General features: G+C 71.4%; 105 protein-coding genes, 4 tRNA genes and 2 pseudogenes (1 of these 111 only partly in view). 63 read left to right on the top strand and 48 right to left on the bottom strand.

The features are described 5' to 3' along the window. The 12 genes from ACQPW6_RS23865 to ACQPW6_RS23920 form a co-directional block, all read left to right on the top strand. Positions 1-328 carry the end of an NADH-quinone oxidoreductase subunit G gene (locus tag ACQPW6_RS23865; RefSeq protein ID WP_433891716.1) on the top strand. Its footprint begins 2,174 nt before the window's first position, so the window shows 328 of its 2,502 coding nt (coding positions 2,175-2,502); its start codon lies beyond the left edge, outside the window; it ends in the stop codon at positions 326-328. Beyond that, the gene (gene nuoH / locus ACQPW6_RS23870; RefSeq protein WP_433891717.1) at positions 328-1,698 is read left to right on the top strand and encodes an NADH-quinone oxidoreductase subunit NuoH; all 1,371 of its coding nucleotides are present in this window, start codon (positions 328-330) and stop codon (positions 1,696-1,698) included. The genes ACQPW6_RS23865 and nuoH overlap by 1 nt, the downstream gene beginning before the upstream one ends. Continuing rightward, a complete protein-coding gene (gene nuoI, locus ACQPW6_RS23875; protein WP_433891718.1) occupies positions 1,691-2,353 on the top strand; it encodes an NADH-quinone oxidoreductase subunit NuoI in 663 nt (220 codons plus the stop codon). Before nuoH ends, nuoI begins: the two co-directional genes overlap by 8 nt. Beyond that, complete coding sequence (locus tag ACQPW6_RS23880) at positions 2,350-3,246, top strand: NADH-quinone oxidoreductase subunit J (protein ID WP_433891719.1); 897 nt, start codon at positions 2,350-2,352, stop codon at positions 3,244-3,246. Before nuoI ends, ACQPW6_RS23880 begins: the two co-directional genes overlap by 4 nt. After that, positions 3,243-3,542 carry an NADH-quinone oxidoreductase subunit NuoK gene (gene nuoK / locus ACQPW6_RS23885; RefSeq protein WP_330793838.1) on the top strand — a complete coding sequence of 100 codons (300 nt, stop codon included), beginning with the start codon at positions 3,243-3,245 and terminating at the stop codon, positions 3,540-3,542. Before ACQPW6_RS23880 ends, nuoK (ACQPW6_RS23885) begins: the two co-directional genes overlap by 4 nt. 13 nt (positions 3,543-3,555) lie before the next feature. Then, entirely contained in the window at positions 3,556-5,463 is a 1,908-nt protein-coding gene (gene nuoL / locus ACQPW6_RS23890) for an NADH-quinone oxidoreductase subunit L (protein WP_433891720.1), read from the top strand. A gap of 3 nt (positions 5,464-5,466) precedes the next feature. Continuing rightward, entirely contained in the window at positions 5,467-7,062 is a 1,596-nt protein-coding gene (locus tag ACQPW6_RS23895) for an NADH-quinone oxidoreductase subunit M (RefSeq protein ID WP_433891721.1), read from the top strand. Further along, positions 7,059-8,717, top strand: coding sequence for an NADH-quinone oxidoreductase subunit NuoN (gene nuoN / locus ACQPW6_RS23900; protein ID WP_433891722.1), 1,659 nt, complete (start codon positions 7,059-7,061; stop codon positions 8,715-8,717). The genes ACQPW6_RS23895 and nuoN overlap by 4 nt, the downstream gene beginning before the upstream one ends. Before the next feature lie 284 nt (positions 8,718-9,001). Further along, complete coding sequence (locus ACQPW6_RS23905) at positions 9,002-9,370, top strand: CU044_2847 family protein (RefSeq protein WP_433891723.1); 369 nt, start codon at positions 9,002-9,004, stop codon at positions 9,368-9,370. Then, the gene (locus tag ACQPW6_RS23910; RefSeq protein WP_433891724.1) at positions 9,367-11,451 is read left to right on the top strand and encodes a trypsin-like peptidase domain-containing protein; all 2,085 of its coding nucleotides are present in this window, start codon (positions 9,367-9,369) and stop codon (positions 11,449-11,451) included. The genes ACQPW6_RS23905 and ACQPW6_RS23910 overlap by 4 nt, the downstream gene beginning before the upstream one ends. Next, positions 11,448-12,503 (top strand): AAA family ATPase, encoded by a 1,056-nt coding sequence (locus ACQPW6_RS23915; RefSeq protein WP_433891725.1) that lies wholly within the window; start codon positions 11,448-11,450, stop codon positions 12,501-12,503. The genes ACQPW6_RS23910 and ACQPW6_RS23915 overlap by 4 nt, the downstream gene beginning before the upstream one ends. Further along, the gene (locus ACQPW6_RS23920; RefSeq protein ID WP_433891726.1) at positions 12,475-16,275 is read left to right on the top strand and encodes an SAV_2336 N-terminal domain-related protein; all 3,801 of its coding nucleotides are present in this window, start codon (positions 12,475-12,477) and stop codon (positions 16,273-16,275) included. The genes ACQPW6_RS23915 and ACQPW6_RS23920 overlap by 29 nt, the downstream gene beginning before the upstream one ends. Positions 16,276-16,429: 154 nt before the next feature. Here ACQPW6_RS23920 and egtD read toward each other — a convergent pair whose 3' ends face one another. The 4 genes and pseudogenes from egtD to egtA form a co-directional block, all read right to left on the bottom strand. Next, positions 16,430-17,410 carry an L-histidine N(alpha)-methyltransferase gene (egtD, locus tag ACQPW6_RS23925; RefSeq protein WP_433894639.1) on the bottom strand — a complete coding sequence of 327 codons (981 nt, stop codon included), beginning with the start codon at positions 17,408-17,410 and terminating at the stop codon, positions 16,430-16,432. A gap of 117 nt (positions 17,411-17,527) precedes the next feature. Beyond that, positions 17,528-18,238, bottom strand: a pseudogene (egtC, locus tag ACQPW6_RS23930) (ergothioneine biosynthesis protein EgtC); the annotation flags it as partial. Beyond that, positions 18,238-19,509 (bottom strand): ergothioneine biosynthesis protein EgtB, encoded by a 1,272-nt coding sequence (egtB, locus tag ACQPW6_RS23935; RefSeq protein ID WP_433891727.1) that lies wholly within the window; start codon positions 19,507-19,509, stop codon positions 18,238-18,240. The gene egtB and the pseudogene egtC, both read right to left, overlap by 1 nt. Before the next feature lie 286 nt (positions 19,510-19,795). Then, complete coding sequence (egtA, locus tag ACQPW6_RS23940) at positions 19,796-21,157, bottom strand: ergothioneine biosynthesis glutamate--cysteine ligase EgtA (RefSeq protein WP_433891728.1); 1,362 nt, start codon at positions 21,155-21,157, stop codon at positions 19,796-19,798. Positions 21,158-21,529: 372 nt separating this feature from the next. Here egtA and ACQPW6_RS23945 point away from each other — a divergent pair, with 372 nt between their 5' ends. The 4 genes from ACQPW6_RS23945 to ACQPW6_RS23960 all read left to right on the top strand — a co-directional run bounded on the left by ACQPW6_RS23945 (position 21,530) and on the right by ACQPW6_RS23960 (position 25,990). Beyond that, entirely contained in the window at positions 21,530-22,546 is a 1,017-nt protein-coding gene (locus ACQPW6_RS23945) for a polyprenyl synthetase family protein (RefSeq protein ID WP_433891729.1), read from the top strand. Between the two features lie 295 nt (positions 22,547-22,841). Beyond that, entirely contained in the window at positions 22,842-24,116 is a 1,275-nt protein-coding gene (locus ACQPW6_RS23950) for a LolA family protein (RefSeq protein ID WP_433891730.1), read from the top strand. Positions 24,117-24,123: 7 nt separating this feature from the next. Further along, positions 24,124-25,089, top strand: a complete 966-nt coding sequence (locus ACQPW6_RS23955; RefSeq protein WP_433891731.1) for an ATP-binding cassette domain-containing protein — start codon at positions 24,124-24,126, stop codon at positions 25,087-25,089. Next, positions 25,076-25,990, top strand: a complete 915-nt coding sequence (locus tag ACQPW6_RS23960) for an ABC transporter permease (protein WP_433891732.1) — start codon at positions 25,076-25,078, stop codon at positions 25,988-25,990. The genes ACQPW6_RS23955 and ACQPW6_RS23960 overlap by 14 nt, the downstream gene beginning before the upstream one ends. On the opposite strand, the gene ACQPW6_RS23965 is transcribed toward ACQPW6_RS23960, so the two are convergent. From ACQPW6_RS23965 to ACQPW6_RS24005, 9 genes are all read right to left on the bottom strand, one after another. Next, the gene (locus ACQPW6_RS23965) at positions 25,980-26,621 is read right to left on the bottom strand and encodes a flavodoxin family protein (protein ID WP_433891733.1); all 642 of its coding nucleotides are present in this window, start codon (positions 26,619-26,621) and stop codon (positions 25,980-25,982) included. The genes ACQPW6_RS23960 and ACQPW6_RS23965 overlap by 11 nt on opposite strands. A 129-nt stretch (positions 26,622-26,750) precedes the next feature. After that, positions 26,751-28,166 carry an Ig-like domain-containing protein gene (locus tag ACQPW6_RS23970; protein ID WP_433891734.1) on the bottom strand — a complete coding sequence of 472 codons (1,416 nt, stop codon included), beginning with the start codon at positions 28,164-28,166 and terminating at the stop codon, positions 26,751-26,753. Positions 28,167-28,235: 69 nt separating this feature from the next. Further along, entirely contained in the window at positions 28,236-29,189 is a 954-nt protein-coding gene (gene rarD / locus ACQPW6_RS23975) for an EamA family transporter RarD (RefSeq protein WP_433891735.1), read from the bottom strand. A gap of 243 nt (positions 29,190-29,432) precedes the next feature. Further along, positions 29,433-30,293, bottom strand: a complete 861-nt coding sequence (locus tag ACQPW6_RS23980) for an NAD(P)H-binding protein (RefSeq protein WP_433891736.1) — start codon at positions 30,291-30,293, stop codon at positions 29,433-29,435. Between the two features lie 163 nt (positions 30,294-30,456). After that, positions 30,457-31,443: an RNA polymerase sigma-70 factor gene (locus ACQPW6_RS23985; protein ID WP_433891737.1), complete on the bottom strand. Its 987-nt coding sequence runs from the start codon at positions 31,441-31,443 to the stop codon at positions 30,457-30,459. Then, on the bottom strand, positions 31,440-32,693 hold the full coding sequence (locus ACQPW6_RS23990) for an NAD(P)/FAD-dependent oxidoreductase (RefSeq protein ID WP_433891738.1): 1,254 nt from the start codon (positions 32,691-32,693) through the stop codon (positions 31,440-31,442). Before ACQPW6_RS23990 ends, ACQPW6_RS23985 begins: the two co-directional genes overlap by 4 nt. Positions 32,694-32,968: 275 nt before the next feature. Beyond that, complete coding sequence (locus ACQPW6_RS23995) at positions 32,969-34,033, bottom strand: 2-oxoacid:ferredoxin oxidoreductase subunit beta (RefSeq protein ID WP_433891739.1); 1,065 nt, start codon at positions 34,031-34,033, stop codon at positions 32,969-32,971. Continuing rightward, entirely contained in the window at positions 34,026-36,014 is a 1,989-nt protein-coding gene (locus ACQPW6_RS24000; RefSeq protein ID WP_433891740.1) for a 2-oxoacid:acceptor oxidoreductase subunit alpha, read from the bottom strand. The genes ACQPW6_RS23995 and ACQPW6_RS24000 overlap by 8 nt, the downstream gene beginning before the upstream one ends. Positions 36,015-36,124: 110 nt before the next feature. Beyond that, complete coding sequence (locus tag ACQPW6_RS24005) at positions 36,125-36,784, bottom strand: response regulator (RefSeq protein ID WP_433891741.1); 660 nt, start codon at positions 36,782-36,784, stop codon at positions 36,125-36,127. A gap of 211 nt (positions 36,785-36,995) precedes the next feature. Here ACQPW6_RS24005 and ACQPW6_RS24010 point away from each other — a divergent pair, with 211 nt between their 5' ends. Further along, complete coding sequence (locus ACQPW6_RS24010) at positions 36,996-37,955, top strand: quinone oxidoreductase family protein (RefSeq protein ID WP_433891742.1); 960 nt, start codon at positions 36,996-36,998, stop codon at positions 37,953-37,955. A 46-nt stretch (positions 37,956-38,001) separates the two neighbouring features. Here ACQPW6_RS24010 and ACQPW6_RS24015 read toward each other — a convergent pair whose 3' ends face one another. Beyond that, positions 38,002-39,345 carry a sensor histidine kinase gene (locus ACQPW6_RS24015; RefSeq protein WP_433891743.1) on the bottom strand — a complete coding sequence of 448 codons (1,344 nt, stop codon included), beginning with the start codon at positions 39,343-39,345 and terminating at the stop codon, positions 38,002-38,004. 136 nt (positions 39,346-39,481) lie between these two features. Continuing rightward, on the bottom strand, positions 39,482-40,714 hold the full coding sequence (locus tag ACQPW6_RS24020; RefSeq protein WP_433891744.1) for a sensor histidine kinase: 1,233 nt from the start codon (positions 40,712-40,714) through the stop codon (positions 39,482-39,484). Between the two features lie 224 nt (positions 40,715-40,938). Here ACQPW6_RS24020 and ACQPW6_RS24025 point away from each other — a divergent pair, with 224 nt between their 5' ends. The 14 genes from ACQPW6_RS24025 to ACQPW6_RS24090 all read left to right on the top strand — a co-directional run bounded on the left by ACQPW6_RS24025 (position 40,939) and on the right by ACQPW6_RS24090 (position 53,945). Beyond that, positions 40,939-41,328 (top strand): NADH-quinone oxidoreductase subunit A, encoded by a 390-nt coding sequence (locus ACQPW6_RS24025; protein WP_433891745.1) that lies wholly within the window; start codon positions 40,939-40,941, stop codon positions 41,326-41,328. Continuing rightward, the gene (locus ACQPW6_RS24030) at positions 41,319-42,104 is read left to right on the top strand and encodes an NADH-quinone oxidoreductase subunit B (protein ID WP_433891746.1); all 786 of its coding nucleotides are present in this window, start codon (positions 41,319-41,321) and stop codon (positions 42,102-42,104) included. Before ACQPW6_RS24025 ends, ACQPW6_RS24030 begins: the two co-directional genes overlap by 10 nt. Beyond that, the gene (locus tag ACQPW6_RS24035; protein WP_433891747.1) at positions 42,101-43,402 is read left to right on the top strand and encodes an NADH-quinone oxidoreductase subunit C; all 1,302 of its coding nucleotides are present in this window, start codon (positions 42,101-42,103) and stop codon (positions 43,400-43,402) included. Before ACQPW6_RS24030 ends, ACQPW6_RS24035 begins: the two co-directional genes overlap by 4 nt. Then, positions 43,399-44,361: a complex I subunit 1/NuoH family protein gene (locus tag ACQPW6_RS24040; protein WP_433891748.1), complete on the top strand. Its 963-nt coding sequence runs from the start codon at positions 43,399-43,401 to the stop codon at positions 44,359-44,361. The genes ACQPW6_RS24035 and ACQPW6_RS24040 overlap by 4 nt, the downstream gene beginning before the upstream one ends. Before the next feature lie 3 nt (positions 44,362-44,364). Then, entirely contained in the window at positions 44,365-45,006 is a 642-nt protein-coding gene (locus ACQPW6_RS24045) for a NuoI/complex I 23 kDa subunit family protein (protein ID WP_433891749.1), read from the top strand. Then, on the top strand, positions 45,003-45,611 hold the full coding sequence (locus tag ACQPW6_RS24050) for an NADH-quinone oxidoreductase subunit J family protein (protein WP_433891750.1): 609 nt from the start codon (positions 45,003-45,005) through the stop codon (positions 45,609-45,611). The genes ACQPW6_RS24045 and ACQPW6_RS24050 overlap by 4 nt, the downstream gene beginning before the upstream one ends. Continuing rightward, entirely contained in the window at positions 45,611-46,030 is a 420-nt protein-coding gene (gene nuoK / locus ACQPW6_RS24055) for an NADH-quinone oxidoreductase subunit NuoK (RefSeq protein ID WP_433891751.1), read from the top strand. The genes ACQPW6_RS24050 and nuoK (ACQPW6_RS24055) overlap by 1 nt, the downstream gene beginning before the upstream one ends. Further along, the gene (locus tag ACQPW6_RS24060; protein ID WP_433891752.1) at positions 46,027-48,012 is read left to right on the top strand and encodes an NADH-quinone oxidoreductase subunit 5 family protein; all 1,986 of its coding nucleotides are present in this window, start codon (positions 46,027-46,029) and stop codon (positions 48,010-48,012) included. Before nuoK (ACQPW6_RS24055) ends, ACQPW6_RS24060 begins: the two co-directional genes overlap by 4 nt. Before the next feature lie 6 nt (positions 48,013-48,018). After that, entirely contained in the window at positions 48,019-49,587 is a 1,569-nt protein-coding gene (locus ACQPW6_RS24065; RefSeq protein WP_433891753.1) for a complex I subunit 4 family protein, read from the top strand. Continuing rightward, positions 49,587-51,191, top strand: coding sequence for an NADH-quinone oxidoreductase subunit N (locus tag ACQPW6_RS24070; RefSeq protein WP_433891754.1), 1,605 nt, complete (start codon positions 49,587-49,589; stop codon positions 51,189-51,191). Before ACQPW6_RS24065 ends, ACQPW6_RS24070 begins: the two co-directional genes overlap by 1 nt. A gap of 137 nt (positions 51,192-51,328) precedes the next feature. Continuing rightward, positions 51,329-52,186 carry a zinc metalloprotease HtpX gene (gene htpX / locus ACQPW6_RS24075; protein WP_433891755.1) on the top strand — a complete coding sequence of 286 codons (858 nt, stop codon included), beginning with the start codon at positions 51,329-51,331 and terminating at the stop codon, positions 52,184-52,186. Then, positions 52,186-52,578 (top strand): YccF domain-containing protein, encoded by a 393-nt coding sequence (locus tag ACQPW6_RS24080; RefSeq protein WP_433891756.1) that lies wholly within the window; start codon positions 52,186-52,188, stop codon positions 52,576-52,578. Before htpX ends, ACQPW6_RS24080 begins: the two co-directional genes overlap by 1 nt. Positions 52,579-52,593: 15 nt before the next feature. After that, a complete protein-coding gene (locus ACQPW6_RS24085; protein ID WP_433891757.1) occupies positions 52,594-53,055 on the top strand; it encodes a peroxiredoxin in 462 nt (153 codons plus the stop codon). A 143-nt stretch (positions 53,056-53,198) separates the two neighbouring features. Further along, positions 53,199-53,945 carry a hemerythrin domain-containing protein gene (locus ACQPW6_RS24090; RefSeq protein ID WP_433891758.1) on the top strand — a complete coding sequence of 249 codons (747 nt, stop codon included), beginning with the start codon at positions 53,199-53,201 and terminating at the stop codon, positions 53,943-53,945. A gap of 192 nt (positions 53,946-54,137) precedes the next feature. Here ACQPW6_RS24090 and ACQPW6_RS24095 read toward each other — a convergent pair whose 3' ends face one another. After that, positions 54,138-54,626 (bottom strand): YajQ family cyclic di-GMP-binding protein, encoded by a 489-nt coding sequence (locus tag ACQPW6_RS24095; RefSeq protein ID WP_433891759.1) that lies wholly within the window; start codon positions 54,624-54,626, stop codon positions 54,138-54,140. Positions 54,627-54,821: 195 nt separating this feature from the next. On the opposite strand from ACQPW6_RS24095, the gene ACQPW6_RS24100 reads away from it, so the two are divergent. Further along, a tRNA-Tyr gene (locus tag ACQPW6_RS24100) sits at positions 54,822-54,903 on the top strand. Between the two features lie 136 nt (positions 54,904-55,039). Here the strand turns inward: ACQPW6_RS24100 and ACQPW6_RS24105 are convergent. The 9 genes from ACQPW6_RS24105 to ACQPW6_RS24145 form a co-directional block, all read right to left on the bottom strand. Further along, positions 55,040-56,449, bottom strand: a complete 1,410-nt coding sequence (locus ACQPW6_RS24105; protein ID WP_433891760.1) for a tyrosine-type recombinase/integrase — start codon at positions 56,447-56,449, stop codon at positions 55,040-55,042. A gap of 61 nt (positions 56,450-56,510) precedes the next feature. Beyond that, entirely contained in the window at positions 56,511-56,699 is a 189-nt protein-coding gene (locus ACQPW6_RS24110; RefSeq protein WP_433891761.1) for a helix-turn-helix transcriptional regulator, read from the bottom strand. Positions 56,700-57,162: 463 nt separating this feature from the next. Then, positions 57,163-58,638, bottom strand: coding sequence for an ATP-binding protein (locus tag ACQPW6_RS24115; protein ID WP_433891762.1), 1,476 nt, complete (start codon positions 58,636-58,638; stop codon positions 57,163-57,165). A 2-nt stretch (positions 58,639-58,640) separates the two neighbouring features. Then, complete coding sequence (locus tag ACQPW6_RS24120) at positions 58,641-59,489, bottom strand: DNA primase (protein ID WP_433891763.1); 849 nt, start codon at positions 59,487-59,489, stop codon at positions 58,641-58,643. 87 nt (positions 59,490-59,576) lie between these two features. Then, complete coding sequence (locus tag ACQPW6_RS24125) at positions 59,577-59,981, bottom strand: hypothetical protein (protein WP_433891764.1); 405 nt, start codon at positions 59,979-59,981, stop codon at positions 59,577-59,579. Between the two features lie 4 nt (positions 59,982-59,985). After that, complete coding sequence (locus ACQPW6_RS24130; RefSeq protein WP_433891765.1) at positions 59,986-60,627, bottom strand: hypothetical protein; 642 nt, start codon at positions 60,625-60,627, stop codon at positions 59,986-59,988. 19 nt (positions 60,628-60,646) lie between these two features. Beyond that, on the bottom strand, positions 60,647-60,841 hold the full coding sequence (locus ACQPW6_RS24135) for a hypothetical protein (RefSeq protein ID WP_433891766.1): 195 nt from the start codon (positions 60,839-60,841) through the stop codon (positions 60,647-60,649). Continuing rightward, entirely contained in the window at positions 60,838-61,149 is a 312-nt protein-coding gene (locus tag ACQPW6_RS24140; protein WP_433891767.1) for a hypothetical protein, read from the bottom strand. Before ACQPW6_RS24140 ends, ACQPW6_RS24135 begins: the two co-directional genes overlap by 4 nt. Positions 61,150-61,289: 140 nt before the next feature. Continuing rightward, positions 61,290-63,656: a cell division protein FtsK gene (locus ACQPW6_RS24145; protein ID WP_433891768.1), complete on the bottom strand. Its 2,367-nt coding sequence runs from the start codon at positions 63,654-63,656 to the stop codon at positions 61,290-61,292. 15 nt (positions 63,657-63,671) lie between these two features. Between ACQPW6_RS24145 and ACQPW6_RS24150 the strand changes: the two are divergent. Further along, positions 63,672-63,752: pseudogene (locus ACQPW6_RS24150) on the top strand. A gap of 53 nt (positions 63,753-63,805) precedes the next feature. Here the strand turns inward: ACQPW6_RS24150 and ACQPW6_RS24155 are convergent. From ACQPW6_RS24155 to ACQPW6_RS24180, 6 genes are all read right to left on the bottom strand, one after another. Next, positions 63,806-64,192, bottom strand: coding sequence for an RRQRL motif-containing zinc-binding protein (locus tag ACQPW6_RS24155; RefSeq protein WP_433891769.1), 387 nt, complete (start codon positions 64,190-64,192; stop codon positions 63,806-63,808). Next, positions 64,192-64,989, bottom strand: a complete 798-nt coding sequence (locus ACQPW6_RS24160) for a hypothetical protein (RefSeq protein WP_433891770.1) — start codon at positions 64,987-64,989, stop codon at positions 64,192-64,194. The genes ACQPW6_RS24155 and ACQPW6_RS24160 overlap by 1 nt, the downstream gene beginning before the upstream one ends. Beyond that, positions 64,986-65,699 carry a DNA methylase gene (locus ACQPW6_RS24165; RefSeq protein ID WP_433891771.1) on the bottom strand — a complete coding sequence of 238 codons (714 nt, stop codon included), beginning with the start codon at positions 65,697-65,699 and terminating at the stop codon, positions 64,986-64,988. Before ACQPW6_RS24165 ends, ACQPW6_RS24160 begins: the two co-directional genes overlap by 4 nt. Continuing rightward, on the bottom strand, positions 65,696-66,688 hold the full coding sequence (locus ACQPW6_RS24170; RefSeq protein ID WP_433891772.1) for a DUF2637 domain-containing protein: 993 nt from the start codon (positions 66,686-66,688) through the stop codon (positions 65,696-65,698). The genes ACQPW6_RS24165 and ACQPW6_RS24170 overlap by 4 nt, the downstream gene beginning before the upstream one ends. Next, the gene (locus ACQPW6_RS24175; RefSeq protein ID WP_433891773.1) at positions 66,685-66,930 is read right to left on the bottom strand and encodes a DUF6284 family protein; all 246 of its coding nucleotides are present in this window, start codon (positions 66,928-66,930) and stop codon (positions 66,685-66,687) included. The genes ACQPW6_RS24170 and ACQPW6_RS24175 overlap by 4 nt, the downstream gene beginning before the upstream one ends. Before the next feature lie 655 nt (positions 66,931-67,585). Next, positions 67,586-68,302, bottom strand: a complete 717-nt coding sequence (locus ACQPW6_RS24180) for a GntR family transcriptional regulator (protein WP_433891774.1) — start codon at positions 68,300-68,302, stop codon at positions 67,586-67,588. A gap of 59 nt (positions 68,303-68,361) precedes the next feature. Here ACQPW6_RS24180 and ACQPW6_RS24185 point away from each other — a divergent pair, with 59 nt between their 5' ends. Continuing rightward, positions 68,362-69,168 carry a class I SAM-dependent methyltransferase gene (locus ACQPW6_RS24185; RefSeq protein ID WP_433891775.1) on the top strand — a complete coding sequence of 269 codons (807 nt, stop codon included), beginning with the start codon at positions 68,362-68,364 and terminating at the stop codon, positions 69,166-69,168. Positions 69,169-69,264: 96 nt separating this feature from the next. On the opposite strand, the gene ACQPW6_RS24190 is transcribed toward ACQPW6_RS24185, so the two are convergent. The 4 genes from ACQPW6_RS24190 to ACQPW6_RS24205 form a co-directional block, all read right to left on the bottom strand. Beyond that, a complete protein-coding gene (locus ACQPW6_RS24190; protein ID WP_433891776.1) occupies positions 69,265-70,125 on the bottom strand; it encodes a DNA adenine methylase in 861 nt (286 codons plus the stop codon). Continuing rightward, the gene (locus ACQPW6_RS24195) at positions 70,122-71,645 is read right to left on the bottom strand and encodes a hypothetical protein (RefSeq protein WP_433891777.1); all 1,524 of its coding nucleotides are present in this window, start codon (positions 71,643-71,645) and stop codon (positions 70,122-70,124) included. The genes ACQPW6_RS24190 and ACQPW6_RS24195 overlap by 4 nt, the downstream gene beginning before the upstream one ends. Positions 71,646-72,280: 635 nt before the next feature. Beyond that, the gene (locus ACQPW6_RS24200; RefSeq protein ID WP_433891778.1) at positions 72,281-72,781 is read right to left on the bottom strand and encodes a hypothetical protein; all 501 of its coding nucleotides are present in this window, start codon (positions 72,779-72,781) and stop codon (positions 72,281-72,283) included. A 93-nt stretch (positions 72,782-72,874) separates the two neighbouring features. Beyond that, positions 72,875-73,939, bottom strand: coding sequence for an aldo/keto reductase (locus tag ACQPW6_RS24205; protein ID WP_433891779.1), 1,065 nt, complete (start codon positions 73,937-73,939; stop codon positions 72,875-72,877). A 143-nt stretch (positions 73,940-74,082) separates the two neighbouring features. On the opposite strand from ACQPW6_RS24205, the gene ACQPW6_RS24210 reads away from it, so the two are divergent. From ACQPW6_RS24210 to ACQPW6_RS24220, 3 genes are all read left to right on the top strand, one after another. Beyond that, complete coding sequence (locus ACQPW6_RS24210) at positions 74,083-74,913, top strand: helix-turn-helix transcriptional regulator (protein WP_433891780.1); 831 nt, start codon at positions 74,083-74,085, stop codon at positions 74,911-74,913. After that, positions 74,910-75,617, top strand: coding sequence for a DUF6193 family natural product biosynthesis protein (locus ACQPW6_RS24215; protein ID WP_433891781.1), 708 nt, complete (start codon positions 74,910-74,912; stop codon positions 75,615-75,617). Before ACQPW6_RS24210 ends, ACQPW6_RS24215 begins: the two co-directional genes overlap by 4 nt. Positions 75,618-75,991: 374 nt before the next feature. Further along, the gene (locus ACQPW6_RS24220) at positions 75,992-76,351 is read left to right on the top strand and encodes a hypothetical protein (RefSeq protein ID WP_433891782.1); all 360 of its coding nucleotides are present in this window, start codon (positions 75,992-75,994) and stop codon (positions 76,349-76,351) included. 26 nt (positions 76,352-76,377) lie between these two features. Here the strand turns inward: ACQPW6_RS24220 and ACQPW6_RS24225 are convergent, their stop codons facing one another. The 3 genes from ACQPW6_RS24225 to ACQPW6_RS24235 form a co-directional block, all read right to left on the bottom strand. Continuing rightward, entirely contained in the window at positions 76,378-77,493 is a 1,116-nt protein-coding gene (locus ACQPW6_RS24225; RefSeq protein WP_433891783.1) for an acyltransferase family protein, read from the bottom strand. 62 nt (positions 77,494-77,555) lie between these two features. Next, a complete protein-coding gene (locus ACQPW6_RS24230) occupies positions 77,556-78,215 on the bottom strand; it encodes an SDR family oxidoreductase (RefSeq protein ID WP_433891784.1) in 660 nt (219 codons plus the stop codon). A gap of 156 nt (positions 78,216-78,371) precedes the next feature. Next, entirely contained in the window at positions 78,372-79,712 is a 1,341-nt protein-coding gene (locus ACQPW6_RS24235) for an amidohydrolase family protein (RefSeq protein ID WP_433891785.1), read from the bottom strand. A 341-nt stretch (positions 79,713-80,053) separates the two neighbouring features. Between ACQPW6_RS24235 and ACQPW6_RS24240 the strand changes: the two genes are divergently transcribed. The 7 genes from ACQPW6_RS24240 (at position 80,054) to ACQPW6_RS24270 (ending at position 83,853) form a co-directional block, all read left to right on the top strand. Beyond that, positions 80,054-80,126, top strand: a tRNA-Thr gene (locus ACQPW6_RS24240). A gap of 46 nt (positions 80,127-80,172) precedes the next feature. After that, positions 80,173-80,245, top strand: a tRNA-Met gene (locus tag ACQPW6_RS24245). Positions 80,246-80,328: 83 nt separating this feature from the next. Next, a complete protein-coding gene (rpmG, locus tag ACQPW6_RS24250; RefSeq protein WP_003948671.1) occupies positions 80,329-80,493 on the top strand; it encodes a 50S ribosomal protein L33 in 165 nt (54 codons plus the stop codon). Positions 80,494-80,689: 196 nt separating this feature from the next. Further along, complete coding sequence (locus ACQPW6_RS24255; RefSeq protein WP_433891786.1) at positions 80,690-81,187, top strand: FAS1-like dehydratase domain-containing protein; 498 nt, start codon at positions 80,690-80,692, stop codon at positions 81,185-81,187. After that, positions 81,187-81,615, top strand: coding sequence for a MaoC family dehydratase (locus tag ACQPW6_RS24260; RefSeq protein WP_433891787.1), 429 nt, complete (start codon positions 81,187-81,189; stop codon positions 81,613-81,615). Before ACQPW6_RS24255 ends, ACQPW6_RS24260 begins: the two co-directional genes overlap by 1 nt. 131 nt (positions 81,616-81,746) lie before the next feature. Further along, the gene (locus tag ACQPW6_RS24265; RefSeq protein WP_433894640.1) at positions 81,747-82,301 is read left to right on the top strand and encodes a TetR/AcrR family transcriptional regulator; all 555 of its coding nucleotides are present in this window, start codon (positions 81,747-81,749) and stop codon (positions 82,299-82,301) included. A gap of 103 nt (positions 82,302-82,404) precedes the next feature. Beyond that, positions 82,405-83,853 (top strand): MFS transporter, encoded by a 1,449-nt coding sequence (locus tag ACQPW6_RS24270; RefSeq protein WP_433891788.1) that lies wholly within the window; start codon positions 82,405-82,407, stop codon positions 83,851-83,853. A gap of 1,504 nt (positions 83,854-85,357) precedes the next feature. On the opposite strand, the gene ACQPW6_RS24275 is transcribed toward ACQPW6_RS24270, so the two are convergent. After that, entirely contained in the window at positions 85,358-86,617 is a 1,260-nt protein-coding gene (locus ACQPW6_RS24275; RefSeq protein WP_433891789.1) for an MFS transporter, read from the bottom strand. A gap of 100 nt (positions 86,618-86,717) precedes the next feature. Here ACQPW6_RS24275 and ACQPW6_RS24280 point away from each other — a divergent pair, with 100 nt between their 5' ends. From ACQPW6_RS24280 to ACQPW6_RS24295, 4 genes are all read left to right on the top strand, one after another. Beyond that, on the top strand, positions 86,718-87,800 hold the full coding sequence (locus tag ACQPW6_RS24280; RefSeq protein WP_433891790.1) for a DUF5937 family protein: 1,083 nt from the start codon (positions 86,718-86,720) through the stop codon (positions 87,798-87,800). 42 nt (positions 87,801-87,842) lie between these two features. Beyond that, on the top strand, positions 87,843-88,583 hold the full coding sequence (locus ACQPW6_RS24285; RefSeq protein ID WP_433891791.1) for an MBL fold metallo-hydrolase: 741 nt from the start codon (positions 87,843-87,845) through the stop codon (positions 88,581-88,583). 881 nt (positions 88,584-89,464) lie between these two features. Continuing rightward, on the top strand, positions 89,465-90,529 hold the full coding sequence (locus tag ACQPW6_RS24290; RefSeq protein WP_433891792.1) for a UDP-N-acetylmuramate dehydrogenase: 1,065 nt from the start codon (positions 89,465-89,467) through the stop codon (positions 90,527-90,529). A 39-nt stretch (positions 90,530-90,568) separates the two neighbouring features. Next, on the top strand, positions 90,569-91,618 hold the full coding sequence (locus ACQPW6_RS24295; RefSeq protein WP_433891793.1) for an aldo/keto reductase family protein: 1,050 nt from the start codon (positions 90,569-90,571) through the stop codon (positions 91,616-91,618). 245 nt (positions 91,619-91,863) lie between these two features. On the opposite strand, the gene ACQPW6_RS24300 is transcribed toward ACQPW6_RS24295, so the two are convergent. After that, positions 91,864-92,907: an adenosine deaminase gene (locus ACQPW6_RS24300; protein ID WP_433891794.1), complete on the bottom strand. Its 1,044-nt coding sequence runs from the start codon at positions 92,905-92,907 to the stop codon at positions 91,864-91,866. Between the two features lie 137 nt (positions 92,908-93,044). Continuing rightward, the gene (locus ACQPW6_RS24305; protein WP_433891795.1) at positions 93,045-94,283 is read right to left on the bottom strand and encodes a pyridoxal phosphate-dependent aminotransferase; all 1,239 of its coding nucleotides are present in this window, start codon (positions 94,281-94,283) and stop codon (positions 93,045-93,047) included. 206 nt (positions 94,284-94,489) lie between these two features. Here ACQPW6_RS24305 and ACQPW6_RS24310 point away from each other — a divergent pair. The 4 genes from ACQPW6_RS24310 to ACQPW6_RS24325 all read left to right on the top strand — a co-directional run bounded on the left by ACQPW6_RS24310 (position 94,490) and on the right by ACQPW6_RS24325 (position 96,974). After that, positions 94,490-94,562: transfer RNA gene (locus ACQPW6_RS24310), tRNA-Trp, on the top strand. A 107-nt stretch (positions 94,563-94,669) separates the two neighbouring features. After that, positions 94,670-94,948 carry a preprotein translocase subunit SecE gene (secE, locus tag ACQPW6_RS24315; RefSeq protein ID WP_433894641.1) on the top strand — a complete coding sequence of 93 codons (279 nt, stop codon included), beginning with the start codon at positions 94,670-94,672 and terminating at the stop codon, positions 94,946-94,948. 76 nt (positions 94,949-95,024) lie between these two features. Further along, complete coding sequence (gene nusG / locus ACQPW6_RS24320; protein WP_433891796.1) at positions 95,025-95,927, top strand: transcription termination/antitermination protein NusG; 903 nt, start codon at positions 95,025-95,027, stop codon at positions 95,925-95,927. 162 nt (positions 95,928-96,089) lie between these two features. Then, positions 96,090-96,974: an LLM class F420-dependent oxidoreductase gene (locus tag ACQPW6_RS24325; RefSeq protein ID WP_433891797.1), complete on the top strand. Its 885-nt coding sequence runs from the start codon at positions 96,090-96,092 to the stop codon at positions 96,972-96,974. A 24-nt stretch (positions 96,975-96,998) separates the two neighbouring features. Here the strand turns inward: ACQPW6_RS24325 and ACQPW6_RS24330 are convergent, their stop codons facing one another. Further along, positions 96,999-97,823: an LLM class F420-dependent oxidoreductase gene (locus tag ACQPW6_RS24330; protein WP_433891798.1), complete on the bottom strand. Its 825-nt coding sequence runs from the start codon at positions 97,821-97,823 to the stop codon at positions 96,999-97,001. 73 nt (positions 97,824-97,896) lie between these two features. Here ACQPW6_RS24330 and ACQPW6_RS24335 point away from each other — a divergent pair, with 73 nt between their 5' ends. Then, a complete protein-coding gene (locus tag ACQPW6_RS24335) occupies positions 97,897-98,928 on the top strand; it encodes a hypothetical protein (RefSeq protein ID WP_433891799.1) in 1,032 nt (343 codons plus the stop codon). A 49-nt stretch (positions 98,929-98,977) separates the two neighbouring features. On the opposite strand, the gene ACQPW6_RS24340 is transcribed toward ACQPW6_RS24335, so the two are convergent. Next, on the bottom strand, positions 98,978-99,394 hold the full coding sequence (locus tag ACQPW6_RS24340; protein ID WP_433891800.1) for a hypothetical protein: 417 nt from the start codon (positions 99,392-99,394) through the stop codon (positions 98,978-98,980). Positions 99,395-99,543: 149 nt separating this feature from the next. On the opposite strand from ACQPW6_RS24340, the gene ACQPW6_RS24345 reads away from it, so the two are divergent. The 5 genes from ACQPW6_RS24345 to ACQPW6_RS24365 all read left to right on the top strand — a co-directional run bounded on the left by ACQPW6_RS24345 (position 99,544) and on the right by ACQPW6_RS24365 (position 104,065). After that, positions 99,544-100,458, top strand: coding sequence for a MerR family transcriptional regulator (locus tag ACQPW6_RS24345; RefSeq protein WP_433891801.1), 915 nt, complete (start codon positions 99,544-99,546; stop codon positions 100,456-100,458). Beyond that, positions 100,455-100,790 carry a hypothetical protein gene (locus ACQPW6_RS24350; protein ID WP_433891802.1) on the top strand — a complete coding sequence of 112 codons (336 nt, stop codon included), beginning with the start codon at positions 100,455-100,457 and terminating at the stop codon, positions 100,788-100,790. The genes ACQPW6_RS24345 and ACQPW6_RS24350 overlap by 4 nt, the downstream gene beginning before the upstream one ends. Before the next feature lie 528 nt (positions 100,791-101,318). Beyond that, positions 101,319-102,248 carry an inositol polyphosphate kinase family protein gene (locus ACQPW6_RS24355; RefSeq protein WP_433891803.1) on the top strand — a complete coding sequence of 310 codons (930 nt, stop codon included), beginning with the start codon at positions 101,319-101,321 and terminating at the stop codon, positions 102,246-102,248. Positions 102,249-102,450: 202 nt separating this feature from the next. Beyond that, positions 102,451-103,515 (top strand): hypothetical protein, encoded by a 1,065-nt coding sequence (locus ACQPW6_RS24360; RefSeq protein WP_433891804.1) that lies wholly within the window; start codon positions 102,451-102,453, stop codon positions 103,513-103,515. Positions 103,516-103,594: 79 nt separating this feature from the next. Further along, positions 103,595-104,065, top strand: coding sequence for a peptidase inhibitor family I36 protein (locus tag ACQPW6_RS24365; RefSeq protein ID WP_433891805.1), 471 nt, complete (start codon positions 103,595-103,597; stop codon positions 104,063-104,065). A gap of 79 nt (positions 104,066-104,144) precedes the next feature. Here the strand turns inward: ACQPW6_RS24365 and ACQPW6_RS24370 are convergent, their stop codons facing one another. Continuing rightward, positions 104,145-104,831, bottom strand: coding sequence for a hypothetical protein (locus ACQPW6_RS24370; RefSeq protein ID WP_433891806.1), 687 nt, complete (start codon positions 104,829-104,831; stop codon positions 104,145-104,147). A 53-nt stretch (positions 104,832-104,884) separates the two neighbouring features. Continuing rightward, positions 104,885-105,310, bottom strand: a complete 426-nt coding sequence (locus ACQPW6_RS24375) for an ATP-binding protein (protein WP_433891807.1) — start codon at positions 105,308-105,310, stop codon at positions 104,885-104,887. A 291-nt stretch (positions 105,311-105,601) separates the two neighbouring features. On the opposite strand from ACQPW6_RS24375, the gene ACQPW6_RS24380 reads away from it, so the two are divergent. From ACQPW6_RS24380 to ACQPW6_RS24390, 3 genes are all read left to right on the top strand, one after another. After that, positions 105,602-106,465 (top strand): helix-turn-helix domain-containing protein, encoded by an 864-nt coding sequence (locus ACQPW6_RS24380; protein WP_433891808.1) that lies wholly within the window; start codon positions 105,602-105,604, stop codon positions 106,463-106,465. Positions 106,466-106,470: 5 nt separating this feature from the next. Further along, complete coding sequence (locus ACQPW6_RS24385) at positions 106,471-106,698, top strand: DUF397 domain-containing protein (protein ID WP_433891809.1); 228 nt, start codon at positions 106,471-106,473, stop codon at positions 106,696-106,698. A gap of 417 nt (positions 106,699-107,115) precedes the next feature. After that, on the top strand, positions 107,116-107,961 hold the full coding sequence (locus ACQPW6_RS24390) for a methionyl-tRNA formyltransferase (RefSeq protein ID WP_433891810.1): 846 nt from the start codon (positions 107,116-107,118) through the stop codon (positions 107,959-107,961). On the opposite strand, the gene ACQPW6_RS24395 is transcribed toward ACQPW6_RS24390, so the two are convergent. From ACQPW6_RS24395 to ACQPW6_RS24405, 3 genes are read right to left on the bottom strand one after another with little or no spacing between them, the layout of a single operon-like run. Beyond that, entirely contained in the window at positions 107,958-110,348 is a 2,391-nt protein-coding gene (locus tag ACQPW6_RS24395; RefSeq protein ID WP_433891811.1) for an ATP-binding protein, read from the bottom strand. The two genes, ACQPW6_RS24390 and ACQPW6_RS24395, sit on opposite strands and share 4 nt — an antisense overlap. After that, entirely contained in the window at positions 110,345-110,965 is a 621-nt protein-coding gene (locus ACQPW6_RS24400; RefSeq protein ID WP_433891812.1) for a DUF6879 family protein, read from the bottom strand. Before ACQPW6_RS24400 ends, ACQPW6_RS24395 begins: the two co-directional genes overlap by 4 nt. After that, entirely contained in the window at positions 110,958-111,227 is a 270-nt protein-coding gene (locus ACQPW6_RS24405) for a hypothetical protein (protein ID WP_433891813.1), read from the bottom strand. Before ACQPW6_RS24405 ends, ACQPW6_RS24400 begins: the two co-directional genes overlap by 8 nt. A 189-nt stretch (positions 111,228-111,416) precedes the next feature. Here ACQPW6_RS24405 and rplK point away from each other — a divergent pair, with 189 nt between their 5' ends. Beyond that, positions 111,417-111,851 (top strand): 50S ribosomal protein L11, encoded by a 435-nt coding sequence (gene rplK, locus ACQPW6_RS24410; protein WP_433891814.1) that lies wholly within the window; start codon positions 111,417-111,419, stop codon positions 111,849-111,851. A 93-nt stretch (positions 111,852-111,944) separates the two neighbouring features. Continuing rightward, a complete protein-coding gene (rplA, locus tag ACQPW6_RS24415) occupies positions 111,945-112,670 on the top strand; it encodes a 50S ribosomal protein L1 (protein ID WP_433891815.1) in 726 nt (241 codons plus the stop codon). The last annotated feature ends 84 nt before the right edge of the window (positions 112,671-112,754 follow it).

Raw genomic sequence — 112,754 nt, forward strand, 5'->3', positions numbered from 1 at the left:
GGCCGGCCACCGGCTGCTGCTCGACCAGGGCCGGCTCCAGGACGGCGACGACGCGCTGGCCGGCACCCGGCACACCGCGGTCGCCCGGCTGTCCGCGGCCACCGCGGCCGAGGCCGGCGTGGCCGACGGCGAAGAGCTGGTGGTGACCGGGCCCGGCGGCAGTACGACGCTGCCGCTGGCCGTCACCCCGATGCCCGACCGGGTGGTGTGGCTGCCGCTCAACTCGGTGGGCGGCGGGGTCGCCGCCGACACCGGGGCCCGCCCCGGTCAGGTCGTCAGCGTGGGTGCGGCGTCCGCCGCCTCCGAGCACCTGGAGGTGCGACCGTGATGTCCCAACTCGCCGCTCCGAGCGGGGACCTGTCGATGTTCGGCCAGGACGTGTGGTGGCTGATCCTCCTCAAGGCCGTGTTCTGCTTCGCGTTCGCGATGCTGACCGTGCTGTTCTCCATCGTGTGGGAGCGCAAGGTCGTCGCGTGGATGCAGCTGCGCATCGGGCCGAACCGGCACGGCCCCTGGGGCATGCTCCAGTCGCTGGCCGACGGCATCAAGCTGATGCTGAAAGAGGACATCGTCGTCAAGCGGGCCGACAAGGTGGTGTTCATCCTCGCCCCGATCGTGGCCGCGATCCCCGCCTTCATGGCCTTCGCGGTGATCCCGTTCGGCCCGGCCGACAACGAGGTGTCCATCTTCGGCCAGCGCACCCCGCTGCAGCTGACCGACCTGCCGATCGGCCTGCTCTACATCCTGGCCACCGCCTCGGTCGGCATCTACGGCATCGTGCTGGCCGGCTGGTCCTCGGGCTCGACGTACCCGCTGCTCGGCGGCCTGCGGGCGTCCGCGCAGATGATCTCCTACGAGATCGCGATGGGCCTGTCGTTCGCGGCGGTCTTCCTCTACTCCGGGTCGATGTCCACCTCGCAGATCGTCGAGGCGCAGCACGACCGCTGGTACGCGATCCTGCTGCCTGTGTCGCTGATCATCTACATCGTGTCGATGGTCGGTGAGACCAACCGGGCGCCGTTCGACATGCCGGAGTCCGAGGGCGACCTCGTCGGCGGCTTCAACACCGAGTACAGCTCGATCAAGTTCGCACTGTTCATGCTCGCCGAGTACGTGAACATGGTGACGGTCTCCGCGGTCGCCACCACGCTCTTCTTCGGCGGCTGGCGCGCGCCCTGGCCGATCACCACCTTCTGGGACGGCGCGAACCACGGCTGGTGGCCGATGCTCTGGTTCGTGATCAAGGTCCAGCTGCTGCTGTTCTTCTTCATCTGGCTGCGCGGCACCCTGCCCCGGGTCCGCTACGACCAGTTCATGAAGCTCGGCTGGAAGGTGCTCATCCCGATCTCGATGGTCTGGCTGATGCTGGTGGCCGCGGTCCGCGCGATGCGCAACGAGGACTACGACTTCACCAAGATCGTGCTGTACATCGGCGGAGCGGTGATCGTGATCCTGCTGCTCTCGCTGGTGGTCGACGTGTTCAGGGACCGCGAGGAGCGCAACGCGCCGGCCGAGGGCGGCGCCCTGGCGCCACCGGAGGTCTTCGACCCGATGGCGGGCGGCTATCCGGTGCCGCCGTTGCCGGGCCAGCAAGCGCAGCGGGTACCGCGGCGGCCCAGCCGCGCGCAGGCCCAACTCGTCGGCGCGGCCGGCCCGGACACCCCGGAGCAGGACAACAAGGAGGACGGCGATGCCTGAGTTCCTCGGCCCGATCGCAGGCTTCGGCGTGACCTTCAAGGCCATGTTCAAGAAGCGGCTGACCGAGCAGTACCCCGAGTACAAGAAGCCCACCGCGCCGCGCTTCCACGGCCGCCACCAGCTCAACCGGCACCCGGACGGCCTGGAGAAGTGCGTCGGCTGCGAGCTGTGCGCGTGGGCCTGCCCGGCGGACGCGATCTACGTGGAGGGCGCGGACAACACCGAGGAGGAGCGCTACTCCCCGGGTGAGCGCTACGGCCGCGTCTACCAGATCAACTACGCCCGCTGCATCCTGTGCGGGCTGTGCATCGAGGCCTGCCCGACCAGGGCGCTGACGATGACCAACGAGTACGAACTCGCCGACCGGACCCGCGAGTCGCTGATCTTCACCAAGGAGCAGCTGCTGTCGGGTCTTGAGGAGGGCATGGTCGAGTCGCCGCACTCGATCTTCCCCGGCATGGACGAGGGCGACTACTACCGCGGCGCGGTCACCGAGGCCGCGCCCGGCACCGTACGGCAGGTCGCCGTCTCCAAGGGCGAGAAGCCCGACGAGAACGTGGCACCCACGGCCGACGGCGCCGCGCCCGATCCCGGCACCGAGACGGCGTCCGCGCCCGGTGGCAGCCAGCCCGCGGGAACGGGGGCAGAGGCATGATGGCGCTCGCCGCGACCGCCTCGCAGACCTCCACCGGTGAGGCGGTCCAGTTCTGGGTCCTCGGCACGGTCGCCGTACTGGGCGCGCTGGGCACGGTGTTGATGAAGAAGTCGGTGCACAGCGCGCTGTCGCTGGCCGGCACGATGATCATCCTCGCGGTGTTCTACCTCGCCCAAGGGGCGTACTTCCTCGGTGTCGTACAGATCGTGGTGTACACCGGCGCGATCATGATGCTGTTCCTGTTCGTCGTCATGCTGGTCGGCATCACCGCCGCCGACTCGCTCAAGGAGACGATCAAGGGCCAGCGCTGGATGGCCGCCGCCTGCGGGCTTGGCTTCGGCATCCTGCTGATCGCCGGCATCGCCAACGCCTCGCTGGACACCTTCACCGGGGTCGGCCAGGCCAACGCCGGCGGCAACCCGCAGGGCCTGGCCCGGCTGATCTTCACCAAGTACGTATGGGCCTTCGAGATCACCGGCGCCCTGCTGATCACCGCCGCGATCGGCGCGATGGTGCTCACCCACCGCGAGCGCACCGAGCAGCGGCGCTCCCAGCGCGAACTGTCCGAGGCCCGGGTGCGGGAGGGCGTGCAGGTCACCCCGCTGCCGGCGCCCGGCACGTACGCCCGGCACAACGCGGTGGACATCCCCGCGCTGCTGCCCGACGGCACCATCTCCGAACTGTCGGTCAGCAGCACCCTGCGCGAACGCGGCCAGATCCGCGACGTGTCGGAGGACGCCAAGCGCCGGCTGGCCGCCCTGGAGCAGCGCTCCGAGGAATGGCTCGAACGGGATCCGGAGCGCGTGGTCCTCGACCCCGCGCGGGAGACCTCGGTACCGGCCGACTCCGGCGGCACCGGGCACAGCGAGCGGGCAGAGGAGGGCGCCAAGTGAATCCCGCCAACTACCTGTACCTGTCGGCGCTGTTGTTCACCATCGGCGCGTCCGGTGTGCTGATCCGGCGGAACGCGATCGTCGTCTTCATGTGCGTCGAGCTGATGCTGAACGCCTGCAACCTGGCGTTCGTCACCTTCTCCCGGCTGCACGGCAACCTCGACGGGCAGGTCATCGCGTTCTTCACGATGGTCGTGGCCGCCGCCGAGGTGGTGGTCGGACTCGCGATCATCGTGTCGATCTTCCGTTCCCGCCACTCGGCCTCGGTCGACGACGCCAATCTCATGAAGCTGTAGAGGGGCTGCGACAGTGGAAACCCTGATCGGACTGCTGGTCGCTGCGCCGTTGCTCGGCGCGGGCATCCTGCTGACCGGCGGCCGGCGCTTCGACCGCGTCGGCCACTGGCTCGGCACGCTGTTCGCGCTGGCGTCCTTCGTCCTCGGCGTGGTGCTGTTCACCGACATGCTGGGCAAGGACACCGACGCGCGCGCCCTGCACTCGCACCTGTTCACCTGGGTGCCGGTCGGCGGTTTCCGCGCCGATGTCGGCTTCCAGCTCGACCAGTTGTCGATGACGTTCGTCCTGCTGATCACCGGCGTGGGCACGCTCATCCACATCTACTCCATCGGCTACATGGAGCACGACGAGCGCCGCCGGCGGTTCTTCGGCTACCTCAACCTGTTCCTCGCGGCGATGCTGCTGCTGGTGCTGGCCGACAACTACCTGCTGCTGTACGTCGGCTGGGAGGGCGTGGGCCTGGCGTCGTACCTGCTGATCGGCTTCTGGCAGCACAAGCCGAGCGCGGCCACCGCGGCGAAGAAGGCGTTCCTGGTCAACCGGGTCGGCGACGTCGGCCTGTCGATCGCGATCATGCTGATGTTCACCACCTTCGGCTCGTTCGCCTTCGCCGACGTGCTGCCGGAGGCCGTCGGCGCCTCGGGCGGCCACAACCACGCCACGGTCACCGGCATCGGCTTCATGCTGCTGCTGGCCGCCTGCGGCAAGTCCGCGCAGGTGCCGCTGCAGTCCTGGCTCGGTGACGCGATGGAGGGCCCGACCCCGGTCTCGGCCCTGATCCACGCCGCCACCATGGTGACCGCGGGCGTCTACCTGATCACCCGGTCCAGCACGATCTTCAACGCGGCGCCCGACGCGCAGACCGCGGTGGTCACCGTCGGCGCGGTCACGCTGCTGTTCGGTGCGATCGTCGGTTGCGCGAAGGACGACATCAAGAAGGCGCTGGCCGGCTCCACGATGTCGCAGATCGGCTACATGATCATGGCGGCCGGGCTCGGCCCGATCGGCTACGTCTTCGCGATCATGCACCTGGTCACGCACGGCTTCTTCAAGGCGGGCCTGTTCCTGGGCGCCGGTTCGGTCATGCACGGCATGAACGACGAGGTCGACATGCGCAAGTACGGCGGCCTGCGGAAGTACATGCCGGTCACCTTCGTCACCTTCGGCCTCGGCTACCTGGCGATCATCGGCTTCCCGGGCCTGTCCGGCTTCTTCTCCAAGGACAAGATCATCGACGCCGCCTTCGCCAAGGGCGGCACCGAGGGCTGGATCCTGGGCAGCGCGGCCCTGCTGGGCGCGGCGATCACCGCGTTCTACATGACCCGCGTGATGCTCATGACGTTCTTCGGCGAGAAGCGCTGGGAGAAGGACGCCGAGGGCAACGAGCCGCACCCGCACGAGTCGCCCTCCTCCATGACCATCCCGATGATCGTGCTGGCCATCGGATCGGTCTTCGCCGGCGGCCTGTTCAGCATCAACTCGGCGTTCGTGAAGTGGCTGGAGCCGGTCACCGGCCACACCGAGGGCGACTCGCCGATCAGCTCGACCACCGTCACCATCGGGACCATGGTCGTGCTGGTGGTCGGCGTCGGCATCGCCTGGCTGATGTACGGCCGCAAGCCGGTACCGGCGGTCGCGCCGCGCGGCTCGCTGGCCACCAGGGCGGCCCGCCGCGACCTGCTCCAGGACGACTTCAACCACGTCGTACTGGTCCGCGGCGGCGAGCACCTGACCCGCGCGCTGGTCTACCTCGACCACTCGCTGGTCGATGGTGTCGTCAACGGCAGCGCCGCCTCGGTCGGCGGCCTGTCCGGCCGGCTCCGCAAGCTGCAGAACGGCTACGTACGGTCGTACGCCGTCTCGATGCTCGGCGGCGCCGCGGTGCTGGTCGCCGCGACCCTTCTCATGAGGGCGGTCTAGCTCATGTCCTTTCCCCTCCTCACCGTCACCGCCGCGCTGCCCGCGGTCGGCGCCGTCGTCACCGCGGCGGTGCCGGCGGCCCAGCGCAAGGCGGCGAAGTACACGGCGCTGCTGTTCTCGCTGGCGACGCTCGTTTTCGCGGCGATCGACCTGGTCAGGTTCGACCCGGGCGGCGACCGCTACCAGCTGACCGAGTCGCACGCCTGGATCAAGGACTTCGGGCTGCGCTACGACCTGGGGGTCGACGGCATCGCGGTGGCGCTGGTCGCGCTGACCGCGCTGCTGATCCCGTTCGTGATGCTGGCCGGCTGGCACGACGCCGATCCTCTTGAGGACGTCAACCCCAACCGCCGCTGGCGGCCCACGCAGGGCTTCTTCGCACTGATCCTGCTGGTCGAGGCGATGGTGGTGATCTCGTTCGAGGCCACCGACGTCTTCCTCTTCTACATCTTCTTCGAAGCCATGCTGATCCCGATGTACTTCCTCATCGGCGGCTTCGGCGACCGCGCGCACGCCGCGGGCGAGGAGGAGGCGGCCCGCCAACGGTCGTACGCGGCAGTGAAGTTCCTGCTGTACAACCTGGCCGGCGGGCTGATCATGCTGGCCGCGGTGATCGGCCTGTACGCGGCCACCGCCAAGCAGCTGGGCACCGGCACCTTCTCGCTCCAGGAGATCCTGGCGGCGCGGGCCTCGGGCAAGCTCGACCTGGCCACCGGCACCGAACGCTGGCTGTTCCTCGGCTTCTTCTTCGCCTTCGCGGTGAAGGCCCCGCTGTGGCCGCTGCACACCTGGCTGCCCAACGCGATGGGCGAGTCCACCGCGCCGGTGGCCGTCCTGATCACCGCCGTGGTGGACAAGGTCGGCACGTTCGCGATGCTGCGCTACTGCCTCCAGCTGTTCCCCGAGGCGTCCAAGTGGGCCACGCCGGTGATCCTGGTGCTCGCGGTGATCGGCATCATCTACGGCGCGCTGCTCGCGGTCGGCCAGCGGGACATCAAGCGGCTGATCGCGTTCGCCTCGATCTCGCACTTCGGCTTCATCATCATGGGCATCTTCGCGATGACCAGCCAGGGGCAGAGCGGCGCCACCCTCTACATGGTCAACCACGGCATCTCCACGGCCGCGTTGATGCTGGTGGCCGGCTTCCTGATCTCCCGGCGCGGCTCGCGGATGATCTCCGACTTCGGCGGTGTGCAGAAGGTGGCGCCGGTCCTGGCGGGCACCTTCCTGATCGGCGGCCTCGCCACCCTCTCGCTGCCGGGGCTCGCGCCCTTCGTCAGTGAGTTCCTCGTCCTGGTCGGCACGTTCAGCCGCTACCCGGTGCTGGGGATCATCGCGACGGTCGGCATCGTGCTGGCCGCGCTGTACGTCCTGGTGCTCTACCAGCGCACCATGACCGGCCCGGTCAAGGCCGGCATCGAGGGGATGGCGGACCTCAAGGTCCGTGAAGTCCTGGTCGTGGCACCGCTGATCGCACTGCTGCTCTTCCTCGGCGTGTATCCCAAGCCGGTGACGGACATCGTCAACCCGTCGGTCAAGCACACGCTCTCCGACGTGCACAAGACCGACCCCAAGCCCGCGCTGGAGGCGAAGAAGTGAGCGCACCGGAAACCGGGCCCGCGGTCCACAGCCTGTGGACAACGGCGGCGCCCGCCGTGGACAAGATCCCCGCACCGCATATCGAATACGCCCAACTCTCCCCGGTGCTCATCGTGTTCGGGGTGGCGATGGTCGGCATCCTGTTCGAGGCGTTCCTGCCGCGCCGGCAGCGGTACATGGCGCAGGTCGTGCTCGCCGTGCTGGGGCTGGCCGCCGCGTTCGCCGCGGTGGTGGCGCTGGCCGAGAAGGGCTACGGCGGCAGCAAGGCGCACATCGCGGCGATGGGCGCGGTCGCGGTGGACGGTCCCGCGCTCTTCCTCCAGGGCACGATCCTGCTGGTGTCGATCGTGGCGGTGTTCACCTTCGCCGAACGCCGGCTCGACCCCAAGGCGCACGGCCTGCACGTCGACTCGTTCGCCGCGCAGGGCTCCGCGGTGCCCGGCGGTGACCAGGAGAAGGCCGCGGTCAGGGCCGGCTTCACCACCACCGAGGTCTTCCCGCTGCTGATGTTCGCGGTCGGCGGCATGCTGGTCTTCCCAGCCGCCAACGACCTGCTGACGCTGTTCGTCGCCCTCGAGGTCTTCTCGCTGCCGCTGTACATCCTGTGCGCGCTGGCCCGCCGCAACCGGCTGATGTCGCAGGAAGCCGCCGTCAAGTACTTCCTGCTCGGCGCCTTCTCGTCGGCCTTCCTGCTGTTCGGCATCGCGCTGCTCTACGGCTACTCCGGCACCGTCACCTACTCCGGCATCTCGTCGGTGATCGACGGCACCGCGCAGATGACGCCGGCGCTCGCCTCCACCACCGGCAACGACGCGCTGCTGCTGATCGGCATGGCGATGGTCGGCGTCGGGCTGCTGTTCAAGGTCGGCGCGGTGCCCTTCCACATGTGGACGCCCGACGTCTACCAGGGCGCGCCCACCCCGGTCACCGGCTTCATGGCCGCCGCGACCAAGGTGGCCGCGTTCGGCGCGCTGCTGCGGCTGCTGTACGTGGTGCTGCCCGGCATGCGGTGGGACTGGCGGCCGGTCATGTGGGGCATCGCCATCGTCACGATGGTGATCGGCGCGGTGATCGCGGTCACCCAGACCGACGTCAAGCGGCTGCTCGCGTACTCCTCGGTCGCGCACGCCGGGTTCATCCTGGCCGGTGTCATCGCCACCAGCCCGGACGGCGTGTCCTCCGTGCTGTTCTACCTCGGCGCGTACTCCTTCGTGACGCTCGGCGCGTTCGCCGTGGTCACCCTGGTCCGCGACGGCAACGGCGAGGCCACCCACCTCTCCCGCTGGGCCGGCCTCGGCCGCCGCTCGCCGCTGGTCGCGGCGGTCTTCGCGGTCTTCCTGCTCGCCTTCGCCGGCATCCCGCTGACCTCAGGGTTCGCGGGGAAGTTCGCGGTGTTCAAGGCGGCGGCGCAGGGCGGGGCGATGCCGCTGGTGATCGTGGGTGTGATCTCGTCGGCGATCGCCGCGTTCTTCTATGTCCGCGTGATCGTGCTGATGTTCTTCAGCGAGCCGAAGCCGGACGGCCCCTCGGTGGCCGTCCCCAGCCCCCTCACATCGGTGGCCATCGCGATCGGCGTCGCCGTCACCCTGGTCCTGGGCCTGGCCCCCCAGTACTTCCTGGACCTGGCCGACAAGGCGGGCGTCTTCGTCCGTTAGCCCCGGCTTTCCCCCGGCGCCCGGTCCCCCCTCCGCAGGGGGAGCCGGGCGCCCCGGCATCATCAGGGGCGCGGGGAACTGCGCGACAAGCCACGACGGTGGCGCGCCTCACTACCGCCCCCAGAGGGGCAGTTGCTGTCGTTTCCCGGCCACCGGTCGGTGGGGGCTGGTCGCGCAGTTCCCCGCGCCCCTACGGGGCGCATACCTTGCCGGGGCGCGTCCTGCACGGGTGCAATCGGGGGAACGGGGGACCCCAGGGCGGGAGTTCTGGCACTCTCGTGGATATGGGGGACTACGTGGAGTTCACGTTCGACGACGGTCATAAAGTGCTGCTCGAGGTCTTCGCCGAGCCGCGCGGCACAACCGACACCGCCCCGCGCGGGCAACTCGTCCCCGTGGCCGGCGGCGGCCGGATCACCCGGGCCGCCGGAAGCGCCCTCCGGCAGGTGCTCCGCCCCCTCGTCCCGGTACTCGAAAGCGTGCACACCACCGTCTCCGCCGTCCAACCGCCGCCAGAATCCGTCAGCGTCGAGCTCGCCGTCAAGATCACCGACGACCTCAACCTGGGCATCGTGGCGCACGGCGGCGAAGCGTCCTTCACCGTCTCGGCCACCTGGAAGCTGCCGCCCGCGCCCCCGACAGCCGCACCGTGATCGCCGACCCGGACGCCCCCGTGCGCCGCGCCTGGGTCTCGGTCGCCGCCGCCGGCGCCCCGCATCCGGTCGGCGCGGGCGTGGTGATCGCCGACGGCCACGTACTGACCTGCGCCCACGTGCTGAACGCCGCTCTCGGCCGGGACAAGATGGCCGCCGCCGCACCGACTTCGGACGACCTGGCCGCCGTCTCGCTGACCCTGCCGGACTGCGGCCCGCAGCCGTACCGGCCCGAACTCGCCTGCTGGCTGCCGCCGTCGGCGAACCCGGGGCAGGGCCACGGCTGGGACGGCGACCTGGCCCTGCTGCGGCTGCCCGCGCAGGCGCCGGCCGTCACCCCGGTGCGGCTGGCGGACGCGGAGCTGAACAGCACGCTGTGGGCCTGGTACGCCGACGGCGACGGCCGGTCCGCGGTGGACGTCGTCGTGCAGAAGGTCATCGGCCCGTGGCTGCTGCTCGACCCGCGCAACGCGTGGCTCGCGGTCGGCCCCGGCTACAGCGGCGGCCCGCTGTGGAGTTCGGCCACCCGCAGCCTGGCCGGCATCGTGGTCAGCGTCGAGCCCGACGTGCGCCGGTACTACGCGATCGGGCCCGCCGCCGTACGCCAACTCCTCGTCCGGGCCGGGCTCCCGCTGCCCGCCGGCCGCGGCGAGGCCCCGCGGGACCCGCGGCGGGCCCGGCTGCACCGCCAACTCACCGAGACACTCGACGCGTTACCGCAGGACCGGTACACCGCCGGCCTGGCCCGGCTGCTGCGCATGCTCCGGCTGCCGCCGGGCCCGTACGACCCGGAGGAGGCGGCCTCGGCCGCACTCGCCGACCCGCGCGGCCTTCCCGCGCTGCGCGACGCCTTCCGTGACGCCTTCCGTGACGCCGAGGAGCGCGGTCCGACCGCCGCGTCCGCCCGGCTCGCGGACCTCGCCGCCCGTGCCTGCCCGCTCCGGCTGCTCGCCCCCGCCGATCACGCGGAGCTGTGCGGGATGCTGTCCGTGCTGCCGATGAGCCGGCTGCTGGCCGCCGCCCGCGCCGCCGTGCCCTACCTGCCGCTGCGCGCCGACAGGCTGCCCGACGCCGCGGCGTTCATCGACTGCCTGGAGAACCGCCAGTCGGAGCCCGGCGTGATGCCGCCGCTGCTCCAGGTGGTCGAGGAGATCGCCGTACAACGCCCGGACGACGGGGACGAGTTGCGCGAGTGGAGCACCCGGGTCGCGGACCGGCTGCGGGTGCGGGGCGGCGCGCTCGACCAGGTCAGGGCACTGGCCAGAGCCAGGGCGAGGGCCGGCGCCGGGGCCGGCGACCAGGGCGCGGGCCGCCCGGTGGTCCGGGTGTGGCTGCGCGACTGCGGCAGGCCGGACGCCTACACCTACGACATCCGGCTCTACGACGGCGACGACCGCCCGGTGGAGTGCTGGACGGCGGTCGACGAGCCGCGCGGGCACGAGCAGTTGTGCCGCGAACTGGCCGACGCGGTGGCCATGCTCGCCGACCACGGCGAGAACGCGGGCGTCGAGTTCCTGCTGGAGGACGGCTCGTTCGGGCTGCCCATCGACCGCTGGCAGATCCCCACCAGGCTGCTCGGCCCGCGCCCGCTGGGAGTCGACAGGTTCGTGGTGCTGCGCGGCCAGGAGCCGCCGGCCCGCGGCTGGTGGGAGCGCCGCTGGGGGTGCCGGGGCGCCGCGGCCAGCGTGCTCGACGACGTGGACAGCGCCGACGACCTGCTCGGCACGGACCTGGACGCCGCCTTCGTGATCGCCGCCTGCCCGCCGGACGACATCGACGCGATGGTCAGGGTCTGCCGGCACTACGGCGTCCCCGTGGTGCTCTGGCAGCGGAAGCGGGTGGCCGCCGAGGACGCCGGCGCCCTGCTCGAACTCGCCGCGGACGACGCCGGCACCCTGCTCGAACTGGCCGGCGAGGACTGGCCGAGCACGCTGCGCGAGGGCGTCCGCAGACACCGTGTCAAGGCTCGCGCCGACGAGCAGCACCTCGGCGCCCACCTCGCGCTGCTGTGGGAGGACCCGCGCTGGGACCCCCGCAGGGCGCGGCTGACCGAACCCACCTCGAAAGGCGGTGCCGCGTGAGTGCGACGGCCCCAGGCGCCCCCGGCCGGCCGGAGCGGCTCTTCCGCGGCACCGGCGAGCACTGGCCCGACGACGTGCCGCTGCCGCAGCCGCCGCCCTGGCGGCGTGCCCCGGCCGTCCCCGGCGGCAGGACCCGGCGGCCCTACCTGATCGGCGCCGAGCAGGTCGAGGTCGTCAACGCCGCGCTGCGGCTGCGCCGTCCGCTGCTGGTCACCGGCAACCCCGGCACCGGAAAGACCTCGCTCGCGCACGCCGTCGCCGACGAACTCGGCCTCGGTCCGGTGCTGGTGTGGCCGGTCAACACCCGCTCCACGCTGACCGACGCGCTGTACCGGTACGACGCGATCGGACGGCTGCGCGAGGGCCGGGCGCCCGGCGCGAAGGCCGAGGAGGCGGCACCGGGGAACCAGGCGGACCCAAGGAACCAGGCGGGCGGGGCCGACGACGGTGACACGGTGGGCAGTTACGTCCGCCTCGGCCCGCTCGGCACCGCGCTCGCCACCCGGCACCAGGACCGGCCCCGGCTGCTGCTGATCGACGAACTCGACAAGAGCGACGTCGATCTGCCCAACGACCTGCTGCACGTCCTGGAGGAGGGCGAGTTCAGCATCCCCGAACTGGCCCGGCTGCCGGAGAGCCAGGCGCGGGTGCCGGTCCTCACCGAGGGCTCAAGGGAGCGGGTGACGCTGCACCGAGGCGTCGTGCGCTGCGCGGACTTCCCGTTCGTCGTCATCACCAGCAACGGCGAACGCGAGTTCCCGCCGGCCTTCCTGCGCCGCTGCGTCCGGCTCGAACTGCCCGACCCGGGGCCGCGCAAGCTGGAAGAGATCGTCCGCGCCCACTTCGCCGGCCCGGACCTCGCCGGACTGGACGCGGACTGGACGCGGGTCAAGGCGCTGATCGAGACGTTCACCGTCCACCGCGACCTCGGCGGCCTGGCCACCGACCAGCTGCTGCACGCCGTCCACCTCCTCCAGCAGGGCATCCAGCCGGACGCCCGGCACCTGCGGGAGGCGGTGCTGCGTGAACTCCGGGACGGGGGAGGACGGTAGCGGCGGCTCCGCCGCTCGCGTCGGCGGGATCGGTCGGCTGCTGACCGTACTGGCCGAAGCCGGGGTCGAGTTCACGGCGGAGGAGACCGCCGACGCGCTGTGGCTCGCGCTCGCGGACGACAGCCGCCGGGAGCCGCGGGAGCGGATCTGGCAACCGCCGCCGCGCGCAGCGGAGTCGGCCGCGAGGCCGGTGCAACCGCCGCGGGCCGAGCCGCCGTTCGGCCCACCGCCAGGTCCCGGCCCCGATCCCGGCCCCGCGAGGGACCCCGCACCCCCGATCCCCCCTGCCCCCGTACCGCCGCCCGGAGGCCGGCAGCCGCTCTACGCGCTGACCGGGTCGACACCCGGCGACGCCGCGACTCCCGTACGGGTTCCGGCGGTTCACGGGCTGCCGAACGCGCTGTCGGTGACCCGCGCGCTGCGCCCGCTGGGGCGCCGGGTCTCCTCGCCGCACCGCCACGAGCTGGACGAGGCCGCCACCGCCGCGGCCACCGCGGACAGCGGCGGCCGGCTGGAGGTGGTGCTGCGCCCGCAGCGGGCCCGCTGGCTCGACCTCGTCCTGGCCGTGGACGACTGCCTGTCGATGCGCGTCTGGCAGGACACCGTCGCCGAACTCGACCGGCTGCTCTCCACCTCCGGCTTCTTCCGCAGCGTGCGCCGCTGCGCGTTCGACCCGCGAGGCGGCACCGGCGTGCGGGACACGGTGGTGGTGGACGGCGACCGCACGGTCGTCCTGGTGGTCGCCGACGGGGTCGGGCCGCCCTGGCGGGACGGCGCCGCGCAGCGCGCCCTGGCCGGCTGGGCGCGCAAGGCCCACACCGCCGTGCTCCACCCGCTGCCGGTCCGGCTGTGGGCAGGCACCGCGCTGGCCGCCCGCCCGATGCGGGTACGCAGCAGCGGGCCGGTGCCGCGCAACCACCAACTGCGCGCCTACGACCCGCACTTGCCCGCGAGGCTCGCACCGCGGATCGAACTGCCCGTTCCGGTCGTGGAGTTGAGCGGCTGGTCAATCCGCCCGTGGGCCGCCCTGGCCGCCTCCGAAGGCGGTACGGCCACCCTCCGGGTGATCGACGCGGCCGCGCCGCCGCCGGCCGCCGCGCGGCCCGAGGTGCCGTCGGCGGAGGCCGCACCGGAGCAGCGGCTGCTCGCCTTCCAGGAGACCGTGAGCCCCGAGGCGTACGAACTGGCCGGCCACCTCGCCGCCGTCGATCCGCTGACGCTGCCGGTGATGCGGGTCGTGCAGTCGGCCGCGCTGCCCGGCTCCAGCCTGTCCTGCCTGTCGGAGGTGCTGCTCAGCGGCCTGATGCGGGTGGAGCGCCCGCTCGGCGACCTCGACGTCTTCGGCTTCGACCCCGAAGTCCGCCCACTGCTGCGGACGGTGGTGCTGTCCACCGACGCGCAGGCCACGATCGACGCGGTGAGCGACTTCATCGTGCCCCGCCTGGGCCGCACCCACGACTTCCCCGCGCTGCTCGCCTCCCGTACCGGCACCCTCGAACTGCCGCCGCAGGCGGCGCCGTTCGCGCAGCTCCCGGCGCGAGACGGATCGGAGACGGTGACCGCTCCCGAGGCGCCCGACGCGTCGCGGGCCCCGACGGCTGCGGACGGCGGCTCCGCGCTGTGGAGCTATGAGCACCCGGCCGTCGAGTACGTGGTCGGCGTCCGGCCGTTGGTCTCCAGCGGGGAGAACTGGCTGTCCAGCGGCTACCTGGTCGCGCCGCGCGTCGTCCTCACCACGGCGACGTACTTCCTGGACCACCGGCCGGGTCAGCCCGCCGTCCCCGTCTGCGCCGTGCGCGTGCACCGGAGACTTGGCGGTGCGACCGGCGCCGGCGGCACGGGCGGCTGGTACACCGCCGACCCCGTCTGGTGGGGCGGCGGCGCGCTGCTGCTGCGCATCTCGGATCCGCAGTGGAGTCCGCCGCCGGTCCCGGCCGTGCGCCTGGAGCGGATCGACGGGGACTCCGTCCCCCAGACGATCGGCTACGCGCACGAGCGGTCGGACCCGCAATCGGCGGGTCCCGCGGAATCCGCCCCGGCCGGCGCCCCGATGCTCCACGAGGACCCTGCGGTGATCGAGGGGAATCTCATCGACGTTCGGCCCGCCACCGACGGCGGAAGCCGCCTCTGGCTGCGGGCCCGGGCGCTGCCGCCCACCGCGCGCTGGGAGGGCGCGGCGGTCTTCGCGCGCTCACGGCTCTGCGGTCTGGTGACCGACCGCTTCTTCGATGGCGGAAACCGTGCTGACAGCCCGTATGTGCTGCCCGTCGCGGACCTCGAAGCGGACGAGCAGTTCCGCGCGCTGCTGGGCGAGCCGCCACCTGCCCCGCGGCCCCGTAACCGCACCTGGTCGCGCAACTGGGACACCTGGCCGCTGCCGCTCGACTGGCTGGCGGCCAGGGTCCCGGACCCGGCCCCGGAGCCGTGGAGCGACGACGAGCAGAACGGGCTGTGGCAGTTGACCGCCGACATCGCGGGGCCGCGCACGGTCTACGGCGCCCGGGCGCTCGTCGGCCGCGGCGCAGCGACGGTCGCGGCGGGGTTCGCCGCCCGGCGGAGGGCGGACTACTCGGTCGTCTGGTGGATAAAGGCGGAGACCGCCGACGACTTCCTGGCCGACCTGTCCGCACTGATGAGCGCCGAACTGCTCAGCGACGGCGAGCGGCTGGCCTGGGGCGCGAGGTCCGAGGCACCTCCGCTGAAATGGCTGAGTGCCCACGTCGGCTGGCTGGTCGTCCTGGACGGTGTGCGGAGTCCGGCGGATCCGCTGGCGGCCCGGCTGCTCGAACTCGGTTCCGGCCAGGTGTTGTTCACGCTGCCCGACGGCCCCGACGGCCCCGACGGCCCCGACGGCCCCGATGGCCCCGACGGCCCCGACGGCGACGCGGACTGGCCGTGTCCGGTCCTCCGGGTCGGCCCGCCACCGGACCGCGGGGCCGGGATCCGCCGCTTCCCGCCCGAATCGGCTGCCGGGCGAGTCCTCGCCGCGCTGCCGTGGTTCGCGGACGCCGTCCCGTTCTTCCTGCTGCGGCCCCTCGTCGCGACCGAGGAGGAGTTGACGTCGGCGCTGGACGAACTGGCGGACGCCGGGATGGCCGTGGTGGACGCCGAGTCCGAACGGGTCACCGTCCACGCCGATCTGCGCGATCCCGCGGGCCACGGCACCGGTGCGGACGCCCGCCCCAATCCGGCCACCACCGACCCCGAACTGGCCGTCGAGGCCCTCACGGCGGTGTTCCGGCAGGACGAGGCCGTCGCGCGGCCGCTGCTGCGCCACGTCGCCGCGCTGGCCGGGTCTGTCAGCCCGGCGGACGACACCGGGCCGATGTCCGAACTCTTCCTCGGCGTAGCCGACTTCCTGCGCTGGCACGGCGATCCGGCGGGCGCGGTGGAGTGGGGCCAGCGGGCGCTGTCCGGCGGGCAGGTGCACTGGGCCAGCGAGGACCGCTACACCCGGATCTCGCTGGCGGCCGGCGCGATCGAGGCCGGCCTGGACGCGTTCGTCAGGCTGTCGCCCGCGACGCTGCACGCGTATGTGGAGGACGGCTCCCAGCCGGGGGGCCCCGCACTCGAAACCCTGCTCGGCGTGCTCCACCGGGCCCGGTTCAGGCTCGGCCGGGCTGACCCCCGCATCGCCGACGACCTCGCCGAAGCCCGCGCGGTCAGCGAGCAGGCGTTGGGCGCGGACCACCCGCTGACCCGCAGCATCGCCGAGGCGGTCCGGCTGGCCGGGGAACTGCCCGGGCCCCCGCCCCCCGACGAGACCGCCTGACCGGGACCGGCCCCCAGCGCCCGCAGTGCGTCAGGGGCCGGCCGTTCTGGTGGGCCGGGTGGGGCGGCTGGGGAAAGACCCTAGCCGACCGGGCGGATCTCGCGGCTGCTCGCCGCGGCCGGAGGGAGACCCGGCCGGCCGGCGTCGCGGGCGGCTAGTTTGGGACCGCCAGCAGGAGGGCGAACCGGGAGGCCGGGTCGGTCCACCAGTCGCGGACCGTGAAGCCGCCCTCGTACAGCTCGCGGGTCAGCGTCTCGCGGCGGAACTTGCAGGACAGCTCCGTGCGCAGGTCCTCGCCCGCGGCGAACTCCACCGTCAGGTCGAGGTCGGGGACCTTCACGGTCTGCGCGACCTTGGCGCGCAGCCGCATCTCGATCCGCTCCTCGTCCGCGTTCCAGACGGCGACGTGGTCGAACGCCTCCGGGTCGAAGTCCGCGCCGAGTTCGCGGTTCAGCACGTACAGCACGTTCTTGTTGAACTCGGCGGTGACGCCCTGGCTGTCGTCGTAGGCGCGGACCAGCACCTCGGGGTCCTTGACCAGGTCGGCGCCGAGCAGCAGCACGTCGTCGCTGCTCAGCGCCAGGCTCAGGGTGCGGTAGAAGGTCTGCCGCTGCGCCGCGTCGAAGTTGCCGATGGTGCTGCCGAGGAAGGCGAGCAGGCGCGGCCCGGGCTCGTCGGACAGCGCGAGGTCGGTCTCGAAGTCCGCGACCGTGGCGGTCACTTCGAGGCCCGGGTAGTCCCGCCTGATCGCCTCGCCGGCCTCCTCCAGCGCGGACGCGCTGACGTCCAGCGGCGCGTAGCGCACCAGGCTGCCGCCGGCGGTGAGCGCGTCGAGCAGCAGCCGGGTCTTGCGGGACGAGCCCGAGCCCAGCTCGACCAGGGTGCTCGCCCGGGTCAGCGCGGCGATCTCCGGGGCGCGCCGGGTCAGAATCTCCTGCTCGGCGCGGGTCGGGTAGTACTCGGGCAGCCGGGTGATCTGCTCGAACAGGTCGCTGCCGCGCTTGTCGTAGAACCACTTGGGCGGCAGGGTGCGCGGGGTGCCGCCGAGGCCGCGGGTCACGTCGGCGTGCAGCGCGTTGCTGAAGTAGTCGGCGGGCAACCGGTCTTCGAGGGTGAAGCGGCTCTGGGGCGTCATGGGAAGCGGGTCCTCCGATGCCTGGTGGTGGTGCGGGCGCGGCGCCGCGGGCGGGCGCAGCGGGATGATCCGTACTCCTTGGGCGGTGGCGAGCAGCAGTGAGCGGTCGGGCACCTCGTGCCACTGCCCGGGAGCGTCGTCCGGCTCCGAGGCGACCGTCACGTGGCCCGGGCCGGCGCGATACCAGAGGGTGTCGCCCCAGGCGGTGGCCGCGATGGTGCGGCCGTCGGTGAGCAGCAGGTTGAGCCGGGCGGCCGGCCGCACCGCGGCGACCTCCCTGACCACGGCGGCCAGCGCGCCGCCCGGCGACTCGCCGCGCCGCAGCCGGCCGGCCGCCATCGCCCACAGCACCGCGGAGTCGCAGCGCGCTTCGAGCGCGAGCAGCTCGGCGGGGCTGAGGCCGGTGGGCAGCCGGGTCCAGTCCGCGACGGCCCCGTTGTGGCTGAACAGCCAGCGGCCGTCCCGGTAGGGGGCCGCCGCCGACTCGTCGGGGCTGGTGCCCTCGGTCGCCGACCGCACCGCGGCCAGCACGGCGCCGCTGCGGATGGCGCCGGCCAGTTCGGCGAAGTTGGCGTCGGCCCAGACCGGCACCGCCCGCCGGTAGCGGGCCGGCACCGGGTGGCCGGCGTCGCCGGCCTCCCCGCTGTCCCCGTCCGGCTGCGCGGGGTCGGCGAGCGGGTACCAACCCACCCCGAAACCGTCCGCGTTGACGGTGCCGTGCCGCTGCCGGCGCGGCTGCCAGGACTGCTCGTACAGGCCCCGTGGCGGCTCGGTGAGCAGCTGGGCGAGCCGCAACGGCGGTCCCACGTACGCGAGATGGCGGCACATCAGGCCGAACCGCCGTCCTCCGGGGCGGCGTCCCGCGCGGTGCGGAAGCCGGCGAAGATCTGGCGGCGGATCGGGTAGTCCCAGTTGCGGAACGTGCCGCGGCCGGCGACGTCGCCGACCCCGAACGCGCCACCGCGCAGCACCTTGTAGTCGGGGCCGAAGAAGACCTCCGAGTACTCCTTGTACGGGAACGGCTCGAAGCCCGGGTACGGGCTGAAGTCCGACGCCGTCCACTCCCAGACGTCGCCCATCAACTGCCGGGCCCCGCAAGGCGCGGCGCCGGCCGGGTAGCTGCCCGCGGGCGCCGGACGCAGGTGCCGGTGGCCGAGGTTGGCGTGCTCGGGGCCCGGGTCGGCGTCGCCCCACGGGTAGCGCCGGGAGCGGCCGGTGGCCGGGTCGTGCCGGGCGGCCTTCTCCCACTCGGGCTCGGTCGGCAGCCGCCGGCCGGCCCAGCGGGCGTACGCGTCGGCCTCGTACCAGCACACGTGCAGCACCGGCTCGTCGGCCGGCACCTGCTCGACGTGGCCGAACCTGCGCCTGGTCCAGGTGTCGCCGTCGCGCTGCCAGAACTCCGGTGCGCTCAGGCCGGTCCCGGTCACGTGCCGCCAGCCCTCGGGGGTCCACCAGGCCGGGTCCTGGTAGCCGCCGGCGGCGATGAACCGCTGGTAGGCGCCGTTGGTGACCGGCACGGTGTCCAGCCAGAACGCGCTGACGTCCACCCGGTGTTCGGGCCGCTCGTTGTCCAGCGCCCACGGCTCGTCGCTGGTGCCCATGGTGAACGGGCCGCCGGGGACCAGGACTTCGGCCGGCAGGTCGGCCGCGTCGGCGGGCGCGCGCGGCGGCTCGGGGGCGTCGAGCACCGGCGGGCCCTGCCGCAGCTGGTGGGTGGCGAGCATCGTCTCGTCGTGCTGCTGCTCGTGCTGGGCGAGCATGCCGAAGACGAACGCTCCCGCGAGCAGCCGCTCCGGCCGACCCGGGTCGGTGTCGGTGCCGGCCAGCACGTCGAGGGTCTGCTCGCGGACGGCGGACACGTACGCGCGGGCCTCGGCGGGGCCGAGCAGCGGCAGCGCGGGGCGGTCGGCGCGCGGGTGCTGGAAGGCGTCGTAGAGGTGGTCCAGGTCGGGGCGCAGGCCCGGCCGGCCGCCGGCCTCGCGGACCAGCCACAGCTCTTCCTGGTTGGCGATGTGGGCGAGGTCCCAGACCAGCGGGGACATCAGCGGCGAGTGCTGGGCGACCAGGTCGGTGTCGTCCACGCTGTCGGTCAGGGCCATGGTCCGCCGCCGGGCGGTCTCCAGGGCGGCCCGGGCCTTCGCGGCGAGCGCGGGCCCGTCAGCCCGGGCCCCGGCGCCGGTCCCGGGAGCCCCGGACCCGGCCTCAGCCCCGCCCTCGTTATGGCCGGAAACCGACCCCGGATCGCTCGCCGCGGCCGTATCCGCCGCGTCGTAAGTGAGGGGAGTGAGAGGAGTGGCAGAAGAGTCAGGAGTGAACGGATCGCGGGCAGTGCTTTCGGATCCGCTGTGCGGGTGAGTCACAACATGCCTTCCGAAGGTCAGCAGGTCAGACGCGGCTCAGCGCGTCCAACTGGTCGTGGGCCGGACATCGGCCTCGTTCGGCGTAGCGCTCGGCGAATCCCGCCACCGCCTGCCGGAGCGCGGCGGGCGCCCCGGTACGGGCGAGCGCGCTCTCCGCCGCCGCGAAGCAGGCACGCACCGCCTTGCCGAGCTCCGGGTCGGCCGGGCCGATCCGGGCGGCGCGCCGCCAGACGTCGTGGGACGGCAGCGGCTCGCCGTCCCGGCACAGCGCCTCGGTGGCGGCGTGGGCGGTGGCCGCGGCGACCGGATCGTCCAGCAGGATCGCGGTCAGCACGGTCGCGACGATCCAGTCGTCACCGTCCTGGGCGTCGGTCATCCGCAGCTCCAGCCAGCCACGCGGCCGGATCGGCGGGAAGAGCGTGCTCAGGTGGTAGTCCAGATCGTCCACGGTCGGCGGCCTGATGCCGGGGGCGCGGCCGCGCAGCCAGTCGCGGAAGGTCAGCCCCGGGGGAGCGGACCAGTCGGGACGTGCGGAATCGGTGCCGCCCGGTGGGCCACTGACAGCACCGTCGGAGCCGGCGCCGTCGGGTCTGAGGCACAGCAGCCGGGCGTCCAGCGCGTAGTCGGCCCAGGCGGCCCGCGGGTCCTCGTCATGCCGGGGGTGCCTGGTGCGGCCGGGGTCCATCAGGGACCAGTTGGCCTGCCGGGTGGACAGCCAGCCGGTGGGCCGGCCGCCCTGGAGGGGTGAGTTGGCGAACGCCGCCACCAGCACCGGCCCGATCCGATGGGCCAGCCGCCAGCGGAAACGGTAACCGGAGACGCCCTCCGAATCGTCGCCCGCGTCCAGGTTGACCTGGAGGGCGGCGGTACGGCGCATCATCGTGCGGCCCCAGGGGCCGTCGCGGTCGAAGAAGGTCTCCATCGCCCGGTAGCGGGGATGATCCAGTATGCGCGGGGGATCGCGGTACGGATCGAGGCCGCGCCCGACGAGCACGTATCCGGCCTCGTCCATCGCCTGCCGGAGCACCGCGAGATCCGCCGCCATCGCGGTGACGCAGGCGGCGAGGGTGCCGGCGGGCGGGGAGCTGAGCTCCACCTGCCCACCCGGCTCGCGGGTGAGTCTGCTGCCCCGGGGGAGTGCGCCGGGGGCCTCGACCGGCGCGAGTACCGCGTCGAGCCGGTCGGGGGGTATCAGTGATCGGGGATCGGAGCGCCGCTGAACCAGCCACTCCAGTTCCACACCGGTCCGTGCGGGCGGGCCGGTCTTGAAGCAGACACCGCGTACATGGGCCTCGGCCTCATCCTCCGCCAGGTGCGGAAGATGCCGTAGATCCCCTGGGCCTTGTGGGCCCCGTAGGTCGGCTGCCATCGGTCCACCTCCTCTCATCTGTGGGGGCTTTACCCCGAAGCGAGGACATGTCACATGTTGCTTTGGCGAGTCTAGGTGACCTTGAAGTGCGATCGTCTTACGGAATGCTGAACACTCCCTGGTCAACCATGTGAAAACGGCCATCCACTCATTTGGGTGGCACATATCCACCCGAACCACGTAATCGGCATCATACGACGCGTCACCGAGGACGGCCCGGGGCGGCGGCCGGCGGCCACCCCGGCATAGGGCGATGCCCCGGCGGTGATCCATGGGCGACCGGCTACGCTGCCCGTGTAGGCAAAGCGACCAGTCACCGCGAACGAGCACCACGTCAGTGCCGTACAGCGCCACCGTCCGAGCATCCGTACAGCGACAGGAGTACCCCTCGTGACCGTCGTCGGGCCCTTCGGGCTGAGCGTGTGGGACGCCACCCTCGATGCCGATGTCCAGGCCGGTCTCGCGGCCGTCGAGGAGGGCCTGCTGTCGGCCACCAAGAGCGACGTGCCGTTCATCACCGACACCGCCAAGCACCTGCTGGAGGCCGGCGGCAAGCGCTTCCGGCCGCTGCTGGTGCTGCTCGGGGCGCAGTTCGGCGACCCGCACGCGCCCGGTGTGGTGCCCGCGGCCGTGGTGGTCGAGCTGACCCACCTCGCCACGCTGTACCACGACGACGTGATGGACGAGGCCGACGTCCGCCGCGGCGTCACCAGCGCCAACACCCGCTGGGGCAACTCGGTGGCCGTGCTGACCGGGGACTTCCTGTTCTCCCGCGCCTCGCACATCCTGGCCGACCTCGGCCCCGAGGCGGTCCGGGTGCAGGCCGAGGCGTTCGAGCGGCTGATCACCGGCCAGATCATGGAGACCGTCGGCCCGCGCGACGACCGCGACCCGCTGGACCACTACCTGGAGGTCATCGCGGGCAAGACCAGCTCGCTGATGGCGGTGTCCGGACGGTTCGGCGCGATGATGTCCGGCGCCCCCGAGGCGACGGTCAGCACCCTGACCCAGTACGGCGAGCGGATCGGCGCCGCCTTCCAGCTCGCCGACGACGTGCTCGACATCGCCAGCGACAGCCACGAGTCGGGCAAGACCCCGGGCACCGACCTGCGCGAGGGCATCCCGACGCTGCCGGTGCTGCACGTCCGCCGCTGGCACGCGCAAGGGCCGGCCGAGTCGGCCGACGACCGCAGGCTCAACGAACTGCTGGACGGCGACCTCACCGACGACGCGCTGCACGCCGAGGCGCTGCAACTGCTGCGCGCCCACCCGGCGCTGGCCGAGGCCCGCCGCGACACGCTGCGCTACGCCGAGGAGGCGCGCGCCGCGCTGGCGCCGCTGCCGGACATCCCGGCCAAGCGGGCGCTGGCCGGGCTGTGCGACGCGGTGGTGCACCGCGCGGGCTGACCGCGGGGTGCCGGGGCAGGCGTCCCTCGGCTGACGCGGCCGGCCGCCGGCGGCCGAACGGCCGGCATCTGGTGCCGGTGAGCGGTGAACTCGCCGTGGTCGTACGCCGACCCGAGTACGTACTCGGGGTTTGTCATCCCCGCGGCGTACGCTCGATTGGGTCCGGCGGCTGATGTGCGGCGTCGGCCGATTTGGTGGGATGGAGACACCACTTCACGGCGGACCGGGCGACAATGGCCTGGGGAGTGGACGAGTGCGAGGCAGTGGACCGCCGCTAGACGGAGGTAGGGACGCAATGGCACGGATCCAACCGGCACGGTACGAGGAGACGGACGAACCAGGCGGTGGCAGGGGCGGCCGGCGCGCCATGCGCTTCGTGGTGCCCGTCGCGGTGGCGGGGGTGGCGGCGGCCACCATCACCCTCGTGCCGGCGCTCGCGGACACCGGCGACCCGTCGCTGCCCTCGATCACCGCGGAGCAGTTGCTGACGAAGATCGCCGCGTCCGACACCCAGACGGTGGACGGCTCGGTACGGTTCAAGGCCGATCTCGGGCTGCCCGACGTGTTCTCCAGCGGCGCGACCAGCGGCCTGTTCAGCGGCGGGGCGGCGCCGAGCCAGGGCAAGTCCGGCTCGGGCAAGGACTCGCCGGCGGCCCCGCAGTCGCAGCTCGTCCAGTTGCTGGCCGGCACCCACACCCTGCATGTCGCGGCCGACGGCCAGGACCGGCAGAAGGTGTCGATCATCCAGCCGACCGCCGAGTACAGCATCATCCACAACGGCGGCCAGGTGTGGGCCTACGACAGCGCCTCCAACCAGGCGTACCACGCCACGGTCCCGCAGCAGGGCGCCAAGAGCGCGCCGCAGAAGCTGCCCGAGGACTTCCCCGCCACCCCGCAGGCCGCCGCCCAGCAGGTGCTGAAGGCGGCCAAGGGCAACGCGTCGATCACCGTGGACGGCACCGCCCAGGTGGCCGGCCACAAGGCGTACGAGCTGCTGGTCACCCCGCAGCACGCGGACGTCACCACGGTCGGCTCGTTCCGGATCGCGGTGGACTCCAAGACCGGGGTGCCGCTGAAGTTCACCCTGACGCCCAAGGGCGGCGGCAAGGCCATTGTGGACATCGGCTTCACCAAGGTCAGCTTCGACAAGCCGGCCGCGAGCACCTTCAACTTCACCCCGCCCAAGGGGGTGAAGGTCACCGAGGGCGGCGACCTGGCGAAGTCGCAGTCGTCCGGCTCGTCCACCGACGGGCAGCACCGGATGTCGGCCGACGGGCAGTCCGCGATGAAGGCCGGCGCCGAGCCGACCGTCATCGGCAAGGGCTGGGATGCGATCGCCGTGATCAAGACCCCCAAGGGCCTGCCGTCCAACGCCGGCAACCACCCCGGTGGCAAGGACCCGCAGTCGCTGCTGAGCGGCTTCGGCGACAAGGTCAGCGGCGCGTTCGGCTCCGGGACGGTCTTCCACACCCGGCTGGTCAATGTGCTGATGACCGACAACGGCACGGTGTACGTCGGGGCGGTCACCCAGTCCGCGCTGACCGACGCCGCGAACAGCGCCGCGAAGTAGCCCGGGGATGGCAGAGCCGGCCGCCGGCGCCGCGCGGGGGGACGTGGTGATCGAGACCCGGGGGCTGGCCAAGCGCTACCGCGGCACGCTCGCCGTGGACGGCATCGACCTGTCGGTGCCGCGCGGCAGCGTGTTCGGCTTCCTCGGGCCCAACGGCTCCGGCAAGACCACCACCATCCGGATGCTGATGGGCCTGATCGTGCCGACCGCGGGCACCGCCCGGGTGCTTGGCGCGCCGATGCCCCGCTCGTCCAGGTCGGTGCTGCCCAAGGTGGGCGCGCTGATCGAGGGCCCGGCGCTCTACGGCTTCCTGTCCGGCCGGGACAACCTGCTGCGGTTCGACGCCGCCGACCCGACCGCCGACCCGCGCACCCGTGGTGCGCGGGTCGGTTCGGCGCTCGACCGGGTCGGGCTCGCGGCGGCGGCGGAGAAGAAGGCCAAGGCGTATTCGCTCGGCATGAAGCAGCGGCTCGGGCTGGCGGCGGCGCTGCTCCAGCCGCGCGAGCTGCTGGTGCTCGACGAGCCGACCAACGGCCTGGACCCGCAGGGCATGCGGGAGATCCGCGGGCTGATCAGGGACCTGTCGGCGGACGGCACCACCGTCTTCCTGTCCTCGCACCTGCTGGACGAGATCGAGCAGGTCTGCACGCACGCCGCCGTGATGGCCCGCGGCCGGCTGATCACCCAGGGCACCGTGGCGGAGCTGTCGGCCGGCGCCCGCGGACAGCTGGTGGTGACCACCCCCGACCAGGCCAAGGCCACCGGGGTACTGGCCGAGCACGGCGTCACCTCGCTGGCCACCAGCGGGCAGCGGGTCACCGGCGAGCTGCCCCCCGACCCGCCGGATCTGGCCGAAGTCAACGCGGCCCTGGTCGCGGCCGGCGTCCGGGTCCGCGGCTTCGGCATGGAGCGGGCCTCGCTTGAGGACACGTTCGTGAGACTGACCGGGGAGGGCTTCGATGTCGCAGGCTGAGCCGACGACGGCCGCGCCGCCGCCCGCCGGGCCGCCCGCCCCGCCCCGGTCGCCGCAACTGCTGTGGACGCTCGGCCTGTTCAGGTCCGAGCTGGTCACCGTCTTCCGGCGCGGCCGCACCCTGGCACTGTTCGGCGTGCTGGCCGGCGTGCCGATCCTGGTCGGTATCGCGGTCCGGATCGAGACCCGGGGCGGCGGCTCGATCGGCGGTGGCGGCGGCGACGGAGGCGGCCCGGCGTTCATCGAACAGGTCAGCAACAACGGCCTGTTCCTCGCCTTCACCTCGCTCGCCGCGACCCTGCCTTTCTTCCTGCCGATGGCGATCGGCGTGGTGGCCGGCGACTCGATCGCCGGCGAGGCCAGCTCCGGCACCCTGCGCTACCTGCTGGTCGCCCCGGCCGGCCGCACCCGGCTGCTGCTGGCCAAGTACGCGTCCGTGCTGGCCTTCTGCGTGGCGGCGACGCTCGTGGTGGCGGTGGCCGCGATGATCGTCGGCTTCATCCTGTTCCCGGTCGGCGATGTCACGACCCTGGCGGGCACCACCATCCCGCTGTCCGACGGCATCATGCGTGCGCTGCTGATCGCCGTGCTGGTGGCGGCGTCACTGGTGGGTATCGGGGCGCTCGGCCTGTTCATCTCGACGCTCACCGACAGCGGCATCGGCGCGATGGCGGCCACCGTCGGGCTGCTGATCACCGTGCAGATCGTGGACAACATCCCGCAGCTGCACGTCGTGCAGCCGTATCTGTTCCCGCACTACTGGCTGAGCTTCGCCGACATCCTGCGCGACCCGGTCCCGTGGAGCGGCATCGGCAAGAACCTCGGGCTCCAGGCGCTGTACGCGGCGGTGTTCGGCTCGGCGGCGTGGGCCCGCTTCACCTCCCGCGACATCACGGCGTGAGAAGCGCCTCACGGCCGAGTCCCGCGCGCAGCTCGGCGTCGGCGTCGGCCGCGGTGAAGAAGGTACGGGCGCGCAGCAGCGCCTCCGTGTCGCCGAGCAGGTCGCCGGGCCGGTTGCCGGTGCCGAGCAGCACCCCGCCGAACGGCATCCGCATATAGGCCGCGGTCTTGGTGAGCGTGCCCACCAGCGCGTCGGCGTCGGCCGGGTCCTCGCCGGCCAGCGCGGTGACGCCCCACAGCGTGCGGCCCGCCATCCGGGCGCGGAAGTCCACGCCGGGCACCCGCATCCAGCCCGACCAGTGGTCGAGGTAGTGCTTGGTGAGGGTGGAGACCGAGTACCAGTACAGCGGCGAGGCGATCACCAGGTCGGTGGCGTCGAGCGTCGCGTCCAGCAGCGTCCGGCCGGGTCCGGTGGGCGACTCGTAGCCGCCGTCGCCCTCGTGCCGCAGGTCCTCGAACGCGGGCAGCCCCAGGTCGGCCAGCGGCAGCCAGCGCTGCGAGGCGCCGGCCGGCAGGTGCTCGGCGGCGCGGCGGGCCAGCGTCTCGGTGTTGCCGCCGGCGCGGGTGCTGCCGAGCAGGAAGAGGAAGCGCCGGTCGGGCGCCGGAGCGGTGGTCTCAGACAACGAATGCATATGCATATATTGCGCGCGCCAGGCATCTCAGTCAAGCGCGGACTCCGCGGCCCCGGAGCGCACTGAGCGGGCCGCGCGTGACGAAGATGCCTGGTGCGGCCCGCTCATCGGTGGTGACCAGCGCGCCCCTCAGCGGCGGCGCCGGGCGGCGGCCCGGGAGGCGGCGGTCGTGACGGCGCCCACGCCGATCAGGCCGGCCGCCAGCAGCAGCCCGTCGGTGCTGGTGCCGGTCGCGGCCAGCTGCGGGCCGGTGTGCTGCGGCGCGGGAGGCGCCGGGTGCGCGGGAGGCGCGGGATGGGTCGGGCGGCCGGCCGGGGGCGCCGGCTGCGCCTTGGGGGCCACCTTCAAGGAGACCTTCACCAGCTCGGTGTGCCCGTCCTTGAGGGTGGCCCGGTAGATGAAGCTGTCCGTCCCCGCGTAGCCCTTCTCCGGCAGGTAGGAGAACTCGTCGCCCCGCAGCACCACCGTGCCGTGTTCCGGCGGCTCGGTGACATCGACGGGCTGGTCGGGGTCGGTGCCGGACACCACCGGGATCTTCACCGCCCCGCCGCCCGCCGGCACGTCGACCGGCGGCTGCTCGACCGGCCGGCAGGCCAGCCGGAAGTCCACCCCCGTCACGTCGTCGCCCGCCGGGTTCGCCGCGCGGCTGGCCGGCCCGCTCGCCGTGTAGCCGGCCGGCACCCGCAGGGCCACCCGGTAGCCGCCGGAGGCGACACCGGGGAAGGAGTACGAGCCGTCGGCGCCGGCCGTCGTGGTCAGCGGGCCGCCCGACTCGCCCTGCACCGGGGTCCCGTCGGTGTTCCGCAGCTCCAGCGTGGTGCCGGGCGGCAGGCCGCAGCCGGAGGTGACCCGGCCGGAGATCTTCGCGGTGGGCGCGGCCAGCCACACCTGGTAGACCGGGCTGCCGGTCTGCACGGTGAACCGCAGCGACAGCGAGACCACCGGCACCGTCGGCCGGAACCAGCCGGCCGCCCCGCTGGTGTCGGAGCCGCCGCCGACCAGCGTGGAGCTGCCGGCGTCCCAGGACGGCAGGTCGGTGAACGGCCCGCCGGTGCAGGACGACGGCCGCGGCGAGGCGTCGCAGTAGTTGAACGGGGACTGCCAGCCGAGCTGGTCGGCCGTCAGCCGCACCCCGCCGGGGCCGGTCGCCGTGACCTGCACGGTGTCGGCGTCCACATCGCCCAGCGCGAAGCCCCAGCCGGGCCGGGTGGGGGAGTCGAAGGTGACCGTCGTGCTCGACGGGCCGCCGCCGGGGGCCGCGCCCAGCGAGAGGTAGTTGTGCCCGCGCGAGCTGCCGTAGGCGGCGCCGAAGGGCGTCGAGTCGCCCAGGAACGCGGAGTTGCCGCTCGGCATCGACACCCCGGTCCCGTCGGTGGTGAAGGTCGCGGCGGGGAAGCCGGGCACCGGCACGGTCAGCGCGCCCGGGCTCCACTGACCATAGGCGGAGCCGGCCGCGGACGCGGTCCCGGCGGCCAGCGGGATCGTCAGGGCGGCCGTGGCGGCGACCGCCAGCACACGGGCGGTTCTGGCTGCGGGCAGGCGCACGGCTGGTTCTCCTCGCGCGGGGACGACCGGACGGATACCTCTCGACTGTGGACGATCGCCGTCGACCCGCTAGCGCGACGGCGCCCTGATCACCCGGTCGGCGGCGGCCGCCCGCCCGTTCGGCCCAGCCCCGGCGCGGGCCACCGCGGCCCGCCGAGCCGTCCGCAGCGCGTCCCAGACCAGCAGCGCCAGCGCGCCCCAGACCAGGGCGAAGCCGGCCCAGCGCTCCGCGGGCATGTCCTCGTGGAAGTACAGCAGACCGATCAGGAACTGGAGGACCGGCGCGAGGTACTGCATCAGGCCCATGGTCGTCAGCGGCAGCCGGGTGGCGGCCATCCCGAAGCAGGTCAGCGGTATCGCGGTGACCAGGCCGCAGGAGGCGAGCAGCAGGGCGTGGCCGGCGCCGTGCTGGCCGAAGGTGGCGTGGCCGCGGCCGCCGAGCACCAGCAGGAAGCCGAGCGCGGGCAGGAACTGCACGGAGGTCTCGGCGGCCAGCGACTCCAGGCCGCCCATCGCCAGCTTCTTCTTCACCAGGCCGTAGAGGCCGAAGCTGAAGGCCAGCGTGAGCGCGATCCACGGCAGCCGCCCGTACCCGACGGTGAGCACCGCCACCGCGAGCGCGCCGATGCCGACCGCCGCCCACTGCACCGGGCGCAGCCGCTCGTGCAGCACCAGCACGCCGAGGGCGATCGTGACCAGCGGGTTGATGAAGTAGCCGAGCGAGGCCTCCACCACGTGGCCGGAGTTGACGGCCCAGATGTACAGGCCCCAGTTCACCGACACAGCGGCTGCGGCGACCACGACCATGCCCAGCTTCCGCGGCTGCCGCAGGAGTTCGGCCACCCAGGCCCAGCGGCGCAGCGCGAGCAGGACGAGTGCCACCACCGCGAGCGACCACACCATCCGGTGGGCCAGGATCTCCATCGCTCCCGCGGGTTCGAGCAGCGGCCAGAACAGCGGCAGCGCGCCCCAGATGCCGTAGGCCACGAAGCCGTACACGAGTCCCGCGCGCTGCTCGTTCATCCCGCCTCCCCGCGCCGGGCGCGGAAGCGCGCGGCAAGGCGACGGTAGCGGGTGCGGGGCCACCCTGTCATGGGTGTTTCACACTACGGTCATGACAGGGTGGGCTCCGCCTCCGGGACGGCCTTCCGGACGGCGGTCGCGGCGGGTGGACGAGGCCGCGTCGCCACGCGCGGGCCGTGAGCCCGCGGGCCCGGGGCACCGTCCGCGGGCCGTCGGCCGCGGGCCCGGCACCGCCGGTGGGCCTCAGCTCGCGAGCGCCGCCGCCACCGTCTCGCGCAGCGGCGTCGTGGGCCGCCCGATCAGCCGCGCCAGGTCACCACTGGTGCCGGCCAGCCTGCCGCGGTCGATCGCGGCGTCCACGTCCACCAGGATGTCCGCCATGACCTCCGGCAGCCCGGCGCCGAGCAGGATCTCGCGGTACGCCGCGGCCGGCACGGTCTTGTGTGCCACGTCCTTGCCGCTCAGCTCGGTGATCACGGCCGCGTACTCGGGGAAGCTCCACGCGGTGTCGCCGCTCAGCTCGTACGCCGTGTTCTCGTGTCCCTCGCCGGTCAGCACGGCGGCGGCAGCGGCGGCGTAGTCGGCACGGGCGGCCGACGCGACCCGCCCGTCGGTGACGTTGTTGACCACGGCGCCGTGCTCCAGGGCCGGGCCCAGGGCGGCGGTGTAGTTCTCGGTGTACCAGCCGTTGCGCAGGAAGACGTACGGCAGCCCCGAGGCGAGGATGTTCCGCTCGGTGGCCTTGTGCTCGTCGGCCAGCGTGAAGTCGGCGTCGGGGCCGCCGAGGATCCCGGTGTACGCCAGCAGGGCCGCGCCCGCCCCGGCCGCCGCGTCCACCACCGCCTTGTGCTGCTCCTCGCGGCGGCCGGCCTCGTTGCCGGAGATCAGCAGCACCCGGTCGCCGGCCCCGAAGACGTCCTTCAGCGTCTCAGGCCGCTCGTAGTCCGCCACCCGCAGCTCCACCCCGCGGCCGGTCAGGTCGGCGGCCCGTTCCCGGTCCCGCGCCACCGCGACGATGTCGCCCGCCGCGACCCCGCGGGCCAGCAGGTCTTCGATGACGAGGCGGCCGAGCTGGCCGGTGGCTCCGGTGATGACGATGCTCATGACGGAATGCTTCTCTCTGTCCGGAAAACGCTGCCCGGCACCCCGAAGCGGTGCCTGACACCCACCATACAGTTAGCGCTAACTAATAGAAAGCGCACTGTGGTGCGAGCCCGAGTCCGGCCGGGGACCGAGTCGCGGTCCCCGGGTCGGCGAGAGGAGGTCATCAGCGGTCGGCGGCCAGCCCCCTGAGCTTGTCCGGGTTCACCTGGACCCGGAGGTTGGCCACCCGGCCGCCGGCCAGGTCGTAGGTCAGCGCGCCGATCCGGTGGCCGCCCATGGTGATCAGCAGGCTCAGCTCGCCGTTGATCACCACCGGCTCCATCCCCGCGCCGGACACCGAGGGCTTGGCCATCACGCCGAGCAGCCAGCGCGCCACGTGGTCGCCGCCGTACAGCGGGCGGCGGGACGCGGTGACCTTGCCGCCGCCGTCGGCCCAGCAGGTGACGTCGGGCGCGAGCAGGCTCATCACCGCGTTCAGGTCGCCCCCGGCGCAGGCCGCCAGGAAGCGCGCGGTGACCTGCTCGCGCTGCTCCCGGTCGGTGTCGAACCGCGGCCTGCGCTCGGCCACGTGCCGGTGCGCGCGGTGCGCGATCTGCCGGACGGTCGGCTCAGGGCGCTCCAGGATCCCGGCGATCTCGGCGTGCGCGTAGCCGAACGCCTCCCGCAGCACGAAGACCGCCCGCTCCACCGGCGTCAGCGTCTCCAGCACCACCAGCAGCGCGGTGGAGACGGTGTCGGCCCGCTCCAGGTCCTCGGCCACGTCGGGCGAGGTCAGCAGCGGCTCGGGCAGCCACGGCCCGACGTACTTCTCGCGCACCGCCCGCGCCGAGGTCAGCCGGTTCAGCGACAGGTTGGTCACCACCCGCACCAGGTACGCCTTCGGGTGCGTGACGTTGCCGCGGTCCGCCTGGTGCCAGGCCAGCCAGGCGTCCTGGAGCACGTCCTCGGCGTCGGTGACGCTGCCCAGCATCCGGTAGGCGGTGCCGAACAGCAGCCGCCGGTGCTCGGTGAAGGGGTCGGACGCCTCCGGGGGCGGGTCGGACGGGGCGGCGGCGGGGTCGTCCGGGGAGGGCCCGGGCCCGTCGGTGGAAGGGTCGGTCCCGCTGGACGGCTCCGCCGCTGTGCCGGGCCCCGATGCCGGTTCGCTCACCTGATCATGCTGGCAGCACCCCGCCCCTCCGGGCAAGGCGTCGCGAGCTGCGGGGCCGCGGTGGTCGCCCCGCGGGTCGCCCGGCCGCCCCGGAACAGCGCGATGCTGACGGCGACCCGCTTGCTGATCCGGTAGACCGGGATCGGGCTGCCGCTGACCACGTTCTTGTAGGTGACGGCGAGCCGGCCGGTCAGATACGCCCGGCGCGGGGTGTCGTCGGCCCGGGTGAACTGGATCACCGCGTCCCGCCGGCCGATGCACACCGGCTGGTGCACGTAGCCGAACCTGAACGGCTCGGCCGGCCGGCCGCGCAGCTCCCGCGCGATCGTGTCGGCGGCGTGCTCCGCGGTCGGCATCCCGGACTGGCAGGTGCCGTGCAGCACCCCCCACGGCTGCCGGACGGCGGCGGCGTCGCCGATCGCGTACACCTCCGGGTGCGAGACCGAGCGCAGCGCCCCGTCCACCAGGACCTGCCCGCGCGCGTCGGTCGCGATCCCGGACTCGGCCGCCAGCGGCGCCACCCGCACCCCGGCGGTCCACAGGCACAGGTCGGCGGCCAGCAGCTCGCCGCCGGCCAGCCGTACCTTCTCCGGCAGCACCTCGGCGATCTCGACCCCGGACCGCACCGCCACGCCGAGCCGGTCGAGCGAACGGTGCAGGTACGCCCGGGCCTTGCCGCCCATCAGCGCCCCCGGCTGCTCGCGGCTGACCAGCGTCACCCGCAGCGCCGGGTGGCTCTCGGCGATCTCCGCCGCCGCCTCGACGCCGGTCAGGCCGGCCCCGCAGACCACCACGTTGCCGCCGGTGGCGGCCAGCTCGGCCAGCCGGCCGGCCATCTCGTGCGCGCGCCGCGGGTCGTCCAGCGTCCAGGCGTGCTGCTCGGCGCCCGGCACGGCGGAGGTGTCGGCGGTGCTGCCGAGCGCGTAGACGAGGTTGTCGTAGTCGTACTCGGTGTTGCCCTTGACGCCCTGCACCAGGACCCGGCGCCCGGCGGGGTCCACCGCGACCGCCCGGCCCTGGACGAAGCGCACGCCGGTGCCGTCCAGCATCGCCGGGATACGGCAGTCGGCCAGTTCCTGGCCGACGGCGATCTGGTGCGACCGCAGCCGCTCGCTGAACCGCTCCGCCGGGTTGACCAGGGTGATCACGGCGCCGGTCCTTCTGGCCTTGCGGGAAAGCAGGATCGCGCACAGCAGGCCGGTGTACCCGCCGCCGAGGATGACGACATGCTTCCTGTCGGTCTTGTCCATCACTCGCTCCTTCGCTCGCGCCACCCCCGCGGGACCATGCCGAGCCGTGCGGGCCGGTGACACCCAGGGGACAAGCGGGCGGCGGCAGGCGTGACAGCCGCCGAATGTGAAGCGAATCACATGCCGGCCAGGCCCCGGCGGCGGACGCGACGGCGCCCGGGCGTGACGGCGCCCGGACGATACGGCGCCCGGACGCGACGATGCCCGGCCGGTGACCTGCACCGGGCCGGGCATCGCGGCGAGCAGAAGCCGGAAGGGCGGCTACCGACCGGGGGTCAGCCGACCACCGTCCAGTTGTCGTTGCCGTGCAGCAGCGCGGACAGGTCGCCCTGGCCCTGCCGCTGCACGGCCTCCTCCAGCTGGTCGGCCATCAGCGTGTCGTACACCGGCCGCTGAACGTCGCGCAGCACGCCGATCGGCGTCTGGTGCAGGGTGTCGGGGTCGGCCAGCCGGGACAGCGCGAAGGCCGTGGTCGGCGAGGCCGCGTGGGCGTCGTGCACCAGCACCGACTCGCTGCCCTCGACCGTCACGTCGATCACCCGGAGGTCACCGGTCGCCGGGTCGCGGATGACGCCCTTGCTGCCGAGGCCGTCCTCGGCCGGGGTGCCGAACCGGATCGGCTCGCCGTGCTCAAGCCGGATCACCGCCTCCAGCGCCTGGTCCTTGTCCTTCAGCACCTCGAAGGCGCCGTCGTTGAAGATGTTGCAGTTCTGGTAGATCTCCACCAGCGCGGTGCCCGGGTGCTGCGCCGCCGCCCGCAGCACGCCCTGGAGGTGCTTGCGGTCGGAGTCCACCGTGCGGGCCACGAAGGACGCCTCGGCGCCGATCGCCAGCGAGACCGGGTTGAAGGGCGCGTCGAGCGAGCCCATCGGGGTGGACTTGGTGATCTTGCCGACCTCGGAGGTGGGGCTGTACTGGCCCTTGGTCAGCCCGTAGATCCGGTTGTTGAACAGCAGGATCTTCAGGTTGACGTTCCGCCGCAGCGCGTGGATCAGGTGGTTGCCGCCGATGGACAGCGCGTCGCCGTCACCGGTGACCACCCACACGCTCAGGTCCCGCCGCGAGGTGGCCAGCCCGGTCGCGATGGCCGGGGCGCGGCCGTGGATGGAGTGCATGCCGTAGGTGTTCATGTAGTACGGGAACCGGGAGGAGCACCCGATGCCCGACACGAACACCACGTTCTCCTTGGCCAGGCCGAGCTCCGGCATGAAGGACTGGACGGCGGCCAGCACCGCGTAGTCACCGCAGCCCGGGCACCAGCGCACCTCCTGGTCGGACTTGAAGTCCTTCATGCTCTGCTTGGCCTCGGCCTTGGGCACAAGTGCCAGCGCCTCAGACATGTGCACTCTCCTCCGGGCCGGTGGCCGCGCCCGTCGTCGCGTCCTCGATCTCGCTCTCCGCCACGATGGCCTGCGCGAGCTGCTCCGCCTTGAACGGCAGTCCGGTGACCTGCGTGTACGACCGGGCGTCCACCAGGTACCTGGCCCGCAGCAGGTGCGCGAGCTGGCCGAGGTTCATCTCGGGGACGATCACCCGGTCGTACGCGGCGAGCACCTCACCGAGATTGGCGGGAAACGGGTTCAGGTGCCGCAGGTGCGCCTGGGCGACGCTGCCGCCCTCGCGCCGCACCCGCCGCACGGCCGCGGTGATCGGCCCGTAGGTCGAACCCCAGCCGAGCACCAGCGTCCTGGCCTCGCCGCCCGGGTCGTCCACGACGACGTCGGGCACCGTGATGCCGTCGATCTTGGCCTGCCGAGTGCGGACCATGAAGTCGTGGTTGGCCGGGTCGTAGCTGATGTTGCCGGTGCCGTCCTGCTTCTCGATGCCGCCGATGCGGTGTTCGAGGCCGGCCGTGCCGGGCACCGCCCAGGGGCGGGCCAGCGTCTCCGGGTCGCGCTGGTACGGGTGGAAGGACTCGGTGCCGTCATCGGCCGTGTGGTTCGGGCCGGTGGCGAACTCCACCCGCAGGTCGGGCAGTTCGGCCGGCTCCGGGATCCGCCACGGCTCCGAGCCGTTGGCCAGGTAGCCGTCGGAGAGCAGCAGCACCGGGGTCCGGTAGGTGAGCGCGATCCGGGCCGCCTCCAGCGCCGCGTCGAAGCAGTCGCCGGGCGTGGACGGCGCCACCACCGGCACCGGGGCCTCGCCGTTGCGCCCGTACATCGCCTGGAGGAGGTCGGACTGCTCGGTCTTGGTGGGCAGCCCGGTGGACGGGCCGCCGCGCTGGATGTCGATCACCAGCAGCGGCAGCTCCAGGCTGACGGCCAGGCCGATGGTCTCCGACTTCAGCGCCACACCGGGCCCCGAGGTCGTGGTGAGCGCCAGCGACCCGCCGAAGGCCGCGCCGAGCGCGGCGCCGATCGCACCGATCTCGTCCTCGGCCTGGAAGGTCCGCACGCCGAAGTTCTTGTGCCGGCTCAGCTCGTGCAGGATGTCCGAGGCCGGGGTGATCGGGTACGAGCCGAGGAACAGCGGCAGCCCGGACCGGTTGCCGGCCGCGATCAGGCCGTACGACAGCGCCAGGTTGCCCGAGATGTTGCGGTAGGTGCCGGCCGGGAAGGCGCCGGCCGCGGGGGCCACCTCGTAGCTGACCGCGAAGTCCTCGGTGGTCTCGCCGAAGTTCCAGCCCGCCCGGTAGGCGATGATGTTGGCCTCGGCGATCTCCGGCTTCTTCGCGAACTTCTTGCGCAGGAACGCCTCGGTGCTGTCGGTCGGCCGGTGGTACATCCAGGACAGCAGGCCGAGCGCGAACATGTTCTTCGCCCGCTCCGCGTCCTTGCGGGCGAGACCGCTCTCCTTGAGCGCCTCGATGGTCATCGAGGTCAGCGGCACCGGATGCACCGCGTACGCCTCGAGGGAGCCGTCTTCGAGCGGATTGGCCGGATAGCCCACCTTGGCCATCGCCCGCTTGGTGAACTCGTCGGTGTTGACGATGATCTCCGCGCCGCGCGGCAGGTCGCCGATGTTCGCCTTCAGCGCCGCCGGGTTCATCGCCACCAGCACGTTCGGCGAGTCGCCGGGGGTGAGGATGTCGTGGTCGGCGAAGTGCAGCTGGAACGAGGAGACGCCCGGCAGGGTGCCTGCGGGCGCCCTGATCTCGGCCGGGAAGTTCGGCAGCGTGGAGAGATCGTTGCCGAAGGACGCGGTCTCGGAGGTGAAGCGGTCACCGGTGAGCTGCATGCCGTCGCCGGAGTCGCCGGCGAACCGGATGATCACCCGGTCCAGCCGTTTGGTCTCCTTGCCCGGTGCGCGCTGAACGCCGAGGACATCTCCGATGACGGCTTGATGTCCCGCGGTGATGGGGTTGCTGACCTGACTGGTCACTGAAACGGACCTCCCTCGACGCGGCGGCTCAGGGCTCATCGTACGTCGGTAAGGGTCGCCTTCCCGGTTAGTCCCGCATGGTGGAAGGCGAGTTCCCGCCGCGCAGGGTGTTACGAGTTCAGGTAGGTCAGTACCGCCAGCACCCGACGGTGATCTCCGTCACTCGGCGCCAGGCCCAGCTTCAGGAAGATGTTGCTGACGTGCTTCTCGACGGCTCCGTCGCTCACCACGAGCTGCTTGGCCACCGCGGAGTTCGTCCGGCCCTCCGCCATCAGGCCGAGCACCTCGCGCTCCCTGGGGGTCAGCCCGGCCAGCACGTCCTGCTTGCGGCTGCGGCCCAGCAGCTGGGCGACCACCTCCGGGTCCAGCGCGGTGCCGCCCTCGGCGACCCGCACCACCGCGTCCACGAACTCGCGGACCTCGGCCACCCGGTCCTTGAGCAGATAGCCCACCCCGCGGCTGCTGCCGGCCAGCAGCTCGGTGGCGTACTGCTCCTCCACGTACTGCGACAGCACCAGCACCCCGACGCTCGGGTGGTCCCGGCGCAGCTGCACCGCGGCCCGCACGCCCTCGTCGGTGTGGGTGGGGGGCATCCGGACGTCGGCCACCACCACGTCGGGCAGCGCGCCCTCGGCGGCCAGCTCCCCGACCACCTTGATCAGCGCCACGGCGTCGCCGACCCCGGCGACCACGTCATGGCCCCGGTCGGTCAGCAGCCGGGTCAGGCCCTCCCGGAGCAGTACCGAATCCTCGGCGATGACCACCCGCACGCTTCCTCCACCGTTTTCCCGCGTCCCGCAACCCGCATGACCGTCGTCGGCTGTCGTCGGCTGCCGTTGACTGTCACAGCATCCCAGCATCGGGAGGGTAATGGGGAATACGGTTCTGCTGGGCAAGGTTGCGCCCTTGCTCCGGGCACGGGGCCGGGACGTGTGGAGCGGTTCCCGCCGAACCGGCGGGGACGAGGGGATAGGAGAGCGTGTGCGCGCGGTCGGATTCGACGTCATCGGCGGTCCTGAAGTCCTGCGGCCGGTGGAGCTGCCGGTACCCGAGCCGGGGCCCGGCGAGGTGCTGATCCGGGTCGCGTACGCGGGCGTCAACTACGGCGAGGTGCAGCACCGGCTCGGCGACTTCGGCCCACCCGACGGCGTCACCGTGCCCGGCCTCGAGGCGTCGGGCGAGATCACCGCGCTCGGCACCGGCGTCACCGGGCTGTCCGTCGGCGACCCGGTCGCCGCCTACCTGCCCGACGGCGGCGGCTACGCCGAATACGCCGTCGCCCGCGCCGAGTTCGCGTTCCCGCTCGACGGGATCTCGCTGCGGGACGGCGGCGGCGCCGGGCTGGTGCTGACCACCGCGTACGGGGTGCTCGCCGGGGCGGGGCGGCTCGCGGCCGGCGACACCGTGCTCATTCACGCGGCGGCGGGCGGGGTCGGGTCGGTGGCCGCGCAGATCGCCCGCGCACTCGGTGCGGCGGCGGTCTACGGCACGGTGGGGTCGGCGGAGAAGGCCGCGTACGCCAAGCGGTTCGGCTACGACGCGATCCACTCCCGGGAGAACTTCACCGAGCGGCTGCGCGACCTCGACGTCATCCTCGACCCGGTCGGCGGCGCCACCCGGCTGACCGGCCTGCCCCTGCTGGCCCCGTTCGGCCGCCTGGTCGTCTACGGCGAGGCCGCCCGGCACCCCGACCTGACGCTCCCGGTGCTCCCGTTCTGGAAGAGCAACCGCACGCTCAGCGGCTACCACATCGCCGACCTCGCCCGCCGCGCCCCCCGCACGCTGCGCGCCCACGCCCTGGCCGCTCTTTCGCTACTCGCTTCAGGTGCGATCCGGCTCGACGTGACAGCGGAGCGCCCCCTGAGCGGCGCGCGCGAGCTCCACGAGGCCCTTGAGGCGGGCCGCAGCCGGGGCAAATCGCTCCTGGCGATCGGAGAGTGAGGCTTTTTTTCGGCCGCGCCGCTGCAGGGCGCATGCTGGCCGGGGGTCAGGCCCGCCAGGGCAGTTCGGCGGTGATGCGGGTGGGGCCGCCGGGCGGGGAGTCGACGGCCAGGACGCCGTCCACGGAGTCGAGGCGTTCGGCCAGGCCGGCCAGGCCGGACCCACCCGCGCCGGAGGCGCCACCGCGTCCGTTGTCGGTCACGTGGACCATCAGCCGATCGTCCGCGCGCCACACATCCACAGCCCCGCGCGAAGCGCCACTGTGCTTGCTGATGTTCTGCAAAAGCTCCGACACCGTGAAGTAGGCGATCCCCTCGATCGCCGGCACCGGCCGCGCCGGCAGTTCCACCGTCACCGCCACCGGCACCGTGCACCTCGCGGCCACCGCGGACAGCGCCGGCCCGAGCCCCCGGTCGGTGAGGATCGCCGGGTGGATCCCCCTCGCCAGATCCCGCAACTCCTGAAGCGCCACCTTCACCTCGCCGTGCGCCTCCTCCACCATCTGCGCGCCGACCGCCGGGTCGTCGAGCAGCTTCTCCTTCGCCATGCCCAGGTCCATCGCCAGCGCCACCAGCCGCGCCTGCGCGCCGTCGTGCAGGTCGCGTTCGATCCGCCGCAGGTCGGCCGCCGCGGTGTCCACCACGACCCCGCGGTCGGACTCGAGCTCGGTGACCCGGTCGTCCAGCCGGGACGGCCCGAGCAGCCCGGCGACGAGCATCCGGTCCACGTGCGCCATCGCCCTGATCACCCACGGCGTGACGAGCACGAAGATCAGCCCGGTCGCCACGCACAGCGTGAGGTCGAGCGGGGTGTGCAGCCACCAGCCGTGCCGGCCGTCCGCGTCGCCGTAGATCTGGATGCCGTTGCGGTTGGTGAAGGTGGGGAACACCCACTGCCACAGCGGGTAGGTCAGGAAGCCCCAGCCGTAGACCATGAAGGTCAGCGACACGCAGAAGGAGAAGACCGCCCACGGGAAGTGCACCAGGCAGTAGACCGCGTGCCGCCAGTTGACGCCGCTGCCGAGCTGGCCGCCGAGCCACGGGAAGGCCCCGCGGCCCCTGGTGCGCACCGGCCCCGGCTCGTCGATCTCCATCCACAGCAGGGAACGCGCCCTGGCCCGTTCCACCCGCCCGATCGCCCGGCAGCCGCCGAGCGCGAGCACCAGCACCGGCAGGCCGATGAACGTGATCAGCAGGCCGGCGCCCAGCGTCAGCATGGTGACGGCCCACACGAAGCCGATGATCCCCATCGGCAGGTTCAGCAGCTGGTGGCCGAACTCGCGCCAGGTCCTGGCCTCGAACGGCGCTCGCAACGGCGCGGGCAGCCGGTGCGCGCGCCCCTCGGGCCGTTGCCCCTGCGCGGGCCCCTCGGGGGGGAAGCCGTAAGCCATGGTCGGGACCGTCCTTTCTGCACTGCTCGTCATACCTACAGCCTGGTCGGGCGGCGGCCCCGAACCCATGGTGCGGATCGGCGTCTTGGAGGTGGGGATACCCCTACCAACCGGGTCCGGACCAGGATGGCCGCCGCTACCGGCCGCCGCGCCCCGCGCCGCCCGGCGTCTTGCGGAACTCCCGGTCCCGCCAGGGCAGTTCGGCGGTGACCGAGGTCGGCCCGCCGGGCGGCGAGCTGACCACGAACAGCCCGTCCACCGACCCCAGCCGCTCGGCGAGCCCCGCGAGCCCGGAGCCGGACGACACGTCGGCGCCGCCCTCGCCGTCGTCCCGCACCTGGATCATCAGCCGGTTCTCGGTGCGCCACAGGTCCACCGAGGCGTTGCGGGCCCGGCTGTGCTTGCTGACGTTCTGCAGCAGCTCGGAGACCGTGAAGTACGCGATCCCCTCGATCGCCTCGGCCGGCCGGGCCCGCAGGTCGACGGTCACCGCGACCGGCACCGTGCAGCGGGACGCGATCGACGACAGCGCCGCGTCCAGGCCGCGGTCGGTGAGGATCGCCGGGTGGATGCCGCGGGCCAGGTCGCGCAGCTCCTGGAGGGCGACCTTCACCTCGCCGTGCGCCTCGCCGACCATCTTCGCCGCCGCCTCCGGGTCCTCCAGCAGCTTCTCCTTCGCCAGGCCGAGACCCATCGCCAGCGCCACCAGCCGCGCCTGGGCCCCGTCGTGCAGGTCGCGCTCGATCCGCCGCAGGTCGGCGGCGGCGGTGTCCACCACCACCCCGCGGTCCGACTCCAGCTCGGCGATCCGCGCCTCCAGCTCGTACGACGGCTGGAGCAGCCCGCGCACCATCGCCCCGTCCAACCGGGTCATCGCGCGGACCGCGAACGGCAGCACCGGCCAGGCCACGAACAGGCCGGCGAGCGTCACGGTGAAGGTGAAGATGCCCCACGGCAGCCTGACCGTCAGATACAGCGCGTGCCGCCAGGACACCGGGTCCTTCAGCGCGGCCCACAGCCAGGGCAGGAAGTCCCCGCTGCCGCGGTGCAGCGGGCGCGGCTCGTCCACGTCCACGCCGATCAGGTCCCTGGCCCGGCTGCGTTCCAGCCGGCCCAGCGCCCGGCAGCCGGCCAGGCCCGCGGCGAGCAGCGGCAGCCCGATCACCGTGACGGACAGCCCGGCGCCGAGGGTCAGGGCGGTGACGGCGTAGACGAAGCCGATGATCGCCATCGGGAGGTTCAGCAGAAGGTACCCGATCTCCTTCCACGTGACCCTGTCGTACCCGAACCGCGGCGGGGGCAGCGGGGCGGGCGGGGGCGCGGTGCGGCCGGTGAAGCCGGAGGTGGGCGGCGGTGGCGACGTGTTCATGCCCCCAGCCTGCCGGGATGACCGGGGTATGCGCCATGGGGTGGGTGGGACGCGCAGTGGTGGGGTTATCCCCAGCTCGGCCGGCGAGCGTCACCAGGGGCTGGTAACGGTGAAGCCAGGGCCTAGACTCCTCCTCGGTATAGATCGTCTAAAGATCCATCCGGAACGGATTCCTCCGCGGGGACCCGCTCCCGCCGGATCGCTGGACACCACCGGTCAAACGAATGGGCGAGGGGCGGACGGACGTGGACTACTTCCACGGGTACTCGGTCGTCGGCCTGGTCGTGGTCGTCGGTGTGCTCTTCGTGACCGTCGCTTTCGCCGCCGGCCGCCTGCTGCGGCCGGTCGTGCCGACGCGGGAGAAGATGCTCACCTACGAGTGCGGGGTCGACCCGGTAGGCGAGGGCTGGGCGCACACCCAGATCCGGTACTACGTGTACTCCTTCCTCTACGTGATCTTCGCGGTGGACGCGATCTTCCTGTTCCCGTGGGCCACGGTCTTCGCCGCGCCCGGCTTCGGCGGCGCCACGCTGGTGGAGATGTTCGTCTTCCTCGGCTTCCTGGCCGTCGGGCTGCTCTACGCCTGGAAGAAGGGCGTACTGGAATGGACGTGACGCACGGCGGCCACGAGCCGGCGATCGGCGCGGCGGCCGAGGCCGCCCCGGTGCTGCTGCCGGAGCCGCGCAGGCTCGGGCCGCTGGCCCGGCTGGCGCCGCAGCCGATGAAGGTGGTGCTCAACTGGGGCCGCCGCTACAGCCTGTGGGTCTTCAACTTCGGCCTGGCCTGCTGCGCGATCGAGTTCATCGCCGCGTCGATGTCCCGGCACGACTTCATCAGGCTCGGCGTGATCCCGTTCGCGCCCGGGCCCCGGCAGGCGGACCTGATGGTCGTCTCCGGCACCGTCACCGACAAGATGGCGCCGGCGGTGAAGCGGCTGTACGAGCAGATGCCCGAGCCGAAGTACGTGATCTCGTTCGGCGCCTGCTCCAACTGCGGCGGCCCCTACTGGGACTCGTACTCCGTCACCAAGGGCGTCGACCAGATCATCCCGGTCGACGTGTACGTGCCCGGCTGCCCGCCGCGGCCCGAGGCGCTGCTCCAGGGCATCCTGAAGCTCCAGGAGAAGATCGCGCGGGAGTCGCTGGCGGAGCGGTACGGGGACGCCTCCGGCGCGGGTGCCGGTTCGCGTCCGGGTACCGGCCGCCGGGCGCGGGCGTCCGCGCGCGCTCTGACCAGCGGCCTGGCGCAGCCGCCCGCCGGGGGTGCGGCCGGCACCGCGGGCGGGTCGCTGCCTGGCGGCGGGGCCGGGGCGGCTGGTGGGCCGGTGGTTGCGCCGGGCGATGGCGGGTCGGGTTCCGGCAGTGCCGCGCCGGAGGCGGGGGAGCGGTGACCGGGTTCGACCTGCTGCCCGAGCGGGCGGCGGAGGTGTTCGGCGACGGCGCGGTCGGCGAGGAGGCGTACGGCCTGCTCACCGTCGACGTGCCCGCGGCCGGCTGGCTCGCGGCCCTCGGCACCGCCCGCGACACGCTCGGCTGCACCTTCTTCGACTGGCTGAGCGCGGTGGACGAGCCCGGCACCGGCTTCCGGGTCTGCGCGCACGTCGTGGCTGTCGGCGCGCCCGGCGCCGCGCCCGCGCGGCTGCTGATCCGCACCACCGTCCCGCACGACACGCCCGAACTGCCCACCGCGACCGGCGTCTACGCGGGCGCGGGCTGGCACGAGCGGGAGACCCACGAGATGTTCGGCGTCGCCTTCACCGGCCACCCGCACCTGGCGCCACTGCTGCTGCCCGAGGAGTTCGAGGGCCACCCGCTGCGCAAGGACTTCGTCCTGGCGGCCCGGGTCGCCAAGGCGTGGCCGGGCGCGAAGGAGCCCGGCGAGTCGCACGACGGCGGCCCGAAGCGCCGCCAGATGCAGCCCCCCGGCGTCCCCGACCCCAACGAGTGGGGCCCCCTGAAGGGCCAACTCCCCCCGGCCCCCGCCCGTACCCCCCGCCCGGCGCGTGCCGCAGGCGCCGCCGCCCGCCCGCCGCGCCGCACCCGCACGGCGTCCGAGGGTTCGACGACCCAGCAGCCACCGTCGCCGGCCGCTCAGCCGCCCGCCACGGATCAGCCCGCGCCACCGCCGTCACCCGGGCGCACCCCGGACGCGCCGTGGCAGCAGCAGACGGAGAAGCCGGCAGAGAAGCAGACGGAGAAGCCGGCTGCGCCGGAGGGCACGGTGCCGCCGGTTGGCGAGGCCGAACGGTCTGCGCCCGAACCGCCCGCCGCAGGTGGCGAGGCCGGGGCCGATGCGCCGGAGGGCACGGTGCCGCCGGTCGGCGAGGCCGAACGGTCTGCGCCCGAAGCGCCCGCCGGAGGCGGCGAGGCCCCGGCCGATGCGGCCGATGGCACGGTGCCGCCGGTTGGCGAGGCCAAACGGCCTGCGCCCGAAGCGCCCGCCGGAGGCGGCGAGGCCCGGGCCGATGCGGCGGAGGGCACGGTGCCGCCGGTTGGCGAGGCCGAACGGCCTGCGCCCGAACCGCCCGCCGCAGGTGGTGAGGCCCCGGCCGATGCGGCGGAGACCCCGCCGCGGAAGCGCACCCCGCAGCCTCCCGCCGAAGGCGGCGAGCCGCCCGCAGGGTCGGCCGGTCCCTCCGCCGGAGGCGGCGAGCCGGGGCCGGAGCCCGACAGGGGGGACGGGGCGTGAACGACGTGTTGGACGTGGTGCTGCGGCTGGTTGCCGTGCTCGTCGCGTTCCTCGTGCTGCCGCTCGTCGTCGGGCAGGCCGAGCACAAGGTCATGGCGCACATGCAGGGGCGGCTCGGGCCGATGTACGCCGGCGGGTTCCACGGCTGGGCGCAGCTCGTCGCCGACGGCGTGAAGTTCGCCCAGAAGGAGGACATCGTCCCGGCCGAGGCCGACCGCAAGGTCTTCCAGCTCGCGCCGGCCGTCGCCCTCCTCCCCTACCTCGTCGTCCTGATCGCGATCCCGGTCGGCCCGCACGGCTTCGTCGGGCAGGCCCTGGACGCCGGGCTGGTCTTCGTCCTCGCCGTGATGGGCGTCGGCGTCCTCGGCTCGCTCATGGCGGGCTGGGCGTCGGCCAACAAGTACTCGCTGCTCGGGGGCCTGCGCACCGCCGCCCAGCTGATGGCGTACGAGCTGCCGCTGCTGCTCACCGCCGCCTCGGTGGCGATGGCGGCCGGCACCGTCTCACTGCCCGGCATCGTCTCGGCGTACCACTGGTGGTGGACGCCCTGGCAGCTCGTCGGCGCCGTCGTCTTCTTCACCGCCGGCCTCGCCGAGCTCCAACGCCCCCCGTTCGACATGCCCGTCGCCGACTCCGAGATCATCTTCGGCGCGTACACCGAGTACACCGGCCTGCGCTTCGCGCTGTTCCTGCTCGCCGAGTACGCCGGCATCGTCGTGCTGTGCGCGCTGACCGCCGTGCTGTTCCTCGGCGGCTGGCACGGCCCGTGGGCCGGCAGCGTCGGCTGGCTGTGGACGCTGGTCAAGACCGGCCTGCTCGCCTTCGTGGTGATCTGGCTGCGGGTCAGCTACCCGCGACTGCGCGAGGACCAGCTGCAGAAACTCGCCTGGACCGTGCTCATCCCGCTCTCCCTCGCCCAGATCGCCCTGACCGGCGTCGTCAAGGTGGTGATCTCCTAAGCCATGGCCCCTCCCCCCGGTAGCTCCGGCACCTCCCGTGCCTCCGGCACCTCCCGTATCCCCGGATCCGGCCTGGCCAAGGGCCTGGCCGTCACGCTGCGGACCATGACGAAGCGCACCGTCACCGCCCAGTACCCCGACGCCCTGCCCGAACTGCCCCCGCGCAGCCGGGGCGTGATCGCGCTGTTCGAGGAGAACTGCACGGTCTGCATGCTGTGCGCCCGCGAGTGCCCCGACTGGTGCATCTACATCGACTCGCACAAGGAGACGATGCCGGCCGCCGCGCCGGGCGGGCGCGAGCGCAGCCGCAACGTGCTCGACCGCTTCGCCATCGACTTCTCGCTGTGCATGTACTGCGGCATCTGCATCGAGGTGTGCCCGTTCGACGCCCTCTTCTGGTCACCGGAGTTCGAGTACGCCGAGACCGACATCCTCGACCTCACCCACGAGCGCGACAAGCTGCGCGAGTGGATGTGGACGGTGCCGGCGCCGCCCGCGCTCGACCCGGCGGCCGAGGAGCCCAAGGAGATCGCCGCGGCCCGCAAGTCGGCGGCGAAGGCGGAGGCGGCGCAGGCGCCGCCGGCCGGACCGGGGACCGCCGCCGGACCGGGGTCGCCCGCCGGGCCGGGGGAGGAGGGCGCGTGAACCACGTCGTGCCGCAGCTCGCCGGCGCCGGCCACCCCGGCTTCCTGTCCCCGACCGGCGTCGAGATCACCTTCGTCCTGGTCGGCCTCGCCACCCTCGGCGCCGCCCTGCTCACCGTCACCACCCGGCAGCTCGTGCACGCCGCCCTGTGGCTGGTCGTGGCGCTCGGCGGCCTCGCCGTGGAGTACCTGCTGCTCACCGCCGAGTTCATCGCGTGGGTGCAGGTACTGATCTACGTGGGCTCGGTCGTCATCCTGCTGCTGTTCGGCCTGATGCTGACGAAAGCGCCGATCGGGCGGTCCCCTGACACCGACTCGGAGAACCGCTGGGTCGCGCTCGGCGTGGCACTGGCCGCCGCGGCCACCCTGGTGTGGGTGGTCGTGGACGCCTTCCGGTCCACCTGGATCAACCTGCACGGCGTCGTCCAGGGCTCCTCCAAGGCCACCGGCGTGAGCCTGTTCCGGCACTGGGTGCTGCCGTTCGAGGCGCTGTCGGTGCTGCTGCTGGCGGCGCTGGTCGGCGCGATCGTGCTCTCCCGGCGGGACGGCCCGCAGCAGGAGGCCGGCGGCAGCCCCGTCCGCGGCCAGAACAGCGGGGAGAACTGATGCACCTCGCCTACCCGGCCGTCCTCGCCGCCCTCCTCTTCTGCGTCGGCGTCTACGGCGTGCTCGCCCGCCGCAACGCGATCCTCGTCCTGATGTCCGTCGAGCTCATGCTCAACGCCGTCAACCTCAACCTGGTCGCCTTCGACGTCTGGCTGCGCGACTCCCTCCACTCGGGCCAGGCGCTGACCCTGTTCACCATCACCATCGCCGCCGCCGAGATCGGCCTCGGCCTGGCGATCGTGCTGCTCGTCTACCGCAACCGCGGCACCTCCGCCATCGACCGCCTCACCGGCCTGGCCGACGGCGGCCCCGGTCCCGGTTCCGGCCCAGGTCCCGGCCCCGAACCGGCGGACGGCGGCGGCGCCGACCCCCGCACCGGAACCGGGCCCGACGACGAGAAGGCAGAGGCCACCGCGTGACCCTGACCGCCCTTGCCGTGCTCGTCCCCCTCCTGCCTTTCCTGGGCGCGGCAGCCGGACTGCTGCTCGGCCGGCACGCCCCCGGCTTCGTCCGGCCGCTGGCCGTCCTGCCCACCCTCGCCGCGTTCGCCGTCGCGGTGGTCGTGGCCGCCCGGCAGGGCACCGGCGACCCCACCGACGCCTCGCACCGGCTCACCGTGACCGGCGCCGCGCCGATCGACCTCGCCCTGCACCTGGACGGCTTCGCCGTCCTGATCGCCGTCCTCGTCGGCCTGGTCGCCACCTGCGTGCAGATCTACTCCACCGCCTATCTGCGCGACGATCCGCGCTATCCGTCCTATGCGGCGCTGGTCTCGCTGTTCACCGCCGCCATGCTGCTCGTCGTCTACTCCGGCGACCTGATGGTGCTGCTGGTCGGCTGGGAGGTGATGGGCATCTGCTCGTACTTCCTTGTCGGCCACCACTGGGAGACCGAGACCGCCCGCGCCGCCTCCATCAAGGCGTTCCTGGTCACCAAGCTCGGCGACGTCCCCTTCCTGATCGGCGTGTTCGCCCTCGCCGCCGACGCCCACAGCTTCCGGATCAGCCGGATCCTCGACGCCGCCGCGCACGGCCAGCTGCACCACCCCACGGTGATCGCCCTGCTGCTGCTCGCCGGGGTGGCCGGCAAGTCCGCGCAGTTCCCGCTGCACACCTGGCTGCCCGACGCGATGGCAGGCCCGACCCCGGTGTCCGCGCTGATCCACGCCGCGACCATGGTGGCGGCCGGCATCTACCTGGTGGCCAGGCTGCTGCCGGTGTTCACCGCGTCCGCCGCCGCGCTGGCCGTGCTCGCCGCGATGGCCGCCGTGACGATGATCGGCTCCGGTCTCGCCGCCCTCGCCCAGGACGACATCAAACGGGTGCTCGCCTACTCCACGATCGGTCAGCTCGGCTACATGGCCGGCGCGCTGGCCGTCGGCGACCGGGACGCCGCCGTCTTCCACCTCCTCTCGCACGGCGCCTTCAAGGCGCTGCTCTTCCTGGGTGCCGGCGCCGTCATCCACGCCTCCGGCACCAACTCGCTGACCGCCATGTCCCGCATGGGCGGCCTGGCCAAGCGGGTGCCCGACGCCATGTGGACGATGGGCATCGCCCTGGCCGCGCTCGCCGCCCTCCCTCCGCTGTCCGGCTTCTTCTCCAAGGAGTCGGTGCTGCGCGCCGCCGAGCACGCCTCCTCCGGTGACACCGCCCACGTCCCGCAGGCCGTCGGCTGGACGATCCTGGTGGCCGGCCTGGCCGCCGCCGTCCTCACCGGCTGCTACGCAGGCCGGCTCTTCCTGCTCGCCTTCCGCGGCCGCGGCCCGCAGGTCGCCGACCACGGCAGGCAGCCGGTCGCCATGACCACCGTGCTGTGGGTGCTCGCGATCCCCAGCCTCGCCTTCGGCGGCCTGGCCTACCGCAAGCTGCCCGACTGGTTCGGCGGCACCCCGCTGGCCCCCACCCTGATCACCTCCGTCCTCGGTACCGGACTGGCCCTGGTCGGCCTCGTCATCACCTACGGCGCCTGGTCGGCGACCACCGCCACCCGGCAGGCCGTCCCGCTCGGCGCCGTCACCACCGACCCCGGCGCCGAACCCGAGGAGATCGAGGCCGAGGCCATCGACGCCCACCAGGAGATCTACGGCGACGCCGGCGGCGCCGACGACCCGGGCGACCCCGGCCGGCTGCTGCTCGGCCCGCTGCACGGCCCCGCCGCCCGCGGCTTCGACCTCGACGCCCTGTACGGCGCGCTGTTCGTCCGCCCGGTGCTGGCCGCCGCGAACCTGGTCCGCTTCCTCGACCACGAGGTCGTCGAGACCTGGATCAAGGGCGCGGCCGGCACCCCGCGGCTGCTCGGCGCGGCCGTCCGCAAGGCCCAGACCGGAAACGTCCAGACCTACCTCAGCGCGCTGCTGGCCGGTGCGGTCGTGCTCGCCGTCCTCGTCGCCGTGGGAACGTGAGATCCAGTGAACGACACCGCACTCCAGTACGTACTGCTGGCTATCGTCGTCCTCCCGCTGCTCGGCGCGCTGGGCGCGGTGCTGCCGGTGCCGCGGATCTTCCGCTTCGGCCTCACCCCCGACCAGGCCGTCCGCGGCCACGGCGTGTCCTTCTCCGGCATGGTGCTGGTCCTGTCGATCGTGCTCGCGATCGGCTTCGACCATGACCACCCGGCGAAGATGCAGGCCAGCACGGACGTCAACTGGATCCCCGCGCTGCGGATCCATCTCCACTTCGGCATCGACGGCATCTCGCTCCCCCTTCTGGTACTGACCGCGCTGCTGACCTTCCTCTGCGCGCTCTACAGCCTGTTCAAAATGCCCGAGGGCCCCGGCCCCAAGGGCTTCGTCGCCCTGCTGCTGATCCTGGAGAGCGGCACCCTCGCCACCTTCGCCGCCCTCGACCTGATCCTGTTCTTCCTCGCTTTCGAGACCGTGCTGATCCCGATGTACTTCCTCATCGCCCGCTGGGGCGGCGGGGCCCGGGAGAAGTCGGCCCTGCGGTTCATCGTCTACACCCTCCTCGGCTCCGTGATCATGCTGCTCGGCCTGCTCCTCATCGGCGTGAAGGCGGGCACGTTCAACATGGTGACACTGGCCACTGACAACGGGTCACACCTCAGTCACTCCACGCAACTGATCGCCGTCCTCGCGATCGGCCTCGGCCTGGCCGTGAAGGCCCCGATGTGGCCGCTGCACAGCTGGCTGCCCGACGCCCACACCGCCGCCCCCACCGTCGGATCGGTGCTGCTCGCGGGCGTGCTGCTGAAGATGGGCACCTACGGTCTCGTCAGGATCGTGCTGCCGATGGCGCCCGAGGGCATGCACACCTTCGCCCCGTACCTGGCCGCCTTCGCGGTCGTCGGCATCGTCTACGGATCGCTGGCCTGCCTCGCGCTGGCCCGGCAGGGCAACGGCGGCGACCTCAAACGGCTGATCGCCTACTCCTCGGTCGGCCACATGGGCTTCGTCCTGCTCGGCATCGCCTCGATGACCCGCACCGGCGTCAACGGCGCGCTGTTCGCCAACATCGCCCACGGCCTGATCACCGGCCTGCTGTTCTTCCTGGTCGGCGCGGTCAAGGACCGCTACGGCTCCACCGACCTCGACCAGCTGGCCGGCCGCGGCGGCGCCGCGCTCTACGGCCGGGCGCCGCGGCTCGGCGGCCTGCTCGCGTTCGCCGCGGTCGCCTCCCTCGGGCTGCCGGGCCTGGCCGGGTTCTGGGGCGAGATGCTGTCGATGTTCGGCGCGTTCAAACCCGGCGACGGCCTCAGCCGCCCCGCCTACCTCACCTTCACCGCCGTCGCCGCGTTCGGCACCCTGCTGACCGCCGGCTACCTGCTCACCGTCGTCCGCCGGGTCTGCATGGGCGACCGCGAGACCGCCGAGCTGCGGCCCGCGCCGGCCGACGTGCGGGGCTTCGAATTCGCCGCCTGGACGCCGCTGGCCGCGCTCACCGTCGTGGCCGGGCTGTGGCCCGCCGCGCTGCTCGGCCTCACCGATCCGGCCGTCCGCACCCTGCTCGGAGGCAACTGATGCCGTCCCTCGTGCAGTCCGTCGACTGGACGGCCCTGACCCCGGTGGTCATCCCGGCCGCGCTCGCGCTGGCCGTCCTGGTCGCCGACCTCTTCCTGCCGGCCGACCGCAAGGCGCTGCTCGGCTGGGTCGCCGCCGCGGGCTTCGCCGCCGCCGCGGCCACCCTGATCCCGCTGCGCGACGGCCACCGCAGCACGTTCTGTCAGACCGGCGGTGCATCATGTTCCTACGCCGCCGATCACTTCACCCTCGTCATCCAGGCCCTGGTCCTGGGCGGCGGGCTGCTCACCGCGCTGCTGTCGATCAGCACCGACGACCTCCCGGTGGGCGAGTACTGGTTCCTGCTGCTCTCCTCGGCCGCGGGCGCCGCCCTGCTGCCCGCCTCCAGGGACCTGGCCACCCTGCTGGTCGCCCTTGAGGTCACCACGCTGCCCGCGTTCGCGCTGGTCGCGCTGCGCCGCGGCGACCGGCTCGCCAGCGAGGCCGCGCTGAAGTTCTTCCTGTCCTCGGTGACGGCCACCGCCGTCTCGCTGCTCGGCATCAGCTTCGTCTACGCCGCCACCGGCACCCTCAACCTGGCGCAGGTCGCCGACGGCCTCGGCCACGTCAGCGGGCAGCTCGACACCCTGGCGAAGGCCGGCGCCGCCCTGACGCTGGTGGGCTTCGCCTTCAAGCTCGCCGTGGCCCCGTTCCACTTCTGGGTGCCCGACACCTACGCGGGCGCACCGCTGCCGGTCGCCGCCTACCTGTCCGTGGTCGGCAAGGCGGCCGGCTTCTCCGGGCTGATCCTGGTCACGGTGGTGGCGTTCCGGCCCTACCACGACGTCTGGGGCCCGGCGGTCGGCGTGCTGGCCGCGCTCACCATGACGGTCGGCAACGTCGGCGCGCTCCGGCAGCGGACCGACACCGCGCGCAGCGCCGTACGGCTGCTCGCCTGGTCCTCGATCGGCCAGGCGGGCTACCTGCTGGTGCCGCTGGCCGCCGCGTCCTCGGCGACCGGTACCGGGCCCAAGGCGGGGGCGGCGCACGAGATCGGCACCACCGTGGCGTACGCGCTGATGTACAGCGTGGTGAACCTGGGCGCCTTCGCGGTGGCCGCACTGGTCTCGCGGGGCGCCCCGGAGGGCCGGCTGGACGACTACCGGGGGCTGTTCGCGTCCCGGCCGCTCGCCGCGCTCGCGCTCGGCTTCTTCCTGCTCTGCCTGGCCGGGCTGCCGCCCGGCGTGATCGGGCTCTTCGCGAAGGTCGCGGTGTTCTCGTCGGCGGTCGGGGCGCAGCACGGGTGGCTCGCGGTGATCATGGCGGTGAACGTCGTCATCGCGCTCGTGTACTACGTGCGGTGGACGGGGCTGCTCTTCGCCCCGCCGGCGGAGGGGGTGGGGGGCGCGGGTTCCGGCGCGGGCGCGGCTTCCGCCGGGGGTTCGGCAGGTGCCCCGGGTTCGGTCCCCGCCGGGGCCCCGGTCGCGGCCGGCGGGCCCGTCGCCGTCGCCGTCCGTACCCCGGTCGGCCTCACCGCGGCCATCGCGCTGACCGCCGTGGCCGGAATCGTGCTCTCCGGGGCGCCGCAGATCGTGCTGCGCTACGCCCAGGGCACCCTGCTCTGATCCGGCGGGCCCCCGCCCGGCCCCGGTCGCTGTCCGTGCCCGGGTGGGAACCAGCGGCGCTCGGGTGGCGTTGGCCTGGGTAGGAGGTTCTCCTGAGGGGGAGAGGTTCCCCCACCGCACACTTAGGAGGGCGCACCGTGCACCGCCGGCACAACGGGCTGAAGACCGCCGTACTCCTCGGCGGGCTGTCCGCACTCATCCTGGTCATCGGCAGCTTTTTCGGCCGAACGGGGCTCATCATCGCGCTGGTGATCGCCCTGGGCACCAACGCGTACGCGTACTGGAACAGCGACAAGCTGGCGCTCCGGGCCATGCACGCCCGCCCGGTCAGCGAGTTCGAGGCACCCGGGATGTACCGGATCGTCCGCGAGCTCTCGACGGCCGCCCGGCAGCCCATGCCCCGGCTCTACATATCGCCCACCGACGCGCCGAACGCGTTCGCCACCGGCCGCAACCCGCGCAACGCGGCGGTCTGCTGCACCCAGGGCATCCTGGGCATCCTCGACGAGCGCGAGCTGCGCGGAGTGCTGGGCCACGAGCTGAGCCACGTCTACAACCGGGACATCCTGATCTCCTCGGTCGCGGGCGCGCTGGCCTCGGTGATCGTCTTCCTGGCCAACTTCGCCTGGCTGATCCCGGTCGGCCGCTCCGACGACGACGACGGCCCGGGCATCCTCGGCATGCTCGCGATGATGATCCTCGGCCCGCTGGCCGCCTCCCTCATCCAGCTGGCCGTCTCCCGCTCCCGGGAATACGAGGCCGACGCCTCGGGGGCCCGGCTGACCGGCGACCCGCTCGCGCTGGCCTCCGCGCTGCGCAAGCTCGACGCCGGCACGAAGCAGTTGCCGCTACAGCCCAAGCCCCAACTGGAGACCGCGAGCCATATGATGATCGCCAATCCCTTCCGGCCGGGTGACGCCTCCAAGCTGTTCTCGACCCATCCCCCGATGGCTGAGCGCATCTCCCGCCTCGAGCAGATGGCAGGCCGCTCCTGATGAAGACCATCCTGAACGTCATCTGGCTGGTGCTGTGCGGGCTCTGGATGTGCCTCGGCTATTTCCTGGCCGGACTCATCCTGTGCATCACCATCATCGGCATCCCGTTCGGCATCGCCGCCTTCCGGATCGGCATCTACGCGCTCTGGCCGTTCGGCTACACCGCCGTGGAGCGGCGCGACGCCGGCGCCGGCTCGCTGGTCGGCAACGTGCTGTGGGTGATCCTGGCCGGCTGGTGGCTGGCCCTCGGCCACATCTTCACCGGCATCGCGCTGTGCATCACGATCATCGGCATCCCGTTCGGCATCGCGAACTTCAAGCTGATCCCGCTGTCACTGATGCCGCTGGGTAAGGAAATCGTCCCGTCCGACCGCCCGTTCGCCACCCGCTGAGCCCAGGAGACCGCCATGAGTGCCCCGCAGGTCGGAGACAAGGCCCCCGACTTCACTCTCCCCAACCAGTCCGGCGCGAATGTGACGCTCAGCGACTACCGGGGCGAGAAGGTCGTGGTCCTGTACTTCTACCCCAAGGACAACACCCGCGGCTGCACCGCCGAGGCGTGCAGCTTCCGGGACAGCTACGAGAACTTCACGGACGCGGGCGCCGAGGTGATCGGCATCAGCTCGGACTCGGTGGAGTCGCACGAGAAGTTCGCCGGCCGGCACGAGCTGCCGTTCGTGCTGCTGGCCGACCGGGACAAGACCGTGCGCAAGCAGTACGGCGCCGCCACGATGGGCGTGCTGCCGGGCCGGGTCACCTTCGTGATCGACCGCGAGGGCATCGTGCGGCACGCGTTCTCGTCGCAGATGAACATCGGCGGGCACATCGACGACGCGCTGGCGGTCGTGAAGCAGCTGCAGAGCGCGTAGCGGCGCGCGGTGGGCGGCGGATGTCACGCCCACGACAGATGATGGTCAAACCTCTGGAGGGATCGGCGGACCGGCCGTGCCGGTGTCCGACGATTGCCTGGCGACGGTGTTTCGCGGCGCACTGACGGCTCCAGGGAGATGTGATGACCACACCGCACGTACCGGGCCCGAACGCACCCGGGCAGAACGCGTCCGGCCCCAACGCGTCCGGCCAGAGCGCGTCCGGTCTTCAGGTACCGGGCCCCCACGTACCGGGCGACTCGGTCGATCTGACGATGATGTACGCCTTCCACGACGGCCTGCGCCGCGATGTGGCGACGATCGCCAAGTCGGCGGCGGCCTCCGGCGACGACCCGGCCCGGCTGACGGCCACCCACTTCGGCTGGGACCTGTTCAAGCGGTTGCTGGTCATCCACCACACCGCCGAGGACGACGTGCTGTGGCCCCGGCTGCGCGAGCTGCTGGCCGACCGGCCCGACGACGTCGAGCTGCTCGACGCGATGGAGGCCGAGCACGGCCGGATCGACCCGCTGATCACGGCCATCGACGCCGCGCTCGCCGACGAGGAGGGCGGTTACGCCGGCCTCGGCGACATCGCCGACGCCTTCGCCACCGAGCTGAACGCGCACCTGGTGCACGAGGAGGACGAGGCGCTGCCGATCATCGGCCGCGAGCTGCCGCCGGTGGACTGGGCCCGGTTCGCCGACGCCCAGCGCAACCAGATCGGCATGGGCCTCGTACCGCGCTACGTCCCCTGGCTGCTGGACGGTGCCACGCCGGAACGCGTCACCGAGGTCCTCGGGGTCTTCCCGCCGCCGGTGGCCGCGCAGTACGGGACGTGGAAGGAGCAGTACGCGCAGGTGCACCCGTGGGCGACGGGCCGCGCCTGAGGGCGCGCCGCCGCTCGTACCGGCTCGTGACGGGGGTGCGGGCCGGGGAGGTGGCGGCCGGCGGGGACGTTCCAGCCCCGCCGGCCGTTTCCGCTCGGCGTCCTCGCCGCGCGTGGTCGCCCCGGGTTGCCGCCGCGCGTCGTCGGCCCGGGTTGTCGCCGGCGACCGTACGACCGCCGGACACCCGCGGCGTCAGCGGTAGTTGACGTACTGGAGCGCGAAGTCCAGGTCCTTGCCCTTGAGCAGCGCCTGGACGGCCTGGAGGTCGTCCCGGCTCTTCGAGCTGACCCGCAGCTCGTCCCCCTGCACCTGGGCCTTGACGCCCTTCGGCCCCTCGTCACGGATGATCTTCGCGACCTTCTTGGCGTTCTCCTGCGAGATGCCCTCCTCGATCGAGGCGAAGATCTTGTACTCCTTGCCGGACAGCTGCGGTTCGTCCGCGTCCAGCGCCTTGAGCGAGATCCCGCGCTTGACGAGCTTGGTCTCGAAGACGTCCAGGATCGCCTTCACGCGCTCCTCGGAGTTCGCCTCCATCAGGATCTTCTCGCCCGACCACGAGATCGACGCACCGACGTTCTTGAAGTCGTACCGCTGCGAGATCTCCTTGGCGGCCTGGTTGAGGGCGTTATCGACCTCCTGCCGCTCGACCTTCGAGACGATGTCGAAACTGGAGTCGGCCATCTTCAGTGGGCTCCTTGACTGTGTTCCATCAGTTCCGCGGCCCGTCCCCGGGCCACCCCGCCACCTTAGCCACCCGACCCGCCCCCGGTCGCTGATCAATCCGGTGGCGAACCACCCCCGCACATCAGGTATCGTTTACCCCGTCGCCAAGACCCCCGCCGCACCCCGGCACCCGGTCCCCCGGCGACGTCCCATGGCGGTATGCCCGAGTGGCCAATGGGAACGGACTGTAAATCCGTCGGCTATGCCTACCGTGGTTCGAATCCACGTGCCGCCACACTCAGGAGAAACCCCCTCTGACCAGCGAGAACGCTGGATCAGAGAGGGTTTTTTCATGCCCGGATCCTTCATTCGAACGAAGATCGAAAAATAGGGCTTTGTCTCACCTTGTTTCAGGGTTTCTCACGCCCTGATCAGCGCGTGTCCCCCAGGTGTCCCCCGGGGGACGGCGGGGCTCCGCCCCAATCGCGCAGGGCGGCGTCAATCTTCTGGTTGGCCCGGTCCTGCGACTGAGCCAACACCTTGGCGTAGACGCGGAACAGGACGGCAACGGAGTGCCCTGCCCTGCGCGCGCATTCGATCGGCTCCACTCCGGAGCTGAGCCACAGCGAGACGCCGGCGTGACGCAGGTCGTACGGCCGTCGAGCCAGCCGCGAGGTTCCCGCGGTCTCTCCGAGCGCCGCCTGACGTGCGCGGGCCCACACCTCGCCGTAGCCGGACTCCTGCAACATCCCACCGCGCTCGGTGCGGAACAGCCGGCCGTCGGGGGCGGTGCCGTAGGTGTCGATGTGGTGCCGGAGCAGCGCGACGAACTTCGGGGGGATGGGCACCGGCCGGGAGTCCTGCGCGGCCCGTGCCTTGAGGTGGCGCCGCTCGTGAGCGCTGCCGTCGTCGGTCCAACTCCGTCCGCCCCGCACGACACCGCCGCGCAGAACGAGCGTGCCCCAACCGCTTGCCGGCAGGTGGCACTGTTCCGCTCGCATGGCCATCGCCTCAGCCGGGCGCATGGCCGCGAAGTACAGGCAGCCGAAGAACGCCTCCATCTTCTCTCCGCGGGGGCCCTGACGGCGGACCTCGCGCAAGAACAGGTCGACCTGCCCGGGGTGCGGGACTGCCTCCGGATCGACCGTTTCCGTGGTCTTGGGTGCGCGCCACTTCACCGCGCTGAGGGGATTGGCCGGTGTGGTGAAGTACCGGGCTTCGGCTGCCATGCCGAGCACGTCGCTCAGGCAGGCTTTCTTGCGGCGGGCGGTGCTTGCCGCGGCGGGGGCGCCGTCCATCTTCATGCTGAGCGCGTCCAGCGCGAGCCGGAGTGTTGCCGCATCTTCCAGCGCGGAGACCGGAAGCGAGTTCTTCTCGATCCAGCGCAGCGCGGTGGCGACATCGGCCGGCGGTTGTTCCGACCAGCGATTCCGGTTGAACGCCCAGCTATATAGGGCCTTTCGCAGCAGTGCGGGAGCGGGAGCTCCCGCGGTGCTGGTGACGAGGGCGGGCGTGATGGTCGCCAGCGCATCGGCGTAGCCCTTGCGGCTCTTGACCGGGGCGCCGGCCCACTTGCGGTCGATGTAGGCGCGGGCGTGCTCGTACCAGGAAACGGAACTGTGCCTCGCGCGCAGCTCGGAGACGGGCAGGCCGGTGGTGTCGTCGAACTGTTCCTGATTGCGCAGTGCGGTCATCAGCTCGGACCGGCGCCCATCGGCTTGGGCTTTCAGGGTGTAGCTCTTGGAGTGCTTTCGGGTGCCGACAAGCCAGCGGAGCCGGTAGGGCTTGGGTCGGTCGCGGCGCGTCTCGATTGAGTAGATGCGTACGTCGTAAGTGAGCACGTTTCTCCCATGGGAAAGGGGCCCGCCGGCGGGCGGGCCCCTCAGTCGGTGCGGATTGGGTTCAGGCGGCCTGCTGTTCGCAGGACTCCCACCAGGCGTCCAGGTCGGCGCGGCTGACGCGCAGTTGGCCGTTTGGGAGTTTGCGGAGGCGCGGGGCCTGGCCGCGGGCGCGCATGCGGTAGAAGGCGGCGCGGCTCATGTCGATCTCTTCGAGGACTTCGGCGAGCTTGAGCATTGGGGGGCGAGGCATTGTGCACTCCTTGGCGGCGGTGTCCGGCAGGGCTGTGCGAGGTGGAGAAGGGACGCGGGGATCGTGCCTGTCCGAGGTTCGGATTTCTGCGTCACCGCGTCACCTGCGTCATCTGAGCTTCTGACCTGCGGTTTCGGGTGACGCAGAGGTGCAGGCGTGCGTCACCCCTGCGTCACCGCCTACGTCATCAGGTGACGCAGGTGACGCAGGATGACGCAGAGCTTTTCGTCTGCGTCACCCCCGTTCTCGCAGGCCAGAGCCGCTTTTTTGGGTTCGGTGACGCAGGTGACGCAGCGTCTTCCCTCTTAGGACAAAAGAGGGGGTGTCTGTAGTAGTCCGGGGGTGGCTCACAGCGTGAAGAAGGAGCCGCTGCGCGGCGCGACCCATGGGCGGCGCAGGCGCCGAACAGCAAGAGGAGCACCCCGGGCGCTGGTGCTCCTCTTGCTTGTCCGCCCGGACCGCGTCAGAACGCCGGCTGTTGCTCGGGCGGGGGTGGCGGCGCGGGGCGGGTGATTTCCAGGTAGCGGCCCTCTTTGGTGCGGCCGGAGTCGATGATGACGCCTCGGGCGGCGAGGGTGGGCTGAAGGCGCTTGAGGCGGTCGGAGAGGACTTTCCCGGTGGTCGGCCAGCCTTTGGGCAGGGGGCGCAGTTCCTCGCCGCTGTAGAGGCGACTGAGGCAGTGCAGCCACTCGGTGGACGTCATCCGCTGGTCCGCGCCCGGGGTGATGGTCTCGGCATACGCCAGGACGGTCTGCGCGAGGAGATCACCCTCAATCACGTCGTCGTTGAGGTCGTCCAGACTGGCCCGGTAGGCGCCCAAGGCTCCGAGGCCGGCCGCGGCGTCGAGCTGCGCGCACAGGTGCGCGAAGTCGGCCATCCGTAGATCGGTGGGGGTCTCCGCGGCTACCGCGCGGACTTTGACGGTGAGGTCCAGGAGCGACCCGAGCACGACCGGCAGCACCTCGGCGTACTCCGCCCACAACTCCGCTTCGGTGCGGCGGACCCGCGGGCGCTCCAACCGCAAAGGCAGGAGCCGCTCGGCCAAGTCCGGCCGGATCACGCCCACGTCGATTCCGGTGAGCAGCAGCGGGCGGCGGTAGCGGGCGCGGAACACGTCCCCGTCGGTGAACAGGGCCCGCTTGACGCTCTCGGCACCGGTGACGATGCAGCACATCGCATCGGACAGGTCCGGCGTCATGTGGCTGAGGTTGTCCAGCGCGGTGACCCACCCGGCCGCGACCGCGGCAATCAGGTTCTCCTCATCCTTCGGTGCCCGGCGCAGGTCCCCGCTCATGCCTTCGATGATCCGAATCAGCATCCGCCCGCCGGTGGACTTGCCCGCACCTTGCGGCCCGGTGAGGAACGGTGCCGGTACCGGGACGGAGGGTCCGAGGCAGCCGATCAGCCAGGCGATGGCCAAGCATTCCGTTTCGGCGGTGGCGAAGTTGCACAACCGCAGCAGCAGATCGATGCCCTTGCCGTCGGTGTCTTTGACGGGCATGGGGAGTTCCCCGGTGAGCTGCGTGCGACGCCAGCACACTTCCCGCGGGTCGGGTACGAGGATGTCCCAGCCGGCGGGGTGGATACGGACCGAGCGCCCGTCATTGCGGCCGAGGTCCAGCCAGGTCGCCCCGTCGAATCCCGGCGCCACCCGGATGTGCACCGGCTGAGTGTCCTCGGTCAGCGCGAGGGCTTCGATCAGGTCCAACGCCTCTTTGAGGGCGGTCCCGTTGAACACGCCGCGCCCGTCGCGGAACAGGCCGACCATGAGTTCCTGGCGGTGGCTGCCGGTGGTGCCCTGCGAGCGGATCGGGCGGGCCACGGGGTGGCCGTTGCGCTGCGCGTACACGGTGCCCTCCGCGGTGCGGAAGTACCGGAAGTGGGCTTGCGCGTAGTCGGTGATGACCTCGCGGCCGGGAGTCTTTTCGTCCTCGGACATCGTCACATCCCCAGCCGTGCGCGGGCGTTGGACCACGCGTCGGTGCAGTGCCGCGGGGTTTCGCCTTTGGCCTGCGCGGCGGCGAACAGCCGGGCGGTGTGGGCGTCGGTGAGGCAGCCGCACCGGCCATGCGCGGACAGCACCGCCAGGAACGTCCGGTAGACCGTGGCGTGCACGCCCCTGGCAGCGTTGGTGATCTCCTGCTCAGCCATGGCAATGCCCCGCTCCAAGTACGTCGGGGTGCGGTGCCGGCACCCCCCGCCCCCACCCGGCACGGGCACGCGGATGACGGCCGGCCGGACCGGTGCGGGCGCCTTCACCGGCAGCGCGCGCACCACGTCCGGCAGATCCGTGACGGTGCCGGTGCCGGGACCGAGCCAGCGGGCGTAGGCCATCGCGGACTTGATGTCCACACCCGGCCGGACCGCGTTCGCCGACGGCATGGCGCCCCGGTAGAGCCAGTGCTCACCCCGCGTCGTGGCCACGGTGCGCGTGGCGGGCAGGGCCTCGCGGGCCCAGGTGATGGCGTCGGCGTTGTCGAGGTCCACGACGGTCAGGCCGGCGCCGCCGGGGTGGTAGGCCACCGCCGCGGCGTCCCACCATGCCCGCGCCCACTCCGGGGAGTTGAGAGTGTCCGGGTCGGTGGTGGCCGCGGCCCAGGCGTGGCAGGGGTGCGGGCAGGCGCAGGGGCCGGGGGTCTTCATGTTCGGCCGGCCGCCGCACGCGTTGCGGGCGCACGCGGGGCAGTTCCCGAACGGGGCCTTGCCGCGGCGCAGGGGCAGCACCGGGATGCGGGCCGAAGCCAGTCCGAGCGCTGCGGACAGCAGCGCGGTACGGGTGGTTTGGGTCATGCTGGTGCCTCCAGTTCCTTGGTAGGTGACTGGGTGCCGGGGCGACCGCGTGTCTTTGGCGAGATTGGGCGGTCGCCCCGGGCGGGTTCAGGTGTCGGCGTGCAGCCGGACCCAGGTGGCGTATTCCTGGCGGACGTAGGGCCGGTGGCAGGGGTCCCATTCCGGCGAGTTGGGTCCGATCGGTCCGGTGCTGGTGTGGTGTTCGGTGTCGTAGGCGGCGAGTTTGCGGGCGGCCGTTGCGGCGGTGGCGATGGCCTCGGCCGCGACGCCGGGCGCGTACTCCGTCGCCTCGAACAGCGCGATGCGGTCCAGCAGCGCGGCTTTGCGCAACCGCTGTTCCCGCTCGCGCCCGTCGGCTGTGCGGTCGCAGCGGTGCAGGCTGGTGGTCAGGGCCAGCACGTTGCTGATCTCCCGCACGATCGCGGGCGCACCGGCATAGGCGGCATCGGGGGCAGGGGCGTCAAAGCCCTCCCCGGTGTGGGGGTCGATCACGCGATCAGTCCTCCTTGGCGGTGGCGGTGGCGGTGGCGGGCAGCTCGGGCAGTCCGGCCGCGGCGAGTGCGGCGGGGTCGTAGCCGGGCAGGCTGGCGCGGGCGGTGAGTGCCGCGGCGAGCGCGGTGGCGTACTGCCCGCCGGCCTGCGCGGTTTCCACGGCGGCGCGGGCGCGGATGATTTCGACGGTTTCGACGTGCCGCTGTGTCTCGCGGCGGCCGGTGGTCGCGCGCTCGTACGCGGTCGTGTCGAGTCGTTCGGTGCGCCAGTGCCGGTGTGCGAGGACGTAGGCCAGCACGGTCGCCACGGCCCACAGCAGCAAGGGCAGAGGCAGTTCGTCGGTGTAGGCGGCGACTCCGGCGAGCGCGAGGGTGCCGGCGGCGGTGAAGCCGACCGCGGCGGCGACCGGTTCGCCGTTCTCGCCGCGGGCCAGGGCGTTCCCGGCGAACGCGGCACCGACGGCGAGCACGCCCATGACCGAGGCGTCCCCGATGCTGTGCTGCGCGCCGTTGGCGTTCCAGATCCGCGCCAGCGCGAGCACGGTGGTGGTGGCCAGCGCGGGCGCGGTCTTGGGGGCGAGGTCGGCGGTCCAGTGCCGGTAAGCGATCGGGTCGCCGGTGTCGGGCGGGGTGTGGGGCTGGTTCATCGGGTCTCCGATCCCGGGGTCAGGGGTGCCATGTGGCGACGGTGGCGGTGGTGCCGGTGATGGCGTGGTTGATCGGTTCGGCGGCGCCGGTGGTGGCGAGCAGGAAGCCGAACAGCGCGGCGACGAACACCGATCCGGGCTTGGCGGTGCCGGTCTTGAGCAGCACCGCGAGCAGGGCGCCGACGAGCAGCACCAGCGAGACGGACAGCATCATCGGCGTGCCTCCCGGGCGGGCGCGGCTGGCGGGCCGACGGGCGGGGTGGTGGGGGCGGGAGTGGTGCCCTCGCGGTACAGGCGCTGCGCGAGGTTGAACAGATGGCGGCCGGCGCGTATGCGGTAGCCGCTGGTCTTGCAGCGACGACACGGCTTGCCGCGCTTGACCTTGCCGCGGCGGTCGGTGGTGAGCGCGAAGCCGAGACCGTGGCACCGGCGGCAGCGGCCGAACGGGCTTCCCGCACACACAGCGCCGTAACACACTGTGATGACGAGTAGGCAGGCGATAGCAAGGAACGGGAGGGTCATGACAGCCTCTCCGGGCGGTTTCCAGAGGTTTCCGCAGGTGGGGTGCTACGTACTAGATCCCTGATGGGATGCGGGATGGGGTGCTAGCGGGAGTGCTACCGGTAGCAGGGGATGCTGCTACCGGTAGCACTCATCTCCGGCTAGGCCGCACCCCTGTTGCCGTCACGCTCGGTGATTGCGGTGGTGAGGTCGGCGCGGGTGATACCACGGCGGGTGGTGCGCGTCCCGTCATCGGTGGTGCCGGCGATGTCGCGGGTGCGGATACCGAACGGCTTGACCGCGGCGGTCACGGTCTCGCCCTTCCACCCGCCGTAGACCTCCGGGCGCAGCTCGATCAGCCTCGCGGCGATCCGCTCGTTCCACACCCGCTCCTCGGTGACCGGCACCACCGCGGCGATATCGGCGAGCAGGTCATAGGACGGGCCGGCCGCTCGCTGGGCTTCCTCCCCGAGCGCGTGCCCGGACAGGGTTCCGGCGGCCGTGCGCAGCGCGAACGCGCGCTTGGCGATGGCCTCGGTCGCGGCGGTGTCGAGGTAGGCGGTGCGGACCACGGTCGGCAGGGTGCTGGCCCCTGCGAGGTAGCCGTTACCGGCGTCGATCTCCGGGCGGAACTGCGTGGCGCGGATGCCGTTCTTGTACGCCGACGTGCCCAGGATCATGTCGTTCTCGACCTGCCCGGCCACCCGCAGGCAGAACCGGATCGACACGTTGCCGCTGATCCCGGTCGGCAGCGAGTCCTTATCGGGCCGCTGCGTGGCCAGCACCAACGCCACCCCGAGCGCCCGGCCGAGCTTGATGACGAACTCGGCATCCTCGCCGGCCTGCTTGCCGTATTCGGGGTGCGCGAACAGGTTCTGGCACTCATCGAAGACCGCGAGCAGCGGCCACAGCTTGAGCGACCTTTTGTCGGCGATCTGCCGGGTGATGCGCTTGTCCGGGCACAGGTCCCGCGGCAGCGCCTTCATCGCCGCTGCCCTGCGCATCACCTCCGCCCGCAGCAGCTTCAGGGAGTCGGCCGCGTACTTGATCGACTCGTCATCGATCCCGGACACGAACCGGTGCGAGACCCCTTCGAGCGGGTCGAGGTCGCCGGTGCCCTTGTTCTCGTGCAGCCACAGTTCCGCGCTGGGGTCCAGTGCCGCGCCGCAGGCCAGCACGCGGACCGATGCGGTCTTGCCCTGACCGGGCAAAGAGCCGATCAGCACGTTGTGCTGAATCAGCGGCACGAGCTGGGCGCGTCCGCGCGGGTCGATGCCGAACGGGATCCGCTGGAAGACGTCGTGCCGTTTCGCCGACGCAAGGCCCCACTTGACGATGCCGGTCTTGGACAGGTCCCGGTCCCCGACCCACAGCACCAACCGTCCCTCGTGCTCGGTCGGGTCGGCGTCGGGCCACACGCAGCCCAGCGGCCGACGCAGAGCCGACGCCAGGCGGGCGCGGCGGTCGGCGATGTCGGCGACCGTGACCCCCAACGGCAGGTCAATGTCGGCCCGCCACCCGGGACCCTCGCGAGTGATCGGCGCCACGAACGTGATGCCGTCCCGGCCCTTGGCGACCGCGCTGGCGATCTGCCCGATCCCGATGGACGCCATCGCCTTGACCACCATGTCCGAGGTGAGCTTTTGCACCTCGGTCTTGACCACCGCACGAGACGAGATCGGCGCGTCGGCAGGCGCACCCAACACCCCGAACGTGCCGATGGCCAGCGCGGCGGCGATGGCCTGCGTCAGCGGCGAGGCACCAAAGGCCAGGAACAGAGAGGCACCCAGCATGCCGAGTCCGCTGATCAGCGTGATCCCGACCCGAAGCCGCACCCGCCGGTCACGCTGCCGCGACAGCTTCAGATACACCTCGGAGTTCTCCCGCCGCGCCTCGGCCTGACGCAGCGGCTCACCCTCGGCATCCACCGTCCAGCGCATCACCCGCGACAGCGCACGGGCCATGCCGGCCGGGGTGCGGGCGGTGAGCCTGCCGACGTACAACGGCGAGCGGAACGCGTGGAACCACACGGTGTGCCAGATGTGCCCGCCGACCCACTTCGCGGCATCGGCAGCCTCCGACCGTGAGGTGAGCCAGACCGGCACCACCGGAATCCGCTTCGCGGCCTTGATCCGCTCCAAGTAGCCCGGTCCGGAGAAGTCCGGGGAGTCGGCACGCGTCGGCTTCACTCCACCCGACGCGTCGGGCGTCACGGCGGCAGCCGAGTCGGGCGCCGGGTCGGACGACCCGGCCGAACCGGAGTCGGGTGCGGTCGGGTCGGTGCCGGCCGACGCGCGGGCGGTGCGGGCCTTGCCCAGATCGACCACGTCACCGCCGGAGTCGGCGGCGAGGTCGGCTTCCAGCCGCGCGAACAGGTCGCGCTCGTTGTTGTCGTTGTTGTCGTTGTCGGGGTGCTTCACTGAACTTCCTTCCGTACTGCGGAGGGTGAGCAGGCCCGGCCGACGCTTTGGTCGGTGACCGGCCGGGCCTGCGGGAATTGGAGAGGCGAGATCAGCGGCCGTGCGCATACGCTGCGGGTGGTGGCCATTCGTGGTCCAACGGCAGGACGCCCCACGCGGGTTCGCCCGATGGGTAGATCCCGGTTCGAATCCGGGCGATTGGCCACCACCTCAAAGCTCGTGAGGGCCGCTGCCTTCTGGAGGCGGGCACGGGTGCGTCAGGCCGCTTGCTGTTCGTCGGGGTAGGCGCAGGGCACGCAGCAGCCGAGCGAGCCGGGGATGACGTATCCGGCATCGGTGCGGCACTGCGGGCAGGTGCGGCGGGCGGTCATCGCCGCGGCGTGCGCGGCCCACTTGCCCGGCGTCATCGGACGGACCGGCAGGGCCAGGTCGATGCGGTAGAGGTAGGCGACCGCGTAACCGGCCTTGCGGCGGCGGGAGCGGCGCATGATCTGTGCCGCGATCGGCTGACCGCCAGGCCGCAACCCCTTCGCCCGGAGTTGCCGGCGGGTGGCCATGCCGTCCGGGGCGAGCCGCCACGGGAACGTCGGCATCCCCCAGGTCGCGCCGGTGGGGTCGTAGCACTGGCCGAACGTCGGCGACATCAGGCCGCCTCAGTGTCGGTGAAGCAGCCGCAGCCGCCTTCGTCGAACAGGTCGAGCTGGTCCGGCTCGGCTTCCACGCGGGCACGGAGCGCGGCCAGCGTCAGCGCTGTTGTGGTGCCTCCGTTGCGGTCGCGGAGGATGCTCACGTCTTTGCCGAGCCGGGAGCGCATCTTCTGCTCGAAGGCTTCGGCCCTCGCGAAGCGCTCGGGGAACACTTTCAGCAGCCGTACCCATTGGGCCTGGCCACCTTTGACGCACGCCCCGCCACAGTTGTTATGGGCGAAGCCGAGCGGGTACAGGCGAGGGATCACCAGGCCGACCGAACGGGCCAGCGCGAACCACTGGTCCTTGTCGCGGTACGGCGGCTCAGTCAGGGGTGCTTGAGCCGTCCATGGTGCCCACTTGCTGATGACGCCCGGCAGCCGGTGCGGCTCAGACCAGTCAAGGCCGACGTAGACCACGGTGTTGGCCGGGTCACAGTTGGCCTCCAACCACGTCCGGCAGGGCTCCTGCTTCAAGACGTGCGAGCACTGGGCAACCCGGGTGTTCCCGATCCACCGCTTGTCCTCAAAGACCTGCCACGGGTCACGCTCGGCAGGGTCAGCGACACGCACCAGGTCCATGCCGAGCTGCGCGGTAGCGTCACGGTTCCAGCGGTGCAGGTCTTCGTCTTCGGCATTGGTGTCGGCGAACAGCAGGGTCGTGTCTGCCCGGCCGTGCCGTTCGATGACGATGCGGGCGGTGGCCCATGAGGTGATGCCCCCGGACCACATGACGACGTGCTCTCGGGCGGTCACACCGCCACCGCCCCAGAAAACGGCAGGGTGTCGGTGCGGGCGGCCAGGAACGCCTCGCCGATCCACTGCGAGTACGCCGGCGGGATCGCCTCGGTCAGTTCCTCGCGCACGTCGGTCCACGTGATGCCCATGGCGCGCTGGAGTTCGGGCACCGACGGTTTGCCGCCGCCGTTTCCGTAGGCGGCCACGTACGGGCCGGTGTGCTTCTGCCCGTGCCGCCACCCGCTGACCCGGCCGCGGTGTGTCAGGTGCGCCGGCCGGGCGGTGGTCCAGCCGCCCAACTCGAAGTTGCGGTGCCGGATCACGGCCAGGCCGAACATCTCGCCGCACAGCGTGAGGTCTTTGCGGATCTTCGCGCGGCCGTTGGGCTGTTCGAGCACGTACGGCAGGCCGGTCTGCAACAGCAGCTCGCGGGTGGGCGCCACCAGATCGACATGGGCACCGCCCCAACCGCGGGAGGCATTGGTGCCCACGGTGAGCGTGCACTTTGCCTGGCACGGCGGCGAGGCGTGCACCATCGCGTACCGGCGGATCTCACCGGTGGTGATGAGCCGGGCGAGGTGTTCCAGCGCGTCGCCGCGGTGCATCGGGTACGGGTAGTTGGGCCGGTCGGCGATGTCCACGCCGTGTACGTCGAACCCGGCACGGTGGTAACCGGTACCGGCCCCGCCGGCGCAGCAGAACAGGTCCAAGACCAGCGAGCGCGTCATGCCGCCACCGGCTCAGGCACCGCGGGGACGGCAGGGGCAGCGGGTGCGGTGCCGCGTTCGGCACGCAGCAGGTCGCGGACGGTCCGGGCGTGCCCGGCACCGCACTGCACGGCGGTCCGGATACGGTCGGCGGTCAGGTGCTCTGCTGGCCAATCCGTGGTGGCGGTCCGGGCGTCGGCGAGCACGTCGTCAACCGTCCGCCGGCCGGTCCGCGGCTTGCCGCTGCCGGCCGCGGGCTTCGCGGCCGGCCGGGACGTCTTCGGCTTCGGCGAGGCCGCGGCCGGGGCAGCCAGCTGGACCGGTGCGGTCGGGGGCTGGCTGTCGGCGGGGGCGAGTTCACCGAGCTTCAGCAGCACCCTCGTGCGACGGTCGGTCTTCTTCCGCCAGCCGCGGCCGTGTTCCTGCCGTAGGTCGGCGCGGGCCAACTGCCGCTCCCGCTCCCTGGCCAGTGCGGTGGTGTAGGAGGTGATCTCCCACAGCGTCATCCGGCGCCACAGCGCGAACGTCGTGACCGGCGCGAGCAGCCAGCGGGACCGGCGGATCTTCTCCATACGCCGCCCGCTGATCAGGGCAGCGCGGGCGGCGTAGACGTGGGCGGCGACCTCGGAGAGCACCACCCACAGCAGCGGCATCGTGCCGTGCGCGACCTTCGCCGACACCGACGTGCCCGCGGAGATGTTGAGCCAGCACGTCACCAGCGTCAGCAGCCATGGCACCCAACGGACCCACGACAGCGCCATGTCCATCCGGATCAGCAGCAGATTCACGATCGTGAAAACCGGGATCGCCAGGTCGATGGCCAGTGGAAGCATCTGCGGACTAGCGAAACCCCACGCCGCGCCCGCAGCCGACACCGTGTCGAACGACAGCGCCAGACCGACACCGCCGACACCGACACCCATCACGGCAGCGCCCGCCAGTAACGCGCGCTCGCCTCGGGACAGAGGCGGCAGCTCCGGCCGCGCTTTCAGTGTCTCGGTGGTGCTCATGCCGCGCCCCCGGCCGGGAGCTGGCGGGTGGTGGTGTTGGCCAAGTCGCGGCGGGCGGTCATCAGCCGGTGGTGCGCGCGGCGCAGCCGGCGGGCGTCCAGCTCGGTCGGCGCCCGGTCCAAGACGATGATCTGCGCGTCAAGGAGAGCGATCTCCGCGTCGATGACGGGCATCTCCGCGTCGATCGCGGCGAGTTCGTCGGCGGTCGGTTCGCGGTCGTGATCAGCGACGATACTTCTCATGGGTCGTGCACCCCTTAGCGGTAGGGAACGGCCTGTACGGCGGCGTCCGGGTCGCACCCCGGGCGCCGCACCTGTGACCACTCGGTTTCAAGCAGCCACGGCCCGGCACCGCCCCCGTTCGGGCAGCGATGCCGGACCGTGCGTGCTCGACACGCACTCGCGACGCCAGCGGCTATCCCGCCTGGTTTGGCATCGCGCAACGACGCGAAGGGCCGCGGCCGGCTGGTCAAAACCGGCTCGCGCCCGGCGGTCTTCGACGGACCATCACGGGTCTCCTCTCGGTGGTGTGGGCATGGGTGAAGCACTGCAAGGGGGATCGGGGTCCCCACTCTCCGGCCGTTGCTCGCGGTCGCCGGGCCACCTCGCCAGTACGGGCCGAAACCCTGTTCCACCTGGCCTTTAGCGGGATTGCAGCGTCCCCGCCCTCTGCTCGGCCCGAGTTGCCGGACCTATAAGCACGGCACATCGGCTGGTTCGGAACGCCGAACCGCTGGTGGCCACAAACAGAAGACTGGACCGGTGGACCGGTCCAGTCAAGTCCCTCGCCCGTGACCTCAGTTAAGCGATATGCATTTGCCCAGATGAGAGGGGTCGCAGGGCAGAAAAAACCCGAACCGGTGGACCGGTCCAGGTTCGTGGGTGGGCGTCGTGACCGCTACATTGCGTAGGTCTCCACCTGTTCGAAGTGGGCAGCGGGCGTTGCGCCTTCTTCGCAGACGAGTGCGCGACGCTCGTGGTCATAGGCAGTGTGGAGCACCACCGCTACGGCCGTAGGCCCGTCGAGACCGAGGTGAGCGGCCTCTACCTCCGTAGCCAATCGCACCGTGGTCACGTCTTGGCCCTCCACCGGGAAGCGTCCTGTGGATCGGCGTACGTACCGGGTCGTACCCTCCGTTAGCGGCGCTGTCTCGCTGAGCCGCGGGGCCTGTTCGGCAATGTCCGGTGGGAACCACGCCTCTGTGTAGCTGTGGGGACTGCCGTCCGGCAGTTGTTGGACGCGTACTCTGCGCAGAGCGCGTACGCCAGCTGCTAGGCCCAGTGCGTCGGCGACGTGGGCCGGCGGTTCCGCCCAATCTGGCGCACCGACACGCAGGAAGGGCATCCCTCCGGTCACTCGTGTCGAGCCCGCGCGCCGCGCACCCGCCGGCCGTGCCACGGGCACCTCGGTGACGACGAACCCCGTGCCTTGTCGTGCCTCGACCACCCCGTCAGCACGCAGGACGTCTAGGGCTTTGATCGCCGTAGCCCGCGAGACTGTCCACTGTTCGGACAACTCGCGCGTGGACGGCACGGTCTCGCCGGGAGCGAAGTCTCCCTTCGCGATACGGGCGCGCAGGGACTCCGCGATCTCTTCGTATTTCAGCAGTGCCATACGCCCTCCTGGCGCTAGCTGTACTGGACTGGTCCACCGGTACACACGATACTGCCACCATGTCGAACCTAGAGCTGCCACCCGAGGTCGAACGCTTCTACTCCGAAACGATCGATGAGAGCGAGCGCCTGAGCATCGCCGCAGACGGACGGCTGGAACTCATCCGAACGCAGGAACTCCTACGGCGCTACCTCCCGCCGGCACCCGCCAAGATCCTGGACGTAGGCGGCGGCCCGGGGGCGCACGCGAGGTGGCTCGTCGCCGACGGCTACGAGGTCGACTTGGTCGACCCGATCGCGCGGCACGTCGAGCAAGCTTCGAGAATCTGCCGATCCTCGGTCGGCGACGCCCGCCACCTGAACGCAGCGGATCACACCTACGACGTGGTGTTGCTACTGGGCCCGCTCTACCACCTGCCCGACCCCGCGGACCGCAGGCAGGCACTCGCCGAAGCGCACCGCGTCGTAAGCCCAGGTGGCCTCGTGGCCGCAGCCGCAATCAACCATTACGCGTCTCTCTTCGAGCACGCGGCCCTCGCCCACCTGCACACCGAGCGCATGCAAGCCTCCATCTCCGAAATCCTCCGCACCGCTGTCTACGACGGCAACCGCGGCTTCACACTGGCGTACTTCCACCGAGCGGAGGAACTAGCTGATGAGCTGCGCAGATCCGGGCTTGCAGGCGTCACTGTGTTCGGTATCGAGGGCCCGGCATGGGCGCTGCTGAAAGCTGTTGAGCAGCGCGACCCCGTTGCTCTCGACGATGCTCTGTTTAAGTCATCGCTGACGGCAGCGCGCCTTGCAGAGCCGTATCCGGAACTTCTTGCGGCCAGTTCACACCTGCTGGCCATCGGCATGGCCCATTGATCCTTGGGAACTCGCAGCGATTCTGAGCACCACGGGGCAGCGCGCAGAGGCTGGTGTGTCACCGCCGTCAAAAGTCCTGTGACGGCATGATTGGAGTTACGCAACGACTAGAGAGTCCGAAAAGACCATAATTTCATTTGCCTTTGTCACTCTGTGGGCAGAGTAATTGAGGGAAAAGATCTCGCGTCGTCGATCCGGGTAAAGCTCGGCGACCGTGGGAACATTGTCGTAAGTAAGCAGCCATTTAGCCTCGCCGGCACCATTTAGACAGTTGGCGAGCGAAGAGTGATGCGCATGCTCGAATGAGTTCAGGTAGAGTGATCCTGCTTTTTCGAAGTATGGTGGGTCGGCGTAGATAAGCGTATTTTCGCGCTTCGAATACCGCTTGATAATATTGAGGCCGTCTGTATTGGTGATGGTGATCTTCTTCGAATAAAGTGAGATCAGTCGGAGTCGCTCGACAAGCGTTTCACGATTGAAGCGAGCATCGATTTTGTACTTTCCCGTCTGATCCATTCCGCCGATGGGGCCACCGTTCAAAACGCCAGACCTGTTGGTTCTATTCAAGAAAAAGGTTGCGAATCCAAGGCTGAGGTAGTCATCGCGGGGCCCATTAAGGTAGATGTCCTTTTGCCGAGACCATTCCGCGACTGTGAGATCGGCCTTCTGGATCATTCGGGAGATTTCCCGAGGTTCCCTGATCGCCGCCTTCCAGAATGCGTAAATTGCTTGATCGAGGTCGTTGATAACAATCCGCCGGACCTGACCAGTAACGAGCAGTCCGAGCGCGGCACCTGCACCACCTGCGTAGGGCTCCACGTAGGTACCTGAAGTCAACTCGTTAGCCCTCACGATGGCCCTCAGCCGCGTGTACAGCGAGGCTTTCCCGCCGGGATAGCGCAGGGGTGAGATGATCGGCTTTTTGTGGTGCCTCATGTCGGTGCCCGAATTGGTCATGGCTTCAGCATCATTCGAATCAGGCCTTCCATGCCATCCCAGCAGTTTCTCACTTCGTCTGCGGTGGCGAATACGTGGTGATTGTGATTTATGGCGTTCATGTGGTCGACCGTCGGAATGTAGCCACCGATTTTGTTGCCACGTATCTTTTTGAGCACCTGAATGAATGCAGTCTTTCGGACCGTCTTAAGGTGTTCCTCTAGCCAAGTCAGACAGTGTCCCAGTTGCACGTACCCGCCAGCCTGTTGGCCTGTCTGCTGCTTCAAATCGACGCCGAGCTTTTCCGCGTACGCTTTTATCGCTTTTTCGAGGAACGTGCGCAGTAGGTCGAGGGTTGCGTTAGGGAACTTCTTGATATTGATGAGTGTCAGTTCTTCGCAAATCTTCCGGATCGTAGGAGGATAACTGGGATCGATCTTTATCTGACTCAGATCTAAGTAGTTGGGATTCGACCCCTTGATCTTCTCGTCGGGTTTCGCTTGGCCCTGAGTATTTACGGGCGGGGGATTCGTAGGCGCTTGTTGCGAGCCGCCGTTAGAGCCGCCACTATTACTCTTTGAGGTCTGCGCCGCAGGCCCGCCAGGGGGTTGGTTTTGCGAGGATGCGACTGGAGCTTTCTGGGTGTTTGTAGAGCGATTCTTCGTGTGGTCGACATGATTAGTGATGAGTTCGCGCAGCTCGTTCATGTAGTTGGTATACGACTCAGACCTTGTTGAGTTGAGCGTGCGCGTATTGATCGACTTGGACCTTATGTCGTGCACGATCTTCTCCGCGACAGCGTTGAACTGTTGTGGAGAAGACTCCAGAACTACCCTTGCAGCCTGCTCGGCGACTCGTATTTGTGCCAGGAGAAGAAATTCATCGTTGTCATAGAGTCGTGCGAGTACGGAAACGGGGAAGGTTCTACTTCGAACGTAGTCCTTTAGCTCGGAGTCTTTGTACTCTACGCCGCGAAATAGACTGAGCAGCTGGCTCCGGATAATAAACTTTCTGACTTCAACTGTGGGGTAATGCGAAATGAGGTACTCGGGAGACTTGCCCGCTTCGATTTGTGCTTGAAAGAAGGCTGCCTGTCGGGACGGTGACCATCCAACCCGTTGATTCCCAGTGTGGATGGCAGCAATTAGTTGGTTGGCCTCGTCCTCGTTCGGTGCTACCTTAACCGTGATTCGCCTCAGTGAATCAAAGTCGACGCCCTGAGTCGCTTTCGTGATCCTGGCGCGATGTTCGGGAGCCAGAAATGGGTTCTGGATAGCCTTGAGAGCGGCAACTCTTCTATTCCCCTCGACGACGACCAATTGGTCGTCCCTTTTGATCGCGATGGGGACCTCATGCGTGAGCAGTCCGACTTTGCAGATGCTGTCAACGAGAGTCAGGGCCTTCTCGTTGTGAAACAGGTCCTGAATTATATCGGACTCGGGTGCGGTTTCGGGCAGATCAATCCGCACGTTGTGCGGGTCTAAGTGCAGTTCATCGACTACGTCTACGTTCGCTTCTTCCCACGCCGACATGTCGATCACCGGTCTGTCCCCCCATTGCTCATCTCGCAGCGACAGGAGTGGCCACGATCATCCCCTGGCTTACAGCACCCGACGCGACCTTTGCAAGACCCCGTAAGAGGTGATGAGTAGCGCCGGATTGACATGATGAGACGGCGTACGTCAATGGATCAACACTTGATGACGTAGGGATCTTGGTCGGGCTGTCGGGCGACCCAGAGAAGTGCGGCCTGGTCGCTGCTGGGCTGGCGCACTCTCAGCGGGCCCCGACTGCAATCTCCGGCGGCAACGCCGCTGCACACCGTCATGACAGTGCTGGTCTCAATTGGGGTCTCAGATGGCCCGGCGTCCGGGGTCGGTCGTTGGCGTTCGAGTTGGTCCGCGAACCCATCTCGCCACGGGAGACGGACTCCGGCGGACGCCAACGGAACCCGTTCGGACAACCCGTGATGCGTAGGTTCTGACGCTCATGGAAGTCAGGGCTGAAACTCGGCGAGCCGGGAATGGTCGCGTACCCACCGGCAGCGCCGCTCTGGCCCTGCGCTGCTGGCGTCAGTCTTGATCATCCCCCATGTGGTCCCCAAGCAGGCGCGCCAGATAGACATCTCCTGGTCCGACGGGGGAGAACCGGCTCACTGTAAATCCGTCGGCTATGCCTACCGTGGTTCGAATCCACGTGCCGCCACACCTCGAAGAGGGCCCCCGCCCTGCGTCTGCGCAGGGCGGGGGCCCTTTTCGTGCATGCGGGCGGGGAGCCGTCCTGCCTCGACCGGGGGGTGGACCCAGGGCGCCAGGCGTTCGCTGGGTTTCAAGGGGGTGCGCCAGTAGCGGAAGACGAGGCCCTGGACGATGTCGACGTGGGCGGCCGCGATCAGGGCGGCGGCCGGGGCTGGGGCGCCCGCGTCCGCGTCGAAGGCGACAAGCACGGCGGGCGGCTCGCCGATCTGGCGGGCGACGAGCCGGACCTCGTCGGGGGTCGGCTCGCGGAAGGTCGGGTCCTGGAAGGCGGACGGGCACATCACGAAGACTGGGTCGCTGAACACCAGTTCCAAGCCGTGCGCGTAGGAGATGTCGGCCCCGGCGCCCAGACGCAGCAGGCCCGGGTCCCAGGAGACGACGTCCCAGTCCCACCACGATCCCTCGGGAAGCTGAATCACGGCTCGCCCTTCCGCCTGCTCCGCACCGTCAACGGGAGCCCATCATCGCCCAAGCCCCGTTCCGCCGGGCCAGGGTCAGGGGCGCGGTCACGGTCACGGGCGGGGCTCAAGGGTCAGGTTGCCGCGGGTCAGGGCGAGGGTGGAGGGGCGGGACAGGGTTTCGTGGGGGAAGCCCAGGGGGAATGCGCTCGCGTCGTTCAGGCGGGCCAGCTGGGCGGGGGTGAAGGTGACGTCCAGGGCGCCGAGGTTGTCGCTCAGTTGGGCGGGGGTGCGGGCGCCGATGATCGGGGACGTCACCGCCGGGTTCTGCAGGGTCCAGGCCAGGGCGACCTGCGCGGGGGTGCGGGCGAGTTCCGTGGCGACGTCCTTCACGACGTCCACGATCGCGAGGTTGCGTTCGGTCAGGGTGCCGCCCGCGATGGTGACGCTTTTGCGGGTGCCGTCGCCGGACGCGGCGCTCGGCGCGGTCAGGTCGGCGCGGCTGTACTTGCCGGTGAGCACCCCGCCGGCCAGCGGCGACCACGGGACCACGCCCAGGCCCATTTCGCGGGCCATCGGGATCAGGTCGCGTTCCCCGGTCCGCTCGACCAGGTTGTACTCGATCTGCAGCGCCACCAGCGGTGACCAGCCGCGCAGGTCGGCGATGGCCTGCATCCGTGACACCTGCCAGGCCGGGGTGTTGGAGATCGCGACGTACAAAACCTTGCCCTGCCGCACCAGATCGTCCATTCCGCGCAGGATCTCCTCGACCGGCGTCGTGAAATCCCACAGGTGCAGGTAGAGCAGGTCGATGTAGTCCGTGTCGAGCTGCCGCAGGCTGGCTTCCACCGACCCGAACAGGGTCTTGCGGTGATTGCCGCCGGAATTCGGATCGCCGGGGCGGCGCAGCGTCGCGTATTTGGTGGCCAGCACCAGGCTTTCGCGGTTGGCGCGGGTGAATTCGCCGAGCAGGCGCTCGGAACTGCCGTTGGTGTACGTGCTGGCGGTGTCGATGAAGTTGCCGCCGCGCTCGATATAGAGGTCGAACAGTTTGCGCGCCTCGTCCTGCTCGGCGCCCCAGCCCCACTCGGTGCCGAACGTCGCCGCGCCCAGCGCCAGCGGTGAGACCCGCAGCCCGGAGCGGCCCAGGAGCCGGTAGGTGTCGAGGGTGAGCGACATGGTGTCCTCCATTGCCTTCGATGCGTGGCACGATCCGGTGCCGTCAACAAGCCTGGTACCAGCCTGGGACCGTCCTGCCGCACGGATAAGGGAGGGAAGTTCCTGGGAACGCCAGTCCTACCCTCGCTGTAGGGTCGGAGGCGATGGCCCTCACCGTGGACACGACACAGGAGCTGGCCGCGTTCCTGCGGTCCCGGCGCGAACGTCTCGACCCGCGCGATTTCGATCTGCCGTCGCGCCGGCAGTCCCGGCGGACCCCCGGACTGCGCCGCGAAGAGGTCGCCGAACTGGCCGGGGTCAGCATCGATTACGTCGTCCGGCTGGAACAGGGCCGCGGGCTGCGGCCCTCAGCGGAAGTGGTCGAGGCACTGTCCCGTGCGCTGCGCCTGGCCCCCGACGAACGCGCCTACCTTTTCGACCTGGCCCGGCAGCGTCCCCGCAACACGGAAAAGCCGGCCACCGTCGCAGAGCCGCCGCTGGCCCGGCTGGTCAACGACTTGTCGCCGCTGCCGGCGATGCTGATGAACCACCGTTACGACATCCTGGCCTGGAACGCCGAAATGGCGAGGCTGCTGCTGGATTTCGACGGGCTGCCGCCGGCGCAGCGCAATGCGATGTGGCTGTGCCTGATGCATCCGGAGATGCGCGAGTTCTATGTCGACCGCGAGCAGGTCGTACGGGAGGGAATCGCGCATTTGCGGGCGGCGTGGGCCGCGCATTCGGACGATCAGGTGCTGACCGACCTCATCGCCGAATTCACCGCGCGCGACGAGGAATTCGCGCGGCTGTGGGCGCAGGGGGACGTGAAGGTCAACGGGCGCGGGCGGAAGGTGATGCGGCATCCGGACGTCGGCGAGGTCGCGGTGCATTTCGAGACGCTCGTGCCGCTCCAGGATCCGGACCAGCGATTGGTGATCTTCCGGGCCGCGGACGCCGCGAGCCAGGCGGCGCTGGACAGGTTGTGCACCCGGTGACCCCGGAACCCGCCGACTTCTACCTGGACGTGGCCGCCCACGGCAGCCTCGCCGCGGCCGTCCAGTCAGCGGCGGCCGAGCACGGACTGTCCGTCACCCTCACCGCCACGCCGTCCGATCCGTTACGGCACGCGACGGCGGAAAGCGTGCTCCCGCACCGCAAACCGCTCGTCGTGGCGGCCTCGGAGGTCGCGCGGCGGTGGAGCGTGATGGGCGACACCACACACGGGCTCATCGTCAGCGGCGTCACTGAGGAACTGAGCGCCATTCCCGCGGTGGTCCGCGCCTGGGCCGACGGGGCCGGGCTCGACGAGATCGCCCGGGCCGCCCCTTTCCCCCTGCTGACCGGACGCCAGGAGGTGCCCGACGGCAACACCGCCGAGGTCAATGCCTCCGAGTGGCAGTTCATGCGCCAGCATGCCCGTGATGCCGGCTGGCCGGAATTCCAGTCGCTGGTCGAGGCGGCCTACGCCGAACCGGAATTGCGCGCGCTCTTCCCGTTCACCGAGTACTGGGTCCTGTTCTTCTCGTCCTCCTGGGAGGAGGAGTTCTACCCGAGGCAGATCTGCCTGGAGCCACCCTCCGACCTCAACGCCCACCGCTTCACCCTCCGGAAAACCTGGTCCGGCCCGCCCGTGGCCCAACCCGCCACCGCCACGGAAGCCGCCGCCCTCGCCGCCCGCATCTGCTCCGGCCTCGACTGAACGGAGGCGGTCCGCGGGATCTCGACTCGCGGGGACGTTCCGGCGGCCGCACTGTGTGTTCCATGAGCAAGCCGAAGCCGGGCGAGGAGCCCCGCCCTGAGCAGAATCAGCCCCAGTGGGGTCAGGGGGCGGGGCCGCAGCAGCCCCAGGGACCGCAGCCTCAGCCCGGAGGACAGCCCCAGCCCGGTCCGCAGCCTCCGCCTGGGCAGTGGCAGCCGCCGCAAGCCGGGGGCGAGTCGCAAGCCGGGGGTGAGTGGAGCCACCAGCAGGGGGCGCCGCAGCCCGGCGGCGCGGGGCCGTACCCGTACGGGCCCGCGCAGTACGGGTACGGTCCGCCGCCTCCTCAGAAGAAGAAGCGCAGAAAGTGGCCGTGGGTGCTGCTCGTCCTCGTCATCCTCTTCGCCGGCGGATGTGTGGCCATCATCGCCGGCGTCTCGCATGAGGCGACGAAGTCCGTCTCGGTGAAATACCGCGTCACCGGTACGGCGAGGAACGTGAACATCGCGTACTCCACCTGGCATGACGAGAACCTGTCCACGAGCGAAGAGACCGTCGCGACCCTGCCGTGGCACAAGGAACTGTCCACCAAGGGGTTCATCAAGGGCGGCACGCTCAGCATCACGCTGGGTGAGGCGGGCGGCACGGCGACCTGCTCCGTCGTCGTGGACAACGACAGCCCGAAGACGGCTACCGCTTCTGGGCCCTTCGCGACGGCCTCCTGCGACGGGTTCTGAGCGGAGGGTTCCGTCCGGTCGGCCCGTCACGGGTTGCGGAAGAGGAAGGTGAGGCGGGGCTCCACCAGGGGGCGGAGGGTTTGGCGGATTCGCGGGGTGCACAGCGTCAGGGCTAGGGCCACGGATGTGGCCGTCAGGGTGAGTTCGGCGGAGGCGCTGTGGGCGATGTGGGGGTACGCGCCCGTGTGGATCAGGGTCTCGCGGAGGAACGCGTGGATCAGGAAGGCGTACATCGTGCCCGCTCCCAGGGGGGTGAACCAGGTGCGGGTGCGGGGGATCAGGGAGAGGAACGCCGCGGTCAGGACGAGGGCGGCCGCGTAGATCGCCGTCGTCTCGGTCAGCCAGCGGGCGTACGAGACGTGCAGGTCGTGGGCGCCGCCGCTGCGGTAGAGCCAGGCGGGGGAGAGGTGGCCGGCCAGCAGGTACGCGGCTGCCAGGGCCGCCGCGAGGACGGGGACGGCCGCCCGCCGGACCCAGCGGGTCTCGCGCAGCCACGCCAGGCGGGACGGGCGGATCGTCAGGCCCAGTACGAAGAACGGCAGGAATTGCAGCGTCCGCGTCAAGGAGAGCTGCGCGCCGAACGGGAAGGCGCCGCTCGCCAGGAAGACCGCCGTCGCCACCGCCACCGGCGCCCGCAGCGTCGACCACAGCGGCGCCGTCAGCCGCCACAGGAACAGCGACATCAGGAACCAGGTGATCCACACCGGGGTCAGCGGGCGGAGCGTGACGTGCTGCCCGTTCAGCAGATCGGTGTAGCCGGTCAGCAGCGTGTTCCAGAAGAGGAACGGCACCAGCACGCCGGTCACCAGCCGCCGCATCTGCCGCGGTTGCGCGGCGAACGACCGCGAGAAGTAACCCGACATGACGATGAACGCGGGCATGTGGAACGCGTACGTCAGCAGGTAGAGCGCCGTGACGCCGCGCTCACCCGTATAGGGGAGCAGCGGTTCCCAGAAGTGGCCGCACACCACCAGGACGACGGCCAGCAGCTTGGCGTTGTCGAAGTACGGGTCCCGGGACGGCGATGGTGACGGCGACGAGGACGGGCCCGGGCCCGGGCCCGGGGACGTTCCGGGGTCGGCACCGTCCGCCTGGTCAGGGCCTTGGCCCGGCTGGACGACCTGGGTTCGGTCAGGCGCCACCCGCTCCCGGGTCGCGGAAACCCCCGACCCCGAAGCGTGCCGCGTCAACCCCTCCACCCCGCTCAGCTCGTCAACCGCTCCACCGCCGCCGCGACAGGCACATCCCCCGAGATCAGTTCGAGCGTGAGCCCCGCCGTCGCGGGCGTGTCGAGCAGCGCGACGAGTACGGTCGCCACGTCGTCCCGCGGCACGGTGCCGCGCCCGGTGTGGCCGGTGGACAGGTTCACCCGGCCGGTGCCGGTCTCGTCGGTCAGGCCGCCGGGGCGCAGCACCGTCCAGTCCAGGGACGTACGCGCCCGTACCGCGTCGTCGGCCGCGCCCTTCGCGCGCAGGTACGCCGTGAAGCCCTCGTCGGAACCGGTCGCCTCGGCGTCCGCGCCCATCGAGGAGACGATCACGTACCGGCGCACGCCCGCGCGCTCGGCCGCGTCGGCGAGCAGGACGGCGGCGTCACGGTCGACCGTCAGCTTGCGGTCCGGGCCGCTGCCGGCTCCCGCGCCCGCCGCGAACACCACCGCGTCAGCGCCGGACAGCACCGCCGCCACATCGGCGACGTCGGCGGACTCCAGGTCGAGCACCGCCGGTTCCGCGCCGGCCGCCCTGAGATCGTCGGCCTGGGCGGGGTTGCGGATCAGCCCGACCGTGCTGTCACCGCGCGCGGCGAGCTGACGCTCCAGCCGCAGCGCGATCTGTCCATGTCCACCAGCGATCACTGTGCGCATGGACTCGACGCTACGCCCCAAGCCTAGGAAGTCGGCGCAACGCCTCGCGCGCGAGCCCGGCGCCACACCCCGCGCACGTGAACGCACCTGAGCGCACCTGAACGCGGGGGAACGGACTTGAACGCGGGAGGACGCCTCGCCCGCGAACCCGCCCCCCTACGCCTCCCGATGCGCCTGCCGCGGCAGATCCAACGCCGCCTCGCTCGCCGAATCGCAGTACTCCCGCACCGCACTCGTGCGCGACACCACCCGCCCCCGATGAATGACCATCCGGCTGTACGCCAGCGAAAGCACCGCCTCGACGCTCTCCCCGCGCACCGCGAGCAGCTCCGCCGGGAAGCCCGCCTCCACCCGTACCGCCGGCAGCCCCAGCACCTCCCGCGCCCCGCAGCTGATCGTCTCGTATGCCTGCGCCGCCCCGCACTCGCCGTACGACGCGAGCAGGAACGCGGCCTCCAGCGGATCGCCCCGCCCCACCGGGTTGGCGAGATCGCCGAGCGCCCCGCTGCCCGCCGTGACCCGGACCCCGGCCGAACGCAGCAGCCGCAACGGGGTCAGCAACCGCGCGGCGCCGCGCCGTACCGTCTCCAGGCCGCCGCAGCCGCCCTGCGGCAGGACGGTCACCGAGACGCCCGCCGCCGCCAGCCGCCCCGCCGCCGCGGCCAGCGTCTCGGGCGGCAGCGCGCCCAGGCCGTGGCAGGGGCCGAGCGTGACCCCGGGACGCAGGCCGCCGGCCATCGCGGCCAGCCGGGCCAGCCGCCCGGGGTCGTCAGCCGCGGTGTGCAGATCGACCGGCACCCCGAACTCGGCGGCCAGCGACAGCGCGGCTTCCGCGTAACCGCTCGGGTCGGGGTCGAGGTCAGGGCAGCCGCCGACCACCCCGGCGCCCATCTTCAGCGCGTCCCGCAGCGTCGCGAGCCCGTCCGCGCCCGCGACGCCGGTGAGCAGCCGCGGTACGGCGACGGTGTGCACGTCCACCAGTCCGCGCAGCGCGCGCCGCGCGGACAGCACGGCTTCGAGCGAACGCAGCCCCTGCACGTCGCCGACCCGTACGTGGCTGCGGACGGCGGTCGCGCCGTGGCCGAGCTGGAGCAGGGCGCCCTCGGTGGCGCGGCGCTGGACGTCGGCGACGTCGCCGGGCGGCGGCCCGCCGGCGCCCGCGGTCAGCGCGAGGTCGAGGTGCGCGTGCGGCTCGGCGGGCGCGGGCAGCAGGAGGTAGCCGCGCAGGTCGATCCGGGTGCCGGGGGCGGCCCGCCCGGACTGGCCCGACTGGGCCGACTGGCCGGGCGAACCGGGCTGGCCGGATGAGCCGGTGGACGCGGCCGGGCCGTACTGGCCGGCCCGGCCCGGCGGCGCGTCGAGGCTGCCGACGGTGCCGACGGCCTCGATCCGGGAGCCGCTGAGCCGTACGTCGACGGTCCGGCCGTCGGTCAGCCGGGCGCCGCACAGCAGCAGGGTGGCGGTCTCGGCGGCGGTGCCCCGGGGGCTCTCGGTCATCGTGCTCCTCCGATGCGGGCAGGCGGGCGGCGGCGGGAGGCAGGATCACGCGAAGCCGAGCCTAGGGGGCGGCGGGGCGCGCACCTGGCAGAAAGCATTAGTCGTACTGGTCAGGGTCGCGCGGGAGCGCGCGCCGGGGGTACGGGCAGGGGTCCGGCGACGGGCCCGGGCGGGGCTCGACCAGGGCTCGACCAGGGGTCGGTCGGGGGCCGGCCGGATGCCGGCAACGGCTCCGCCGACGGCCCGTCAGGGGTGCGTCCCGGATGCCCGGTGGGCCCGATCTGCCCCGCGCGATACGGATTTCACGTATGGCTGCGGACCGTGTAATGTCTTCCTCGCTCGCCCCAATAGCTCAGTCGGTAGAGCGTCTCCATGGTAAGGAGAAGGTCTACGGTTCGATTCCGTATTGGGGCTCTGATGGATCGGTTCCCCGCCACACCGGCGGGGGCCTGTTCGTCACAGCGGCGTAGCTCAGTCGGTAGAGCAAGCGGCTCATAATCGCTGTGTCACCGGTTCAAGTCCGGTCGCCGCTACTCTCCGTAGCCGATTGCGGGATCGGTCCCTCGATCGGCTACTATTTCTGTGTTCATATACCTGTTTGGCAAGGAGCACTCACGTGGCCGCCACCGACGTCCGCCCGAAGATCACGCTGGCCTGCGTGGAGTGCAAGGAGCGGAACTACATCACCAAGAAGAACCGGCGCAACAACCCGGACCGTCTTGAGATGAAGAAGCACTGCCCCCGCTGCAACGCGCACACCGCACACCGCGAAACGCGCTGACGCAAGCACTTCACTACGCCGGTCCCACCGCGTACGCCGCTCAGCAGTACCAGCACCACCCGTCACCACCAGGCCAGGCGTACGCAGCAGGCCGTAGCTCCATCCGCGAGGCCGTTCCCGTGTCATCACCGGGAACGGCCTCGCGGCGTTGACCACTGACGTGACTGACGTGTACGTGTGCGCACCGGAGGTGCCGATGGCTCTGGACCAGTCCTTCGTGGGGCGGAGTTATCCGCCCACCCCCGCCTACGAGGTGGGACGAGAGAAGATCCGCGAGTTCGCCGAGGCGATCGGCGACCGGAACCCGGCGTTCACCGACCCCGAGGCCGCGAAGGCGCTCGGGCACCCGGATGTGATCGCGCCGCCGACGTTCGCCTTCGCGATCACGTACAAGGCGGCCGGCCAGGTCATCTCCGACCCGGAACTCGGGCTCGACTACAGCCGGGTGGTGCACGGCGACCAGAAGTTCGCTTATACCCGGCCGGTACGGGCGGGGGACCGGCTGACGGTGACCTCCACCATCGAGACGGTCAAGTCGCTGGCGGGCAACGACATCATCGACATCAAGGGCGAGGTCCACGACGAGTCGGGCGAGCACGTGGTGACCGCCTGGACGAAGTTGGTCTCGCGAGCGGCGGCGGATCCGGCGGCGGACGCGACCGCCGGGGCGCCGGCAGGCAAGGGAGACGCGTGATGGCGGCCACAATCGGCTACGCGGACGTCGAGGTCGGCACCGAACTGCCCGCCCGCAGCTTCCCGGTCGACCGCGCCGCCCTCGTGCGCTACGCGGGCGCGTCCGGCGACTTCAACCCGATTCACTGGAACGAGCGCTTCGCCCGCGAGGTCGGGCTGCCGGACGTGATCGCGCACGGCATGTTCACCATGGCGTCGGCGGTCCAGGTCGTCACCGACTGGGCCGGCGACCCGGGCGCGGTCGTCGAGTACGGGGTGCGGTTCACCAAGCCGGTCGTGGTGCCGGACGACGACAAGGGCGCCGTCATCGAGGTGACGGCGAAGGTGGCCGCCAAGCTGGACGACAACCAGGTGCGGGTGGACCTGGTCGCGATGTCCGCGGGCCAGAAGGTGCTTGGCATGTCCCGCGCGGTGGTGCGGCTCGGCTGACGGCCGCGTGACGTACGGACGGTAAGGGGCGCTCACCTAGTGTGGGCGCCCCTTACGCGCGCTCAGCCCCGCGAGGGACACCTCACCGCAGCGGTTGACATCCTTAGTGATTGGCCACTAACTTTGCCGGCATGGTCAGGATGAGCGCAGAGGAGCGACGCGAGAGCGTCATTCGCGCGGCGATGGGCGAGTTCGCCCACGGCGGCTACAAGGGGACGTCCACCGAGGCGATCGCCCGCCGCGTCGGCGTCTCGCAGCCGTACCTCTTCCGGCTCTTCCCGAACAAGCAGGCCATCTTCCTGGCAGCTTCGCAGCACTGTCTGGTCATCACCCGCGAGGCGTTCCAGGAGGCGGCGAAGGGCCTGCCGCTGGAGGAGCGGCTCGACGCGATGGCCACCGCCTACCAGGATCTGATCGCCGACGACCCCGATCGGCTGCTGATGCAGATGCAGACGTACGTCGCGGTGGCCGCGGCCGAGGCGGAGGGCGACCACGAGTTCGGCGAGGCCGTCCGCGAGGGCTGGCAGGACCTGTGGGACGCCGTGCACGTGGAGCTCGGCGGGGATGTGGACGAGACGACGACCTTCCTCGCCTACGGCATGCTCTGCAACACCTTGCTGTCGCTGGGTTTTCCCCCCGGGCACCGCAACTGGGAGGGCTTCTACAAGACGGCAAGGCCGGAGTGACGCCCGCGGGCGCCCGCTCCACGGTGGGACCCCTTTTTTTGCCCGGCAAAGTTAGTCATTGATAACTAATCGAAATCGATCCGCGAGCCCTTATGGGGGAGCAATGAAGCAGCAGACGGACCGACGTCCGGCGAGCGCCACCTGGGCGCTCATCATCACCAGCATCGCCGGCTTCATGGCGGCGCTCGACAACCTCGTCGTCACCACGGCACTGCCCTCGATCCGCAAGGACCTCGGCGGGGCGCTGTCCGACCTCGAATGGACGGTGAACGCGTACACGCTCACCTTCGCCGTCCTGCTCATGTTCGGCGCCTCGCTCGGCGACCGCTTCGGACGCCGCCGGCTCTTCGTCATCGGCATCACCATCTTCACCGGCGCGTCCGCCGCGGCGGCGATGGCACCGGGGATCAAAGAGCTGATCGCGTTCCGCGCCGTACAGGGAGTGGGCGCGGCGATCATGATGCCGCTCACGCTCACGCTGCTCACCGCGGCCGTGCCCGCCGAGCGCCGCGGAATGGCGTACGGCATCTGGGGTGCCGTCAACGGCCTCGCCATCGCCAGCGGCCCGCTCATCGGCGGCGGCCTCACCGAGCACATCTCGTGGCAGTGGATCTTCTGGCTGAACGTCCCGCTGGGCGTCGCCCTCATCCCGCTCGCCCGGCTGCGGCTCAACGAGTCCACCGCCCCCGGCGCCCGGCTCGACCCGCGCGGAACGGCGCTGATCAGCATCGGCCTCTTCGGGATCGTCTACGCGCTCGTCAACGCCACCGACAAGGGGTGGACGTCCACGCAGGTGCTCGGCGGGCTGATCGGCGGGGCGGTGTTCGTCGCCGCGTTCATCCGGCACGGGGCCACCGCGCAGAACCCGATACTGCCCATGCGGCTGTTCCGCAGCCGCGGGTTCAGCGCGATCAACGCGGCGAGCATGCTGATGTTCACCGGGATGTTCGGATCGATCTTCCTGCTCAGCCAGTTCCTGCAGAACGTGGTCGGCTACGCGCCGACCGAGGCGGGCCTGCGGATGCTGCCCTGGACCGGGGCGCCGATGATCGTCGCGCCGATCGCCGGCTTCCTCTCCGACCGGATCGGCGGCCGCCCGGTGGTCGCGGCGGGTCTCGCGCTCCAGGCGATCGGACTCGGCTGGTTCGCGACGATCCTCTCGCCCGACGTGTCGTACGCGGCACAGCTGCCCGCGCTGATCATCAGCGGGGTGGGCATGGCGCTGTTCGTGGCCCCCGCCACGAGTCTGGTGATGGGGAGTGTGCGGGGTTCGGAGCAGGGGGTCGCCTCCGGCGCGAACAACGCGGTGCGGGAGGTCGGCGGGGCACTCGGGATCGCGGTGCTCGGGTCGATCTTCGCGGCGCAGGGCGGGTACGGGTCGGGGGCGGCCTTCGTGGACGGCCTGACGCCGGCTCTGTGGGTGGGGGCGGGGATCTTGGTTGCTGCGGTGGGGGCAGCGCTTTTGATTCCGCGGCGGGTCGCGGGGGCCACCGGGGGGCCGGTGGCGGGGAGCGGGGAGGGGCGGGTCCTGGACCTGGAGCGGGCGTCCTGACCTGCTGATCTGCTGACCTGCGGTCGGCTTGGCGCCGGGTGCGGCTGTTGACGAGTCCTCGTCCCTTTCGGGGGGCGGGGCTCGTCGCTTTTCGGGGTGCGGTGCGGGGGTTGCTTCGGTCCGGGTGGGTGGGGGCTTGTGCCCTCGGGGCCCGGTGGGTGGTGCCGGTTCGTTTTCACGGCTGGGCGCCGTGCCTGCCGTTCTTCCCACCCGCACCACCCGTGCAGGTGCGTCCTTGGGTGCACGTTTTCTGGTGGGTGGGGTCGGTGCCGGCCCGTGGCACCTCCTCGGATTCCCTCCGTGCGGGTTTGTTTTTCGTGTGCACACCGGCTTGTCGGAAATCCTGCGGGGGCACCCCGGTCCGTCCCCTCCCGGGCCGGACGGCGGCTTGAGGCCGCGGGGGGTGATCGGTGGGCGGTTGGGGTTCGTTGTCGGCTGCGGGTTACTGATGGAGCATTGCGCCCCCCGAGGGCTCCTGGCTGGGCCCGGTCTGGCGGCTGACAAGTCGCTGGTGGATGAGGGCTGATAACCGCCATCAGAGTCCCAGCCTCCACCGGCCGCCCTGCGCAAGACCGCCACCACCAAAAGCCCTGAGCCGCCAACCGGGCGTGGGACGGGACTGGCGGGTGCGCAATGCTCCATGCAGTGGCCGGCACCCGACCACGCACCTCGGCCGGCCACCGATCACCCCCCTGCGGCCGTGAGCCGCCAACCGGGCCGGGGTGGGGACGGGCAGGGCCCCCAATGCTCCATGCAGTGACCGGCACCCGACCACTTACCTCAGCCACCCACCGATCACCCCTTGCGGCCGTGAGCCGCCGTCCGGGCCTGGGTGGGGACGGGCAGGGCTCCCAATGCTCCATGCAGTGACCGCCACCCGACCACTTACCTCAGCCACCCACCGATCACCCCTTGCGGCCGTGAGCCGCCAACCGGGCCTGGGTGGGGACGGGCGAGGGCGCAATGCTTCATGCAGTGACCGGCACTCGACCACGTACCTCGGCCGGGCACCGATCACCCTCCTGCGGCCGTGAGTCGCCAACCGGGCCTGGGTGGGGACGGGCAGGGCCGCCAATGCTCCATGCAGTGACCGCCACCCGACCACTTACCTCAGCCACCCACCGATCACCCCTCGCGGCCTCAAGCCGCCGTCCGGCCTGGGAGGGGACGGTCCGGGGTGCCCCCGCAGGGCTGTGAACGACATGGGGTTCACCAATTCGCCCCGGTGCCGTGATCAGCCCGAGGAGGTGCCCCGGGGCGGCACCGACCCCACCCACCAGAAAACGTGCACCTAAGGACGCACTCGCACGGGTGGTGCGGGTGGGAAAAAACGGCAGGCCCGGCGCCCAGCCGTGAAAACGAAACGGCACCGCCCACCGGGGCGATAACCCCCACCCGGGGGTAACCGGGAGCGAGCCACCACCTCCCCCACCCGCCCGGGGCCGGCGGATCCCCGCCTCCCCCACCCCCCGGAAACCCACCCGGTGGCAACCGGGAAGGCGGCTCACGGCCGCCGGGACGTGACCGGTAGGGCCTGGGGCTCGTTGGCAGGCCGCATCGGGGCGGCCTCGTCGCGGACCGGCGCGGCGCGAGGCCCCTCCGTGGCAACCGCCCCCGCGGAGAGAAGCGTCGCGCCGGCGAGAGTGGCCCAGAGAGTGCTGGGGCCGGGAGCGGACAGCGTGGTGATCACGGCGGGGGAGATGGCCAGGCCGAAGCCGGTGGAGAGTTGGAAGCGGGCCAGGGCGCGGCCCAGGGCGTGGGGCGGCGCCAGGGCGGCGACCAGGGCCGTGGCGCTGCCCGCGTAGATGATCTCGCCGATCGTGCTCGCCACGGACACCGCGGCGACGGCCGGCGCGCTCCAGCCGTGGCCCAGTTCGGTGGCGCCGAGGAAGCCGAGGTAGGACGCGGCGAGGAGCACGCCGGCGAGGGCCAGGACGGTTCGCCGGGGGAAGCGGGACATCAGGACGGTGACCGGGACCTGGAGGGTGACCACCAGGACCGTGTTCGCGACGAAGATGGCCGCCGACCAGGCCGGGGACGCGTGGAGTTGGGTCACCAGGACCAGGGGGAGGGCGACTTCGGTGATGTTGAGGCAGAAGGCGTAGACGATGTTGGCGGCGAGCAGTCGTCCCATGCGGGGGGCGGGGCCGCTGGGGTCGGTCGAGACGGCGGGCGGGCGCGGGGGGAGGCGGACCGTGCCGGCCAGGGCTGCGGCGGCGAGGTAGGCGAGGCCGGTGCCGGCCGCGAGGGCCTGGAGGGCGGTGGCGCCGCCGGTCAGGCAGGCGGTGGCGACGAGGGCGCCCGCGCCCATGCCGGCGTTGCGCAGCGCGCGGGCTCCGGCGAGGGCCGCGTCGCGTTCGCGGCCGTGGGAGACCGTGGACACGACGGCCGCGTGGGCGGGCGGCCACGCCTGGTTGCCGATGCCGAGGAAGAGCGCGGCCGTCGCGAACAGCCAGACGTGGCCGGCCGGGGTGGCCAGCAGGAGGGCCACGCCGGGTACGCGGATGAGCATGGCGGCGGCCACGACCTTGCTCGGTGTGCCCCGGTCGAGCCATCGGCCGACGGCGGGCATGCACGCCAGGCCCATGACGACGCCGACCGTCATGGCGATGCCGGTGGCGGCGGCGGACAGCCTCAGCACCGTCACGCCGTACAGGAGGAGGAAGGGGCGCAGCAGGCCGGTGCCGAGGGCGTCCACGGCCACGGCGACGGCGTAGCGGGGGCCTCCGGAGGCGCGGATGAGGGTGCGGGGGTGGATTGCCATGACGCCAACGGTGCGTTCGGGTGCCGGGACGGCCTCGTGGGTTGACGGACATCGTCAATCGACGAGGTCGGGGGGTGTCCGGTCGTCGATGATGGGGGGCATGACCTTGAGGATCGACATCGGCGGACCGCCGTCCGGGCGAGTGCGGTTCGCCGCGTCGCCGCTGGCCGAGCTGACCGCGATGCTGCACGTGCTGGCGGAACCCACGCATCACCCGCAGCTCGGCGGGTGGGCCGCGGACGTCTGGGCCGGGCTGCCGCCGGAGCTGGCCGAGCGGCTCAGGGAGGCGGAGTTCCTGTGGCGGTCGTCGCGGGCCGATTTCCTGGTGCCCGCGCGTCCCCGGCTGAGCCTGGCCGAGGAGTTGGACGACGTCGACCGGATCGATGACGAGAAGTACGTGTCCGCGGCGCTCATCACCACGTGCGGCAGCAACCGGGTGCACTTCGGCTCGCCGTCGCCGCTCGCCGACGCGGGCGCGCGGGAACGGGCGCTTGACCTGGCCCAGGCGCGCGGCGCGCTCCAAGAGGCGTTCGCGGAGCGGCTGCTCGCGGACCCGGCCGCCGTACGGGCACGGGTGCGGCACACCCTCGAACAGTGCGCCGAGGCGTTCTTCGACGCCGCTTGGGACGGTGTCGCCGTCCAACTCGCCACCGACCTGCGGCTGAAGAACGACCTGCTGAAGCGTCAGGGCATCGGCGCGGCCCTCGTGTCCGTGTCGGGCGCCGTCACCCTGGCACCGGACGGCGACTGCATCGTCGTGGACAAGCTCCAGGACAACGCGACCGCCGCGCATGGTGCCGGAGTCACGTTCCTGCCGAGCGTCTTCGGCCGCCCCCACCTGGTCGTGGTCCACGCCCCCGGGTGGCAGCCGGTGGTGCAGTACCCGGTGGAGGCGAGCCCGGCGGAACCGGTGCCCCTGGAAACGGTCACCCTGCGACTGGAGGCCCTCGCCCACCCCGTACGGCTACGACTCCTGCGCACGCTGGCCCGCGGCCCCCACACGACGGGCGAACTGGCGAACGCCTGGGAACTCACCCCACCAGAGGTCTCCCGCCACCTGGCCGTCCTCCGCCGCGCGGGCCTCCTCACCACCCGAAGGGACGGCCGCTACGTCCGCTACACCCTCAACCTCCCCGACCTGAGCGCCCTGGGCTCCGACCTCCTGGCCGCGGTCCTCCGCTGACCGCTCTTCGGGGCGTGACCCGGCGACGTAGCCTTCGGGGGTATGAAGATCACGGTGCTCGGGGGGTGCGGGGCTTGGCCTGGCGTTGGGCAGGCTTGCAGCGGGTATCTGGTGGAGCACGAGGGGTTTCGGCTGCTGCTCGATCCCGGATACGCGACGTTGCCGCGGTTGCTTGAACGGGTCGGGGCCGAGGAGATCGACGCGGTGCTGGTCAGCCATGGTCACCCCGATCACTGCGCGGACCTCAACCCGCTGCTGCGGGCGCGGGCGCTCGGTGCGGAGCCGCCGGTGGCGTTGCCTGTTTATGCGCTGCCCGGGGCGGTTGATGCGGTGCTGGCGTTGGATCGGCCGGGCATGCTTGATGATTCCTACCGGTTGGATGAGTTCGCGGCGGGGGCCGGTTTTGAGGTGGGGCCGTTCAGGGTGGCGTCGTGGGCGTTGCCGCACTTCGTGCCCAATGCGGGGGTGCGGGTCAGTGCCGGTGGGCGCAGCGTGGCGTACACCGGGGATACCGGGCCCAGTCCCGACGTGGTCGAACTCGCGCGCGGCGCGGATCTGTTCCTCGCGGAGGCGACGTATCCGGAGGAGGTGCCGCGGGAGGACCACGCTTTCCTCTCCAGCGCGCGTCAGGCGGGCGAGCACGCGGAACGCGCCGGCGTCGGCCGCCTCCTCCTCACCCACCTGTGGCCGGCCACACCCCCGGACGCGGCTCTCACGGCCGCTCGCCGCACGTACGCCGGCCCGGTGTCTGTGGCGACACCCACCACGACCTTCGATCTCTGAGCCCCGGCTCCGGGGCCTGACCGGCCGGGTGGGTGGGGGCTTGTGCCCCCGGGGCCCGGTGGGTGGTGCGGTTCGTTTTCACGGCTGGGCGCCGTGCCTGCCGGTGTTTCCCACCGCCCCGCCCGTGCGGGTGCGTCCTTGGGTGCACGTTTTCTGGTGGGTGGGGTCGGTGCCGGTCCGGGGCACCTCCTCGGATTTCCTCCGTGCGGGTCTCTGTTTCGGGTGCACTCCGGTTTGTCGGAAATCCTGCGGGGGCACCCCGGCCCGTCCCCTCCCGGGCCGAGTGGCGGCTTCACGGCCGCTGGGGGTGATCGGTGGGCGGTTGGGGTTCGTTGTCGGGTGCGGGTTACTGATGGAGCATCAAGGCCCCCGGTGGGCCGTGGCTCGGTTCGTGTGCCGCTGACGGTCGCTGATGGGTTCATGCCCCCATGGCATCGGTTCGTGGGCGGCTGAATGTCATGGCGCCGGCGGCACCTGCCAGCAGTCGTCGGAGGGTGCAATGCCGCCGTAGTGACCTTCAACTGACGACGAACGCCCGCCCCCACCGATCACCCCCCTGCGGCCTCAAGCCGCCGTCCGGCCTGGGAGGGGACGGTCCGGGGTGCCCCCGCAGGGCTGTGAACGACATGGGGCTTCACGATCTACCCCGGTGCCGTGATCAGCCCGAGGAGGTGCCCCGGGGCGGCCCCGACCCCACCCACCAGAAGACCCGCACCCAAGGACGCACCTGCACGGGCGGGGCGGGTGGGAAGAACGGCAGGCACGGCGCCCAGCCGTGAAAACGAACCGCACCGCCCACCGGGGGCGAACCCGACCCCCCGCGCCGCAGGCAACCGAGCGCCGGACCCCCCGGCGACAACCCGCCCCGTAAACTAACCGCCGTGCACGTTCGAGACGCCACCCCCCTCGCCCCCCTCGCCCCCCTCACCACCCTCCGCCTCGGCGGCCCCGCCGGCCGCCTCCTGACGGCGGAGTCCGACGACGATGTCGTCGAAGCGGTCCGCGACGCGGACAGGAAGGGCGAGGACGTTCTCCTGCTCGGCGGCGGGAGCAATCTCGTGATCGCCGACGCCGGCTTCCCCGGCACCGTCATCCAGCTCGCCACCACCGGCCGCCGCATCGAAGGCACCCGCATGGAGCTCGCCGCAGGCGAGAACTGGTCGGCGGCCGTGGCCGCCACGGTCGGGGCCGGGCTGGCCGGGGTGGAGTGCCTGGCGGGGATCCCGGGGTCGGCGGGGGCCACGCCGATTCAGAACGTCGGCGCCTACGGCCAGGAAGTGTCGAGCACGATCACCGAGGTCGTCGCCTACGACCGCCGCACCGGCGAGACGGTGACGATCCCGGCCGCCGACTGCGCGTTCACCTACCGGGGCAGCCGCTTCAAGCAGCACCCGGACCGCTTCGTCGTGCTCCGCGTCCGGTTCGAGTTGGAGGACGCGGACGGCATGTCCGCGCCGCTGAAGTACGCCGAGACCGCCCGCGCGCTGGGCGTCGAACCCGGCGACCGGGTGCCGCTGGCCGAGGCGAGCAGGACGGTGCTCGCGCTGCGGGCCGGCAAGGGCATGGTGCTGGACGAGGCCGACCACGACACCTGGTCGGCCGGCTCCTTCTTCACCAACCCGGTGCTGAGCGCGGCGGAATTCGCCGCGTTCACCGAGCGCGTCCACGCCCGGCTCGGCGCCGACGCGACCCCGCCCGCCTACCCGGCCGACGGTGACGGGACGAAGACGTCGGCGGCCTGGCTGATCGACAAGGCCGGCTTCACCAAGGGCTACGGCACCGGCCCGGCCCGCATCTCCACCAAGCACACGCTCGCGCTGACCAACCGGGGCCGGGCCCGTACCGAGGACCTGCTCGCCCTGGCCCGCGAGGTCCGCGACGGCGTCCGGGAGGCGTTCGGCGTGACGCTCGTGAACGAGCCGGTGATGGTCGGCGTGACGCTGTAGGGGCAGGGCCGGATGATCTTCCGTACTAGCGTGGGGATCATGGAACAGCGTCAACTCGGCACCAGCGGCCTGCACATCAGCGAGATCGTCTACGGGAACTGGCTCACGCACGGCGAGTCCGTGGGCGACGGACCGGCCGCCGCGTGCGTCCGCGCCGCACTCGACTGCGGCATCACGACCTTCGACACCGCCGACGTCTACGCCCAGGGGGCGGCAGAGGAACTGCTCGGGTCCACGCTGCGCGGCGAACGCCGTGCCTCGCTGGAGATAGCCACCAAGGTGTGCCTCCCGACCGGATCGGGACCGAACGACCGCGGCCTGTCCCGCAAACACATCATGGAGTCGTGCCACGCGTCCCTGCGGCGCCTGGGGACCGACTACGTGGACCTCTACCAGGCGCACCGCTTCGACGACACGACCCCGGTCGAGGAGACGCTCATCGCCTTCGACGACCTGGTACGGCAGGGCAAGGTGCGGTACGTCGGGGTGTCGGAGTGGACGGCGCCGCAGATCGACGCGGCGCTGCGGACCGCCGCCGGCACCGGGCTGCGCAGCCGGCTGGTCGCCAACCAGGCGCAGTACAACATGCTGTGGCGGGTGATCGAGCCCGAGGTGGTGCCGCTGTGCGCGGCGAACGGGATGGGCCAGCTGGCCTTCCAGCCGCTCGCGCAGGGCGTACTGACCGGCAAGTACCTGCCGGGCCAGGCGCCGCCGGCGGGCTCCCGGGCCGCCACGGAGGGCCGCGGGCCGCGTTTCGTCAGCCGCGTGCTCGGCGTCAGGCTGCTGGAGCGGGTGCGGCTGCTGGCCCCGGTCGCCCGGGACGCGGGCCTGTCCATGGCGCAGCTCGCCATCGCCTGGGTCCTGCACCAGCGGGGCGTGTCGGGGGCGCTCATCGGGGCGTCCCGGCCCGAACAGGTGACGGAGAACGCCGCCGCCTCCGGCCGAAGGCTCGACGACGACCTGCTGAAGCGGGTGGACGAGATCCTCGACGGCATGATCGACCGCGACGCCGCCAAGACGGCCCGGATGATGGCGGTGTCCGACGCCTGGCGCGCCACCCCGGCCTCCTCCGCTGCCGCGGGCGGGTAGCGGGCAGCGGACGGCGGGCAGCCGCCGGGGGACGGCCTCCGGCCGGAGCAGCCGGTTCGCGCCGGGCGGCGGAAAGACCCCGGCGCGCCCGGCGCCGCAAAGACCCCGGCGCGCCCGCGCCGTGCGCCCCGAAGCGCCTGTCGCCGCCTGAGCCCCGGCGCCCAAAGCCCCGGCGCGCCCGGCGCCGCAAAGCCCCCGGCGCGCCCGCGCCGCAAAGCCCCCGGCGCGCCGCGCCGGCGGACCCCCTAAACCGCCGGAGGCTCCCGCACCCACTCCCCGACCCCCTCCAGCAGCCTCCCCTTCGTCTCCTCCGGCGCCCGCGACGCCCGGATCGACTGGCGGGCCAGTTCGGCGAGCTCGCCGTCGTTGAAGCCGTGCACCAGGCGGGCGATCTCGTACTGGGCCGCCAGCCGGGAGCCGAACAGCAGCGGGTCGTCGGCGCCGAGCGCCATCGGGACGCCGGCCTCGTACAGCTTGCGCAGGGGTACGTCCTCGGGCTTGTCGTAGACGCCCAGCGCCACGTTGGAAGCCGGGCAGACCTCGCAGGTGACGCCCTTCTCCGCCAGCCGGCGCAGCAGCCGCGGGTCCTCCGCCGCGCGCACGCCGTGGCCGACCCGTTCCGCGTGCAGGTCGTCCAGGCAGTCCCGGACGCTGGCGGGCCCGGCCAGTTCGCCGCCGTGCGGGGCGGCCAGCAGCCCGCCCTCGCGGGCGATGGCGAAGGCGCGGTCGAAGTCGCGGGCGAGCCCGCGCCGCTCGTCGTTGGACAGGCCGAAGCCGACGACCCCGCGGTCGGCGTACCGCACGGCGAGCCTGGCCAGCGTCCGCGCGTCCAGCGGGTGCTTCATCCGGTTCGCGGCGATCACCACCGCCATCCCGACGCCGGTGTCCCGGGACGCGGTGTGGACGGCGTCCAGGATGATCTCGATGGTCGGGATGAGCCCGCCGAGCCGGGGCGCGTACGAGGTCGGGTCGACCTGGATCTCCAGCCAGCCGGAGCCGTCCGCCGCGTCCTCCTCCGCGGCCTCCCTGACCAGCCGCTGGATGTCCTCCGGCGTGCGCAGGCAGGAGCGGGCGATGTCGTAGAGCCGCTGGAAGCGGAACCAGCCGCGTTCGTCGGTGGCCCGCAGTTTCGGGGGCTCGCCCGAGGTCAGCGCCTCGGGCAGGTGGACGCCGTGCAGGTCGGCGAGTTCGAGCAGGGTCGTCGGGCGCATCGACCCGGTGAAATGGAGGTGCAGGTGGGCCTTGGGGAGGCTGCGGATCTCGCGAGCCGCGCGTACTTCACGTGCCATTCCAAGATCCTGCCAAACGCGAGCCCCCGCTCGGAACCATTTCTCCGAACGGGGGCTTGCCCGAAAGCACGAGCGGCCGGTGCCGGACGCCGATCTCGCGCCGCTATCCCGCACCGCCGCGCCGCGGCGCGGAAAACTCAGTCCTTCGCCTCGCCGAGCAGCTTCTGCATCCGCGAGATCCCCTCCACCAGATCCTCGTCCCCGAGCGCGTACGACAGCCGCAGGTACCCGGGCGTCCCGAACGCCTCGCCGGGCACCACCGCCACCTCCGCCTCGTCCAGGATCAGCGCGGCCAGCTCGACGGAGTCGGCCGGGCGCTTGCCGCGGATCTCCTTGCCGAGCAGCGCCTTCACCGACGGGTACGCGTAGAACGCGCCCTCCGGCGTCGGGCAGACGATGCCGTCGATCTCGTTGAGCATCCGGACGATCGTGGCGCGCCGCCGGTCGAAGGCGGCCCGCATCTCGGCCACCGCGTCCAGGTTGCCGGAGACCGCGGCCAGCGCCGCGACCTGCGAGACGTTGGCGACGTTGGACGTGGCGTGCGACTGGAGGTTGGTCGCGGCCTTGACCACGTCCTTCGGGCCGATGATCCAGCCGACCCGCCAGCCGGTCATGGCGTACGTCTTGGCGACCCCGTTGACGACGATGCACTTGTCGCGCAGCTCGGGCACGACGGCCGGCAGCGAGGTGAAGGTGGCGTCGCCGTACACCAGGTGCTCGTAGATCTCGTCGGTGAGCACCCACAGGCCGTGCTCGACGGCCCAGCGGCCGATCGCCTCGGTGTCGGCCTCGCTGTAGACGGCGCCGGTGGGGTTGGACGGTGAGACGAACAGCACGACCTTGGTGCGCGCGGTGCGGGCCGCCTCCAGCTGCTCCAGCGAGACCCGATAGCCGGTGGTCTCGTCGGCGACGACCTCGACCGGCACGCCGCCCGCGAGCCGGATCGACTCGGGGTAGGTGGTCCAGTACGGCGCCGGGACGATCACCTCGTCGCCCGGGTCGAGGATCGCGGCGAAGGCCTCGTAGATGGCCTGCTTGCCGCCGTTGGTCACCAGCACCTGCGAGGCGTCCACCTCGTAGCCGGAGTCGCGGAGCGTCTTGGCGGCGATCGCGGCCTTGAGCTCGGGCAGCCCGCCGGCCGGCGTGTAGCGGTGGTACTTCGGGTTGCGGCAGGCCTCGACGGCGGCATCGACGATGTAGCCGGGGGTCGGGAAGTCGGGCTCGCCGGCGCCGAAGCCGATCACCGGGCGCCCGGCGGCCTTGAGGGCCTTCGCCTTGGCGTCCACGGCCAGCGTCGCGGACTCGGAGATCGACCCGACACGGGCCGAGACCCGCCGGTCGGTTGCAGACGGTACTGGGGGAGTTGCTGCGCTCATGCCTGCATCGTTCCAGACCCGGCTGGCGGTGGCACGGGGGTTTGCCGACCTTCCTGCCTGGGGAGTACAAACGGCTTCATGACGCCATCGCGAGGCCGGTGAGGCCGAACGGGCAAGGCGTTCGACGGAGAGCGCCTGAGCACGTACACTCGTCCGTCGGTGGCCCCTTCCGCCTGCCGTCTGCGGTACGTTGGGAGGAGTCGCGAAGGGTCGTAGCTCAATTGGCAGAGCACTGGTCTCCAAAACCAGGGGTTGTGGGTTCGAGTCCCTCCGACCCTGCTCCACACGTCCAGTGAAACGGACGTGGGCAGGTAAGCACTCGCCGTACCGCGCGACGGGCGCGGCATGGCCACGATCCGGAGTCAGGTGAGGACGCAGTGACTGAGATCACGGACTCCGTCGAGGTACCGGACGACGCGTCTGCGGACACGGAGACCGAGAAGAAGTCCCGCCGCGGCGGCAAGCGCGGCAAGAAGGGGCCCCTCGGCAGGCTTGCACTCTTCTACCGGCAGATCGTCGCCGAGCTGCGCAAGGTCGTCTGGCCGAGCCGGAACGACTTGATGACGTACACCACTGTGGTGATTGTGTTCGTTGTCGTCGTCATCGCGTTCGTGAGCGTGGTTGACTATGGCTTCTCCCACCTTGTCTCGTACGTCTTCGGCTGAACCTCCGCGGCAGATGCCGGTACCAGGGCATCCGTCCGCCAGTTCCACCCCTTGAAGTCAGGAAGAAGCAGTTACCGTGTCTGACCCGAACGTGTACTCCGCCGACGCCGACGAGTCCGTCGAGGTCGAATCCGTCGCCGCTGAAGCTGAAGCGGCCGACGTCGAGACTGCCGAGGACGAAGCCGCTGAGGTCGAGGCCGTCGAGGACGAGGCTGCCGCTGACGAAGCCGCCGAGGTCGACGCCGCTGAGGAAGCCGCCGAGGTCGAGGCCGCCGAGGAAGCCGACGCGGAGGGCGCTGAAGAGGGCGACGCGGAAGCTGCGGACGAAACCGCTGGTGACGAAGCCGCTGAGGACGTCCCCGAGCCGGTCGACGCGGTCGCCGCGTTCCGCGAGGAACTGCGCACGCTGCCCGGCGAGTGGTACGTCATCCACACCTACGCCGGCTACGAGAACCGGGTGAAGTCCAACCTCGAACAGCGTGCCGTCTCGCTGAACGTCGAGGAGTACATCTACCAGGCCGAGGTCCCGCAGGAGGAAGTCGTTCAGATCAAGAACGGCGACCGCAAGACCATCCGGCAGAACAAGCTCCCCGGCTACGTCCTGGTGCGGATGGACCTGACGAACGAGTCCTGGGGCGTCGTCCGCAACACCCCCGGGGTCACCGGCTTCGTCGGCAACGCGTACGACCCGTATCCGCTGACGCTCGACGAGATCGTCAAGATGCTCGCCCCCGAGGTGGAGGCCGCGGCCGAGGCCGCCGCGATCGCCGAGGGCACGGCCCAGCCCCGCAAGGTCGAGGTCCAGGTGCTGGACTTCGAGGTCGGCGACTCGGTCACCGTCACCGACGGCCCCTTCGCCACCCTCCAGGCCACGATCAACGAGATCAACCCGGACTCGAAGAAGGTCAAGGGCCTGGTTGAGATCTTCGGCCGGGAGACCCCGGTCGAGCTGAGCTTCGACCAGATCCAGAAGAACTGACGCGTCACGCGTCACTGACCCGCGTCACTCACCTGACCCGCGTCACTCGCACTTCCGAGGAGCCTCCGCCGGTATCGGTGGGGGCTCCTCTTGCGTTGTGCGTAGCGAGAGTACGGACGGTACCGACCGTACGACCGGCGAACGTGAACAGGAGAGACGGCGATGGCGCGGCAGGCTGACCGGGTGGGCAGGATCGGAATCTGGAGCGGGATCTGGAGCACCGCGCTGAAGGAGGGCTCCTACCGCGCCGAACTGGACGACGCGGCCGCCGAGTTGGACGCGCTCGGGTACGGCGCGGTGTGGCTCGGCAGCAGCGCGGGCGTCGAGCTGGCGGACCGGCTGGTCGCGGCGACCCCGCGGATCACCGTGGCCACCGGGATCCTCAGCATCTGGGAGCACGAGGCCGCGGACGTGGCCGCGCAGCGGGCCGAGCTGGAACGTCGGCACCCCGGGCGCTTCCTGCTCGGGCTCGGCGTGAGCCACGGCAGCCTGGCGAAGGACTACTCGCGGCCGTACTCGGCGATGGTCGACTTCCTGGACGCGCTGGACTCCGCGCCCGATCCGGTTCCGGCCGACGGCAGGGTGCTCGCCGCCCTCGGCCCGAAGATGCTGGCGCTGTCCCGGGACCGCGCGGCCGGCGCGCACCCCTACCTGGTGACCCCGGAGCACACCGCGCAGGCCCGCGAGATCCTCGGCGAAGGCGCCTTGCTGGCGCCCGAGTTGAAGGTCGTCCTGGACACCGACCTCGACAAGGCCCGTACCACCGCCCGCAATTACCTCGCCTACTACCTCAAGCTCCCCAACTACGCGGGCAGTCTGCTCCGGCTCGGCTTCACCGAGGACGACCTCGCCGACGGCGGCAGCGACCGTTTGCTCGACGCGGTGTTCGCCCTCGGCGACGCGGACACGATCGCCGCGCGGGTGACGGACTTCCTGTCGGCCGGCGCCGACCACGTCGCCGTCCAGGCCGTCACCGACGACCCGCAGCACATCATCCCGCTGCCGCAGTGGCGCCGGCTGGCGGAGGTTCTGCCGCTGGGCGGCTGACGGGGTACGGCTACGGCTCCGGCGTCAGCTGAAGCGGGCCATGACGCCGGCGAGGCGGTCGAGGCGGGTCAGGGTGGCCGGTTCCGGGTCGGACGGCAGGTAGAAGAGCACGCGCTCCACGTCGAGCTTGGCGTACTCCTCGATCACCTCGGGGCGGCCGGACACCGCGTAGACCGTCACCGGGACGTCCCGGCCCGCCACCGCGCGCATCTCGTCGATCTGCGGGGCGAGCACCTCGGGCGGCAGGCTGTTGGCCAGCCAGGCGTCACCCAGTTCGGCGACGCGCTGGAACGCGCCACGGCCGCCGCCCACGTAGATCGGCGGGTAGGGCTTCCGTACCGGCTTGGGCCACGCGAAGGACGGGCCGAAGTCCACGAACTCGCCGTGGAACTCGGCCTGTTCCTTCGTCCACAGCTCGATCATCGCGCGCAGCCGCTCGTTGACCAGCCGGCCCCGGGTCGTCGGGTCGGTGCCGTGGTCGGCCATCTCCTCGCGGTTCCAGCCGGAGCCGACACCGAACAGGAAGCGGCCATCGGAGATCAGGTCGAGCGAGGCGACCTCCTTGGCGGTGTGGATCGGGTCGCGCTGCGCGACGAGCGCGACACCGGTGCCCACCAGCAGCCGCTGCGTGGCGGCGGCGACGGCCGCCAGCGCGACGAACGGGTCCAGCGTGCGGTAGTAGATGTCGGGCAGCTCACCGCCACCGGGATAGGGGGTGCTGCGCTCGGCCGGGATATGGCTGTGCTCGGCGATCAGCAGCGAGTCGAACCCCCGTTCTTCCAGGGCCCGTCCGAGGGGCGCGGGCCGGGTGCTCTGGTCGGTGATGAAAGTGGCGATCCCGAACTTCATACGCCACATGGTAAGCAGGGGGTGCCCGGGCGCCGGGCGAGCCCGGGGTGTCGGAAGGTCGGAGAGTCGTCGTATGTCGTGGAGCCGCTATCTGAGCGTTCGGCGGGCGGAGGGCGAGCGGTTCCTCTGGCGGCGCAGGCAGACCCCCGGGGTCGACTACTCCTACGGTGACCCGAGGCTGGCGGCGATCCGGGCGGCGGGCCTTGAGGGCGCGGACGGGTGGGCGGTGATCCGGGAGCAGTTGGCCGGGGCGGCGGCTGATGCAGCGGCTGATGCGGACGGTTCGCCGGCCGGCGGGGAGGAACTGACGTTCCTGGCCGGCGGGTTGCAGACCGTCTCGGGTGTGGAGCGCTGGATCGGGGACGTGATCGCCGCCGCGCCCGGCGACCCGCTGCCGCTGCTGGTCTCCGGCGTCCGGCACATCGGCTGGGCGTGGCACTCACGCGCCTGGCTGGAGACCCGGGACGTGGCCGAGTCGCAGGCCAAGCTCTTCCGCGACCGGCTGACGGTGGCGGAGCAGCAACTCGCCGCCGTGGCCGAGCGCGAGCCCGGGTGGGCGGCGCCCTGGTACTTCCGGCAGATCTCCGCGCGCGGCCTGGACCTCGGCCAGGAGGTCGCCGAGCGCCGCTTCACGGAGACCTGCCGGCGCGCGCCCGGCCATGTCGCCGCGCACCGGGAGCGGTTGCAGCAGCTGACCTCCCGGTGGGGCGGCTCCCAGGAGCAGATGCACGCGTTCGCGCAGCAGGCGGCCTTCGCGGCGCCCGAGGGCAGCGCGCTCGGCCAACTCGTCGCCCTGGCACACCTGGAGGAGTGGGTGGACCGGGGCGCCGACCCGGAGTCGAGCTATCTGCAGAGCGGTCGGGTGCTCGGCTCGCTGCACGAGGCCGCCGAACGGTCCGTGTTCCACCCGGAGTTCGTCAGGACCCGGGACTGGGCCATCGCGTTCAACGCGTTCGCGATGGCCTTCTCCCTGGCCGGCGACCAGATCGCGGCGCGGGCGATGTTCCGGGTGCTGGGGGACCGGGTGACGGAGATGCCGTGGCAGTACCTCGACGAGCGGTCGCCGATGGTGGCGTTCCGGGGCTGGCGCAACGAGGTCCAGTGAGGCGGGGGTTGGGCCGCCGGCCGGGGGCCCCAGGCGGGGCCCCCGGTGGTCAGGACGCCAGCGGCTGCACCGTCACGTGGTAGTCCTCCCGGATGATGCCGTCCTCGTCGAGGAGCAGGAACACCCGTGCCGACCAGGCCGGTTCGCCCGCCGCGTCGCCGCCGAGCGCGATCAGCTGGACGGTGAACGTCACCACGTCTCCGTGCCCGGCCGCGTCGCCCGCCGTCCTGATCGCGTACTCCCCGGTCGCCACGAACTGGTCGTAGGACCGGCCGATCCTCGCCGTGAGCTCCTCGTGCCCGCGGAACTGCACCCCTTCGACGAACTCGACCCCGTCCGCCCTCCAGAGCCGTCCGACGGCCTTCCGCCGCGCCTCGGAGTCGGCCTCGCTCCACACGGCCGTGTAGCCGTCGACCAGCGAGGCGAGGTCGGTGGGGTGTGCCGCGCCGCTTGCCATCCACGTCATGGTGCCCGCTCCTTCTCGTTCGGCCGGTGTGGCCGGGTCCGTCGGCCGGTGTGGCCGATGGGACGACGTTCGGCACTGCCACGGCGGAAGGGTCAAGGCGGATCAGGGGAGCAGACTCTCCCCCCGTGGGAGACCGCAGAATGGGCCCTGTGAACGCACAGCTGTCCATCGGCGACTTCTCCCGGGCCACCCACATGTCCGTCAAGATGCTGCGCCACTACCACCAGATCGGCCTGCTCGAACCCGCCGACGTCGACCCGCACACCGGCTACCGCCGCTACACCGCCGACCAGATCCCCATCGCGCAGGTCGTCCGCCGGTTCCGCGAGCTCGACATGCCGCTCGACGAGATCGCAGCGGTTCTGGCCGCGCCTGACGTGCGGACCCGCGGTGAGCGGGTCGCCACGCACCTCAGCCGCCTTGAAGCCTCGCTCGAAGCGAAGCAGCGGGCCGTCGCCTCGCTGCGCGACCTCCTGGCGCCCGAGGCGGCCGGGCCGCCCGACGCCGCCGCCGGCATCGAGCTGCGCAGCGTCCCGGCCGTGCCCGCCGCCGCGATCACCGAGGTCGTGGACGCGGCGGAGGCCGGCCCGTGGCTGCGGGGCGCGGTCGCCGAACTGCTGGCCACCCTGGAGGCCCAGGATCTGGCCCCGGCCGGGCCGGCCGGCGGGATCTTCGCCGACGACCTGTTCACCCACCACCGTGGGCAGTCGACGGTCTTCGTCCCCTGCGCCGGAGACGTCCGCCAGATCGGCCGGGTCGTCCCGCTGGTGGTACCGCCCGCCGAGCTGGCGGTCATCACGCACGCCGGACCGACGACGGAGACGGATCGGGCGTACGGCGTCCTCGGAGCTTTTGTTGCGCGGCACGCGCTGGGGGTGGACGGGCCGATGCGGGAGTATTACGTGGTGGGGCGGCGGGAGACGCCGGATACGGCGCTGTGGCGGACGGAGGTCGGGTGGCCGGTCTTCCGGGTCGCCGCCCGGGCGGGGGCGGACCCCGCGGCGGGTCCGGGCGCCGGGCCGGGGGCGGGTGCGGGCGCCGGCCCGGGGGCGGGTGCTGGGTGAACGGGCCTTACCGGTTGCGGTACTTCTTCGAGTACGGCGTCGACACGCCGCTGTGGCCGGGGAGTTCGGGGGCGCCCGAGGTCGACAGTCCGTACGGGTACCCGTGTGATCTGGAGCGGTTGCCGATCTCGGCGGGGCTGCGCGAGGAGCTTGGGCGGCTGGCCGCTTGGTATCAGGGGTCGTTGAACGAGGAGTACCCGCCGGGGCCGTCACCGTGGTCGGGGGCTGAACAGGCCCTGTTCCGACGGCAGTCGGCGGACGCGTTGGCGGCGCTGCGCGCTGAGCTGGGTGATGGGTGGACGGTCGAGGACCGGTCCGGGCGCCTGTTCTGACCGGGCCGGTGGGTGGTGCGGTTCGTTGCCCCGGCTGGGCGCCGTGCCTGCCGTTTTTTCCCACCGCCCCGCCCGTGCGGGTGCGTCCTTGGGTGCGGGTCTTCTGGTGGGTGGGGTCGGTGCCGGTCCGTGGCACCTCCTCGGATTCCCTCCGTGCGGGCTTCGTCGTCGGGTGCAGACCGGTCTGTCGGAAATCCTGCGGGGGCACCCCGGCCCGTCCCCTCCCGGGTCCGTCGGCGGCTTCGAGGCCGCGGGGGGTGATCGGTGGGTGGCTGGGGTTTGTTGGCGGCCGGAGGTCGCCAACTCATCTTGTTGCCTTAGCTGTTGATACGGTTGCCGTTCATCGACGACTCTCCCAGCACCCGTCGACTGAACGTGTGTCGGGAAGGTCCCCTGGAGGGGGCAGTGTTGAACTCGCACGGAGATCGGCGCGATGTGGGACACGAGGCTCCCACCCGACGGGCCCCGGCGCCTGTGGCCACCCCGCCGGTGCGTCCGCCGGTGGAGGTCGGCTCCGTCCCTGGGGCGATGCAGGCGATGCAGGCGGCCGCGGGAAACGCCGCCGTCGCGCAGCTTGCCGCGGGCGGGTGGCGTGGCGGGTCTGCGGGCCCGCAGATGATCCAGCGCGTCGCGCGCGCGGGTGCGCCCGGTCGGACGGTCCAACGGGTGGCGGAAGAGGGCACCGGCGGGCACGGCGGGATGGAAATGCGTGCCGAGGGCAGGGTCATCGGCAAGCCCACGAACGAAGTCGAGCGGAATTTCTACGGCGACATGCGCGCGGGCAAACACCCCGCGTTGGAAGGCGTGGCTCCCACCTCGTACACCGCTGATCAGGTCCAGCAGATGGACGGTAAAGCGGGCGACGACTCGACCCACATCTACATAGAGAACCTGACGCACGGCATGGCAAAGCCGAAGCTTCTGGACATCAAAGTGGGTGAAAGCACCGCGAGCAGGCATGAACTGCTCGAAAGCATGTCGAAGGTGGACGCCTGGAAGAAAAAGATGAAGCTGAAAGTCGCCGACTTCGTGACCGGCTCCGCGAGCCGCGGCTACCGGGCGGTCGGCGGCACGGGCCTCAAGGGGAAGAGCCGCCGCCAGATCGGGCAGCAGTCCGGGAAGATCGTGGACGACTTCGCGGAGGAGAGCAGCCTCAGCGCCGTCCTCGTGGAGAAGCTGGAGCACGTCAGGGCGGCCGCGAAGAGCTCAGGACTCGCCTTCATCGCGGCAAGCGTGCTCATCGCGGTGGATGAGGAGCCCGCGGAAGGCAGCTCGGCAGCGTCGGCGAAGCTCAACCTCATCGATTTCGCGCACACGTTCGGTCCGGAGCGTCTGGGTGCCGAGCAGGTCAAGAAATACCAGGACCGCTTCGACCAGGGCATGGCCGGCCTGATCGCGGCCGTGAAGGCGGCCGGCGCGGCCAAGGCGCCCCAGGCGGGCCAGAGCATTCCGACGTAGCAGGGCGCCAGGTCCAGGACGTGCAGCACCCTGCGGCCCAGCGCCCGGCCGAAGCCCAGCATGCCGCTGTCGCCCACCGGGGGGCAGTGCCGGTCCGGACGGCGGCTTCAGGCCGCATTTCCTGAGGGTTTATTGCGCACCCTCGTGTTCGTATTTATTCGGTGTTATCGGCGTTCCTATAACGCACACCGATGTTCGCATATTGACACTTTCAAGCGCGCCTGATTCACTGTCGATCGATTCGACGGCGTGCGTTTTTATTCTGCGGTCAACGCATTGTCGGGATGTCCTGGCGAACGAGGGTGCGGGGTCTGCCATGCGCGGGTTTTCCTGGAATGCGTTAGGGAGTTCCGGCCGAAGCGTGCTCAGTGCGATGACGGTCGTGCTGCTGATGGGAGCCGTTGCCGGGTGCGCCGGGGCCGGGAGGTCCGCCGCGACGCAGGTGCTGCCGTCGGCGGCCACTGCCGCCACCGCGTCGGTTCCGCCGGCGAGTCCGACGAATCAGCCCTCGTTGTTCCTGCCCATTGCCAAATACAGCCTTGCGGCCGACGACTCGCTGCTCCTTGATGAGGCCGTGAACGTCCTTATCGGGCACTGTATGGCGCGGTTCGGCTTTGCCTGGACGGGAGAAAAGGCCAGCCCGGTGGTTCCCGGTGCCGTACAGGACCGGCGTTATGGGCTGACCGCCGCCACTGACCCGGCGGCCAACGGGTACCACCTGCCGCCCAACCCGAAGCCGTCCCTCCCCAAGCTGTCGGCTGACGAGCGGCTGGCGCTGATCGGGCCCGATCTGATGGGCCGAACCGCCGGTGCCACGGTCCGCTTCAAGGGGCGCGCGGTACCGCCCGACGGTTGTCAGGGCGGGGCGCAGCGCACGATGGACCAGGGCATGACGACCCCGCTGCCGGGTTCGGCCGTCGCCTCTGACATCTCCGCGCAGAGCTTCGAGAAGTCCCAGCAGGACCCGGCCGTGCGGCGGGCCTTCACTGCCTGGTCCGGGTGCATGAAGGCCAAGCGTTTCTCCTATCCCGACCCGCTGCACGCCGGCGACGAGTTCACCGGGAAGACCGCCTCCGCGAAGGAGAAGAAGGCCGCCGTGGCCGATGTCGCCTGCAAGCGGAAGACGAACCTGTCCCGGGTGTGGTTCGACGCCGAGACACGCATACAGCGCGCGCTGATCGCCCCGAAGACCGCCGTCCTCGCCCCCGTCCTGGCCCGGCATCAGCAGCAGGTCGCGAGGGCCAGGGCGATCCTCGCCAAGGGCTGATCCCCCCCATTCCCCCTGGGACAAAGGGCGCGCCGACCCGTGCGCGCCCGGTCATCATGAAGAAAGGACACAAAGAGAAGTGAAGACGATCAAGCGGATGACGGTGGTCGCGGCGGGCGCCGCGATACTCTGCGCCACCGGGCTGGCCACGGCCGGAACCGCGTCGGCCGATGACGGCAAAGGCCCCTACGCCACGTGTGACCTGAGTATCTGGGACGTGTGCACGACGCTCTACTACAACAGCAACCTGCAAGGCTCCCATACCTCCTTCTTCGGAAGCGACGAAGACTTCGCCAACGACAAGTTCATGAGTTCGGGTGCCGGCAAGGGCCAGGGTGTGAAGAACAACGCGGCCTCCGCGCACTACTGGATGCGCGGAGGTGAGACCGGGTATCGCGGGGTCATCTACTACAACAGCAATTGGAAGGGGCCGTGCGACGCCATTGCCGAGAACGCGTCCGCGAACCGGCTGCACAACACCTACAACGAGAACGCCTCGACCACCTTCGGAACCTCCGTATTCTGGGATGGCTGCTACCTGTTCAACTGAGCCCGGGGGCGCGCTCCGTGCCTACTGGATTTCATGGGGCCCGCACTTTCCGTGCGGGCCCTCGTTTGCGCCGCGTCGGTCAGAGGGTGGCGGGGGTGCATTTGGTGAGTTCGGTGATGAGTTGGCTGGCGAGGAACCAGCGGGTGGCGTTGGTGCGGCCGTAGTAGAGGTGGTCGTCCTTGGGGAGGGCGAGGACGCGGCCGTTGCGGTTGGGGAGGTAGAGGCCGCCGAATACGCCGGCGATGAGGGGTTTGCGGCTGCGGAAGGCGATGGGGTCGCCGAGGTGGGGGCACATGCGGGCGGCGAGGATCGCGCATCCGGAGCAGACCGGGGGTTTGGGCGTGAAGCCCTGATAGGGGTCGCCCGGGTCGGGCAGCCCGGCGGTGTGGGGGCCGCGCGCCTCCAGGAACAGCCAGCCCTCCCGGGTGCGGTCGGCGGGTTTTCCGCAGACCTGGCAGAGCTTGAGGAGCATCGCGTCGCGTTGCCGTAACGGGTGCATCTGCGCGAACTGCGGCTTCCCGGTGCCGGGTGCCCAGCTCATCCGGGCCCACAACACCCCGTGCCGGTCGCGGTCTTCGGGGCGTTCGTCGCGGAAGGCGAGGCCGGGGACGCCTTTGTGGTCGGTGCGGACGTGGAGCTGGTCGTTGTCGGGGTGTTCGCCGCTCCAGGAGGCGGCGAAGGGCACGGGGATGTGGTGGGGTCCCCAGGTCTGCGGTGACCAGGTGTACACCCGGGGTTGGCGGGTGGTGGTGGGTGTTTCGGGCATGACGGTATGACTCCTCGTGCGGTCTGTCGTGGTCCGGGGTCGTGCGGTTGCGGCTACGACTCGGTGTCGGGGAGGGCGAGTTCGCACCAGACGCGTTTGCCGGACGGCAGCGGCTCGCTGCCCCATCGCGTGGCGACGGCGTCGACGGTCAGCAGTCCGCGCCCGCGTACGGCGTCGGCGCCGGCTGCCTGGAGGACGGGCAGTTCCCGGGAGCGGTCGGTGACCTCGATCCGTACGAGGCCGGCGGCCGGCCGGGAGACGGCGACGAGTACCTGGTGGCTGCGGGTGTGCCGTACGGCGTTGCCGACGAGTTCCGACACCACCAGCACGGCGGCGTCGGTGAGTTCCTCCAGCCGCCACAGCACCAGCGCCGCCGCCACCAGCCGCCGCGCCCCGCCCGCACTCGGCGCCGTACACGGCATGGTCTGGGAGTACGCGGGGTGTCCGGTCGAACTCGCCACCGTCGCTGTCGTCTTCATCACTGCTGCCTCCGTGCGGGCGTGGGGTCGCGACGGGCCCCGGGCCCCTGACGTCTCAGCAACGTCAACAGCTCTCTGCGCGGCAGGCCGACGCCCCTACTGCTCGTGACCGAGCAGCTACAGCAACCAGCTTGGGGCGAACGATTCTCAACGTGCAATCGAATCTGGCAGTTTCACCTGTGTTGGCATATGTGACCACGTAGGCTTTCTGACGCAGAGTCAGGACTGTCCCAAAAGCCCTCGGCACTCGCGCCGGAGGCTCGTAGACTCGACCCTCCTGGAGGCACACTCATGGCAGCACCCACCGGGCCGACGGTCCGGCGCATGCAACTCGGCGGTGAGCTACGCCGGTTACGCGAGAAGGCCCCGTTCACCCTGGCCGAGGCGGTCGATGGGTTGACGTTCTCCATCTCCAAGCTCTACCGCGTGGAGAACGGCCTGACCGCCCTCAAGTCGGCCGCTGACCTGCGCATGCTGCTGGAGCGCTATGGCGTCACGGACGAGGAGGACATCGACTTCCTCGTCGAGATCCAGCGCGATTCCCTCAACAGGGGCTGGTGGTCCCAGTACCGCAGCAACATGCCGTCCGGCATGGCGATGTACGTCGGGCTGGAGAGCGGCGCGCGATCGATCCGCGCATGGCAACCGAACGTTGTCCTCGGCTTGATCCAGACGGAGCGGTATGCGCGAAAGATGTTCGAGGCGGCCAAGCCGGTGGACGAGACGAACACCGAGTTCGTTGAGCGCAACATTCAGCTTCGAATGGAACGCAAGGACCAACTCGTCCGCAAGGGCAAAGGGATGGAGCTGTGGGCAGTCCTGGACGAAGCCGTGCTGCGGCGTGTCATCGGCAGTCCAGACGTCATGCGTGAGCAGTACGAGGAGATCATCCGGCTGGTGCAACTCGACAACGTGACCGTACAGATCCTGCCTCTGTCCACTGCCACGTATCGCTCCAGCGCCAACTTCACCCTGCTGGACTTCGAGGCCCCGCTGCCGACCGTCGTGCAGTCGGACCTCCCCGAAGGCTCCAACGTCAGCGACAAGGACACCACGATCTGGGCGTTCAGCCGTAAGTTTGACGCCCTGCGCGCAGGGGCTCTCGCACCCAGCGACACCCCTGCCTTTCTGCACCGACTAGCGGGAGAGATCTGATCGACATGATCTACCACTTGGCGGCCGAGGTCGCCCCCGAGGACACCTGGTTCAAGTCGACCCACAGCCAGGAGAACGCCACGGCATGCGTCGAGGTGGCCGACCTCACGCAGTCCACCGGCAGCGTCGCCATCCGGGACTCGAAGGACAAGGCGGGGCCGGCGTTGCTGGTCCCGGCGGAGTCGTTCGCCGCGTTCGTGGCGGCGGTCCGCGAGGACGGCCTCCGGGGCTGACCGGATTGCCCCTTCGCAGGTGCGGCCCGCCCCCCGAAAGACAGGGGGAGAGGGCCTCCGCATGCCCACGGACGCGTACCCCCACCAGATACCCCCCTGCGGCCTCAAGCCGCCGACGGACCCGGGAGGGGACGGTCCGGGGTGCCCCCGCAGGGCTGCGAACAACACGGGATCCGCAATTCACCCCGGGTGCCGTGAACAGCCCGAGGAGGTGCCCCGGGCCGGCCCCGACCCCACCCACCAGAAGACCCGCACCTTAAGGACGCACCTGCACGGGTGGGCGGGGTGGGAAAAAACGGCAGGCACGGCGCCCAGCCGTGAAACCGAACAGCGCCGCCCCCCGGGGCGGCGACGCCCCCGCAGCCCCCACGATCCACCCCCGCCCACCCCCCTATGCTTCGCCGCATGGTGAAACCCATGCGAATCGGCTTACTCTCCTTCGGCGCAGCCGAGTTCGCCACGCTCCGCGAGACCTGCGAGGCCGCCGGCCACGATGTCGCCGTCTACGGCTACTCGCGCTCGATGCGCCCCAGAACCCCCACGGACGAGGGCGCGGTCGGCGCGATGGGGCGGATCGCCGCCGCGCTGCCCGCCGGGACGGACCTGCTGCTGCCGGGCAGTTCGGAAGGGCTGGGCGCGGCACTGCGCGGGTACGAGCTCGACCTCGTCGTCTGCTACGGCTTCTCGTGGCGGCTGCCGCGCTCCGTGCTGGACATCCCGCGCCACGGCGTGCTGAACGTCCACAGCTCGGTGCTTCCCAAGTACCGTGGCCCTGCCCCGGTGTTGTGGGCCATCCGCAACGGCGACCCGCACCTCGGACTGACCGTGCACCGCATGAACGAGGAGTTCGACGCGCGTCCGGTGCTTGCCCAGGAGGACGGGATCCCGATCCCGGAGGACGTGACGCCAGAGGTGTTGTGGAGCGGGCTGTCGCCGGTGCTGCGCCGACTGCTCGCGACCGCGCTCGACCGCGTACGGGACCCGGCCGCCGGTGAACCGCAGGCGGACGAGGGCGCGAGCTACGCGGGGCTGCTGGAGCCGGAGTTCTCCGCGGTCGACCCGGCCTGGACGGCGCGCCAGGTGCACGACCAGGTGCGGACCTTCCGGTTCATCGGCCCGGGCCGCGGCCCGGTTGCCACGGTCGCGGGCCGCCGGCTGAAGGTGCTGCGCACCAGCCTTGCCCCTGCCGACGGCCTCCGCCTCGACTGCGCCGACGGCCCTGTGTGGATTGCCGAGTCGGAGCCCGCACCGGCGAACGGCTAGTCGTTACGAGCCAGTTGACGGGCCACCCGCTGGGCGCCCGCGACCGCCTGGGGATCCTGAAACGAACCGAACAGCCGCAACGACTCCTCCAACGCGGCGCGCCCGGACTCCTGCTCACCGAGCCGGCCGAGCGCGCCCGCCAGGTTCTCCAGGGCTCCCGCCAGTTGCCACCGGGCATCGACTCCGCGGTAGACGGCAACAGCCCGGCGGTGCAGCTTCGCCGCCTCCTCGAAACGGCCGAGCACCTGGCACGCCTCGCCCGCACCGTCCAGCGCGACGGCCTCCCTGCCGGCGTCGCCGAGCCGCCGCTGCACGGCTGCCGACTCCTTGAAGAGGCTGAGGGCCCCTTCCGCGTTGTCGCGAGCCCGTTCGACCCTGGCCGACTCCGCCAGCCAGTGGCCACGCCACACCTGGTTGTCCTCGGTCCGGGCTATCGCCAGGGCCGCGTCGATCGTCCGGCCGGCGGCTTCGAGCCTTCCCACCTCCCGTTGGGTCCGGCACAGCAGGTAGAGCCCGTTTCCCAGGCCGGAGTTGTCGCCGAGATCACGGAAGTCAGTCACCGCGTCCTCGATGATCTGCGCCGCCTCCTCGTAACGGCCCATCTCGCACAGTGCCTCCGCGCGGTTGCACCGCATCAGCGCCGTCCAGCGGCGGTCACCGAGTTCGCCGAAGATCTCCGCGCCGGCCGCGAAGTGGGCGGCGGCCTCGTCCAGTTGGCGGCGGCGCAAGCCGATCAGGCCGAGGGCGTTGACCGACCGGGCCGCACCACGACGGTCGCCCGTGCGCCGGCGGATGTCGAGCACGGCCCGGTGGTCCTGCTCCGCCTCATCCAGCCGCAGCGTCTGAAAAGCCGCCTTGCCCAGGTTCTCCAGGGACTCTGCCTGTCCGGCCTGCTCTCCGGTGCGGGCGGCCGCGTCGACGGCGATCCGGGCGGTCGTCAGCCAGTCTTCAAACGCGTTGTGGTGCATGTAGACCGCCCGCAGCACCACGGCAAGACGCCACGCTACGTGCGGGAAACCGTCGTCAGCGGCCGATCGGATGGCGGTGACCAGATTGGCGCTCTCCGTCCGGTACCAGCGGAACGCGGACTCGTATCCGGAGAAGGAGAGGGTGTCAGCCGGTACCGGGACGCGCTCATCAAGGAGGTAGCTGTCGAACGGCGCGATGGAACGCTGCGCCGATGCGGCCGTGTGCAGATACCAGGCGAGGCAGCGTTCGAGGATCTCCGTCCGCTCCTGCTCCGACTCCTCCCGGCCGACCTGCTCGGCCGCGAAGTCCCGCAGCAGGTCGTGGAACCCATAGCGCTCCGCCGGGCGCCGCTCCAGCAGGTGGGCGCGCACCAGCGACTCCAGCAGGGAGCGCGTCTGAGGCGGCTCCGCCCCGGCCAGTGCGGCCACCGCCGGCACGCCGAACTGATTTCCCGGGTGCAGGCCGAGCAGCCGGAACAGCCGGGCAGCGGGGGCGGACAACGCCCGGTAGGACCACTCGAAGACACTGCGCATCGCGCCTGACCCTTCCTCGTCCTCGGTGGTCAGGACGCTCCACCGTGCGGTCTCGGCACGCAGGCCGTCGACCAGTTCTGCCAGCCGCATCGAGGGCCGGCTCGCCGCGCGCTCCGCCGCGATGCGCAGCGCCAGCGGCAGCCCCGCGCACAGCCGGGCCAGCTCCGCCATGTCCGCGCGGCGGTCGCCGGCACGGTATTCGGCGGTGGCGGCCCGTAACAGCCTGACGGAGTCCGCCGTCGGGAACGTCGTCACCTCAAGGCGGAGAGCGCCGTGCCGGGCGACCAGACCGGACAGGTCGTCCCTGCTGGTCGCCACCACCAGGCATCCCACGCCGGAGGGGAGCAGCGGGCGGATCTGGGTGCTGTTCGTCGCGTTGTCCAGGACGATGAGCACCCGGCGGTCCGCCAGCAGCGACCGGAACAGCGTCTCCCGGCGCTCGCCGTCGGCCGGCACCCGCTCGGCGGGAACGCCGAGATCCTCGATGAAGCGGCCCAGCACCTCCGCCGGGGTCGCCGGGGCGCCGGGTGCGTAGCCGCGCAGGTCGGCGTACAGCTCGCCGCCCGGGAAGCGCGGCCGTACGGTGTGCGCCCAGTGCAGTGCGAGCGAGGTCTTGCCGACGCCGGCCGATCCCGTGATGACCACCAGCGGCACGACGTGCGGCTCGTCGTCCGGCTCCGACACGAGTCTTTCCAGACGGGCCAGTTCCACCGAGCGGTTGACGAAATGGCGTACGTCGCCGCGGAGTTGTCGGGGGACGACGCCGGTGGCGGAGTACGCCTCCTGGTGGAAGTGCACGCCGCCGTGGACCTGGGCGGCCTGTACGACGCCCTTGGCCGAGGCAGAGCCCTCGAACCGGTTGACGTGATCTGCGCTCTCCGTCATGCCTGGGCTTGGCGCCCCGGCGGCGGCAGCGCAGCCACGTGATCGTCGAACCAGTCCTCCAGCGGCACGCCCGCGTCGTAGAGGTCGGCGATGAAGCGGCGGCAGCGCCGCACCAGCTCGGGGTCGGTGAACTTCCGGCCCGATGCCAGGACACCGTCCTCGTCGTAGACGGCCTGATACAGCACCTGGGAGCCGAGCGTGTAGATCTCGGGGAGGGGCCCGTCCGCCTCGAAGCGCGTGACGTGGTCCGCGCTGAGGACCCGGATGAGGCCGCCGCTTTCGTTCCGGACGCGCAGGGCGTGCAGTTCCCACTGCATGTAGTCGCTCAGGGGCTCCTCGACCACCCGGATCCGCCGCGTGGTGAAGCCGTGCCGGTCGGCCTTGCGGTGGTATTCCTCCAGGTCCGCGCGGCCCGCTTCCAGCAGGCGCAGGGACTCCTCCCATTCGCCGCGGGCGAAGGCCTCCCAGCTGTCGTAGCCGGGCTCCTTGAAGGTCTGCTGCCGCTCCAGCTTCCAGAAGCCCGGTTCGCCGCTGTTCCAGAAGTGCTTCTCGAAGTCGGCGTAGTAGTCGTCCAGCGCCATCGGCTCGCCCGTGGCGCCGCCGAGCGGGCTAGGCATCCGGGATGTCCGCCTTGGCCGCGAGGATCGTCGCCCGGGGGAGGATCACCAGCCGCTCACCGGGATCGACGCTCACGCCTTCCGGCAGCCGGTCCTCGTACGAGCCTGTGAGGTCCGCGCCGATCACGGCGATGGCCCCGTTGTCCAGCTCCCACATGTCCGGGCAGCTGGAGTCGCCGGACGTCTGGCCCAGCTCATGCGACGATTTGCCCAGCCGTCGCGCGAAAGAGGCCGTCGGGTCGGCCTCCCACCGTTCTGCCATCTGGTCCCCCTTGGTAGCGGCACCAGATTATCGCTCAGCGTGTGCGGACCATCGTGATGCGTCATCGGTTTCGCGCCATCCCGGCGCGGGTGACCTGGGCGATTTCGGGGCGCGGCGTGATACCCGCTATCTTGGTGCGGTATGCCTGCTCGCAGGCACGAACACTCTCAACAGGACCCGGAGAGAGCAATGCCTCCCAAGAAGAAGAAGGTCACGGGGCTGATCAAGCTCCAGATCAACGCCGGTGCGGCAAACCCGGCGCCGCCGGTCGGCCCCGCGCTGGGCCAGCACGGCGTGAACATCATGGAGTTCTGCAAGGCGTACAACGCTGCGACCGAGTCGCAGCGCGGCATGGTGGTGCCGGTGGAGATCACGGTCTACGAGGACCGCTCCTTCACCTTCATCACCAAGACGCCGCCGGCCGCCAAGCTGATCCTGAAGGCCGCGGGCGTGGACAAGGGCTCCGGCGAGCCGCACGTCAAGAAGGTCGCCAAGCTCAGCCGCGACCAGGTGCGGGAGATCGCCACGACGAAGCTCCCCGACCTGAACGCGAACGACCTCGACGCCGCCGAGAAGATCATCGCCGGCACCGCCCGTTCCATGGGCATCACCGTCGAGGGCTGACCGGCCGTAACAGCGAGGGGTGTGGCACCCCTCTGTGGGAGGGCCTGCTCGGCCTGGACCACGACTCCGAAAACACCACCCCAGGAGCAACCCATGAGCAAGCGCAGCAAGTCTCTCCGCGCTGCGGACAGCAAGATCGACCAGGAGCGCCTGTACGCGCCCCTGGAGGCTGTCCGTCTCGCCCGGGAGACCGCGACCACCAAGTTCGACTCGACCGTCGAGGTCGCCTTCCGGCTGGGCGTTGACCCGCGTAAGGCCGACCAGATGGTCCGTGGCACCGTGAACCTTCCGCACGGCACCGGCAAGACCGCCCGGGTCCTGGTCTTCGCGACCGGTGACCGTGCTGCGGCCGCGGAAGCCGCGGGAGCCGACATCGTCGGCTCCGACGAACTGATCGACGAGGTCTCCAAGGGCCGGCTGGACTTCGACGCCGTCGTCGCCACCCCGGACCTGATGGGCAAGGTCGGCCGCCTCGGCCGCGTGCTCGGCCCGCGTGGCCTGATGCCGAACCCGAAGACCGGCACCGTGACGCCGGACGTGGCGAAGGCTGTCACGGACATCAAGGGCGGCAAGATCGAGTTCCGCGTCGACAAGCACTCGAACCTGCACTTCATCATCGGCAAGGTCTCCTTCGACGAGACCAAGCTGGTGGAGAACTACGCGGCGGCGCTGGACGAGATCCTGCGTCTGAAGCCGTCCGCGGCCAAGGGCCGGTACGTCAGGAAGGCCGCGCTGTCCACCACGATGGGCCCCGGCATCCTGCTCGACCCCAACCGCACCCGCAACCTCCTCACCGAGGAAGACCCCGCGTCCGTCTGATCCAGGACGCACGCAGCAGGACCACCGGGCCCCGTCTCCCCTCCGGGAGGCGGGGCCCGCCGCGTCCAGCCGCCCCCGCGCCGG

The organism is Streptomyces sp. CA-111067 (assembly GCF_050956065.1).
GTDB lineage: Bacteria > Actinomycetota > Actinomycetes > Streptomycetales > Streptomycetaceae > Actinacidiphila.

Bases quoted from the DNA above. Each gene is read 5' to 3' on its own strand.
- nuoH (WP_433891717.1), top strand. From the start codon at position 328: ATGTCCCAACTCGCCGCTCCGAGCGGGGACCTGTCGATGTTCGGCCAG.
- nuoI (WP_433891718.1), top strand. From the start codon at position 1,691: ATGCCTGAGTTCCTCGGCCCGATCGCAGGCTTCGGCGTGACCTTCAAG.
- ACQPW6_RS23880 (WP_433891719.1), top strand. From the start codon at position 2,350: ATGATGGCGCTCGCCGCGACCGCCTCGCAGACCTCCACCGGTGAGGCG.
- ACQPW6_RS23895 (WP_433891721.1), top strand. From the start codon at position 5,467: ATGTCCTTTCCCCTCCTCACCGTCACCGCCGCGCTGCCCGCGGTCGGC.
- ACQPW6_RS23905 (WP_433891723.1), top strand. From the start codon at position 9,002: ATGGGGGACTACGTGGAGTTCACGTTCGACGACGGTCATAAAGTGCTG.
- egtD (WP_433894639.1), bottom strand. From the start codon at position 17,410: ATGACGCCCCAGAGCCGCTTCACCCTCGAAGACCGGTTGCCCGCCGAC.
- egtB (WP_433891727.1), bottom strand. From the start codon at position 19,509: ATGGCCCTGACCGACAGCGTGGACGACACCGACCTGGTCGCCCAGCAC.
- egtA (WP_433891728.1), bottom strand. From the start codon at position 21,157: ATGAGAGGAGGTGGACCGATGGCAGCCGACCTACGGGGCCCACAAGGC.
- ACQPW6_RS23950 (WP_433891730.1), top strand. From the start codon at position 22,842: ATGGCACGGATCCAACCGGCACGGTACGAGGAGACGGACGAACCAGGC.
- ACQPW6_RS23955 (WP_433891731.1), top strand. From the start codon at position 24,124: ATGGCAGAGCCGGCCGCCGGCGCCGCGCGGGGGGACGTGGTGATCGAG.
- ACQPW6_RS23960 (WP_433891732.1), top strand. From the start codon at position 25,076: ATGTCGCAGGCTGAGCCGACGACGGCCGCGCCGCCGCCCGCCGGGCCG.
- ACQPW6_RS23965 (WP_433891733.1), bottom strand. From the start codon at position 26,621: ATGCATTCGTTGTCTGAGACCACCGCTCCGGCGCCCGACCGGCGCTTC.
- rarD (WP_433891735.1), bottom strand. From the start codon at position 29,189: ATGAACGAGCAGCGCGCGGGACTCGTGTACGGCTTCGTGGCCTACGGC.
- ACQPW6_RS23980 (WP_433891736.1), bottom strand. From the start codon at position 30,293: ATGAGCATCGTCATCACCGGAGCCACCGGCCAGCTCGGCCGCCTCGTC.
- ACQPW6_RS23990 (WP_433891738.1), bottom strand. From the start codon at position 32,693: ATGGACAAGACCGACAGGAAGCATGTCGTCATCCTCGGCGGCGGGTAC.
- ACQPW6_RS23995 (WP_433891739.1), bottom strand. From the start codon at position 34,033: ATGTCTGAGGCGCTGGCACTTGTGCCCAAGGCCGAGGCCAAGCAGAGC.
- ACQPW6_RS24015 (WP_433891743.1), bottom strand. From the start codon at position 39,345: ATGGCTTACGGCTTCCCCCCCGAGGGGCCCGCGCAGGGGCAACGGCCC.
- ACQPW6_RS24020 (WP_433891744.1), bottom strand. From the start codon at position 40,714: ATGAACACGTCGCCACCGCCGCCCACCTCCGGCTTCACCGGCCGCACC.
- ACQPW6_RS24025 (WP_433891745.1), top strand. From the start codon at position 40,939: ATGGGCGAGGGGCGGACGGACGTGGACTACTTCCACGGGTACTCGGTC.
- ACQPW6_RS24030 (WP_433891746.1), top strand. From the start codon at position 41,319: ATGGACGTGACGCACGGCGGCCACGAGCCGGCGATCGGCGCGGCGGCC.
- ACQPW6_RS24045 (WP_433891749.1), top strand. From the start codon at position 44,365: ATGGCCCCTCCCCCCGGTAGCTCCGGCACCTCCCGTGCCTCCGGCACC.
- nuoK (WP_433891751.1), top strand. From the start codon at position 45,611: ATGCACCTCGCCTACCCGGCCGTCCTCGCCGCCCTCCTCTTCTGCGTC.
- ACQPW6_RS24070 (WP_433891754.1), top strand. From the start codon at position 49,587: ATGCCGTCCCTCGTGCAGTCCGTCGACTGGACGGCCCTGACCCCGGTG.
- ACQPW6_RS24080 (WP_433891756.1), top strand. From the start codon at position 52,186: ATGAAGACCATCCTGAACGTCATCTGGCTGGTGCTGTGCGGGCTCTGG.
- ACQPW6_RS24085 (WP_433891757.1), top strand. From the start codon at position 52,594: ATGAGTGCCCCGCAGGTCGGAGACAAGGCCCCCGACTTCACTCTCCCC.
- ACQPW6_RS24090 (WP_433891758.1), top strand. From the start codon at position 53,199: ATGACCACACCGCACGTACCGGGCCCGAACGCACCCGGGCAGAACGCG.
- ACQPW6_RS24095 (WP_433891759.1), bottom strand. From the start codon at position 54,626: ATGGCCGACTCCAGTTTCGACATCGTCTCGAAGGTCGAGCGGCAGGAG.
- ACQPW6_RS24110 (WP_433891761.1), bottom strand. From the start codon at position 56,699: ATGCCTCGCCCCCCAATGCTCAAGCTCGCCGAAGTCCTCGAAGAGATC.
- ACQPW6_RS24115 (WP_433891762.1), bottom strand. From the start codon at position 58,638: ATGTCCGAGGACGAAAAGACTCCCGGCCGCGAGGTCATCACCGACTAC.
- ACQPW6_RS24120 (WP_433891763.1), bottom strand. From the start codon at position 59,489: ATGACCCAAACCACCCGTACCGCGCTGCTGTCCGCAGCGCTCGGACTG.
- ACQPW6_RS24130 (WP_433891765.1), bottom strand. From the start codon at position 60,627: ATGAACCAGCCCCACACCCCGCCCGACACCGGCGACCCGATCGCTTAC.
- ACQPW6_RS24135 (WP_433891766.1), bottom strand. From the start codon at position 60,841: ATGATGCTGTCCGTCTCGCTGGTGCTGCTCGTCGGCGCCCTGCTCGCG.
- ACQPW6_RS24140 (WP_433891767.1), bottom strand. From the start codon at position 61,149: ATGACCCTCCCGTTCCTTGCTATCGCCTGCCTACTCGTCATCACAGTG.
- ACQPW6_RS24145 (WP_433891768.1), bottom strand. From the start codon at position 63,656: ATGCGCACGGCCGCTGATCTCGCCTCTCCAATTCCCGCAGGCCCGGCC.
- ACQPW6_RS24155 (WP_433891769.1), bottom strand. From the start codon at position 64,192: ATGTCGCCGACGTTCGGCCAGTGCTACGACCCCACCGGCGCGACCTGG.
- ACQPW6_RS24165 (WP_433891771.1), bottom strand. From the start codon at position 65,699: ATGACGCGCTCGCTGGTCTTGGACCTGTTCTGCTGCGCCGGCGGGGCC.
- ACQPW6_RS24170 (WP_433891772.1), bottom strand. From the start codon at position 66,688: ATGAGCACCACCGAGACACTGAAAGCGCGGCCGGAGCTGCCGCCTCTG.
- ACQPW6_RS24175 (WP_433891773.1), bottom strand. From the start codon at position 66,930: ATGAGAAGTATCGTCGCTGATCACGACCGCGAACCGACCGCCGACGAA.
- ACQPW6_RS24180 (WP_433891774.1), bottom strand. From the start codon at position 68,302: ATGGCACTGCTGAAATACGAAGAGATCGCGGAGTCCCTGCGCGCCCGT.
- ACQPW6_RS24185 (WP_433891775.1), top strand. From the start codon at position 68,362: ATGTCGAACCTAGAGCTGCCACCCGAGGTCGAACGCTTCTACTCCGAA.
- ACQPW6_RS24190 (WP_433891776.1), bottom strand. From the start codon at position 70,125: ATGACCAATTCGGGCACCGACATGAGGCACCACAAAAAGCCGATCATC.
- ACQPW6_RS24205 (WP_433891779.1), bottom strand. From the start codon at position 73,939: ATGTCGCTCACCCTCGACACCTACCGGCTCCTGGGCCGCTCCGGGCTG.
- ACQPW6_RS24210 (WP_433891780.1), top strand. From the start codon at position 74,083: ATGGCCCTCACCGTGGACACGACACAGGAGCTGGCCGCGTTCCTGCGG.
- ACQPW6_RS24230 (WP_433891784.1), bottom strand. From the start codon at position 78,215: ATGCGCACAGTGATCGCTGGTGGACATGGACAGATCGCGCTGCGGCTG.
- ACQPW6_RS24235 (WP_433891785.1), bottom strand. From the start codon at position 79,712: ATGACCGAGAGCCCCCGGGGCACCGCCGCCGAGACCGCCACCCTGCTG.
- ACQPW6_RS24255 (WP_433891786.1), top strand. From the start codon at position 80,690: ATGGCTCTGGACCAGTCCTTCGTGGGGCGGAGTTATCCGCCCACCCCC.
- ACQPW6_RS24260 (WP_433891787.1), top strand. From the start codon at position 81,187: ATGGCGGCCACAATCGGCTACGCGGACGTCGAGGTCGGCACCGAACTG.
- ACQPW6_RS24265 (WP_433894640.1), top strand. From the start codon at position 81,747: ATGGTCAGGATGAGCGCAGAGGAGCGACGCGAGAGCGTCATTCGCGCG.
- ACQPW6_RS24270 (WP_433891788.1), top strand. From the start codon at position 82,405: ATGAAGCAGCAGACGGACCGACGTCCGGCGAGCGCCACCTGGGCGCTC.
- ACQPW6_RS24275 (WP_433891789.1), bottom strand. From the start codon at position 86,617: ATGGCAATCCACCCCCGCACCCTCATCCGCGCCTCCGGAGGCCCCCGC.
- ACQPW6_RS24280 (WP_433891790.1), top strand. From the start codon at position 86,718: ATGACCTTGAGGATCGACATCGGCGGACCGCCGTCCGGGCGAGTGCGG.
- ACQPW6_RS24285 (WP_433891791.1), top strand. From the start codon at position 87,843: ATGAAGATCACGGTGCTCGGGGGGTGCGGGGCTTGGCCTGGCGTTGGG.
- ACQPW6_RS24295 (WP_433891793.1), top strand. From the start codon at position 90,569: ATGGAACAGCGTCAACTCGGCACCAGCGGCCTGCACATCAGCGAGATC.
- ACQPW6_RS24300 (WP_433891794.1), bottom strand. From the start codon at position 92,907: ATGGCACGTGAAGTACGCGCGGCTCGCGAGATCCGCAGCCTCCCCAAG.
- ACQPW6_RS24305 (WP_433891795.1), bottom strand. From the start codon at position 94,283: ATGAGCGCAGCAACTCCCCCAGTACCGTCTGCAACCGACCGGCGGGTC.
- ACQPW6_RS24325 (WP_433891797.1), top strand. From the start codon at position 96,090: ATGGCGCGGCAGGCTGACCGGGTGGGCAGGATCGGAATCTGGAGCGGG.
- ACQPW6_RS24330 (WP_433891798.1), bottom strand. From the start codon at position 97,823: ATGAAGTTCGGGATCGCCACTTTCATCACCGACCAGAGCACCCGGCCC.
- ACQPW6_RS24335 (WP_433891799.1), top strand. From the start codon at position 97,897: ATGTCGTGGAGCCGCTATCTGAGCGTTCGGCGGGCGGAGGGCGAGCGG.
- ACQPW6_RS24340 (WP_433891800.1), bottom strand. From the start codon at position 99,394: ATGACGTGGATGGCAAGCGGCGCGGCACACCCCACCGACCTCGCCTCG.
- ACQPW6_RS24355 (WP_433891803.1), top strand. From the start codon at position 101,319: ATGCAGGCGATGCAGGCGGCCGCGGGAAACGCCGCCGTCGCGCAGCTT.
- ACQPW6_RS24370 (WP_433891806.1), bottom strand. From the start codon at position 104,831: ATGCCCGAAACACCCACCACCACCCGCCAACCCCGGGTGTACACCTGG.
- ACQPW6_RS24375 (WP_433891807.1), bottom strand. From the start codon at position 105,310: ATGAAGACGACAGCGACGGTGGCGAGTTCGACCGGACACCCCGCGTAC.
- ACQPW6_RS24380 (WP_433891808.1), top strand. From the start codon at position 105,602: ATGGCAGCACCCACCGGGCCGACGGTCCGGCGCATGCAACTCGGCGGT.
- ACQPW6_RS24385 (WP_433891809.1), top strand. From the start codon at position 106,471: ATGATCTACCACTTGGCGGCCGAGGTCGCCCCCGAGGACACCTGGTTC.
- ACQPW6_RS24390 (WP_433891810.1), top strand. From the start codon at position 107,116: ATGCGAATCGGCTTACTCTCCTTCGGCGCAGCCGAGTTCGCCACGCTC.
- ACQPW6_RS24395 (WP_433891811.1), bottom strand. From the start codon at position 110,348: ATGACGGAGAGCGCAGATCACGTCAACCGGTTCGAGGGCTCTGCCTCG.
- ACQPW6_RS24400 (WP_433891812.1), bottom strand. From the start codon at position 110,965: ATGCCTAGCCCGCTCGGCGGCGCCACGGGCGAGCCGATGGCGCTGGAC.
- ACQPW6_RS24405 (WP_433891813.1), bottom strand. From the start codon at position 111,227: ATGGCAGAACGGTGGGAGGCCGACCCGACGGCCTCTTTCGCGCGACGG.
- rplK (WP_433891814.1), top strand. From the start codon at position 111,417: ATGCCTCCCAAGAAGAAGAAGGTCACGGGGCTGATCAAGCTCCAGATC.
- rplA (WP_433891815.1), top strand. From the start codon at position 111,945: ATGAGCAAGCGCAGCAAGTCTCTCCGCGCTGCGGACAGCAAGATCGAC.